The organism is Ferrovibrio sp., from assembly GCF_002796975.1.
GTDB lineage: Bacteria > Pseudomonadota > Alphaproteobacteria > Ferrovibrionales > Ferrovibrionaceae > Ferrovibrio.
The window spans coordinates 359680-475022 of sequence record NZ_PEKV01000005.1 but is presented as its reverse complement, the minus strand read 5'-3'; the positions used below and the strand labels follow the sequence as shown (position 1 = coordinate 475022).

Annotated in this window: 91 protein-coding genes, 1 tRNA gene and 2 pseudogenes (2 of these 94 only partly in view); 42 read left to right on the top strand and 52 right to left on the bottom strand. The window is 58.1% G+C overall.

Going from position 1 to position 115343, the window contains the following annotated elements:
* A protein-coding gene (locus CTR53_RS07200; RefSeq protein WP_290810566.1) for a hypothetical protein crosses the window boundary here: on the bottom strand, positions 1-2690 show its 5' portion. 1069 nt of this gene lie to the left of the window's left edge; 2690 of the gene's 3759 nt are visible here — the first part of the coding sequence; the start codon lies at positions 2688-2690; the stop codon falls past the left edge of the window.
* A gap of 182 nt (positions 2691-2872) precedes the next feature.
* Between CTR53_RS07200 and CTR53_RS07195 the strand changes: the two genes are divergently transcribed.
* Positions 2873-3868, top strand: coding sequence for a hypothetical protein (locus CTR53_RS07195; RefSeq protein WP_290810563.1), 996 nt, complete (start codon positions 2873-2875; stop codon positions 3866-3868).
* Between the two features lie 78 nt (positions 3869-3946).
* Here CTR53_RS07195 and CTR53_RS07190 read toward each other — a convergent pair whose 3' ends face one another.
* The 4 genes from CTR53_RS07190 to CTR53_RS07175 all read right to left on the bottom strand — a co-directional run bounded on the left by CTR53_RS07190 (position 3947) and on the right by CTR53_RS07175 (position 10284).
* The gene (locus CTR53_RS07190) at positions 3947-4990 is read right to left on the bottom strand and encodes a YaaC family protein (RefSeq protein ID WP_290810560.1); all 1044 of its coding nucleotides are present in this window, start codon (positions 4988-4990) and stop codon (positions 3947-3949) included.
* Between the two features lie 211 nt (positions 4991-5201).
* Positions 5202-6080, bottom strand: coding sequence for a hypothetical protein (locus CTR53_RS07185; RefSeq protein ID WP_290810557.1), 879 nt, complete (start codon positions 6078-6080; stop codon positions 5202-5204).
* Positions 6077-9214 carry an RNA-directed DNA polymerase gene (locus tag CTR53_RS07180; protein WP_290810554.1) on the bottom strand — a complete coding sequence of 1046 codons (3138 nt, stop codon included), beginning with the start codon at positions 9212-9214 and terminating at the stop codon, positions 6077-6079. The genes CTR53_RS07185 and CTR53_RS07180 overlap by 4 nt, the downstream gene beginning before the upstream one ends.
* A complete protein-coding gene (locus CTR53_RS07175; RefSeq protein WP_290810551.1) occupies positions 9211-10284 on the bottom strand; it encodes a CHC2 zinc finger domain-containing protein in 1074 nt (357 codons plus the stop codon). Before CTR53_RS07175 ends, CTR53_RS07180 begins: the two co-directional genes overlap by 4 nt.
* Positions 10285-10479: 195 nt before the next feature.
* On the opposite strand from CTR53_RS07175, the gene CTR53_RS07170 reads away from it, so the two are divergent.
* Positions 10480-10905, top strand: coding sequence for a recombinase family protein (locus CTR53_RS07170; RefSeq protein ID WP_290810548.1), 426 nt, complete (start codon positions 10480-10482; stop codon positions 10903-10905).
* Between the two features lie 1156 nt (positions 10906-12061).
* On the opposite strand, the gene CTR53_RS07165 is transcribed toward CTR53_RS07170, so the two are convergent.
* The 5 genes from CTR53_RS07165 to CTR53_RS07145 all read right to left on the bottom strand — a co-directional run bounded on the left by CTR53_RS07165 (position 12062) and on the right by CTR53_RS07145 (position 26892).
* Positions 12062-14734 (bottom strand): DEAD/DEAH box helicase family protein, encoded by a 2673-nt coding sequence (locus tag CTR53_RS07165; protein ID WP_290810545.1) that lies wholly within the window; start codon positions 14732-14734, stop codon positions 12062-12064.
* A 362-nt stretch (positions 14735-15096) separates the two neighbouring features.
* Positions 15097-17346, bottom strand: coding sequence for a site-specific DNA-methyltransferase (locus CTR53_RS07160; RefSeq protein WP_290810542.1), 2250 nt, complete (start codon positions 17344-17346; stop codon positions 15097-15099).
* A gap of 255 nt (positions 17347-17601) precedes the next feature.
* The gene (locus tag CTR53_RS07155) at positions 17602-19842 is read right to left on the bottom strand and encodes a DUF262 domain-containing protein (RefSeq protein WP_290810539.1); all 2241 of its coding nucleotides are present in this window, start codon (positions 19840-19842) and stop codon (positions 17602-17604) included.
* A gap of 122 nt (positions 19843-19964) precedes the next feature.
* Positions 19965-20618: an AVAST type 3 anti-phage proein Avs3b gene (gene avs3b, locus CTR53_RS07150; RefSeq protein WP_290810536.1), complete on the bottom strand. Its 654-nt coding sequence runs from the start codon at positions 20616-20618 to the stop codon at positions 19965-19967.
* Between the two features lie 7 nt (positions 20619-20625).
* Positions 20626-26892 (bottom strand): hypothetical protein, encoded by a 6267-nt coding sequence (locus CTR53_RS07145; protein WP_290810533.1) that lies wholly within the window; start codon positions 26890-26892, stop codon positions 20626-20628.
* Between the two features lie 604 nt (positions 26893-27496).
* Here CTR53_RS07145 and CTR53_RS07140 point away from each other — a divergent pair.
* Both CTR53_RS07140 and CTR53_RS07135 read left to right on the top strand, forming a co-directional pair.
* Positions 27497-28387: a PIN domain-containing protein gene (locus CTR53_RS07140; protein ID WP_290810530.1), complete on the top strand. Its 891-nt coding sequence runs from the start codon at positions 27497-27499 to the stop codon at positions 28385-28387.
* A 56-nt stretch (positions 28388-28443) separates the two neighbouring features.
* Positions 28444-31191: a UvrD-helicase domain-containing protein gene (locus CTR53_RS07135; protein WP_290810528.1), complete on the top strand. Its 2748-nt coding sequence runs from the start codon at positions 28444-28446 to the stop codon at positions 31189-31191.
* A gap of 61 nt (positions 31192-31252) precedes the next feature.
* Here CTR53_RS07135 and CTR53_RS07130 read toward each other — a convergent pair whose 3' ends face one another.
* The 13 genes from CTR53_RS07130 to CTR53_RS07070 form a co-directional block, all read right to left on the bottom strand.
* Positions 31253-32503, bottom strand: coding sequence for a phospholipase D family protein (locus tag CTR53_RS07130; RefSeq protein WP_290810525.1), 1251 nt, complete (start codon positions 32501-32503; stop codon positions 31253-31255).
* A gap of 89 nt (positions 32504-32592) precedes the next feature.
* On the bottom strand, positions 32593-32850 hold the full coding sequence (locus CTR53_RS07125) for a hypothetical protein (RefSeq protein WP_290810522.1): 258 nt from the start codon (positions 32848-32850) through the stop codon (positions 32593-32595).
* Positions 32851-33461: 611 nt separating this feature from the next.
* Entirely contained in the window at positions 33462-34304 is an 843-nt protein-coding gene (locus CTR53_RS07120) for a DNA/RNA non-specific endonuclease (RefSeq protein ID WP_290810519.1), read from the bottom strand.
* A gap of 428 nt (positions 34305-34732) precedes the next feature.
* Positions 34733-35650: a zinc dependent phospholipase C family protein gene (locus CTR53_RS07115; RefSeq protein WP_290810517.1), complete on the bottom strand. Its 918-nt coding sequence runs from the start codon at positions 35648-35650 to the stop codon at positions 34733-34735.
* 57 nt (positions 35651-35707) lie between these two features.
* Complete coding sequence (locus tag CTR53_RS07110; protein WP_290810514.1) at positions 35708-36511, bottom strand: hypothetical protein; 804 nt, start codon at positions 36509-36511, stop codon at positions 35708-35710.
* Positions 36496-37050: a hypothetical protein gene (locus CTR53_RS07105; protein WP_290810511.1), complete on the bottom strand. Its 555-nt coding sequence runs from the start codon at positions 37048-37050 to the stop codon at positions 36496-36498. Before CTR53_RS07105 ends, CTR53_RS07110 begins: the two co-directional genes overlap by 16 nt.
* Positions 37051-37310: 260 nt before the next feature.
* Complete coding sequence (locus CTR53_RS07100; RefSeq protein ID WP_290810508.1) at positions 37311-38117, bottom strand: SDR family NAD(P)-dependent oxidoreductase; 807 nt, start codon at positions 38115-38117, stop codon at positions 37311-37313.
* A 3-nt stretch (positions 38118-38120) separates the two neighbouring features.
* Complete coding sequence (locus CTR53_RS07095) at positions 38121-39020, bottom strand: SMP-30/gluconolactonase/LRE family protein (RefSeq protein ID WP_290810505.1); 900 nt, start codon at positions 39018-39020, stop codon at positions 38121-38123.
* A 7-nt stretch (positions 39021-39027) separates the two neighbouring features.
* On the bottom strand, positions 39028-40155 hold the full coding sequence (locus CTR53_RS07090; RefSeq protein WP_290810503.1) for an ABC transporter ATP-binding protein: 1128 nt from the start codon (positions 40153-40155) through the stop codon (positions 39028-39030).
* A 7-nt stretch (positions 40156-40162) separates the two neighbouring features.
* Positions 40163-40999 (bottom strand): carbohydrate ABC transporter permease, encoded by an 837-nt coding sequence (locus CTR53_RS07085; protein WP_290810501.1) that lies wholly within the window; start codon positions 40997-40999, stop codon positions 40163-40165.
* Complete coding sequence (locus CTR53_RS07080; protein ID WP_290810498.1) at positions 40999-41880, bottom strand: carbohydrate ABC transporter permease; 882 nt, start codon at positions 41878-41880, stop codon at positions 40999-41001. Before CTR53_RS07080 ends, CTR53_RS07085 begins: the two co-directional genes overlap by 1 nt.
* Positions 41881-41922: 42 nt before the next feature.
* Positions 41923-43218, bottom strand: coding sequence for an extracellular solute-binding protein (locus CTR53_RS07075; RefSeq protein WP_290810495.1), 1296 nt, complete (start codon positions 43216-43218; stop codon positions 41923-41925).
* 101 nt (positions 43219-43319) lie between these two features.
* Positions 43320-44516: a mandelate racemase/muconate lactonizing enzyme family protein gene (locus CTR53_RS07070; RefSeq protein ID WP_290810492.1), complete on the bottom strand. Its 1197-nt coding sequence runs from the start codon at positions 44514-44516 to the stop codon at positions 43320-43322.
* Between the two features lie 125 nt (positions 44517-44641).
* Here CTR53_RS07070 and CTR53_RS07065 point away from each other — a divergent pair, with 125 nt between their 5' ends.
* From CTR53_RS07065 to CTR53_RS07055, 3 genes are read left to right on the top strand one after another with little or no spacing between them, the layout of a single operon-like run.
* A complete protein-coding gene (locus CTR53_RS07065; protein ID WP_290810489.1) occupies positions 44642-45361 on the top strand; it encodes an SDR family NAD(P)-dependent oxidoreductase in 720 nt (239 codons plus the stop codon).
* Between the two features lie 11 nt (positions 45362-45372).
* Positions 45373-46467 (top strand): aldose 1-epimerase family protein, encoded by a 1095-nt coding sequence (locus CTR53_RS07060; RefSeq protein WP_290810486.1) that lies wholly within the window; start codon positions 45373-45375, stop codon positions 46465-46467.
* Positions 46468-46499: 32 nt separating this feature from the next.
* Positions 46500-47174, top strand: a complete 675-nt coding sequence (locus tag CTR53_RS07055) for a GntR family transcriptional regulator (protein ID WP_290810483.1) — start codon at positions 46500-46502, stop codon at positions 47172-47174.
* A gap of 374 nt (positions 47175-47548) precedes the next feature.
* On the opposite strand, the gene CTR53_RS07050 is transcribed toward CTR53_RS07055, so the two are convergent.
* From CTR53_RS07050 to CTR53_RS07040, 3 genes are all read right to left on the bottom strand, one after another.
* The gene (locus CTR53_RS07050) at positions 47549-50443 is read right to left on the bottom strand and encodes an EAL domain-containing protein (RefSeq protein ID WP_290810480.1); all 2895 of its coding nucleotides are present in this window, start codon (positions 50441-50443) and stop codon (positions 47549-47551) included.
* 285 nt (positions 50444-50728) lie between these two features.
* Positions 50729-51949, bottom strand: coding sequence for a type II toxin-antitoxin system HipA family toxin (locus CTR53_RS07045; RefSeq protein WP_367158955.1), 1221 nt, complete (start codon positions 51947-51949; stop codon positions 50729-50731).
* Positions 51942-52520 (bottom strand): helix-turn-helix transcriptional regulator, encoded by a 579-nt coding sequence (locus CTR53_RS07040; protein WP_290810465.1) that lies wholly within the window; start codon positions 52518-52520, stop codon positions 51942-51944. The genes CTR53_RS07045 and CTR53_RS07040 overlap by 8 nt, the downstream gene beginning before the upstream one ends.
* Before the next feature lie 263 nt (positions 52521-52783).
* On the opposite strand from CTR53_RS07040, the gene CTR53_RS07035 reads away from it, so the two are divergent.
* Genes CTR53_RS07035 through CTR53_RS07025 form a run of 3 tightly spaced genes read left to right on the top strand, consistent with a single transcriptional unit; the run spans position 52784 to position 54458 of the window.
* Positions 52784-53218 carry an MbcA/ParS/Xre antitoxin family protein gene (locus tag CTR53_RS07035; protein ID WP_290810463.1) on the top strand — a complete coding sequence of 145 codons (435 nt, stop codon included), beginning with the start codon at positions 52784-52786 and terminating at the stop codon, positions 53216-53218.
* Positions 53215-53892 carry an RES family NAD+ phosphorylase gene (locus tag CTR53_RS07030; RefSeq protein WP_290810460.1) on the top strand — a complete coding sequence of 226 codons (678 nt, stop codon included), beginning with the start codon at positions 53215-53217 and terminating at the stop codon, positions 53890-53892. Before CTR53_RS07035 ends, CTR53_RS07030 begins: the two co-directional genes overlap by 4 nt.
* Complete coding sequence (locus CTR53_RS07025; protein ID WP_290810457.1) at positions 53889-54458, top strand: nucleotidyltransferase family protein; 570 nt, start codon at positions 53889-53891, stop codon at positions 54456-54458. Before CTR53_RS07030 ends, CTR53_RS07025 begins: the two co-directional genes overlap by 4 nt.
* Positions 54459-54969: 511 nt before the next feature.
* On the opposite strand, the gene CTR53_RS07020 is transcribed toward CTR53_RS07025, so the two are convergent.
* The 9 genes from CTR53_RS07020 to CTR53_RS06980 form a co-directional block, all read right to left on the bottom strand.
* On the bottom strand, positions 54970-56349 hold the full coding sequence (locus CTR53_RS07020; protein ID WP_290810454.1) for a hypothetical protein: 1380 nt from the start codon (positions 56347-56349) through the stop codon (positions 54970-54972).
* A 90-nt stretch (positions 56350-56439) separates the two neighbouring features.
* A complete protein-coding gene (locus tag CTR53_RS07015; protein ID WP_290810451.1) occupies positions 56440-57108 on the bottom strand; it encodes a hypothetical protein in 669 nt (222 codons plus the stop codon).
* 70 nt (positions 57109-57178) lie between these two features.
* Positions 57179-57592, bottom strand: a complete 414-nt coding sequence (locus CTR53_RS07010) for a helix-turn-helix domain-containing protein (protein ID WP_290810448.1) — start codon at positions 57590-57592, stop codon at positions 57179-57181.
* Between the two features lie 114 nt (positions 57593-57706).
* Positions 57707-58645, bottom strand: a complete 939-nt coding sequence (locus CTR53_RS07005; RefSeq protein ID WP_290810445.1) for a hypothetical protein — start codon at positions 58643-58645, stop codon at positions 57707-57709.
* A gap of 138 nt (positions 58646-58783) precedes the next feature.
* Positions 58784-58860, bottom strand: a tRNA-Arg gene (locus CTR53_RS07000).
* Between the two features lie 404 nt (positions 58861-59264).
* A complete protein-coding gene (locus CTR53_RS06995) occupies positions 59265-59996 on the bottom strand; it encodes an AAA family ATPase (RefSeq protein WP_290810442.1) in 732 nt (243 codons plus the stop codon).
* A gap of 234 nt (positions 59997-60230) precedes the next feature.
* Positions 60231-61130 (bottom strand): hypothetical protein, encoded by a 900-nt coding sequence (locus CTR53_RS06990; protein ID WP_290810440.1) that lies wholly within the window; start codon positions 61128-61130, stop codon positions 60231-60233.
* Between the two features lie 29 nt (positions 61131-61159).
* A complete protein-coding gene (locus CTR53_RS06985) occupies positions 61160-62035 on the bottom strand; it encodes a hypothetical protein (RefSeq protein ID WP_290810437.1) in 876 nt (291 codons plus the stop codon).
* Positions 62036-62210: 175 nt separating this feature from the next.
* Positions 62211-63176, bottom strand: a complete 966-nt coding sequence (locus CTR53_RS06980; protein WP_290810429.1) for an ABC transporter ATP-binding protein — start codon at positions 63174-63176, stop codon at positions 62211-62213.
* 118 nt (positions 63177-63294) lie between these two features.
* Here CTR53_RS06980 and CTR53_RS06975 point away from each other — a divergent pair, with 118 nt between their 5' ends.
* Positions 63295-63486, top strand: coding sequence for a zinc-finger domain-containing protein (locus CTR53_RS06975; protein ID WP_290810418.1), 192 nt, complete (start codon positions 63295-63297; stop codon positions 63484-63486).
* Positions 63487-63635: 149 nt separating this feature from the next.
* Positions 63636-66494 carry a DNA polymerase I gene (gene polA / locus CTR53_RS06970; RefSeq protein WP_290810415.1) on the top strand — a complete coding sequence of 953 codons (2859 nt, stop codon included), beginning with the start codon at positions 63636-63638 and terminating at the stop codon, positions 66492-66494.
* Between the two features lie 91 nt (positions 66495-66585).
* Here the strand turns inward: polA and CTR53_RS06965 are convergent, their stop codons facing one another.
* Both CTR53_RS06965 and CTR53_RS06960 read right to left on the bottom strand, forming a co-directional pair.
* Entirely contained in the window at positions 66586-66891 is a 306-nt protein-coding gene (locus tag CTR53_RS06965) for an NIPSNAP family protein (RefSeq protein WP_290810413.1), read from the bottom strand.
* A gap of 120 nt (positions 66892-67011) precedes the next feature.
* Positions 67012-67422 carry a hypothetical protein gene (locus CTR53_RS06960; RefSeq protein ID WP_290810410.1) on the bottom strand — a complete coding sequence of 137 codons (411 nt, stop codon included), beginning with the start codon at positions 67420-67422 and terminating at the stop codon, positions 67012-67014.
* Positions 67423-67632: 210 nt separating this feature from the next.
* On the opposite strand from CTR53_RS06960, the gene CTR53_RS06955 reads away from it, so the two are divergent.
* The 5 genes from CTR53_RS06955 to CTR53_RS06935 all read left to right on the top strand — a co-directional run bounded on the left by CTR53_RS06955 (position 67633) and on the right by CTR53_RS06935 (position 71714).
* The gene (locus tag CTR53_RS06955) at positions 67633-68541 is read left to right on the top strand and encodes a malate/lactate/ureidoglycolate dehydrogenase (protein ID WP_290810407.1); all 909 of its coding nucleotides are present in this window, start codon (positions 67633-67635) and stop codon (positions 68539-68541) included.
* Positions 68541-69320: a fumarylacetoacetate hydrolase family protein gene (locus CTR53_RS06950; protein ID WP_290810404.1), complete on the top strand. Its 780-nt coding sequence runs from the start codon at positions 68541-68543 to the stop codon at positions 69318-69320. The genes CTR53_RS06955 and CTR53_RS06950 overlap by 1 nt, the downstream gene beginning before the upstream one ends.
* Before the next feature lie 12 nt (positions 69321-69332).
* Positions 69333-70346 carry an NAD(P)-dependent alcohol dehydrogenase gene (locus tag CTR53_RS06945; protein ID WP_290810400.1) on the top strand — a complete coding sequence of 338 codons (1014 nt, stop codon included), beginning with the start codon at positions 69333-69335 and terminating at the stop codon, positions 70344-70346.
* Between the two features lie 20 nt (positions 70347-70366).
* Entirely contained in the window at positions 70367-71104 is a 738-nt protein-coding gene (locus tag CTR53_RS06940; protein ID WP_290810397.1) for a hypothetical protein, read from the top strand.
* Between the two features lie 115 nt (positions 71105-71219).
* Positions 71220-71714, top strand: a complete 495-nt coding sequence (locus CTR53_RS06935) for a hypothetical protein (protein ID WP_290810394.1) — start codon at positions 71220-71222, stop codon at positions 71712-71714.
* Here the strand turns inward: CTR53_RS06935 and CTR53_RS06930 are convergent.
* Both CTR53_RS06930 and CTR53_RS06925 read right to left on the bottom strand, forming a co-directional pair.
* A complete protein-coding gene (locus CTR53_RS06930; RefSeq protein ID WP_290810391.1) occupies positions 71681-72139 on the bottom strand; it encodes a nuclear transport factor 2 family protein in 459 nt (152 codons plus the stop codon). The two genes, CTR53_RS06935 and CTR53_RS06930, sit on opposite strands and share 34 nt — an antisense overlap.
* Positions 72136-72702 (bottom strand): carboxymuconolactone decarboxylase family protein, encoded by a 567-nt coding sequence (locus CTR53_RS06925; RefSeq protein ID WP_290810388.1) that lies wholly within the window; start codon positions 72700-72702, stop codon positions 72136-72138. Before CTR53_RS06925 ends, CTR53_RS06930 begins: the two co-directional genes overlap by 4 nt.
* A gap of 59 nt (positions 72703-72761) precedes the next feature.
* Here CTR53_RS06925 and CTR53_RS21215 point away from each other — a divergent pair.
* The 6 genes and pseudogenes from CTR53_RS21215 to CTR53_RS06900 all read left to right on the top strand — a co-directional run.
* Positions 72762-72968 (top strand): annotated as a pseudogene (locus CTR53_RS21215) (LysR family transcriptional regulator); the annotation flags it as partial.
* Positions 72969-73215: 247 nt separating this feature from the next.
* Positions 73216-73557, top strand: coding sequence for a LysR substrate-binding domain-containing protein (locus tag CTR53_RS06920; RefSeq protein WP_290810385.1), 342 nt, complete (start codon positions 73216-73218; stop codon positions 73555-73557).
* A gap of 170 nt (positions 73558-73727) precedes the next feature.
* Complete coding sequence (locus tag CTR53_RS06915; RefSeq protein WP_290810382.1) at positions 73728-74714, top strand: co-chaperone YbbN; 987 nt, start codon at positions 73728-73730, stop codon at positions 74712-74714.
* Between the two features lie 19 nt (positions 74715-74733).
* Positions 74734-75420: an LON peptidase substrate-binding domain-containing protein gene (locus CTR53_RS06910; RefSeq protein WP_290810379.1), complete on the top strand. Its 687-nt coding sequence runs from the start codon at positions 74734-74736 to the stop codon at positions 75418-75420.
* 21 nt (positions 75421-75441) lie between these two features.
* On the top strand, positions 75442-75648 hold the full coding sequence (locus tag CTR53_RS06905; protein ID WP_290810376.1) for a Trm112 family protein: 207 nt from the start codon (positions 75442-75444) through the stop codon (positions 75646-75648).
* A gap of 2 nt (positions 75649-75650) precedes the next feature.
* Positions 75651-76082, top strand: coding sequence for a DUF971 domain-containing protein (locus CTR53_RS06900; RefSeq protein WP_290810373.1), 432 nt, complete (start codon positions 75651-75653; stop codon positions 76080-76082).
* Between the two features lie 2 nt (positions 76083-76084).
* Here the strand turns inward: CTR53_RS06900 and CTR53_RS06895 are convergent, their stop codons facing one another.
* Entirely contained in the window at positions 76085-77356 is a 1272-nt protein-coding gene (locus CTR53_RS06895; RefSeq protein WP_290810370.1) for a UbiH/UbiF/VisC/COQ6 family ubiquinone biosynthesis hydroxylase, read from the bottom strand.
* Positions 77357-77470: 114 nt separating this feature from the next.
* On the opposite strand from CTR53_RS06895, the gene CTR53_RS06890 reads away from it, so the two are divergent.
* The 5 genes from CTR53_RS06890 (at position 77471) to CTR53_RS06870 (ending at position 84004) form a co-directional block, all read left to right on the top strand.
* Complete coding sequence (locus CTR53_RS06890; protein ID WP_290810367.1) at positions 77471-78331, top strand: DUF1194 domain-containing protein; 861 nt, start codon at positions 77471-77473, stop codon at positions 78329-78331.
* Between the two features lie 133 nt (positions 78332-78464).
* Positions 78465-79427 (top strand): class II fructose-bisphosphatase, encoded by a 963-nt coding sequence (gene glpX / locus CTR53_RS06885; RefSeq protein WP_290810363.1) that lies wholly within the window; start codon positions 78465-78467, stop codon positions 79425-79427.
* Between the two features lie 28 nt (positions 79428-79455).
* Entirely contained in the window at positions 79456-81096 is a 1641-nt protein-coding gene (locus CTR53_RS06880; RefSeq protein WP_290810361.1) for an alpha-D-glucose phosphate-specific phosphoglucomutase, read from the top strand.
* 35 nt (positions 81097-81131) lie between these two features.
* Positions 81132-82778, top strand: coding sequence for a glucose-6-phosphate isomerase (pgi, locus tag CTR53_RS06875; protein ID WP_290811656.1), 1647 nt, complete (start codon positions 81132-81134; stop codon positions 82776-82778).
* A gap of 71 nt (positions 82779-82849) precedes the next feature.
* Positions 82850-84004 (top strand): hypothetical protein, encoded by a 1155-nt coding sequence (locus tag CTR53_RS06870; protein WP_290810359.1) that lies wholly within the window; start codon positions 82850-82852, stop codon positions 84002-84004.
* Positions 84005-84274: 270 nt separating this feature from the next.
* Here CTR53_RS06870 and CTR53_RS06865 read toward each other — a convergent pair whose 3' ends face one another.
* From CTR53_RS06865 to CTR53_RS06850, 4 genes are all read right to left on the bottom strand, one after another.
* On the bottom strand, positions 84275-85579 hold the full coding sequence (locus tag CTR53_RS06865) for a pentapeptide repeat-containing protein (RefSeq protein WP_290810356.1): 1305 nt from the start codon (positions 85577-85579) through the stop codon (positions 84275-84277).
* Between the two features lie 47 nt (positions 85580-85626).
* The gene (locus CTR53_RS06860) at positions 85627-85788 is read right to left on the bottom strand and encodes a hypothetical protein (RefSeq protein ID WP_290810353.1); all 162 of its coding nucleotides are present in this window, start codon (positions 85786-85788) and stop codon (positions 85627-85629) included.
* Positions 85789-86949: 1161 nt separating this feature from the next.
* Positions 86950-88059, bottom strand: a complete 1110-nt coding sequence (locus tag CTR53_RS06855) for a hypothetical protein (protein WP_290810350.1) — start codon at positions 88057-88059, stop codon at positions 86950-86952.
* Positions 88060-88140: 81 nt separating this feature from the next.
* Entirely contained in the window at positions 88141-88569 is a 429-nt protein-coding gene (locus tag CTR53_RS06850; RefSeq protein WP_290810347.1) for an NUDIX hydrolase, read from the bottom strand.
* Between the two features lie 269 nt (positions 88570-88838).
* Here CTR53_RS06850 and CTR53_RS06845 point away from each other — a divergent pair, with 269 nt between their 5' ends.
* Together CTR53_RS06845 and CTR53_RS06840 are read left to right on the top strand one after the other, a co-directional pair.
* Entirely contained in the window at positions 88839-90311 is a 1473-nt protein-coding gene (locus CTR53_RS06845) for a CHASE3 domain-containing protein (RefSeq protein WP_290810344.1), read from the top strand.
* Positions 90312-90332: 21 nt separating this feature from the next.
* Entirely contained in the window at positions 90333-90782 is a 450-nt protein-coding gene (locus tag CTR53_RS06840) for a response regulator (protein ID WP_290810340.1), read from the top strand.
* Positions 90783-90870: 88 nt separating this feature from the next.
* Here the strand turns inward: CTR53_RS06840 and CTR53_RS06835 are convergent, their stop codons facing one another.
* The 6 genes from CTR53_RS06835 to CTR53_RS06810 form a co-directional block, all read right to left on the bottom strand.
* A complete protein-coding gene (locus CTR53_RS06835) occupies positions 90871-93204 on the bottom strand; it encodes a xanthine dehydrogenase family protein molybdopterin-binding subunit (RefSeq protein ID WP_290810337.1) in 2334 nt (777 codons plus the stop codon).
* 137 nt (positions 93205-93341) lie between these two features.
* Entirely contained in the window at positions 93342-94601 is a 1260-nt protein-coding gene (locus CTR53_RS06830; protein WP_290810335.1) for an MFS transporter, read from the bottom strand.
* 3 nt (positions 94602-94604) lie between these two features.
* Positions 94605-95765, bottom strand: a complete 1161-nt coding sequence (locus tag CTR53_RS06825) for an acyl-CoA dehydrogenase family protein (RefSeq protein ID WP_290810332.1) — start codon at positions 95763-95765, stop codon at positions 94605-94607.
* A gap of 94 nt (positions 95766-95859) precedes the next feature.
* Positions 95860-96630 carry a TIGR02186 family protein gene (locus tag CTR53_RS06820; RefSeq protein WP_290810329.1) on the bottom strand — a complete coding sequence of 257 codons (771 nt, stop codon included), beginning with the start codon at positions 96628-96630 and terminating at the stop codon, positions 95860-95862.
* Complete coding sequence (locus CTR53_RS06815; protein WP_290810326.1) at positions 96627-97550, bottom strand: sulfite exporter TauE/SafE family protein; 924 nt, start codon at positions 97548-97550, stop codon at positions 96627-96629. The genes CTR53_RS06820 and CTR53_RS06815 overlap by 4 nt, the downstream gene beginning before the upstream one ends.
* Before the next feature lie 190 nt (positions 97551-97740).
* Positions 97741-98109 carry a DUF962 domain-containing protein gene (locus CTR53_RS06810; RefSeq protein WP_290810323.1) on the bottom strand — a complete coding sequence of 123 codons (369 nt, stop codon included), beginning with the start codon at positions 98107-98109 and terminating at the stop codon, positions 97741-97743.
* A 166-nt stretch (positions 98110-98275) separates the two neighbouring features.
* Between CTR53_RS06810 and CTR53_RS06805 the strand changes: the two genes are divergently transcribed.
* The 12 genes and pseudogenes from CTR53_RS06805 (at position 98276) to CTR53_RS06750 (ending at position 113528) form a co-directional block, all read left to right on the top strand.
* Entirely contained in the window at positions 98276-98734 is a 459-nt protein-coding gene (locus CTR53_RS06805) for a MerR family DNA-binding transcriptional regulator (RefSeq protein ID WP_290810319.1), read from the top strand.
* A gap of 98 nt (positions 98735-98832) precedes the next feature.
* Positions 98833-99969 (top strand): thiolase family protein, encoded by a 1137-nt coding sequence (locus CTR53_RS06800; RefSeq protein ID WP_290811653.1) that lies wholly within the window; start codon positions 98833-98835, stop codon positions 99967-99969.
* A 22-nt stretch (positions 99970-99991) separates the two neighbouring features.
* On the top strand, positions 99992-102310 hold the full coding sequence (locus CTR53_RS06795) for a 3-hydroxyacyl-CoA dehydrogenase/enoyl-CoA hydratase family protein (protein WP_290810316.1): 2319 nt from the start codon (positions 99992-99994) through the stop codon (positions 102308-102310).
* A gap of 27 nt (positions 102311-102337) precedes the next feature.
* Entirely contained in the window at positions 102338-104131 is a 1794-nt protein-coding gene (locus CTR53_RS06790) for an acyl-CoA dehydrogenase C-terminal domain-containing protein (RefSeq protein ID WP_290810314.1), read from the top strand.
* Positions 104132-104181: 50 nt separating this feature from the next.
* Positions 104182-105330, top strand: a complete 1149-nt coding sequence (locus tag CTR53_RS06785) for an acyl-CoA dehydrogenase family protein (protein WP_290810311.1) — start codon at positions 104182-104184, stop codon at positions 105328-105330.
* 60 nt (positions 105331-105390) lie between these two features.
* Positions 105391-106599, top strand: a complete 1209-nt coding sequence (locus CTR53_RS06780) for an acetyl-CoA C-acetyltransferase (protein WP_290810308.1) — start codon at positions 105391-105393, stop codon at positions 106597-106599.
* 31 nt (positions 106600-106630) lie between these two features.
* Positions 106631-108766, top strand: coding sequence for a 3-hydroxyacyl-CoA dehydrogenase NAD-binding domain-containing protein (locus tag CTR53_RS06775; protein WP_290810305.1), 2136 nt, complete (start codon positions 106631-106633; stop codon positions 108764-108766).
* Positions 108767-109082: 316 nt separating this feature from the next.
* Positions 109083-110234 (top strand): TRAP transporter substrate-binding protein DctP, encoded by a 1152-nt coding sequence (dctP, locus tag CTR53_RS06770; protein WP_290810302.1) that lies wholly within the window; start codon positions 109083-109085, stop codon positions 110232-110234.
* Between the two features lie 107 nt (positions 110235-110341).
* A complete protein-coding gene (locus CTR53_RS06765) occupies positions 110342-111442 on the top strand; it encodes a TRAP transporter small permease subunit (RefSeq protein WP_290810299.1) in 1101 nt (366 codons plus the stop codon).
* A gap of 83 nt (positions 111443-111525) precedes the next feature.
* Positions 111526-112269: pseudogene (locus CTR53_RS06760) on the top strand (TRAP transporter large permease subunit); the annotation flags it as partial.
* A gap of 85 nt (positions 112270-112354) precedes the next feature.
* Positions 112355-112732, top strand: coding sequence for a TRAP transporter large permease subunit (locus CTR53_RS06755; RefSeq protein ID WP_367158954.1), 378 nt, complete (start codon positions 112355-112357; stop codon positions 112730-112732).
* Between the two features lie 19 nt (positions 112733-112751).
* Complete coding sequence (locus tag CTR53_RS06750; protein WP_290810295.1) at positions 112752-113528, top strand: class II aldolase/adducin family protein; 777 nt, start codon at positions 112752-112754, stop codon at positions 113526-113528.
* Positions 113529-113537: 9 nt separating this feature from the next.
* Here the strand turns inward: CTR53_RS06750 and CTR53_RS06745 are convergent, their stop codons facing one another.
* A complete protein-coding gene (locus CTR53_RS06745; protein ID WP_290810292.1) occupies positions 113538-114476 on the bottom strand; it encodes an AEC family transporter in 939 nt (312 codons plus the stop codon).
* Between the two features lie 120 nt (positions 114477-114596).
* Positions 114597-115343: the 3' portion of a thioesterase family protein gene (locus CTR53_RS06740; protein ID WP_290810289.1), read on the bottom strand. It continues 618 nt past the right edge of the window; the window shows 747 of its 1365 coding nt (coding positions 619-1365); its start codon lies off the right edge, out of view; its stop codon occupies positions 114597-114599.

The window sequence follows — 115343 nt, the reverse complement described above, 5'->3', positions numbered from 1 at the left end:
TCTTGCAGAACCTGGCGTAAAGATTCTGACTCAATCGAGGCAAAATAGCCAATTCTGAAATTCTTGACCGCCTCGCATGGCATGGCTTCTTTCACGAACTTCATGACTTGCTCTACCGGGAACAATTCTTGAAGCTTCCTAGCGATATAGTGAGCGACAAGACCTGGCTGCTTTGCCGTCAATGCAAAATCAAAAACAATTTCAGCACCGCGTTCTGCATGAATTTCGCGTAACGCCAATACTCGCGCCTCGTCTGTGCGTTTCTGACGATCGCTATGATCCAGGTCTTCCGCCAGTTCATCTGCGGAGAACTCGATCCAATGGCTGTCAAACAACCACTTATGGCGTTGACACAGGTCAGACGGCTCTAGCTGCCGGAAGGCCAACTCCGCATCAGCAACATGATGCTTCTTCTTGCTGCGTCGAGAGACAAATTGGCGCAAAGTCTCCCGCAACTCCGCCCTATCTCCATCAGATGCTTCCGCCACCCACCTTTCGACGATCCTCCAGAAGCGCGCTTGATCCTCGTTAGTAAGTCGTACAATAATCGGTAAAAGCTGCTTCAATTGGCCCAGGTCATACGAGACTCTACTTAACAGCAAGTCCGATGCCGCCAAGATCATATCCCGATACTCATCTTGGTTGACGCCACGTCCGGCGTTTGCCGCGTCACTACGCCAGCGTGGGCGGGCATTATCCATAGCCGACGCAAAACGCGTGTCGATTAGACTGATCGCTTGAGCAAAGGCAATCATCGGCTCGGTATCAAACAGTCGCTTAAGCGTCGCAATGCGTGTTTCGATAGGTGATGCAGTTTTGGGCAACCAGGCACGGAACAAGGAATGCAAGCTGTTTGATGGCTTGTTGTTCCAGTTGTCGTCCAGCGGAACACGGCTCAATCGGGCGAGAATATCCACCACTCGCCCATAAGTTTGAGGACTCCAGCCCAGAAGCTCCAAGGCCCAAAGCAACTCCGTCCGCCGACAGTCACCGCCCGCCCCTCCCTTCGTGACCGGCATCAACGCCATGATCGCTGGGCTAGCAGAGGCCAATTCTCGCTCTATCGCTGCCAGGAATGCATTGGGAGATGCCTCTGCAAGCAGTCGAAGACTGCCACGGATGGACAACCACTGCTCTTCGTTGAGGTCGGTGAGGAGGCGCGAGACTAGTGCGCTCGTACGGCCCTGTATATCTATGCCAAGCCGCTGACCACAAATTGCATTGCCGTTGATAGAAAACAGAACAAGGGCATTTCCAATTCCCTTCAAGAGAGCCCCGGAGAATGGATGTTCTTTGCCCAGGACATTGGCCATCCACCGCTCTTCCTCAGGAAGATCAAGTGCTGGATCACGAACGCTAATCGCTTGTTCGACTACCGAGAAGAATCGATCCAGGTCACTACTTAAGATTCGCCGACCGATTGCAAATAGCGCGTCGATTTGCGATACGACACGATTGTAGCGGCCGATCGCTTCGATTGGCGCATCATCCAGAGCTAGAAGTTCAGCCCCATCCTGCTCGATCTGCTCGTTTGACAGATTGGCGATTGCCGCTAACGTACGGATGTCCCCATCCCGATCGAGATTCCAAGCTCCGCACAATGCGAACGGTACCAGCTTCCTAGCGATATCAGAATCGCCTGACCAACTGGGCTGAGCCAAGGATGGCGTCACAGCCCAGCGGCGGCGAAGGATTGTGACGGATCGGCCGCTCTCACGTGCTGCAGCAGTCACCTCATGAGATGACAACCCTAAGCCCTCCAGACTTTTCTCAAACTGCTCACCCCCAAGCGGCTCAAGGTCTATATCTACGTCGCGCCCAGCCTGCCCCCTCACTACCGGGGCAACTAACGTGCCTTGTGCCGCGAGATAGGCAAATCGCTCTTCCAGCACCGCGTCAGAGAGCACAACGATCCTCGCGTCAGGCTGCCCACGATTGTCGAGCTCGGCATGGCCCTCGGCAACGACCAATTGATCAATTAACTTCGGCTGCGTTGCCAACGCCGCGCAGACAAACGCGATTGCCTCCTGGCGTGAATCTGCGGCAACAGTGATAGCTCGTGATTGACGACTATCGAGCAAGTTCAGCAGGCGTGAGATTAAATCATCCCGTCCCGCCAATATAAGATTTGCTGGAATTGCCGGATGTGCCGCGCCTGACCATATCTGCCAGAAATCGCTACCAGATAGCAGCCCATCAATGGATCTCCCCATTGCGCGGGCAAGCCATACTGCGGCGGTTGGAATTACCTCGATCCATTGCTCAAGATCATCCGCATCTAGGCAACGAACATCTGCCCACTTGCCTTCGGCCCTTCTGTTTGCAACCCAAGCCGCCTTAGCAGGCCAGCGCCGCAAAGTTACGAATATAAAAGTTGAGTGCTGGCGATCCGGCTCCTCAAGGCCAACGGTACGCTTCCGGTAATCGTCGTCAGCTTTCTGTTTTATTTTGCGATCGCAGCCCATTTCCCAAATGGATTTTCCAGCCGGTATCCAAACGTTTCCGGCCGCCGCCTCTAAAACACCATCAAACCCTCCGAGTTGAACAGAATCGCCGCCGGGAAAGCTGATGGCTGTTAGCGGGAGGCCGCTGCAATGGATCAGCCTACGTATCAACACCGGCAATTGGGACTGCGCCTCGCGGCGATCAGCCCATTGAGAGAGATCGGTAGCTGTGATTGCAGAATACAATACTATTCACCACTCGATTCGGACATCCAACATTTTATTCTGGCTCACTCTTTGTGCGAACCTAACCGCATAATTGGAATCATGCTCGCCAGTGAACATTTACCTGGAATTGATATGCAGCACATGCTTGGTCCCATTCTCAACCGGCGTTGATTGCACCCCCAGAGCAAGCAGAGAAAATCTTGGGCAAAACCGTTCAGATAACATCACGCACCCACTACAATCCTTGCCTTTGGACCGCGTTGTGGAATCGCGAATACTATCAAGCCTTCGTCACCGGAACTCCATTGCCCGGGAAAGCGCGGCGACAAGCTGTACATGCACTTAATATAAAATCCGATTCAATCATCGCTCAGATAACTGAAAACGTGCACGTCGACAAAGGAATGGGCATTGCAGAGATATCCAAGGAGCAAGCCGAAGCTTTCTGCCAGCGCCACCGCCCAGAAATGTATGAGAAATTCCTCTTAGAGAATACACATGAGGAGTATCCGATCTACCTTGATTTTGAAAACGTATTCACAGCGATTGAGAATACCCCGGTGTATAAAACACTGCTTGAAGTGACGAAGAAGCACCGCATCGATTCGTTAGAAGAAAAGACATTCCTGGCGAATTTCATAGCCATTCAGAATATGCGTAGTCATTCCGTTATGAATGCGATGATTGAATGGGGCGATGAAATTGGGTCGCCAAAATTCGAGCACTTAATCATGCTGAAGTGGATGCTGTCTGATCCGGTATTTATGATGAAGCTCGTAATGCCCCTCATCAATTCTAAATGGTCTCTATTCTTTACTGAGGAAGCCGATCTAGCACTTTGCGACTCTCCAATTTTAATCGCAAAGTCCGATATTTTAGTCGCGCTTTCCCCTCGTCTCCTATTGAAGATTCACAAGAACATTCCAAGCCAAAGAAACGAGATTTATCCCGCGAGAAAATTGTCTGGAAGCGGCCTCAAAGATTATCGAGTCCGCACCATAGGGAATACATTTCGAGAAATAATTGGCCGGAAAGAGACACTTGAGTTCTGGAGAAGCGCGCCAGAATTTAGAAAGCGATACGAACGCTTACGGTCTCAAACCAAGTACAATAAAATTCTTCATAAAAGCGGCAATGAGGAATTGTGGGTCATCAATGCGCTGGCCAATGTTCACGGAGAATCTACAGAAGATTAGTATCCGTGATTATCAACGGGTAAAAGGCGCTATACCCACAAACGCACCTACATATGTTCGGCGCTTTCTTCAGCCGCTCTACTGCGGCCGAACACCTGGGAGGCGGAACTCCAACGAAGTCATCTCACAGATTAGCTCGTCGATGAATTGTGCCGGGGCCAACTGAATAAACTCCGTTAGAAGCCAGTTCTCGCGCCCATCAAGGTAACGAGCCAGCCCCTTTGGATCGTAGCGCGAAAGCTCACTTAAGCGGTGCATCACGGCCATAATGATGGTCATTCCATAACGAGGCACAGATTGCGATCCCGCCATAGATCGCTTCAAATACCAAAGATCCAGTGGTGCTGAAATGAAACCGAGATTCAGTCGAATACCGGCATGAAGCTTGTGAAGTCGCGCCAATGCGGCTGCTTTCACCGTCGGTGTAGCACCTCGAGCATACCATTTCACTCGCTTCTTGGATCGAACGATGCACCTGTCTGTGAAGCCGTGGTCTATTTCAAACCCGCTCGGCAGCGTCTTCAAACTCCTCTGATCGGCGAACTTTCCCTTTATTTCGGCTGAGAACCACACGTAGTCGTCTGTCGGATGCCGCCTATAGATGCAGTTATGCAGCGGCATAAAGAGCTCCGGCTGCGATTTGAAAGTCAGCCGGTATGCCCTATGGACGAATGGCAGGTTTGCCAGCAGTTCTGACAGCGTGTGCTCGCCTTGCTTGGCTTCACCAAGGTACTCGACTAACGCTGACATAATTCCCGCCGCCTGGAATGTGACCTTTTCATTCGAGAGACTGCGCTTCGCCTCGACGTTGAACTGTCCAGCCACACCATGTCGTTCCGCAAAGTTGATTTTCTTTACGGTCAGAAGCGCCTTGGTCGCATTCAAGAAGCAATAGTAGTTTGCGAGCGGTGCCGCCATCGTGGGCATCGTCCGAGCAGCTGAGAAGTAAGCCGATGCTTGCCGCCAATATGGTAAGGCTTCCTTGCAGTTCCGGCGTAGCCAAAGCTCTGTGAACTGAAAAGCATCGCGTGTCAGAACACTCTCGCCTGCAAACGCAGGCGTCTTTATCGCCTTACGGAAGTAAGCTGAGCGATTACTAATTCTGAGCTCGGCGGCGGGCATATTCTTAGCTCTTGGATGTGGCTCGGGTACGCTGAACGCTGCCACACCACCATTAAATATGCGCTAACGCTGCCGCTTAAATATGCGCTAACGCTGCCGCCATCCTTGGATCCCATTTATATCCCTGCTGTAAGGCCAGAGGTCAACCACCTCTGCAGCGTCTAATTCTGCAGCTGCTTACTCTTTTTTGGAGATTTTTTATGAGTAACGCTTATGACAAAGATTCCGAGAATCCTGGTGGCAGACTTTTAAACAAGGGGACGCCCGACAAGGGCGCTTCACGCTGATGCGCGTATAGACTCTGCACCGGCAACATCACAACCTGAGCTGCTGCAAGCTTTGCTCCGCTATGCTGATATACAGTCCTGAGCGGCGGATCCCGATATGGACTAACTGCATGCGACCCACCGAAGTAGCCGCAATTGCAAACAATCACGTTACAAAAAATCATTCTAGCTAGTGCTTCTGCCGCGTGATTGAATGAATTGATGTCCTTATTATACGCCAATACAAATAAGTGTTGAATTTTTCCACGATAAGCAGCAACTCGCTCTAAATCCAAAAAATCATAGCAAATTGCTACCGCGAACGTCCCAACATCGTCTCCATCGAACAGCCAGATAGACGTGTCTTTCTGAAAGCCATACCCAATGCTGGTAAGATTCTTCAGCTCGCCAGGAGCCGGGTATGTCTTTCCCAATACCCGCATTGTAGTTCGAGAGCTGATACGTCGCTTTCGCCATTGATTTGGCACAAATATGACGGCTTCATTGCAGACGGCTTTCTGGCCCTTCTCATCTATTATTTCGCGATAATCGACACCCGCTATCACTATCGCTTCCATCGCCCGCGACATGCTTCGCAACCTCGGGATAAACCCCCTAGGCACAGACAGCTCCGGCAGCAACACTATATCCGGCGATGAACCATCTTGACGCAAAGCCGATGTAAAACGCCGAATCTCAGTTATCGCATGCTCTTCTTCAATAACTTCCATCCGCGGTTTTCCAATCCAAGCCGCTTCATGGTCAAGCGAAGTCTGTATTACGCCAACACTTAAGAAGTCAGCGAGTCGTGCGGCTATTGTCACGGAACAATCTCCTCTTCATCTTCTGGCACTGCCGCCACGTTCGCATTGGTAATCTGAATTAAGCTCACCGGAATTAGCTGTCGGGGTAAATGATTTGACACAGTAACCTGCTCGGACAAGAGCTTCTTTTGCGCACGATCAATTGCAAGAATTAGCGCCTGAGGGTCTGGAATAGATGGTACTGCATCTAGCCTGGTGTCGTCTGCTGCCTCCCCGCCAAATAGAAACGGGAAGCGAATAATTAAGTCAGTCTCGTGCGCTCTCGGAAACACGCAAGCTTCAAGCAAAGCGACCGTCTGAGACGATATTTTGAGATGTTCAAGTTCGCGACCGAAGAACTCCACATGACTTCGCTCAAGGCCGCGGACATTCCATCGCGCAGGCAGTTTAAAGTTTCGACGAACCAAACCCCAAATAATTTGAGCAACACCCCTTAGCCTCAAATGCCATGTCTCAGATTCTTCGGGGGCACTGATTGAAGTTAGGTGGTATCGGTAGTCCGCAATTTTCCGGTCTGAGAACTTGGGCATCGGCCCAATTTGCATTGCGTATCGCCACCGCTCCCATGTCAGAACTCCGAGCTGCGTTGGATCGATTGAAGGTCCCGTAAGCCAGGACTGAGGTACTTCGATATTTGCTGGATGCAACCAGTCTAACTTCCTTAAGTCTCCTACATCAAAGTCTGTAACTTCCTTCTGCAATAGAAGTCGTATTATTTCCAATGCAGTCCATTCGCTTCTACGAGGATCATAAGGGGACAGCGCCTGAAGCGCCGATACCCACTCTGCTAAACTAATCATTTTTTTTGGCTTTTCTCGCCTACCAGCATCCTCCAGTTTTGCGCGCACAATAGTAATGGTCCGACCGCTGACCTGAGCATCATTGAGAAAATTCGGAGTACTCAAAAGAGCATCATATAGCCAGCCCGCATCATCTCTTGGGAAGGTGCGCACTTGCCATGCAATAGCCCACTTCTCTCTGGGAATATCTGTTGGATGCAGTCGAAGATAATTCCAATCCAACGAATTAGACACATCTGCATGTGCGACGAAATCGTCCCACACCGCAGTACGTTCTTTCATTGAAAACTGAAACAGCCGATCAGCCCAGAATGCCCAAGCACTTAATCGCTTTCCATCTGCGCCATCCCGCGGCAGAGGGCCAGTGTGGAATCTCTGAATTAAAACGGTAAGACTCTCGATCAAATCTAAAAGATTATGCGCCTTGGCAAGTGACAGTGTGAAGCGTGCTGACGCCTCGATCTCTCGAAGTGATATAATCTGAAAGTACTCTGGTGAATGCTCAAGAATTCCATTCTCCTGGACAAACGCATCAATATTTAGTTTGCAAATGTGATGAATATATTGCTTCGCCCCGGCCCGTTCCCGAGCAAGGGAAGCCTCATCCACGCAGACTCGCAATGCAGCAGGAAGATGCGCGGCAAACGTTTGTAGTGCTAGCGCGCTCAAATACCTCTTGAGATGCCTGTATTCTCCCGTCGCATGCGCATTCATCCACCCCTCAATTTTACTGGGGCCGTCGCAACCAGTAATTTTGCAGTAATCTAGTATCCGAATAAATAACCGAACTTTATCGGGATGATCAGTGAATGCTTGGAATAGCAAACCAAAATACTTCTGAAGATGACGCTCTAATGCCGATTCATATAACCTCAAGGCTTCCGTTTCGATTTCACCCGTAGCGCGTTGACGAATACGCTCCTCTCTGTGCTTCGCAGTAGTCTCATCGCTCACGGACAGCGCTCCTGGCGCGAGTGCCGCGATGCGCCCTGCAGCAAATGCGGCTCGAGTATCCGCACGCAATTCTCGATCCGGTAAATCCGCCAGTAACAACCACTCCAATTGCTCTAGACGTTGCAGGCGTGACGCATCTGTCAGAATGTTGAAGTCTATCCCTGCCAGCATTGATACTTGCGTTAATGTAGGCGTCATCAACCGCGCAGGGCGCCTTCCATCGAGGGCGGCCTGCTTCTTTACATCTTCATAAATTTCCGTTTGCTTGTTATCTGCATCAAGAAGCATCTCTAGTTCAGGTGGATCGTACTTTCCCTGAGCCATTTCCAGAGACAGCCCCGCACTTTTTAAAACCTCTCGGTATGCTTTTATCCATCCAACAATTGCATCGAAATCAAATCCAATGATTGTGTGGTCATCGACAAAGCGGAAATGTGCGATGTTCCTATTTTCCCAGTTTCTTAAACGCTCGGTAATTTCCACATCAACTGGAAGCATTGCGATGTTGGATAAGAATCCGGCCACCATTAGGCCAGTCGGCAAACCATGGAACCCACCATCTGGCATCTGAGGTTCAGTAATTTCGGATAGTTCACTTGAGATGCTGTTTGCTTCTATGCGCCAAACAAGCATTCCATCAATAAGCTTCCTAAGCTTCGCATCATCACGATAGTCCGCAAGGTACTTGCTCAGAGAAGATTTGACGGCCTCAACAGAGATTTTTGGATAGAATGCCGAAAGATCAAACGAAGCTAGGTATAATTTATCACTTCGTTCGATCCAGTAGCCTTGCGCCAAGTAAGGCAGTTGGTTTGCTTGCTGGAGAGCACGCTTCTCCCCTTCGTCAAGCTCCTCGACATTTAACGTACCTGACATTTTTCGTGCAGTTAGAGCCAAATGTCGTCGAAACAGCGGCCAGCTATGCTTGAATTTCCGATAGAGATGACCGCTTGAATGGCGATATGGGCCGATATTCAATTTCGGCCCCTCACTATCCTCTTCGTACCAAGCCGCTCTAAAAAGCCGATGACCATAGCTCCACGCAGGCATTAGCGCGTCAAGTTGTGGCCCGATTGCGTTGATAATCGCGATCCACGCCACTTGATCTTTCACTGCTATATGGAAACTCTGACGCATCCGCGGACGACCTTTGTCGTCAGGTTTTTTAGGTTGCGGTAGGAGCTTCATCGGTGAGACGACATAACGTCCCGCCTCAAATGATCGCTGAATATCCCTAAGATTCTCTTCGATATTTAGTTCGAAGGCAGCAAGTTCGACTAAGTCGTATATGTTGTCCGCCTGCCGATATAGTCGCTGAGCCTTTTTCCATGCCCAAATTAAGTATTCCGGCGTGATGAGTAGATCATAAGCCTTACTCATTTCCGCCTCGTTTTAACTAGATGCTCATTGAGATCATTTGTTCCAGGTGGCAGCGTTTGAATAACTGAGATGATGCGACGGCTCACAAACTGGTTTCGCAGCCTCTTCACCATAGTTCGGCCAGCACGATCATTATCTCCAACAATATAAATTGTCTTTCCGCTCAGAAAGTCGAGTTCATCTGGACGGAGCGTGGTGCTTGCACCAAGTAACCCGATTGCGGGCTTATTTAGTTCATACGCAGATAAGACATCCACAATTCCTTCGCACAACCAGATCGCTCGCGACTTTGCAACGTTTGGCAGATTGAACACCGGCCTTCGTACTCCGCGTAGGCCAATGTATTTAGGGGAACCCATGCTGGGTGAGAGCGATCTTGCCTGTAGGTAAGTTGCGACCTCACCATTTAGGAACGGAAACACAATATGCTGTGACCGGAAAACAAGCCTTGGGCAACTCGGGGTCGATGATGCGGCCAGGACTCCACTCTTTTCGCAGCGTGGATAGCCAAAGTTATGGATTAGAGATGCAACAAGATGATCGGCATTTGGAATTTGTCCGACGCTGAATTTTTTAATAGTTTGATCAGTTATAAAGCGGCCATTCAGGTATAACCGTCCGTCGGTCTGAAGCGGGCTGCACTTCATTATCGAAGCATACACTTCGAGATCAGGTAAATACTCGACACCATCATGTTTAACTGGCGTTTGATATTCTACGGTGCGTCGTATTGGTTTTGGTTTTGCTAGTTGCGCTTGATCAATATCAGCCAACCAACGAACAGCATCTTTGAAATCGCAGTCGCGTACAATTTTCACAAGATCAATTACTGATCCTCCACGGCGGCATCCAAAGCAGAAACAGGTATTTTTCCGTGATTCGAAATGGAGAGATGGAGTGCGCTCTATGTGGCCTGGAAAAATGCACAGCGCCATTGCCCCTTTGGTCAGAACAGCTCCCAACTGTTCTCCAAGAGGTATGATTGGCAGCGCCTTAATCTTCTCCAAGTCGTAGATTTCTTGCTTCCCTTGCCCACACGCCGCCCCAGCCGCAGCGACCTTTAGGGTCATTTTGTGCCGATTTTTCTACTAGTGGCAGCGGAACATAATAGGTACACTCCACTCACCGTTCGTTGACTGGAATGTAACCCCATGCGCGCTATCGCGTATTACCGGGTTTCCACTGATAAGCAGGGCCGGTCTGGATTGGGCCTAGAAGCCCAGAAATCGCCATACAGGCGGTTCTGAAGTCTGCCGACTAGTTTGGTGGCTGAATTTACCGTAGTCGAGAGCGGCAAGCGCCGCGACCGCCACCAGCTTGCCAAGGCGCTGCACGAGGCCAATGTCAACAAAGCCGCCCTGGTGGTGGCGAAGGTAGACCGGCTCGCCCGTAACGTCCGGTTCTTGGAGACCATTCTGAGCGGCGATGTAGAGGTGGTGTTTGCCGACCTGCCCCAAGTATCGGGTCCGATGGGCCGGTTCATTTTGCAGCAGCTCGCAGCCGTCGCGCAGTTAGAGGCAGGCTTGATTTCAGGGCGCATCAAAGCGGCACTCACTGCGGCGAAGAAGCGGGGCGTGAAACTCGGGAGCTTTAAAGGGGCGAAGGTCGATTCTGCTCTTGGCACTCAAGCATTGATCGCCAAGGCCGATGAGCGTGCAAACGATTTTGGTCAGGTGATATCCCTTACTTAGAGCCAACTCGCTATACCGTTTCTGTGGACGGCCTAGTTACCGCCATAACCGAGTTATCGTGCCTTCTCATTACCGGTGAGGCGTATAAGCGTGAGCAACGTGATTAATCTCTGGAACGTGTTTTTAATTTAGGAAATCAGGTAAAAGTCAGTAGAAATAAATGTACGCTATCAACTGAGCCGCCGCAGATGACTGCGTAGATTTGTCTTCTTCAGGCTCCGCGGAGGTAATACTTTCTCCGTATTAGATTGGCTTCTTGCCGGACCGCTAATGTTGGCTGGCAAGAGACCCCAGGTGATCCAAGTCATTTTTCGGATGCCGATAGAACACAAGAATGCCGATATGCAAATTCTGCACCCAAGACACCAAGCTCGTCAAAGCGCATATAGTCCCTGAGGCGTTCTATCCCGTCACGGGGGACTCAGGACAGCCTATGATGCTGATGACAACTGAGCGCGACTGGGCAGAGCGGTCGCACAAAGGAATCTATGATGTCAATTTAGTCTGTAGCTACTGCGAGGCGCGTTTTGCAAATTACGATCAGTATGCAGCCGAGCTGCTAATGCAAGGCCGCCACGGGCAAATAATCTCTAGCGAACCTAATTTCACCCTGATCGATCGATACAGTTATCGGCTCCTAAAACTTTACTTCATTTCGGTTCTATGGCGTGCCAGCGCGAGTGAACGGCCTGAGTTTCGCTCAGTCTCGCTCGGACCCTATCAAGACAGGGCTCGAAAGCTCATTGAGAATGACGACCCCGGTAGAGACACAGAGTTCCAGACACATCTATTTCAGTTTGATGAAGGTCCTGCCAGGACTGCTTTTCTTAACCCACATACTGAATATTTCGATGATATCCGATACTACCGCTTCTACATGGGTGGCTATGTCACCTTGATCAAGGTGGATAACCGATCTGCTCGAAGCCCACTAGATGACAACCACATACAACCGGATAAACCACTTGCAATCGGAAGACTAAAGTTCCGAGGCTCCTCTACGCATCAGTTGCTTTTGAGAATGGCGAGGTCAGTAAGAACGCCAGGCTGGTTGGATCCTGATACTCGCCAGTAGGTTTTCCCCGATGCGCATCCGGGGAGGCGCAATTTGGTCTTAAAGAAAAGGTCTTCTTTGATGCTAAGCCCATTGGAAGGACTATGCAGTTGCCGCGATCAAGTCCTTCAGAGATTTCGGCTTGTGCTTCTCCCAGGCTTCCTGCCTCACAAATAGCGGGCTAAAAGCTCGCCCCACCCCATTGTATGTGGTGGCATCGGCGCACCACTGCTGCAGTCTTTCCCATTTCAGCGGATCATCTAAATCTTCACGGCCCTTTGTCTCGATAATCCAAATGCGCGCACCATCCTGATTTACAACAAAATCTGGAATGTAATTCGCGATTCCGCCGTCGGCGTTCTGATACTCGATACGAAATGACGTGCTCTGGCTATTCTTAATAAAGGAGACGATATCTGAACAATTGTCGAGAAACGCTGCGAACTCCAACTCGAAATGTGAGTCGCCAACGACTTTATTAAAAAGCGATTTCTTCGGCACCAAAAATGCCTGTTCCTTCACAAGATAAGGCCTAGTCTTGGAAATTCGTATGGAACCTCGAACCTCCGTTGTGCCAGCGTCCCGCACGGTGAGCGCGTTGACGGCAGTCTTGATGGTTTCCACCAGGGTACGCGCGGCATCGATCTCAGATAGATTTCGCAGCGTATTGAGGTCGTTCAGATCCACTGCTCGGTTAAACAAATGTGACTCGATAAATTCCTTTAGCTTCCCGAACAGGATGTCGAATCCACCGACAAGCCGTAGATCACGCATAATCGAACGGGCGAAGAATCCAATCATATTCTGATAGTTCGGCGTGAAAATCGTGTCCATCGCCGTAACGTGACTCTGCTCATCCGTGTTCATGTCGCGAAATATGATTTCGCGCTGCTCGTCCTCCGTGAACATGCGGTGAGACACACGCGCGTGACCAAGTGCTGCGATATCGAGGTCCGTTAAACTCTTATATTCACGATGGATTCGCGGAGCCAGCAGTGGCAGGTCGATGTCGAGCCTGTCGATATCCTTGTTCTTGTTCTCTTGATCGACCTCGATGACAACGGGCGATTTCGGACCGCTGTTACCGCCCATTGGCTGATACTCAAGTTCAACGCCTTCAACTTTGATGCCTTCGACGAAGTCCATGAAGGCATCGGTGCCGATGACACTGACCTTCTCTTGCAAATCCTGACCACGAAACATGCGCCGAAGGCCGCGGCCGAGCGTCTGTTCAGGTAGGATTCGCGCCGTGCTGGTGAACGGACGCAAACCGACAATCGACACGACGTTCTGCACGTCCCAGCCTTCGCGTAACACCATCACTGACACAATTGCCTTATAGGGACTCGTAGGATCATCAATAGAGCGACTGGCCTCACGTAGTTCATTCAGCTCCTCTTTGCTCTTGCCCGAGGACGCTTCGGAGATCTCGCCATTGCGCTTTGTATGGATCACCAAGATGCCGCCCTTAAGCTCCGGATAACGACCCTCTAGGTACTCGGCAACCTCATCGCAATTGCGCGTATCGTCAGTCATGATGAAGAGCACCGACTTTCTTCCCGTCGGAAGAAGCTCGTCATAGACCTTCTTCCATTCAAGATAGCCGAGATGTAGGTAGTCCTCATACTGCTCGGTATATTTCGCGCTCTTCTTCTCCTGGAGTTTGGCGCGAGACGGACCATCTGGCAGTACGGGCGTCTTCACGACGCCTTGGCGGATGGCTTCAACCAATGGATAATCAGCGATCGTCTGCACAAAGATCGCACCGTTGTTATGCTTTGGTGTGGCTGAAAGATCGAACTGCGCGGACAGTTCCGATCCTTTCTGACGCAGACGCAACGCAATGTCCTCAATTGCCTTGAACCAGGCACTCTGGACATCATGCAGATGATGCGCTTCATCGTTCAGTACCACGAGGTCAGGCACCTCTCGTACGATCACCCCAAGGTCGACCTGGCTTTCCATCGTCTTGCCGGCGGGCTTCTTACCCAAGAAGTAGTCGGTGACGTTTTCGTCCTCGAGCGCGGGCTCGGAACCGGACTCGTACACACGGTGGATATTCGTCAGGAAAAGATTGCCTTGCGGCTCGACCAGACCAATTCCATCCTGGATGTGGACGGTCATCTGGAAATCGTCCCGCCAATTCTGGCCCTCATAGCCGTTGCCTGGCAACAACGGATCTTCATAAAAAATCCTCGCGCCATCGAAATCCGTACGCAACCTGTCGAGCACGATGATATTGGGGGCAATCAGCAGAAAGTTCGTCGATAAATCAGAGTCGGGCTCATACAGTTTGTGGAAATAGGACCAGGTCATGAGAAGGCTCATAACTTTGGTCTTGCCGGCGCCGGTAGCAAGCTTCAGCACGTACCGAGTCCAATCTTCGGCAAACATGCCCTTGGAAACGCGAGAAGAAGAATCGAACTTCATCAGTGCATAGGGATCACGTGCCCGTTCGACCTCATAAAGCCAGAGTGCCGATTCTACTGCCTCACGCTGGGCGAAATACCACTGGAATGGCCTGACGGTTCCATCGGCCTGGGGCATCATGTGCTCGGCACGGAACCAGTGATTGAGCAGAGCTACGGTTGTCGGCGAGCCCCCGAGATAGCCAGATGCACGCCATTCCGCCACTGCCTTGCGGATCTTGTAGACCAGGGGTGGCAGCAACATCGCATAACCCATGCCACCCAACATTTCATCGCCCGGATACCAGCGAATGTCTGGGTGCAAGACTGCATAGGGATCAATCGGGAAATCAGGATGCAGCGCCACGTCGTCCCCCATTAACCTCAGCTGCCCTTCACCGCAGGCAGTTTTCTAAATTGTCTAGCCAACTCGAATAGATGACTAGCAGCAAATGTTCTTGCAGGGTGGCGCGCTCGCCTTTCACCCGCTTGCCTTCGCTGGTGGTCACCCCCCTCGCCGAAACCGCGCCACACCCCGAGGGCCACTACCCCATATCAGGAGGGAAATGCCGGTCAGGACTACTCAGATGTTCGACACCTTGAATGCGAATATCATTCCGAAACAAGATCCAATTGCTTCTGGCGGATCCAAACATAACAGCGCCTAATGACAGGTACTTAGAAGCGCTCACGGTTTTGGAGACCGGTCGCTTTCGATTGAAAGAGCCTTCACAGTGACACTTCGATAACTTTCGTAGTGTCATTGCCGAAGATGTCGACCACTTTGATTCCGATTTTGTATCGACCCTTCTTCGGGTATTCGTGCATAGCGCTGGTCAGCTCAAGCTGCCTCTGCTGCCGCGTCCGGAAGGACTGCCATTCATTCTCGAAGATGTAACCCCCAGTCCAGACTTCACGCTCTGATCCGTCCGCTTCGGTGATGCGCACGATTTCCTTGCGATTCTCGAAGTCAAAATCGACAGCCCAGTAGTCGACCCAATCACTCCAAGCCTTGGTCAACACTTCACGGCTGACCACGCCCTTCTTATCCTTACTAACTTTCACCACTTCTCCAGCATCGATCGTGACTTTTGAACCGCCATTCTTAAGGGAATCAATCAGTACACCAACATCGTCCTGCCGATAATAGACACCAAAATCCTTCAGTTGGACCGTGACAGAATTGCCCTTTACCATCGGCTGCATTTCGACATAAGCCACGTCATAGAAGATGACCTGGCCCTTATCCACTGCCCGACGATCAAATACGTCCTTCGGAATGTAGCGAAGAGCGACGCTCACACCCTTCGTGCGGGCTTCGTCCTGCGCATGCGGCACAATTCCCATCTCGAACTCGAAGCCAATAATGTCGAGCTTACTGATACGGAGCTTTCGCGCGGCCTCGACTGCCTCATGAACCTGGGATTGCGTGACAGGGGCGTCAATTGGCCCGACGATCACAAGCGCGCCAGCTTTTTTGCCATGAAAGGGGGGGGACTGGAACACCCGCTCCGCTTTGTAGGCATTCAGGATTAGTGTGAGGTAATGCTCTTCTTTTTGAATGGATATTGCGCGACGCTGCTCTTCTGGAAGCGTGGGGTCAATCCCGGCAAAATACTGACGCTCGTACCTTCCGAGGTTGAGAATTTCAAAGCTGCGGTAGGGCTTGCCTGCCTCCAGCAAAGAGCGTTGCACGCCGATTATGCGCTTGCGGCTCGTATGGACCGCAAAGCGGCCTAAATCTGAACCAATCCATTTGCGTCCGAGTTTCTCGGCCACAGCCAATGTCGTACCGGAACCACAGAAGAAATCGGCAACTAGATCCCCCTCGTGGCTCGATGCCTTAATGATGCGTGTTAACAGTGTTTCCGGTTTTTGGGTGTCATACCCAGTATCTTCATCCGCTTGAGAGTTCACTGGATGTACGTCTGCCCAAACGGTGCCGAGTGGAACACCAGGCATTTCGTCAAGAAATCGCCTATACCGTGGCCTACCTCCCTCCTTTTTGGGAAACTCAACACGACCATCCTTAAAAAGACGCTCCATCGTGTCGTATTCATACCTCCAGCCTAGCCTTGGAGCCTTATGGCCACGCCACTCGTACATCATGTTTGGTCGTGGGTTTGGGCTCGTCATATTATCGAGCATATAACGGCGTCCGTCCGGCATCACATTGTTGTATTTACTGTCTAGATAGTCTTGAGAGTAAGGTTCGTACTGAGGATTCCATATGAATTTGTCAGACTTCGTTTTCCAGTAAATATAGTCATGTATAACGCCCCAGCGCTTGCTATCGCCGTGCGCCGTTACGCGCTTCCAAGAGATCTCTGCGCTGTAAACTTGACGACCAAATATTTCGTCAAGGACAACCTTTACCAGGGGGCCAATGTCTGGGCCGATGTGCACATATATGCTGGCGTCTGGCGCCATCAATCCGTGAATTAAGGTCAAACGCTCATATATCATAGAGAGATATGAATCGGCCCCGCGCCCCCAAGTGTCGCGATAGGCAAGTTCTTCGATGACGCTCGGCTCCTTAGTCAAACGCTCCGATTCACCAATCTCAACGTCAAAAGAAAAGTCGGCCCCCACATCAAATGGCGGATCTATATAAACGAGCTTTAGGCCACCAGCGTCCTCGATCTGACGGCGCAACGGCCCATTCTTTAATGATGCAAGAACGAGTTTATTATCACCCCAGATAAGTTTGTTGGCCCATCCACCCGTTTGCCTGCCAGTCGTTTGATCGAACGCAAATAGGTCGGTCGTACCTGCCTGAGTCCCTCTCCTGGGCTCATCGATTTGCTCAATCGATTGGAAAGGCAGTACGACATTAGTCATTTCTGATGTCTTGCCAGGCCAAATCAACTCGGCCTCATGAGGTTGGTCGAACAGCACGGCTTTGTATCGGGGAGGCAAAGGCTGCCCCGAGTCGATCATTGCCTTAAGCTGTTCTTTCTCGCGGTCTGTTAAGTTCACTATCGTCGCCTATCGATCTACCGTGACCATAAATTTCATATCCGCACTCGCACAGATTCTAAAAAGCCCTGATTCGAGCCCGGCACCATTCTTAACAACTTGCGCGGGAAACCGATAGAAGTTTAGGCTCTCAAAGTTAGGGAGGGCTTGGCAGATTCTACCTCAGTAGTTTCCCCGCTCTACTTCGACCAACGGCTATTTTTCACTCGGGTGGCCGCAAGGCCAACTTTAGTCAACAGCCGTACTCATCCGCTATTAGTCCGGCCGACTTTTCAGATAATCGGCCATTGCCGCCCCCGACAGCTCTAGCGTGGCATTCGCCCCTCGAACAAAGAACCGTTGCTTGTCGCCATCTTTGACGAAGGCCGGCTTTGGACCGCGCTCACACCGAATCACCATGACACGCTGACCATCCATCTCTTCAAAATGCGGGTGAACAAACGGCATAAAGAGGTCGCCAATGCGCTCCTTGATTAAATTGACCAGATGCAGGCCCATTTTATCTTCGTCTTTGAAATTGTCCGCGTTCACGCCCAAAACCTGACCATCGTCAGATACACCGATCAAAAGCGTGCCGCCTTTTGCGTTCAGGAAACCTGCAATTGTCTTAAGGGCGGTGACCTGCATTTTATCATCAACCTGCCCGGTATGCAGATTCATTCTCAGAGTTGATTTGAACTCAACACCGTCGCTTTCACCCGCAGCGATCAGTTCGCCGACGTGAATTTTGTCATCCAACGGCTGCTGCTGCCCTGTCAGCTTGTCCCAGGCATTCTTGATAACCGCAGCCATTTTTGACCGTCGGGCGATCAAAAATTGATCGTAGCTTAGCGTCCACCAGACCGGTGGCAGGGCATGCCAGAAATACATCGGCTCGCGTTCGGTGGGCAGGATATCCGTCTCTAGTCCCGGCGCATAACCCGCCGGCGCTTGCTTGCCAATCCTTAGGTTGTCTGGCCATTCAACCAGTGCAAAATTCGCAATCTGGTTGACCTTCTTATTGTCAGTAACGCCGATATCTTCGAGATAACCGCGTGGGAATAAATGGTGCAACTCAATTGCAGACTTTGTGCTCTTGACTAGTGGGTCGACCAATGTTGCCACTGTTGCGCGGCTAAACATAACCCTTGCATCGAGAACAATAAGAGATGCGAGGTACGCAAAAAGCGATGGGCTGCGCGCTGCAGAGGTCGCCAGCTGATTCGGAACAGTAATGCTCCAGTAGTCAGCCGTTAGAGTAGTGCGGCATATTTCGCGCAACTTCTCGATAAACGCCGCTCCAGTCTTCTGACTACGCAACGTAGCCAGATCTGCCTCGACACGCGTCTCTGGTGAGGCCGTATAGCGACCGGTCAACGCCGCCATAAAGAAGTATTCAGCGATGACCTGTCTCACCTCTTGCTTATCGAGTTTATAGTCGATGACGCCGATCAGATAGAAGATGTAGCAGTAGATGACAGTCGCTTCAGAGCTAATCATCTTCTCGCCGCGATATCCAGCAAGAGCTATTGCGCCAAGAAAATGATGCCAATTTGCCAGGTTTAGCGCGTGTGCCTGCGCCCGCTTTAACAGATCGAACTGCTGCTCACGCTTCTGCGGGTCGTCTTCACCGGTCTGCGCATCTCTGCCGCGCAACGCACTATAAACACTTGCCAGTCGAGCGCGCTTCAGAGCCAAACCTACGGTGACACGTAGCAATTGATCGGGTGACGGCTTAATAAATGGATTGAACGATGACGCCGGTCCGTTAGTTGGCCTGGTTGCCTCATGCGCAAAGCCTTCAAGTGCTGCGCGCCCTTCATCCCAATAGACGGACATTAGCGTCATGATAAAGTCTGCTTGATTAAGTTTCTTTCCCTCGCCGTTTATGCGGACGAACACCTCGGCAATAGTCGCAGCGTCAACACCAGAAGAGAGCGTCAGGGCTGTAAAATTGTATTGTGGCAGATTCTGTAGCCGTGTGATTGCCGCCTGAACCTTCTTCTTCTGCTCTTGGGTTAGCTCTCTCGATACAGAAAGCCCCGTGAGATAGTTATCGGCGATTGCGAACAAGTCTGCGCCAGTCGCCCATAAAATCGAAATATCAGGTATGTAGGCCTTATCCTTCTCAATGGCAGCATCTGCTACGTCGAAGCGCTCTGAAAGCGGGTTAAAGGCTATAGTGATTTTTTCACGTCTAAAATCGGCACGTAAAACTTCTGCATTGCGGATTACCGCATAGAGCGAGGTGAGACGTTGCTGTCCATCGACAATAGCAATCTTTGGCACAACTCCACTTCGGTCTTCTGATATGCGCCTCAATTCTGTTGCGGCGCCGGTTTCCCAGAGTAGCAAGAAGCCGGCGGGAAAGCCTCTATACAGAGAATCGAAAAGATTCCGGACATTGACATTTGGCCAGACAAATGGCCGCTGCAGCTCTGGCAAACCAATCTTACCGAGATCAATGTCACCGATCAGCGCACTAATCGGGTAGTTGGTTGTCGTGAATAGCGTCATTCGTCTCGCTCACTGGTCAAGGTCTATAAGCTTATCCCAACGACTCAGTAGATTTTCTCTATTAGAACCAGGCCGCAAGAAAATCGCACATGATGCCGCTGTAAAAAAACAGCCATTGTTGCTTACTTTGTAGGCGCTATCTTCAACTGGTTTTCTAGTAACTTTGCTAAACGCTTAGATATGGTCGTAAAGGCCTTTAAGCGATCAAGGCGCTCTTGGAGTTTCTTCCTAGTAATATCGTCCATGACTTCATCGTCGAGATCACTATCCTTACCAATAAACTTTATAACAACTTCGGGTATCCCACCTGATGCGTCCGCTGCGGCAGCAAGAGTCACCCACTTCTCAGCTTTTGGCATTGCCGAATGTGCAGCCAATTTTAAACAATACTCGATCAAGATCCTGGCGGTGTAGTCTATGCCACTAATGGTTTCGACCCATTTCTGCGTCTCTTCGCCGAGATCGACTTCCACCATTCTTGAGCGAACAGATTGAAAGTACCGCGGCGACGTATTTTCTGGGTCAAGGCTTTCTAGCGCGCGGATGATTGGCTCGAGTTCTTCAAACGGCCGCATGCCATTTGGTAACTCTGCGTGATGCCGCCAGAGCTGAAGTATGGTCTCAAAACAATGCTTCTGAAGCTCGGATTTCTCGTTCTTTTCCGCCGACTGAGCTTTGTCGATGCATTCAGCGACATAGTGCGCCATCCAGCGCCCCAAAACATCGCCTCTTGTGGCTTGTTTTAGGTCCTCGACAATAGCTTTCCCTAACTCCAATACCGCCTCAGAGCGTTGTGAGACTTCCGTCTGCTTTGAAGACGTAGATTTTGGCCTTCGCTTTTGTGTCGCTTTTCTCGTCATCGTCATAGCTTTCGTATGACCTATACCGGCGGCTCATTCTAATCTGAACCTGCACAACAAGGTCTTGATCGACTTTACACAAAAGTTCTCGCAAGAAGGCTCGAGTAGCCTGTAGACGACTGCCTGATTCAGTACTTTCTCTCTCGCCACGGCGTTTCTCTGGGTAATGTCCCCAAATTTGAGCCGACATTGCTGAACTATTCTCATTGTCGCGCCAAGTTCTATTTTCTAGATCGGGCACGAGGGCCATCAGGTTAACAATGTCTGTAGATGGCCTGGGGCCGGGATAAGCTATCTCCGCTGCCCACCGATCATGGCGATCTAGCCCCGAGTCGTTGTTATCCGATATGATCCAGCCTGAAAGATGAAATCCATAAGCGTCGATCTCAAATCTGCTGCCCGCCGCTGGGATAGCGTAATCATAGACACTTTCAACAGTGCTCAATGCCCTTAGCAACGATGAAGACTTATCTTTTGATACAAGTGCACTGGCCACACTAATATGCTGCTCGCAAGAACTCCCAATCCAATTCCAATGCCCCCACAGATTGAGGCAGTCTTCTGAAGTAAGAGCCTCGTCAAAATCTTTGCTCTTTGTTTTGTAGATGTCTTTTGAGTTCTTGTCCGATCGCCATGATGGACGTTCTAATGGAGCTAGATCCCGTCGATCCCAAAGCCAATATCCATCTATCCGTGTCATCGTGTGACGTTTGAACCATTCTTGAAATGAATCCTCTTCGTCTTCGTCACTACCGCTTTGATAAATTGGCGTTGTATCCAGAAGCTGAGCAGCCACGATCATCATGGCATGATAGGCGTGATAGAAGCCCAATGTGTCTTCTCGCGGATACTCGCCGTGGGAGTGATAGGTGTCGCCATCACTATATATCTTTCTGTTAGCACGCTCGTCTTCGTCCCAGCGTCCACGCCCTGCATAAGCCAAATCAAATCTAATGACACTCAGCGCGCGCTTGGTAATTTCGCCTCTGCGCAACCCGAATGCATCAGCAAGAGGTTCATACCAGTATGATTGAACGTCGTGATCAAAGTAGAACTTATCATCATCTGATATAGATGAGTCGTCTTCTGTATCGTATGTCCTGCTAAAGCGATCTTGTCTTGATTTTGGAAAAGCCGAGACATTTACGGCGAATAGGCGGTCGACAACATTGCTCGCCACATCAAGGCAATCCTTTGCGTTCAGTGCCAGAGCCGTCTGGGCTGCGAGTTGTCGAATGAGCACATGCGGCTCTGTCAGAGCCAACTCTGCAATCTGCCGAGAGTGAGGCTTCAGTGCGGCTGGGTTCTCTACCACCCCTCGCCCTAGACCAATAAGCAGCCATTGCAATGCATGCAGTTTGTAAAATTCTAGTCTTGCGTCAACGAATGCGCCACCGACCCGGTGTTGCGCCAGGTTCATGATCGCGGCCAGCAGGTCCGTTCGATTATGCTTTACTATATTTGCAACCACATGAGCCCCTTCCCATCTTAGGGTCAGAGAGGGCACTGCAAGTGAAGCCCATACGAAACCAGCCAAAGCTGCCGTTACGTCATGCGGCGGGTTTAGTGCCCGCGACCATGGCCCATCGCCATCTTTGGCCTCAAGCATTGGCGTGAATTCTTGTAAGCCAAAGCTCAGCGCCTCGAGGGCTTCATTCTCTGACAGCTTTGTCGTTAACAAGCTTAAAAGTGAGAAAAGTCGATTAGCCGTGGCGAGTTCATGCGTTTCCCCAATCGCATCCAAAGCCACCTGGATGACATCGTTTTCGCTAACGTCACAGACACTTGAAACTAGACTCAGCGGTAATGTTTCATACTCGTCGTTTCTAACGATCTGCATGCAGTATCGTCGAACGAAGGTTTTCACTAGATTCCAGAGCGCCTGCGTTAAGGCTGGCCTCTTCTTCCAATCATCGGGAACAACACCTAGAAACCACCTAAACGTATATAGATTTATCTCATGAATATCTGCCAAAGCGGCAACGAATGCCACCTCTTGTCCAACCGGAATGCGCTTGATCGCCTGAACAAAGAAACCTTCGCGATCTATTGGAGGTTCGCTGTCTCTTAAGACAGAGTATGCAGCTGCAAGAGAATTTGAGTCAGTCAGAATGACATCACTGAATATATCGCCCCAGTATCCATTGTCTTGTTCTAGTTCATCTTCCCCCCGAGGAATCATCGGAGCTATATCGTCACGCTCTGGTAATTTCTGCGCATTGAAGTCAATAAGATTATTGAGCTCTTCTAATGATATGCCGTGTTTTGATATGACGGCCTCAATGCCCGCGACATCACTGTCAAATTTCATATACCTAAATAGAGCTTCCGCTGCAGCTTGCTTCTCTATCTTTCGCGTGTATTGAGATAGAACTGCATCCAAAAACTCCTTAAATGGCCATTCAGCACGATATGCCAACAGCGGCGCCGCATCCAAAGCATTCACGAAACGCTGGTCTATTAGTCGCATAATTGAGATTGGTAGAATACGCTCGGAATCTCCAAATCCGCGGTCTCGCCATCGGCTCATAATTGCTAGGGCGGACGGTGCGCAAAGTCCGCATAGTGCCTCCACCGTCCTCGACCAATGGAAATATTTATCACGCGCGACGTACTCGTAAGTGAGTTCTGCGCATCTAGAAAAATTATATGCGACGGTTGGCGCTGGTCGGCTACGGTCAGCAGCACGCTCTGCGAGATCTAGGATTGCCTCCCATCGCGAAACATTCTCGCTACCTATCTTGCTCGAAACTTCGACCGCCTCATGGAAAATAGATTTCGCGTCGTCTTTACTGATAGATATGATCGCTCGGCATATCTCAATGTAGGCTTCGGCTTTCTCTTCCGCGTCCCCCCTATACCTCTTTGAAATATCGAAAGCCTCGATTGACCATTTAAGGGCTACCGCTTTAACTTCCGCATTTGTGGCACTTAGCCGCGTCAAGGAAGTTAGTGTTCGGGTATAGAGCGGCTGATTACGCCCCAATCTCCAAGCCTCAAATTTGGCTACAGATTCTTCGTTTAACGACCTGCAGAGGCGTAAACATTCAAGCCAGATTAATGCTTTCTGATTTGGCAGGTGCGGGTCTTTCCCATATGGGGAATGTTGCCCATCTCTGCTGGCTTTGGCAGCGCTTTCAATCTCACTGTCTAGTTCACCGGAGTCGACTGCGCCCACGGTTACGCGAGCCCATAGGCGGTACCATGGCAAAATTTCAGACGTATCTGCTTTGAGCTCTTGTAGTTCGCGTGACTCTGAGTGAGACGGCTTCTTCTCAAGTTCTGTTTGGAGTTCTGGGTAAGCTATATCCCGAAGCTCAACCACTTTTCCATTTAATGCAGAAATTAGACTGTAGGCACGAAATAGCACAAACCTTCCATCCGAGTGACGCGATGTTATACTCCGCGGTGGTGCCGGTGGAAGATATCGCAATAGCACATTGCTTGCTGCTTCATGTGTGCAGACCTTATGCCTTAAGGCGCTTTCGACCAAAGCAGTGATCGCATTTAGAGCATCTTCATTTACATCAAGCCGATTCTGATCGGCTATACGCACTCTCGTGCTTAGGACGAGCCTGAACGCCCGGCGCGCCACATCTTCCGGCAGATATTCATGCACACCCCGCAGTTCAACTCCCGCGGCAAGAATAAGACATAAGCTATTACCAGCTGCCCTAACTAGATCGATAGCATCGTTTACTCGCCCATGGTCTAGTAAACGGCGTATTACAACTCGCCCAACTCTGAAGGATATGCTTCTGGGACGCCAGCCGACCAAATTGCGCGCTGCATTTGCAGGACCAACAATATTTACATGTGAGAAAATTAAAGCCGCTATATCAGAGTCGGTAATCTCTTCCTGCTGCTTTTCTTCTCGTGATAGTTGATCCCAATTGTTCAGCCACTCATGAGCCATTCTTAAATGGCTTCTCGCCTCACCGAGCAATTCTTCCCGGCCCGATAGTACGGCCGCATTATATACATGATGACCGCCCAACCAATCCGCTTCGAATGTTCTGCGGGAAACGATCTCCTGCAGCTGGTTGGTGTCGATAAAGGTCGCAGTTAGGTCGGTATTGTCTTGGAGTAGCTTTTGCTTGCGGTCGTCACCCGCCGTTTTACCACCAGCTTTTAACGCTAGCTTTGCGGCATCCGTATATCGGCGTGACCTAAGGCCTGCCTTCAGTGCAAATTGTATTCTTTGCAGTTCAATGTCGCGCTTAGATAGCGGATCTTCGTCTGGCAAAGCTGACGAGCTCAGCGCTAGCTCCACCAACTCCGGAAACATTTCGGCTTCGAGCATCAGCTGAGGTAAGATAGAGGCAACGTAGCTACTACTTACGGCTAGAGGCTGAAGATTTCTCACAAACTCTTTTATACCGTCCTGTGACGGCTTGAATCTTTCTCTGAACCAGGTTTCAGCCGGCTCATCGTAAAATTGAATGGTTTCGCCGATAACCGATAGCGGACGCCCTAGATCGGTCGCGAAACTGTGGATCGCGTCTTCTGGGACCTTGGATAGTTTCGATAGCGTCGCGATTGGGATCAGGGGGCGAAGTATGGCCAAACCCGTACAAATTTTCTCGATCTGCTCTCTTTCATAACGACCACTAGATTCTTTCAATTTCTGAATTGCGTTTTCTAAAATGCTCCCGATAACACCTTCAACTGTCGTGGCGTTCGGCCCAAGCATCTTTAAGGTGTCAAAAAGTGATAGGCCCCGCGAAAGCGCCAGCGCCTGAACACGAGGATTTGCCGAACTTAGGGAATGGAACTCTTGAACATCACTTTGGCTCGCATCGGCAAACGTCTTGGTCAGGAAAGATGTTGTCTCAGGCAGATTAAATGGTTTTAATGACTGTACAAATGCGCGTGTTGGCGGATCCAACATATCTTTCCTGTGCGATCGGCATAGGAAGACCGTTCGTACATTATCGGGCAAGGTTTCCCTGATAAGATCTTTTACAAATGATCTATGCTCACCAATCTCCTCTGCGGCCATTTGCGCATTATCTGCCGCGTCTATAACAATACAAAGAACTGCAGCGCTATTAGCATGGTGCAGCGATTTTGATGCCTGCTCTATACGGTGAACAAACGCCTTTATGTAGGCTGCTGAGTCTGCCATCGGCGTTGGAATTAGAGGGTGACAGAGACCTTTTGCCGCTAACTCATTGGCAATCTGCACAAGCGCATCTTTATGTCGATGTCTATATCCGGATGCACTGCGATACTGACCATTGCCGAAGCAATCATATGTTATGCAAACCGAACCTTGTGGCAGCCAAAAGGGAATTTTCGACGCAAACACTGATTTACCGACGCCCGCATTTGCGTGAATTATGGCCGGCGATCCAGCTGTGCAGATCTCGTTCACGAGCGGGCCTTCATATGCCCTCTCAACAGCATTTTCTGGACTCTTGATAAGGCACGGCGCCGGGTAGAGTTGGTGTTCGTCAGTACCCAGCGCACGCAGTACATCCATCTTTGTGATGGATGGATTTCTCTCACCCTCAGATAGCGCTCGCTTTGTGACTAGTTCCTTAAGTTTAAGCGGCGCCTCAGCATCCATGTCTGGTAAGTATCCGCGCACATCTTGTGAAAGAATGTGCCGTTGTTCCCAATAATCGTCCTGGCGATCTACAAGACATATTTTCTTTAAAAATGCAGAAAGGCTCTCTGCCTTTAGGCCGGTAATTTTTTCGAATTTCTTGTGCGTAGTTGAATGTCTGAATGAACTGCCGGCTATCGCATCGTTGATTGTCTCGGAAATGTTTATGTTAATTGGCCTATTTGTAACGAAATGAAATTCAAGCTTATTCTCAAGCTCTGCTTCAGAATGCGACTTTAAGAGGAATTTATACCGCCTCGAGAAGCCTTCTATCGTCTTCTTGAGCCCGCTTTCAGTCCAATTGGTATCCGCATGCAGCGTGGAATGTTTGAGCTGCATGTAACGAACCAACTTTGCCTCTTTTATATTCGCACCTCCAAAGTACTCCGCGATGTCGATAACTTCTTCTCCTGATTTCTCAGCGACGGCACCGTCAGTATCGTCCTTCGACGACGCCTCAATTGTGATGCTGACAAAATCGGTGTTTGGATCTAATAGCTTTAGGCATCGCCGCGCTGCCCATAGGTAATGAAATTGATCCCCGTCCCTGCTGGGACGGACCAAGCTACGTTTTTCCATTAATTTGCCACCCAATATAGTTCGGAGTGCAGCCGCTTCGGTGCTGAACCACTTACGCGTTTTCCCACCCTAACCAGATCCAAGTTTACCTGGAAATTACAAGTTGATCCCCCCTTGCTGCCCCCTCCAGAGGCATACCCATTTCCTCCGCATAATGCCTTATGATTCACAGCTTACTTTTGTTGATGCTAGAAACATTGTCCCGATGAGGGGGCCTACCTGTACAGAAAGACCGAGCTTACGAGACGCGAAGGTTCCGGCTTTTGTTGATCCTGTCTAACGTGATAAGCGTGGGTGGATACATCATAGTATGTTTTCTCAGGCTCAGATTTCCGAACCCACGATGTTGCTATTGCGCTGATCTTGATCTGTGCCGATGTCCGCACATTGCATACATAGGTATGCTGATTACAGTCTGGCGCGAGGTATACTTATTAAGCGCTTTCTATAGGTGCAGCGGTCCTGATTTCGCGCCATCAACTCCACTGGCTTCATAGTCACCTGCAGGTCAAACTAAGACGAGACCGGAAACTTTTCGGGATGCAACAGAATCAACCAGATTCATCTAGTGTTTTGCATCTCCAAGATCGCCGTAGGGCATATTATGAGCTTTGATCAGCCGCTGGATGTAAGTTCAATTCGGTCAGACATATTGCCGATCCTGCGCTCACTGCGGCCTCTGATCGAACAGCTGCCCGATGCGATTTCGTCGCTCGCACAGTTTACTATTGTGATAGACGCAAATGTGCTGCTCGAAGATATCCGCTGGCATTTGCTCAAACGAAGAGCACCAGATGCTCGCTCGGCATTGCAAGAATGCATCTCAGCAGAGATCGTAAAACTCTACGCTACCCGCCGCGTAATCGACGAGGTTCAAAGGCATATACCGCGCATTGCGCTTGAAGACGGCATAGATGAGCAAGAGTGTCGCCGCTTACTGCTGTCTCTCACGACTAAACTTACTGTTTTAGAATTGAGTGAGATTGAGTACGAGGCTTATGCTACCGGGCAGGACCCAGATGATGCCCCTACTCTGGCATTGGCTCAGCTCATCAAAGCCGAGGGCATAATGAGTAGAGATACCGACATTGCCGCAATGGGTGGACAGTCCATATCACCAGAATATATGAGCGTATTACGTCACCATTCTCGCAAAGCCGCCATCTCGGTTACTCTGCAGCTCAGCGGCAGCGCAGTCATGATGGCGTCTGGGGCAGCGCTCATAGGTGCGCTGAAACTTCTTCAAACCGCGATCCAAGTCGTTATGAGGCTACCGCCGCCGGTTATGCTGATTGGAATGGTCTTTGCGATCGCCTGGCTATCTAACCCCAAGAACCGTAGTGTTCTCGCCGAGCGCTTTGGTCTTGTCGTTGACCGGTCCGGCCATGTGCTCGGTGAGGTATTTCAGCTTACGTCGCACTTACTGAGTGAAGCTGAGAAACACAAACCTGAAACCCTGACACTTCCTTCGCGCGATAGAGCAAAATCAAACTAATCCTCACCAGTAGATTTTCTACATTAGCTATCGACCACGATGTTTTGAGATTTTAGATGACTGCGCCCATCGTTATCCGCCCAGGTAAATGGGCCAACCGCCTCTTTGATGCCGGGTGGTCATGCGAGCTGCAACCCGAGCAAGCGATATTTCACCTTAAAAATGGCAAGGCTATAAGCGTCGAAACAGTCGTCATCGTGAATGGATCCATTCACTGGCACTGGTTGTTTTGGCGAACACTAACCGTCGAGACACAACATGGCCCATACAGCTTTACTGGCTTGTCTCCGGCTACGCTCAAGAAACTGGACGACGCGGCGAAAGCGTCCGTCATCGACAGATTCGACAGAATCAAGGCCGAGGTTTCGGCTTTGTACAATGACTATCGGCGCCTACTGCAAGGTACCTTTTATATTCGCGCGCATATGGCGAACCGCTTTTTATCTGGCCGTCGAACGGCTTTCGACAATGCAGCTGCTTGTGAAAGGCTCATAGAAGAGGCCACTTTCCTTAATGTCGATACGTCTTTTTCTGAAGCCATTGCAGCGCTCTCTCGGTTTAGAGAATCCCCTCTATCTTCTCTGCAGGCACGCAATGAGGAATTTGTTGAGTACGAACGGTCTTTGCCGGAACGGAAAGAGTTCTTGAAAAGAGCCGAAAAGAACGGTCTTACACCACAACAGCAGAGATCTATCATCTGCCATGAAGATAGAAACTTACTAGTCGCCTGCGCTGGGTCTGGTAAGACATCGACACTTGCCGCCAAAGCGGCCTACAGCATCGAGAAAAAGTATGTGACACCAAATGGTGTTCTAGCACTCGCATTCAACGCTGAGGCTGCGAGACAAATCTCCGAAAGGCTTTCTGATCGCTTCGGAATAAAGATTGATGCCAAGACCTTTCACAGCTTTGGCCGCAGCGTCATCGACGCCTGCGGTCTACCGGCTCGCCCCTATGCTCAGACTGACCGGCTTCTCATCAATATCGTCGCCGAGCTGAGGGCATCGAACCCGGCCTTTAATGCCAAGTGGCTTGAGTTTAAAGCCCTTTACTGGCTGGACGATCCAGAGGGAAATGATGGTGATTATGATGATCTTGTAAGGGCGCACGGCGCGGGCAGAGGTTCCGACAAGAATTGGACGGGTCTTCCAACTCTGAAAGGCGAACTTGTCGCCTCTTTCCAAGAACTCTCTATCGCCAACTGGCTCTATATAAACGGCATCCCTTACAAGTATGAGCAGCCTTATAGTGACCACCCTTTGCCGGCAGGCTGGTCGAAATACGAACCTGACTTTACATACGTATTAGCTGATGGGTCGCGTCTGTATCATGAGCATTTTGCCTTAGACTCCAAAGGAAACTCGCCATTCGGTGAGCGATATGTCGCCAGCGTCGCGGCAAAGCGCCGCCTGCACACCCAAAATAAGACGCCTCTTATCGAGACAAGCAGTGCACAAATATACGACGGCACTGTCTTTGCACATCTGGCAAACAGCCTCGCCCAACATGGCATCCAACCCAGGCCGATGTCATTGGTTGATCTCGATAATGAATTGAAATCTAAAAAACCTGACCCCGATCTTTTTAAGTTGCTATCGGCAATTCTGACACATGCCAAAGAATCTGGGGCGACACCGCAAAGGTTGCGCCAGAACGCCGTCTTCTTAAATAATAAGGCCCGCGCCCGCGCTTTTCTCGATATTCTCGACGTTGTCTGGGTGGCATATGAACAGAGGCTAAAGCAAACAGCCTCTATTGATTTTGCCGACATGATCCGTCAGGCCGCTGACCTTATAGATAGCAAAACCTATAAGCCTCTCTACAAACTCATTCTGGTCGACGAATTTCAAGATATCTCACCCGGCCGCAGCAGACTGATTCTCAGCTTGCTGAACGCACAGCCAGACGCCGTCTTGTTTGCAGTCGGTGATGACTGGCAAGCTATCAACCGGTTTGCTGGCTCCGATCTCTCCATCATGCGGAATTTCGAAGAGATCTATGGCCATACCAGCATAAATAAACTCGAAACAACCTTCCGCAGCAATCAAGGTATCAGTGAGGCCGCGCAAAAGTTTGTATCAAAGAATCCGCTACAAATTCGAAAGATCGTAAAATCGATCAATAAGAAAGTGCAGGCGACCATCGACATTATTCAGTATCAGAGATTGGAAGATCAGCTTGAAGTTGTTGAAAAGGCGCTTTCAGACCTATCCGAACAAAACCTCAGGATGGGTAAGATCGCAACAGTACTTTTAATCGGCCGTTATCAGTATAATAAGGTTGGCCCTTTCACCACAGATAGAGTTCTTGGATGGAAGCGCATCTATCCTGGTGTCAAAGTCCTTGAGAAGGAAGAAGGCAAACCCTTCTCTACCATTCACAGCACGAAGGGACTTGAAGCCGATACTGTGATCATCCACTCGCTACAGGCCGATTTCTATGGCTTTCCAAACGCGATGGAAGATGACCCTCTGCTACGATTGATCCGGGCCGATAAAGAAGCATTTCCAAACGCTGAGGAACGACGACTATTTTACGTTGCTCTAACGAGGGCGAAAAACAAAGCCATACTTCTATCATCAGAAGATAGACCTTCGCGGTTTGTGATCGAGCTCATTCGAGATGATCAACAAGCGGTCGTTACCTTTGGCGGATCCAGCAAGAAGCCCTCGACCTGCCCCTCATGCAAGAGGGGATTCTTGGTGCTGAAGAAAAACAAGTTCGGCCGCCAATTCTGGGGGTGCAATCAGTATCGCTTCATCAAATGTGATTACACAGAGACAGCTTTAGCTACCAACCGCTAAAGCGTGCCCCCCGCCTGTCAAACCTCGTCTCGACGCGCTGTGTCGGGTACACCGCAGCGTCTTATTTTCGCTTAGAAGATTGGACCGGCTTATAGACAAAGACATCGAGCAAAGCCGCACGTGCCCAAGCGATATCATTCCCAACAGCACGAGGGGCATTGTTAAACCAAGGCTGCTGCTCGACCCATTCCAACAAGGCCGGGTAATTCCCAACAGTATCAAGCGTGGTTGGCGCCATATTGGCTAGAAACGCCAAGCCGCGCATAGAGCCGTCATTGACAGAAACACCGCGGTCCGGCCGGGCGAGCGCAATAAAGCGGCTGGCGATGGCACCTGCAACACCATCTATATCAGTCAGCTCTCTAAAGGCTTTCTCTGCCCGCTTAGGAAAATTTGGTCCACTGTACTTTTGCAGATCCCGCAGAATGCCTCTAATTTTAAGGCGGCTATTTACTGCATGTTTCTTGTTAGAATGAAAGAAACCCAAAGCAATTCGACCCGACATTCGCCCCAAACACCCACGCGAGTAATCGTTATGGAGTGGCTGGCCCAGCATATAGCTGATGTCTTCTTGATCTAACGTGGCCCAATCCGTGTCACGTATAATCGTATTACACCGCTTGATTGTTGCTACCCACCCGCTCTGCCCAGTCACACCGATATTTACTTCAAGCTTCCAATGTCGGTGTAGAAATTTGATTGCCGCCTCATATTCTCGCCAACTCCAATCGCCCCTTGCCAATTCTTCCAATAACGGGTTGCTTGCTGAGGCTGGCGACTTGCGCTTGTTGAAACTTTCCGATTTATCCGAACCCGCCTTCTCGTCGGGCACGACAGGGGGCCGCTTCCAATCCGCAGCATAGGCCTGCAAGCACTCGTTGTTCGCCGCCGGCTTTTTCTGCCAGAGCTTCTCGAACAAGGCCGCAACCTCGCCCGCCTGGTCATCAATCTCAAGAACCGCCTCAGCGTTCTGCCCAAATGCTGATGCGGTCAAATTTGGGCTCCCGACCCATGCCGTAACCTTAGATTTTTTGTAGAAGATATAAATCTTCTTATGGAAGATGCCTTTCTTCGGGTCATCAGCCAGCTGAATAGCACCAAGCTTTGCCAATTTAAAAAGTGCTCTTGGATACGTAAAATTCCTTGAAGTCCCGACTATCGATCGCAGGGTCATCCCCGCCTTATGTCGTTGCTCGAGTAACGTGATAATATCGCAATCCGTTGCCCAAGCAACGGCGACATCAAGATGTCGGGATACGCTCAAATTCTCTTCAAAACACTGCCTGATTTTGTCGCTTGCAATGAGTCGCATAGCGCCCCCCATTTTTCTTGTATACGCCCCCTAGAACCGCAGTACTGACATTAGATGGCAAGGTATGTTTGTTGTCGGGCAATGCCTAATTAAGCCAGAACTGCTTCAAGCTTTTCTACAAGCCCTGCTCGCTTCTCAGGTGACAGCTTATCGAGATTCTGTTGTCGCCACTTGACGGCCGGCAAATCTGCGACACCCGCCAGGCCGAGCAGATCCCATCCAGGCTCACCACGCTCAAATGGGAGCAAAAATTCACGATGTTCTGTGGGCATATTGCCAACAACGTCTTGAATGAGCTGCGCACGTGCCGCTACTAGCTCATCAATAGAGACAGATTCTTCAGTCATAGCCGCCCAACGCATGGCCTTCGAATTCTTGCTCTTTGGCGGCAATATAGCCCTCGCCAATGGCAAGTAATGCCTCTCTGATTGTCACAATCCCCCACCCACCCTTTTACGCCGCCGTCTTACCGGAATTATACGCTAGAGCGTATAAAGTGATTTTATACGCTCTAGCGTATATACGACCGACATCGGCCCCAGTTTATCTACTCGCCAGTAGAGAACACGAAATAACTATCCGCCCCAGGTCCAATCCCAAGACTTTGGCTCTATGCGAAGGCCCTCTACTGGCCGTTACTACGGCGCCAGCCCCGCACCATCTCATCGCTGATATCGTTCTTATAGCAAAGCGGTGACGCACCGCCTGGCTTCGAGTAAGCGCTCCTGCGCCCACAATTTGTTCCGTTACGAGCTGTATTGTAGGGACACGGGCAACTACCGCTGTAACTCGCGATAGATTCTTGGATCATGTGCTCGCGCACTTGGTCATCGCTCAGGTTCGAGCGTGCCGGCGCCGTCATTGGCAATAGAAAAATTAGTAAGCTAAGAGCCAATAAAGCGTTTGCCCGCTTCATAGCATTCCTCACCCTTTGCGTTCTTTGCTCACCACGAAAATCTTACGGCTTCCTAATCTTGGTCTTTACCCTTTTGCTGGCGGCGGTCTCGATAAATTCGCAGCCCACGCCATCAACCAACTCGCCGGCGCTTTCAGCCAGCGCTTTTCGCTTGGCACGTGATAGATTTGGGAAAAGCTCTAGGCCCGAGCGCTCTTCGACATCGCTGATAGTGACGAGATTGTTGCAGTAATCGTCATTACGCTTGGCGTCTTGATGCATGATGAAAGCTGCCGACTTGAGTATGCCATTCTCATCAACCGCAACGACCTTCCAATAGCCGCTCGGCACCACATGCTGGCGTGTCGCATTTGGCAGCGACTTCATATCTTTTTCATAAAGCGGTCCAGTGACGACATAGACCGCAGCGATGCCTGCCGCTTTAGCCAAAGTACGCTCAGCCGATTCCAAACGCTCCCAAGGCCCCTGATTGAGTTCAGTGCCTTGCGGTGTGATGTTTGAAAGGAAATTCATCACCTTCCACGCCCCCTTACTGGGGTTTGCAGTAAACGATGCCAGCGGCGCCTGATGGCCGCGGTCAATCGTTAAGGCACCAGGAGCGCCCGTATAGTCATCGGGATGCAAGGTATCGCTAGCCGACAACTCCGGGGCTTGTTTCCAAGTCCTAGTCTGCGTTTTTCCAATGGTGCTTTTAGTGACCCTATAGGCCACCCAGTCGGCAAACTTGGTCGTTGGATTATTGCTAAGCGTGTAATAGGACGGTCGCGTCACCACTGAATTCTTCTGAGCCGCCCCCACCGGGCAAGTCTTGTAGCAGTTCTCGTCGGCAAAAGCCGCACCACTCGCCAGCAGAGATATGGCGACACCCGCAATGAAATGGCGCATCTTCACCCCCAGGGATAGATTGGTCTTTAGCTAAAATTATCGGCAAACTTCAGCGACAGAGACCGAGAACTCGCAGCGCTGCGACGATTTAAACCAATCTCGGTCTGGATGCGGCGTACACCCGCTATCTTCCAGTAACGCGCGTGAGCCGTTCTTATCGCAGATTAGGACCACACTTCCGGCCCCCTCTCTGTGCACGCGCACAAGATAGTCTCTAAATGGATGCACTAGAGATGGGTCTCTCTCCAGCGCCGCGCGCAACAGCCCGTCGCCGTCTTCAGATCTATATGATTGGCTTCTGGCTGCCGTGCTGACGGCACGCGATAGCTTGGTCACGGCCGACTTCAGCTCCGCTATTTCCCCCTCATCCTGGGCATGGCTGCAGCCAATGACGACAAGCAGTAGTGCAATAGCAGCGACAGCTATCTTCATGCCCACATCCCCAATTTTCCACTCGCGTCCCGGCCCGTGTCGAGATCCCATGGTTTTAGATTTTGAAGTTGGCCTTGGTCCCCATCGATCGCGGCATTGAGCCAAGACCACGCCGTTCGGACATTATTGATCGCCCGGTCAAATATGGCGTCATAGGACATGACCCCTTCTGGGGTCTTTAGGTTATCGATAAACTCTGATTTGACGTCTTTCGGGTAGGCCAAGCCATCGTTCTCGCCCGGCAGTACATGCCTCGCCAACGCCATGAATGATGTCTGTTCGGCAATATTGTCGACGATCAGGCCAAACCCTTTATGCCAAACTCGCGGATCTGGCTCATTTCCACCATATGATTCTGGGTAAACCGCTTCGAGCGCGCGCTTCCAGGCGTTCGTGATGACGCCATCCAATGCCCCGGTATTGTCGACGCATCCACGAATGCCATTGTTATCTAGATGGTCGGCCAGTTCTGGCGTTCCAATCTTTAGCCGGCGAAAGATATAAACATCCTGGTGCATCTCGCATATGCGGTGGTCTTTTTCGTTGCCTTTGTATTTACCGACTTTGAGCTCTACGACCGGGTGTATCGTCACGTCGCCGATAACGTGAGACATATAGCCAAGCAGCCAGGCAATCGTCTTTAACCTGTCATTACCTGACAGACCTTGAATTTGCTGCAGCACTTGGCGCGGCACGCCGTCGGTGCTGACGTAATGCATTTTATCAGCCCAGTCTTTGGCTTTTGGATACCAAGGGGCCAGATAGGGATAGTCTGGGCTCACTGCACCGAGCTCTGCGTACCGAAGATAGTAGCCAAGGGCCTCGTACACGTCTTCGCGGAATCCCAGCTGACGAATAGCGTTCTCATCTGCCGCAAGATTGACCAAGGTCATATGGGCATAAGCGCCTGGCATGATTATCCCCCGTTTTCGCCGAGCCTCTCAGCTCATCGAATGCCTTTGAGCAAAATTTTACCGATTGCCAGCGGCCACATCACCAGCGCCACCAGCATCCTTTTTGTCAGATGCGCCACCAGAAGAATCAGGCTTGCTAATGTTGCTACGAAAAGAACTCAGAAAGCGGTCGATAAGTGCAAAGAACACGTCGGTGGCATAACCGCCGATAAAGGCGAGAACGAAGGGCGTCGCTTGGAACGCCAATGAATTTAAAAATTCTGGGCTGATCAGCATGCCAATCATGGGGCCTGCGACAGAGCCTGTCACAACACGCGCGCCTGGCCGCAACTTTCGTATCGCCTCATTGCTATCGTCGCTGCGCAAGAACTGCACGATCGACAACAAGGCACCGAGCAGCCCATAGAAGAGCGGCAAAATGTATAAGCCGAGCACCTGGGTTATACTGCTGGCCACCCGGATATCTGCATGCTCAGAGGCGCCCGCTGAATCATACGACCCGGGTATGTATGACCACAACCAGTGTTTGTTGAACGAGTTCAAGGCAAGCGAAGCAGACTCAATCTGCGGGCTAACAAGATCACGCTTTTTTTGGATGGGCGCCAACAGATCTGCAGCGCTATCGTTGCTACCCCCTTTTGCGGCGGCCTGCACACGATAATACTCGTCATTCAGCTGTATGATCTGCTTTGTGTAGTCCTGGTGATCACGCAGCGTCGTTGTTCCGTTGAACCACAGTATTTGTATGAAAAGCAGACCAAAGAGTGTGGCGCCGGTGCTTACGTACCAGAACCACTTCTCTTGCAGCGCCCAGTCAGAGGCCGCCTGAACCTTTCCGATGATATTCATTGAGTCAGGCATTGTTTATCTGCCTTCTTGCCTTGCGGCGTCACACGGATCGAGAAACGGCAATCTGGTTTGCCAGAGCAACCCACCGGGTTGCCTTTTGCATCTGCGAGCGCGGCCACCCAAGTACCTGCCGAAACTGACTGACGGCAGCTGGCGGTACGGTAGGTAAAATAGCCGCGGCTATCAGCTTCACCGGCCAAAGCCTCAATCTTTCGATCATCTAGCTCTTCGAGATTTCTTACGAAATCTGGTATCTCGTCTGGGCCAGGGATACCCCCGCTCGTGCGATACCAGCGGTGCTGCAATGGCAAAAGCTTCTTTTGGCGCAACTCTGAAATGATGCTTTTCGCCACCCGTATCTCGGTCCAAAACCAGAGAGAGCCCGGCCCGGCTTGTTGCCCAGCGGCAAGTAAGGGATCGGCCTCGCGGCCTGCAACGCCGCCGGCAAACGCGGCTCGCGTTATCAGGAGCTCGTCAGCTGCAATCACCGGCAATGGAATGAGTGTAAGAACGCACAGAAGTGCTGCCTTACAAGAAATGGCACGCGTCATCCCCCGACTCCCCGCTTACCCACGGCAAGAGTCGTAGCACAATGGATGAGATTCAAAAGGAGATTAATTTCTGCGGTGAGTTGACTACGATCGTAGTCAACGGCCAGATGATTTATCAGTCTACTGCGCGACTTTCCGGCCTCATCTGACCAGTAGATTTTTCAGATTGGCCTCGGGCGGAGGCAAAATACTTGGTCAGTAGATTTTTCAGACACCGCGGCCAATAGAGAAACCAAGACCGATCGTGAAACCAGTATCAACTAGAGCGCCAGTTTGGCCCCAAGCCCGCCATCGACCATAAATTCTGACCCGGTCACATAAGCCGCGCGAGAACTCAGTAGAAACAGAATCATTTGCGCCACATCGGCGGGCCCACAGGGCTTCTCGATAGCAGCCGCGAGAGGCTGCGCCGATGCCCAGCGCTGCACCAGTGTGTCAATGCTGTCGCTCACGTCTGATGACACGACACGCGCCGCCGCCTCGCGCAGCATTGGTGTATCGACCACCCCGGGGCAGACGACATTGATGCGGATACCGTCCTTGGCATGATCGAGTGCCATCGCACGCGTCATGGCGTTCAATCCGCCCTTGGCGGCGATATAGGCAACGCCATTGGGTTTTCCACGCAGGGCCTGGATCGACGAGACCAGCACGACGGAACCGCCGCCACCCGCGGTCATCGTTGGTAACACCGCTTTGCAGGCGCGGAAGGCGCCGGAAAGATTGGTATCGATGACACGCAACCAGTCCGCCTCGCTAGCTGAAACCGCCGTGCCCGGCACCTGGATGCCGGCAGCGCAGACCAGATGATCGATCCGACCAGCACGGTGCATCACATCCTTCACTGCGGCTTCCAGCTTGGCCAGATTGCGCACATCGCCATCAAAACCCCAGACTCGGTCCGGATATCGGCTAGCAAGTTTTTCGACGGCAGATGCAATCTGGTTTGAGTCATGGCCCAGCAAGGCAACGCGCGCGCCCTCAATCAACAGGGCTTCCGCTGCACCAAGACCGATACCGCTTCCACCGCCCGTCACCACTGCAACGCGCCCGTTGAACTCCTGCATCTGTCACTCCAAAGTGAAGGGATGGTGGCCCGGATGGTCAAGACGGATTGTCTGAATTGTTCCCGTCTCGGCTTCGGTCACAAACAGGCGGCCTGGTTCGCGCCGCGAGAACGTCAGATTGGTTGGAATGAGGCCTTCAGCCGTCTGGATTCGGTCGATGGGTTCGCCGAGACGATCGTAGACGATCACACAGCCAGCCAACGCGTGGCAGACCAGCAGATTGCCGGCGGCATCCATCGCGAGTCCATCCGGCCCGCCACCCAGCGAGCCCGACATCTGCACGAAATGCCCGACCTTGCCGACACCGCCATCGGGACGCAGGATCACGCGCCAGATTGCATTGGCCTGCGTCACGGCGACATAGAGCAGGCGTTCATCCGGCGTCAGCACTAGGCCGTTCGGACTGGGAAAGCCGGCGGCAATCAACTCCAGCTCCCGGCCTTCGCGCCAGCGGAAGACCCGCCCGTAGGGCCGTAGGATGTCGGAATCGCCCTGGTCGGTGAAATAGACATCGCCATTCGCGGCAATGGTTACGTCGTTCGGGCCATGCAGAGGCGCGCCTTCAAAACTGTCAGCCAGCACTTCGCGCTGACCAGTTGCCAGATCGAGGCGCAGCAAGCCCCAGCGGTTGTCAGCTATCAGGCAATGGCCCTGCCGATCGAGCTTCAGGCCGGTGGGCCAGCCGTCATATTGATGCGCGACCTCCCAGGCGCCGTCGGGCGACAGCGTGAGAATCCGGCTGTTGGCGATATCGACGCACCAAAGCCAGCCCTTTTCATCGCAGTAGGGGCCTTCGAGGAAGCAGTCGGCCGCAGCGCCATTGCGCCGACGCTCCGCCCAGCCATTGTTCAGGATGGAACGGAAATTCCTTGGCAGGCATGCATGAAGGGAGAGTTGCTTCATGGCTGCATCATGCGGCCAGATCGCCACCCTGCACCAGTGCCGCGCCGCTGGCCGTGTCAAACAGGTAGAGTTCGCGCGACAGCAGCGTGAGCGACACGCGGTCGCCGATCGCCAGCGGCGTATCCGGTGCCGCCGCGCCACTCAGTTCGACGCCGCCGGCCTGCGCATAAAAGAACTGCTCGGTGCCGGCATGCTCCACCAGGCGCAACACCGCCTCGCATTGCGTAGCATCAGCGCGCTGGCCGATCTGCACGCCCTGCGGCCGGATGCCGAGCGTGACGGCGCGATCGTGGAACCTTGCCCAGCCGCTCAACGTCGATGGCAACGTCAGATCCAACCCCTCGGCCTTGAAAACGACCCCCCCGCCAGTCTGCACCACTGTGCCCGGCAGGTTGTTCATCTCGCGCTCGCCCATAAAATTGGCAACGAAGGCATTGGCCGGCCGGCGATAGATATCGGCCGGTGTGCCGCATTGCTGCAACCGGCCGCCCTGGTAGATGGCGATACGGTCCGACAGCGACATGGCCTCGCTCTGGTCGTGCGTGACATAGACAATGGTAGAGCGCAGCCGCTGGTGTAGCGCCTTGAGGTCGCGGCGCATCTTGAGCCGCAGCCGTGCATCTAGGTTGGACAACGGCTCGTCCAACAGAAACACTTTTGGATCGCGCACCATGGCGCGACCCAGTGCCACGCGCTGCTGCTGTCCGCCAGAGATTTCCTTTGGATAGCGCGCCAGCAGGTGACCGATGCCCAGCGTGTCCGCCACATCCTGCACTTTTGCCTTGATCGCAAGCCGGCTGAGATTGCGACCGCGTGCCTGCAGCGGAAAGGCGAGATTCTCGGCAATCGTCATATGTGGATAGAGCGCGTAATTTTGGAACACCATGGCGATGCCGCGCCGATCAGGCGACAGATACGTCACGTCGGTATCGCCGATCATGATGCTGCCGCTGTCGGCACTGATCAGCCCAGCCAGAATGTTGAGCGTCGTCGTCTTGCCCGAGCCCGAAGGCCCCAGCAGGGAAACGAACTCACCTGGCTGGATCGTCAGGTCGAGATCGGCAAGCGCAACGGTTTCGCCATATCGCTTGCCGATGCCACGAAACTCAATGGAAGCGCCACTACCTTCAATCATACCCCAATCACCCCTTGACGCTGCCATTGGTCATGCCGGCCATGAAATAGCGCTGCAGGACCACGAAGATCACCAACAGCGGGATTGTCGAAACCATGGATGCCGCCAGCAGCGGCCCCCATTCCCGGCCGTAGAAGCCGAGGAAATTGTAGATGCCAATGGGCAGCGTGCGCGTGTCTTCCGACGACAACAGCGTCACCGCGACGACGAAATCGTTCCAAGCGAACACCACCACGAACAGGCCGGCCGCGATCAGCCCGGGTCGCGACAGCGGCAACACCACCTTCCACAAGGCTTGGAACCGGCTGTAGCCATCCATCATCGCCGACCATTCCAGCTCGATTGGCAGGCTCTGGTAATAGGCAGCCAGGATCCAGATCACGATCGGCAGCTGATAGGCACTGTAGACCAAGATGAGGCCGACATGGGTGTTCACCAGGCCAATCTCGGCGATCAGCGTATAGGTCGGGATCAGCAGCGAGGCGACTGGGATACTCATGACAGCGATGATGGCGACGAGGACGGCGCGCTTGCCCGGGAACTCAAAACGCGCGAGGCCATAGGCCGCCAGCGCGCCGAGGCCGATGCACAGCGCGACGGTGCCGGCCGAAACCAGCAGGCTGTTTAGCAAGAAACCAAGCGCGCCGGCTTTGAAGATCGTCGCGTAATGCTCCAAAGTCACCGTGGCGGGCAACAGGCTGGGCGGGAAGGTCACGATGTCGCGCGCCGGCTTAAGTGATGTCATCAGGCCCCAGAAGATTGGGAACAGCGCCGCCACGACGATGACGGCAGAGACCAGGCCGCGCAGCAGGTGGCGCAGCGGGGCGGAGCGCAGCACGGCCATCACAGGCTCTGCCCTCCCCGTGTCTTGCGGAACACTGCGAGCAGCAGAATGACGGCGACGATATTGAACAGGCAGAGCACGATGGCCATGGCATTGGCCTTGCCAAGGTCGAAATCCTCGAAGCCAATGCGGAAAATCCGCAGCGCCAGGGTCTCGGTGGCATTGTTGGGCCCGCCGCCGGTCAGGATCAGCGGGAAGGTCAGCACATTTGCGAAATGCAGCAGCAGCCGAATCAACGTGATCAGGATGGCGGGACGCAGCAGTGGCAGCATGATGCGCCGGAAGATCATGAAAGAACCGGCGCCATCTATGCGCGCCGCCAGAATCAAGTTTGGCGGTATGCTGCGCAAGCCCGCCAGCAGCATCACCATGGCAAAAGCAGAATCGCGCCAGATGCCATTGGCGACCATGGCGGCCATCGCATAGTCGGGGTCGGCCAGGATGGTCGGGCTGGTGATATTGAACCAGGCGGCCGCCAGGGGCACCAGACCGGCATCGGTGGAGAAAATCCACTTCAGCAGCATGGAGCCGACCAGCATGGCAATCACATAGGGTAGCAACACGATGGTGCGCAGCAGGATGCTGCCACTGGTATCGCGGTTCAGGAACAGCGCAAGGCCAAACCCGACGGCGAAGGTGAGCGCCAGCGCCATTAGGCTGAAGCTACAAGTCACCAGGAAGGAGTTCAGAAACAGCCGGTGGCTGAGTACGTCGAGGTAATTCTGGACGCCGTTAAAGTCACCGAGCTGGTAATAGCGCACCCGATGCACGCTGTAAAATAGGCTGAGCGCAAGTGGGGCGAAGACGAAACCCGCTTCGAGAACCAGCGCCGGCAGAAGATATCGGTAGGCCTGGAAGGGCGTACGCTGTCCATCCATCATCACACACCAATCATCCTCTGCCGGTCACTCGCTCGAGTTAGCTTACTGCCGGCCGGCCGATGCGGCTTCGGCTTCGCGCAGGGCCGCCATCGGGTCGACATTGCCCAGCACCACGCGCTGCGTCGCCGTGTTTAGGTCGACGAAGGTGCGGGCGGCGTTGCATTCCGCCGGCAGCCAGACTTCGGCATCGGCCCACATCTGCGACAGCTGGCGCAGCGGGTCGTATTTGGCATCCTTGAAAACCGGCTTGTCAAAGACCGATTTGAACAGCGGCACCTGGCCGCCTGGCTCGGCCCAGATTTCCATGCCGTCCGGACCGGTCATGTAGGCAACGAATTTGGCCGCTGCCTCTTTCTGTTTCGAATCCTTAGAGATCGAGGCAAACCAACCTGACATGATCTGCGGGCCCGGCTTTTTGCCGTCCAGGCTCGGCCAGGGCAGCATGCCCAATTCCTTGCCATTCCAGGTGGCCTTTTCCATCACATTGCCGAAGCGGCCATTGCCACTGCTGGCGAGCGCGACCTTGCCGGCGATGAACTGCTCGATCACGTCGTCCAGCGTATAGGCGAAGCTTTCCTGGCTGGCGACCTTGTGCTTGCGGATCAGGTCGGCCTGCATGTTAAGCGCGCGCACGCCGTTTTCGTTGGCCAGCAGCGCGCTGCATTTGTCGCCGAACAGCTTGCCGCCCTGCGCCGCCGCCAGCGCATTGGCGCCAAACGACATGGTGGTCTTGTCGGTCGACAGATGCATGCCGACGCCCCACCGTTCTACATTCGGGCCGTTGCTGCGCTGCATCTTCGCCGCCGCCGCAGCCAGGTCGTCCCAGGTCTTGATGCCGGCCGGATCGATGCCGACCTCGCGCATCAGATCCTTGCGATAGAACAGCACGATCGACAGCGCCATGATCGGCACCGCCACCTGCTTGCCACCGGTCTTCACCCATTCATAAGCCTGCGGCAGCACCAGGTCCTGGCGCAGCGCCGGCGTCCATTTCGAGGTAATCAGCGGGCCGAGATCCTCTGCCACGCCTGAATTCACCAGTAGGCCCATATTCTCGCCGTTCACCCAGCCGATATCAGGCGCGCTGCGCGAGCGATGAGCCATCACGAATTTTTCCGCCAGTGTGAACCAGACCTGGCTTTCGACTTTGATTTTGATGCCCGGATTGGCGGTTTCGAACTTGTCGATGATTTGCTTGAGCGCGCGGTCGCGCGGTGTCTCGCTCGCCGGATTCAGGAAGGTCCACATCGTGACCGTCTGCGCCAATGCCGCGACTGGCGCCAGCAGCGCCCCTGCCATGGCCAGTACGGCCAGGCGAAGTTTTGATTTGGTCCTCATCTTAGGCACCCCTCCCCAGGGTTATGTTGGTTTTATCAGAAATGGCACGGTTCAAGGACTGTGCGGCCAAAGCCTCCTGCTTCTGTCGACAGTTTTAGAGGTCATTCGGCCGCCGCCTGCGGCCGGTTCGGATCCCAGCGACGCTGACGCGGCGGCATCGAAATCTCGCGGCCGGCGATAAAGGCAAAACGCTCCAGCGCGGCCGGCCCGGGCAGGGCGATACCGAGGCCGGGGCCCTGCGGCACTCTCACCGAGCCCTTCGCAAGATCCAGCGCCGGCACACAGAGGTCATCGCGCAGCGGGTTGTTGATCGAGGCATCCCATTCCAGGTGGCCGCGGATGTGGGTCGGCAGCGCCGCCGCATAATGCACGCCCGCCACGGTGCCGACGCCGACCACGGTGTGTGGCGCGACGGTGATATTGAAGGCGCTGGCCAGGGCTGCGATCTTCATACCTTCTGAAATGCCGCCGCATTTTGTGACGTCGGGCGTCAGGTAATCGACACCGCCGGCATCGATCAGGCTGCGCGCATTGAAGCGCGTGTAGACATTGCCGCCGGATGCGATCGGCACCGGCGAATTCTTGCGCAACCAGCCCATATCGGCATGGTGATAGGCGACGCTGAAATCGAATGGATCCTCGAGCCAGAAGGTGTTGTAGCGTTCCAGCCGGCGCGCCAGCTGCAGGCTTTCCGGCGGAGAATATGCGGAATTGGCGTCAATCATTATATCGACATGCGAACCGGCAGCCTCGCGGGTGACGGCTACCGCCTCGAGATCTGCATCGAGATTCAGGCCGCCGCGCACCTTCAGCGCCGTGAACCCATCGGCGACATAGCCGCGCACTTCCTCACGCAAGGATTTGGCATCCTGGAAACCGAGGCACATGCAGCCAACATAGGTCGGTATGCGCTTCACCCCGCCGCCGCCGAGCAGGTCGGCAATCGGACGGTTCAGGCGGCGCCCCATCAGATCCCACAGTGCGATATCGATGCCGGAGATCGCGGCGACCGCCGCCGAGCCGAGCTGGCCGGCGGAGAAGAACATCTCTTCCCACAGCAGCTGTATCTCGGAGGAATCGCGGCCGACCACGATATCGGCCAGATGCTCCTCGACGATCGAGGCCATCACTTTCGGCGAAAAGGCGTGATAGGCCTCGCCCATGCCGACCAGGCCATCCTCGGTCGTGACAAAGACCAAGCATTCATCCCGCTTGTGGCTGGTGCCATGCGCAGCAGTCCATCCGGCCGGCAACGGCTCAGAGATCAGTTTGCAGGCCACCTTGCTAATCCGACTCATATGCATCCTCCCGGGTACCGGCTTGTTGCCGAGTTTCTGTCGACAGATTTAGAATATGGTCGACAGTTATCTCTGTCAAGCGTAGGTTGTGCCTGGCGACGCGCTCGCCTGCACAGGGAGGATTCATGAAGCAAAGCAACAGATTCGCCGGCCAGGTAGCGGTGGTGACCGGCGGTGCGTCGGGCATTGGCCATGAGGTAGCGGGGCAATTAGCTGCCGAGGGCGCCCGGATCGTGGTCTGGGACCGGCAGCAATCCGACATTGGAGAAACCCGGCTACTCGACATCACCGATGCGGGTGATACGGCGCGTGCAGCCGAGGAGATTATGGAACGCCATGGCCGGCTCGACATCCTTGTCGCCAGCGCCGGCATCACCGGCCCGAATGCAACGACCTGGGATTATCCGGTAGCCGACTGGGCGAGCGTCATCCAAGTCAACTTGCTCGGCATGTTCCATTGCTGCCGTGCCGTGGTCCCCCCTATGCTGAAGGGCAATTACGGACGTATCGTCGCGCTCGCCTCGGTGGCGGGCAAGGAAGGCAACCCGAATGCGGGTGCCTACAGCGCGTCGAAAGCGGGGGTGATCGGCCTGATCAAATCGCTAGGCAAAGAGTTAGCGACCACTGGTGTTCGCGCCAACTGCCTGGCGCCGGCAGCAGTACGCACGCCGTTGTTCGCGCAGATGAAGCAGGAACATATCGATTATATGCTATCGAAAATTCCCATGGGCCGGTTTGGCGAACTCGATGAGATCTCTGCCATGGTCTGCTGGATGGCCAGCCCAGAATGCAGCTTCACCACCGGCGCGGTGTTCGACGCCACCGGCGGTCGCGCCACCTTTTGAACGGATCAACAATGGTCAGCCTGTTCGGCCAGCATTTTACCCGCATGGAATTGTTCCGCCGCATTGGGCGACTGGAACAGGTCGCTGGCATTATCCCCGGCAGCTATGACGATGGGCCAGAGCGGTCTGTGCGCTATCTCGACCTGCGCTCTGGTGGCGGCCTAGAAGCCCGAGTGATGGTGGATCGCGGTTTTGACATTGGCGAACTGCGCTTCAACGGCTTGCCGCTGTCCTGGCGGTCTGCCAACGGATTCCGCGCGCCAGGCCTGCATATCGCCGAAGAGGAAAAGGGCGCCGGGCTGTTGCGCAGTATGGATGGAATGATGGTGACCTGCGGTCTCGATCATGTCCGTGGTGCCGCTGAGGGACCGGCCAGCCATTTTGGGCCAAGACGCGAAAGCGCGCAGTACCCTCTGCATGGCCGCATCAGCCAGACTCCGGCACGTTTCCTAGGCCAGGGCGAAACCTGGGAGGGCGATGACTGCCGGTTCTACTGCGAAGGTGCAGTGCGCCAGAGCATGATGTATGGCGAAACCCTGGAGCTGCGGCGACGGATTGAAATGCCGCTCGGTGGCGCGACATTGACCATCATCGACCAGATCCGCAATGCCGGCTATCGCCCAACGCCGCATATGCAGCTTTATCACCTGAATTTCGGTTTCCCACTGCTCGATGCCGGCGCAGCCCTGCTGCTGCCGCCAGGCCGCGAGCCGCGCCCCGACACGCACACCGCTTTCTTAAGGCAGCAGGGACCGTTTGCAGAAGCGGTGGATGAGATTCTCGAAGTAAATCCCCTGCCCGGACCGAATGGCCGGGTCTCGGCAGCGCTGGTCAACGCGACGCTGGGCAGCGGTCTGGCGGTGCAGGTTGAGTATGACGCGAGCACCTTGCCCGCACTGCAGATCTGGCGCCATTTCGGCCCTGGCATGAATGTGCTGGCGATCGAACCTGCGACCAACCGCGCCGGGCCGCGGGCCGAGTTGGAACGGGGCGGACAGATTCGCTTTCTGGAACCTGGCGAGGAAATCGTCTATTGCCTAACACTGTCGGTCCATGCGGGTGCGGCCGCGCTGGAACAATTGTCCGGGCGGATCGGCAGCCCATGATTATGCGACCGCGCTAGATCTGAGATCCCAGCATGCTGCTTCAAGAAAAAGCCACCAGTGAACTGCGGCAAGCCATCATCTTTGGCACGCTAAAGCCAGGCGAGAAACTGAGCGAGCCGGAGCTTGCCCAGCATTTCCAGACCAGCCGTAGCCCGATCCGCGAAGCATTGGTACAGCTTGAGCAAGAAGGATTCGTCGAACGCAGCAGCACCGGCCGCGTCGCCGTACGGGCGCTGAATATCGAGGAGGCCGAGCAGCTTTTTATCGTGCGCGCCACGCTGGAGGGGCTGGCCACGCGGCTCGCCGTCGAGAACTTGACGCGGCGTGACACGCAGAAGCTAAAATCCAATATCGAAGGCATGCAGCAAGCTGGGGCCAAACGCGAATTCGGGGAAGCTCTAGAGCTCGGTGCGGATTTCCACCGCATCATCATCGAAGCCTGCAACAACAAACCACTGCAGGATTGCTTGGTCGGTTTCCGCGCTCGCACCAGTCGCTATCGTCATATCGTTGCCTCGCTCGAGGAATTCAGTGAGCAGCGAATCAACGAACACAATGCCATTCTCGCTGCACTATTAACCCAAAGCCCGCAGACCGCCGAACAAGCCATGATCAACCATATTCTTGTTTCATCCCGGGAGACGATCGCGGCTCTGAAGCGTTATCTGGAAAGCCCGGTCATAGCAAAGTCCTTACGAAACACCTGACGCCCTAATAAGCCACCTGATACAACCAAATCAGCGCCATTTCATTCAGTCGATTTTTCATTCTATATGCGCCGGTAGATTCTCCCGTACATCGATGTCTGCGCAATACTTCACGCGCTACTCGCCATGTTGCCGACGCCAGGCCCGCACCATTTCGTCACTGATATCGCTCTTGTAGCAAAGTTTCGACGCCCGCCTGGCTTTGAGTAGGCCCCACGTTTGCCGCAGCTCGCGCGGTTGCGCATAGTGTTATGGGGCATGGGAAAGAGCGGCTATAAGCATTGATCGAGGTCTGATTCATGCGCTCGCGCACTGACCGTCGCTCAAATTCGGCGCGCCATAACTTCTGCCTGAAGTCCGGTATTTTAAGCGCTCTATTTTTCTAATTGTCTCGAACGCGATAAGAATCTCAGTTCATATTCTGACGCCACTTGCGGTTTGGCAAATAGATAGCCTTGAGCCTCGTCGCAGTCCAGCGCCTTTAACATGTCGACATCCGCTTGCGTTTCCACGCCTTCAGCAACGACACGCAGGCCCAAATTGTGTGCCATTGATATGATTGACGCGACCACCGAGTGGGCCTCGCGGCTTTCACCCATCTGGCGCACAAACGAGCGATCAATTTTCAGAGCATGCACCGGCAGAGTGACAAGATAATTTAGTGACGAGTAACCCGTACCGAAATCATCGATATAGATTTTGCAGCCGAGCTGGCGCAAGCTATCGAGCACGCGCTTGGCGGTTTCCGGGTCATCCACCAGAGCGCTCTCTGTCAACTCGATCTCGATCAGGTTAGGTGCTACGCCCCAAGTTTCTAGCAAGGCCTGGAAGGTATCGAGAAAACGAGGGTCGTAGAGGTTGCTGGCTGAAAGGTTGACTGCCACTGGCAGCACCACCCCATTATTCTTGGCCCAACTGTGTTGCTGCCGGCTTGCAAGCGCGATCACTAACTCAGTCATAGAGCGAATCAGGCCTGTTTCTTCAGCGAGCGGTACAAACTTCACTGGCGGCAAGAACCCACGCTTGGGATGATTCCAGCGAATCAGCGCTTCGGCCCCGCTTAAAGCACCGGTCTGCAGGTCGATCTTGGGCTGATAATGTAACTCGAGCTCGCGATTTGTAATTGCCGTGCGCAATTCGGCGGCAATAGCCAGGCGTTCGGGATTTTCGCGCTCAGTGGCACCCTCATAGACAAAAATCCCGGCATCCTTGCGTGCGCCACCACGTGCTGCAATCGCTGCACGCCGCAACAGCGCATCGGCATCGTCGCCGTGGCCAGGGAAATAACTGATGCCGATCGACGCGGCGATATCGAGTTCGGCTTCCGCCACGATGACGCGTTCTTGGAACACGCCCAACGCCGTGCGCGCCATCCGCATCGTCTGCTCAGGGCTCACATGGTCGACTGCCAGACCAAATTCATTGGGGGCCAGCCGCGTCAGATATGGCTTGATCTCTGAGATCGCCGATAAGCGCTCCGCGATCTGTTGCACCGCCGAAAGACTAGGATTGTAGCCGAACCCATCGAATATCTCCTGCAGGCGCGGCATATGGATCACCATAATAGCCAGCGGCTCATTGCGCTCAGTGGCGACTTGAATCCGTTCGGCCAGACTCCGCAGGAAAGATACTCGATTGGGCAGACCGGTATAGCGGTCATGAGTAAGCGCATACTCGACAAGCCGCTCATGCTCTTTCTGCTTTACTGCCGCGCGCGCAATCTGGATACCAAACGAAAGATCCGCCGCCATTTCGTCGAGCAGGCAGACTTCCGCCTCATCGAAAGCATCCTCTTCGGCCGCGACCAGCGTGAATGTGCCTATGATGTCACCATCGACTTTCAGTGGCAGCGAGATGATAGAGCCAAACTGCCGTTTCAACGCTTCTTTGCGCCAAGGCTCAAAGCGAGGGTCATTTCCCATACTGCGCAGAATATTCGGCGTGGCATCACGGATCGCCATGCCTACTGAGCCACGCCCGCGCTCTGTATCGGCCCAAGTCAGGCGCAGCGAGTCTATAAAGCCGCGATCATCGCCATAGCGGGCAACAGTATCGACAGTCTTGTCTTTATCGTGGCGCATGTAATTCACAAAGGCGAGCCGATAGCCGCCCTGTGTGACAGCGACGTTGCACATTGCTTCTAGAAGTGAAATTTCATCAGGCTCGCGCAAAAGTGTGCGGTTCCCAGCACTGAGCGTGCGAAAAGCTCGCGTAAGGCGATGCCCATAATGGGCAAGCTCATCCAACTTAGCAGCCAGCCGACCGATAATCTGGTTGCCATGACTGATTTCAGTTCGCACAGTCCAATCGCCCTGCCCAATCTTATCAGCCGCCGTAACTAACTGGCCAATGGGATGGATGATCAGGCGACGGGCGCCAATCCATCCAAGCAGCGCCGTCACCAGCACAGTGGCAATGAGCGCAATTAGCCCGGCCTGCAGCGCCATCTGGCTTGCCATTTGCACTTCGGCCGATGGAATACCGACGCGAACATACAGGCCAGCACCCGGCACTTGGGCGTAGGCAATGATGCGCGCCACGCCATCAAGGCCTGCCGAGTCTACAAAGCCTTGTGGCTGCCCTGTGACGGTCGCGCGGAAGGATGCTGCCTCGAGAATTTCGCGTCCGACGAACTGCTCAGGATTAGGCATGCGAGCGAGCACCCGGCCATTAGCATCCGACAAGCTGACGATGGCATTCTGTGGTAGGCGCAGGCTGTTCAGGAGCGCCTGGGCCCATTTTATATCAAGCGCGGCGATCAGGACAGCACGCGGGAAATTGTCCTGCATTACTGGCTGGGCAGCGACGATAGCCCAGCGCTTGGACGAACGCGTCAAAAAGACGTCGCTAAGCGAAAAATCACGACTGGCGACTGCTGTTTTGAAGTAGTCGCGATCAAGCACTGATAGGTTGATATTCGCGGCGTCTGCCGCGCATGTGATGTTACCAGCGAGGTCGGCGACGGCCAGCTGGAAATATTGCTGATCGAAGCGCTGGAGACTTTGCAGGTGCGAGCTACAGTCGGCCTCGATAAGGTAAGGCGATTCTCTACTGAGCTGCGTTAGCTGCGCGCGCACCTTTTCCAGCGTCTGTCCTTGCTGGATGGCAATGGACTGCGCGAGGATCATAGCCTCGGATCGGATATGCTCTAACTCTTGAACCCGACGGGTATCGGCCAAGTGCAGCGCCAATAGAAACGACGGCAGACAGATCAGTGCGATCAAAGCACCAAGACGGAGCGACAGGGCATACGTCCCAGTTCTGGACATCGCTTCCTCCCATTGCGTTCACGTGAGTGACTCAATTAAGGACATCCAACCACAGCTAGGCCGTAGTTTGCAAAATTCCTAATTATTCGCGGTAAACTAATATTTCTGAATCAAGGAATTCATAAAAGTGTATGCAGATAGTCAGTATCCGGCTAGGTCGCAGTATCAGGTCGGCCTCCGAGCGCCGGCCTTAGTGAAACAGACACCGTTTCCAGCCGCTGGCCACTCCGTAGATTCTCACTCCGTAGATTTTTTTAGATTCGGCCACGATCGTGAGATGAAGGCCTAGGCCTCATTATAGATTGGCACGCGCGCAGCATGGGCTTCGACTGCCTCAATGACCTTCTTCGCAAGTGGAAAATGCGTCTTCTCAGCCTCCCAGATGTCTCTAAAGCGGCGCACTGTATCAAGAGCCGTGCCCACAACGATCTTCTCTGGCAAAAGCGCTTTAGAAGCAAGATGCGCAATCTCATCTTTTGAGACCTCATACATCCGCTTTGTACGCGAGTACTTTAAGGCTGCTGTCTCGTCTTGCAGATATGGAATGGTCGACAAAAAATCATAAGCTGGCGCCAACCTCGGCGTCTTTTTGTTGGGGTATATCAACGACCAGTTCTTCAAGTGCATATCAGCATTGCCGATTAGCGTATTAAAAATTATGCGACGTACATATTCGACGATACCGTCTTCGCCCGTCTCAATCCCAAGCACTTTTGCTATAGAGCGATAACTACCTGCTGTGTATTTGTCGGCAGGCCATTTGCTAAAGACTTGTGCAAAATCTTCGATATGAACTGACCCGCCTGGACTGCGATCAAACCGCTTTACAGCCAATGCCTGGCCGCGTAGTTCCCCAATGCCATCTGGCAAGCCATCTACATCTTCTAGGTCTATGAGCTGTATATCGGGTACGTCCATCCCCATGCGACCCGCGATACTCATCATTGCGTACTCGTTCTCTGGCACACCTGAGAACTGCTGTGATGGCATCTTTACAATCCAAGACCCCCCAGCCCCCTCGGCTGGTATGGTCAAGCCAACACCTTTTCCCTCATTCCGAATGGCTGAGAATTTGAGCTGTACGCCGGCTAGCGAGAAGCGCAACGCTCTATTATGACCGTGCGCATGGGCCTCATTGGCCTCTGGCGGTAACTCCTCGCCATCCACAGGCTTGATCGATATAGCCCCAGGCAAATCTTTGCCAAGCATCCAAAGCAAGAAGAATTCGCGCTCTTGATGAACACTAGCACGGTCCGCCAGATAGCTCCGTAGCGGACCTTCAGGCAGTAGATTTGAGAAAAATGGCGGTAACACGCGTTGCGTTGGTGCATGATTTGTTATTAGTCCGCCAAACTGATCTTTGAATGAAAGACTGAGCGTTGCTCGCTCGCTGTCATCAACATAGTCTTGATTAAAGGCGAAGAGTGTTCGACCACCCTGAACAAGTGTTAATGTTGCTATTGGGTGGTCATGTAAGAGTACATTGAGGACAGAGACATTAGGCATCTTCATCCCCATCATCTGCGCTATAAGCCGGCCGCGGCTCTTCTGTACGAGGATGTGCTATACGATTGCGGAGCGCTCTGAGCGCTAGAAGTGATTTTTTGAAGAACTTGTCAGACGTCCTCGTTGATTGGCCTTCGAATGCATCGAGAATACTTCGAAACTCTTTAAGGTCTTTCTGGTTGAGCGGTGCGTTTTGAAGAAACTCAACCAAATGCTTTATTTCGACGATATCGCCTGAAATACCTTTTCGACCTTGGTAATCACTGAGCACGCGCTCGATGCGGAGAATATCCCTCGTCGGCAGATAGCCCACCGTGAGTGCCACTTCATTTTCTCTATCGATCGCCTCTACAGCCGGCACAAGCTTACGCGGTACCAGAACCAATTCGAGATCAAGCGCTCTCGCCATTTGGAGAAAGCTCGAAAGACCAGGGTCAAGGGAACCGGTTTCGATTTGCGAGATATGGCTTTGCGTGAGGCCAGATCGCTCGCTGAGCGCGCGTTGGCTAATCTTCGCGGCAACGCGCTTATCTCGAAATCTCTTAATGAGATCTTCTCTGACATAGCCCATGATGCATTATCCTATATCAGTATAGGCATTTGATATAAATTAGCATATCGCGTCAGTATATTGATTGGTAATTATTCATTTATCTAATCATTTTAGACGTTTGATATACTACGTTGAATTATATGAAGCGCTGCGGGTCTTCTCAAGAGCCTACTTTCATGGGTTTTTTTACCTACTTTTGCCAGTTCTAGGGCATAAGTACCTAGATTCATGGGCTTTAATAAAATGCCAAATGTCACTATTTTTAGTGACAGGAGGCAGATATGCGCCCAACACCTCAAACGCCGACCGACCTGCCCGGCAGCATCCCCAACCTGGCTGACGCTGGTGAGCGCCTACGTCTCACACCCGCCGCCGTGCGCGGCGTCGTGACCCTGGCCGATATTTGGGGCCTGGGCGCGACCGAAGCGTCAGCCCTGCTGGGCGATGTCTCAGAGCGCAGCTGGTTTCGCCTGAAGAAGGGCGCGAGCACCGAGCCGCTACCCCAAGACGTCCTGATGCGCATTAGCCTCCTGGTGGGCATTTTTAAGGGCTTACGCTTGCTGTTTTCTGAGTCACTCGCCGATGACTGGGTGCGCCTGCCAAACCAAGGGGCGATCTTTGGTGGTGAGAGCCCGCTTGATCTCATGTTACGAGGGGGCATCCCAGCCATGATACGGGTGCGCCAGCATGTCGACGCCCTGCGAGGCGGGCTTTGAGCATACCGGTTACCAATGTTGCTGAGCCTAACACCGTCCGCTTGGTCCCCAGCGGCCGCCTCAAGCCGCCTGCGCTCTCGGCCCTGGTCTCGACCCACGGTGATCTGAGCGACCTGGCCGAGCTCGAAAGCGCCACCAATGAGCGCCTGATCGCTGAGACCTCTGGGATGCCTGAACTCAGGCGCGAAGATTTAATCTTCAGCCGCCCTTATCGCACCTTCATCAATGCTTCATTTGCCCATACCCGGCCAGGCGGTAACCGGTTCAATTCAGAGCACAGGGGTGCCTGGTATTGCGCCTTTGAGATTGATACATCCCTGGCCGAAGTCGCCTTTCATCTGACGCGTGAGCTCACCAATATTGGCCGTTACGAGAACCAGACTGACTACACCGAGCTGTTTGCGGGTTTTATCGGCCCCTTCCATGATCTCCGCAGGGCCAAGGGCCAGTCTTGCCTTGATCCTAACCCAGCTGTGGGCTACCCGGCCGGTCAGACCTTGGCTGGCACCATTATCGCGCAAGGGGGCAACGGACTGCTCTACCCCTCTGTGCGACACGCCAAGGGCACCTGCCTTGTCGCCTTCCACCCCCACCTAGTTCAAGACGTTCGCCAGGGTGCTGTCTGGCGGCTCATCTGGGCGGGCTCGCCCAAACCATCGATGACCCAATTATGAGTGCTGCCCCCAATCAGATTGAGATCCTGCAGGAGCTATTGCAGGCCGATGATGAGCGTATGCGCATCTTGCGCCACGTGTCTTACCTTGCCTTACCTGACTGCTGGGTCGGCGCTGGCTTCGTGCGCAGCCTGGTCTGGGATCATGGTCATGGGCTAAAGCCACAGCCCCCAGCTGGCGATGTCGATGTTGTGTGGTTCGGGCCAGAAACCGGCACACAAGATGCCGATCGGCTTTTTGAAGCACAATTACGCCATCGAGCCCCGACAGTTCTGTGGTCCGTCAAAAACCAGGGCCGTATGCACAAGGTCAATAACGACAAGCCATACACCTCGACAGCCCTCGCGATGCAGCATTGGCCTGAAACAGCAACAGCGGTAGGTGTGCGCCTGGGCAAAGACCGCGTTGAGATCCTGGCCCCCTTCGGGCTGAATGACCTCTTCGATATGATTGTTCGTCCCACACCTGCATTTGAAGGGCGTCAATCGGTCATTGTCGAGCGGATACACAATAAGCGCTGGCTTGAGCGGTGGCCAAAACTCAAAGTGCAACTCACCAACCATTAACAAGATATAATGGCGGGCCCAGAGCTGACAGAACTAGGCCCGCCTTACTAATCTCTGGCCCTATTTACTAACCGCCAGGCACGACATTCTCTCGGCATCAAAATCGCCAAAACAACCCTTTCTTATTTTGAAAGCCCACGCCTCAAACATCTTGGCAGCGTTTTCTGCTCCGACATTGCGTACGAGCTGAACCGAGCCCCAAGATAATTCGATCCAGCTGAAGTCGTCGATGAACATCTGTTCGGGTATATCTGAGGCTGCGACCTTCAATTCATACCGGTAATAATGAAGCAGCTTATTTTTGTACTGTATCTTTCTCTTCGATATTTTCGACATTTCAGGTACCCGCTTGAGACACCGCAATAGCGCGGCACCAGGTATTTACATATTTAAATTAGTATCTCTTTCTGGCGCTAAATCACGGCCGGTAGATTTTCCTTATTGTACTCCCGTAACAACGATAGAGGGGCAGATTTGCAGTATCGCTCACCCGCCCCTCGCTACCATTCTTCTAGACTAACAGCTTATGCGCAGGCTCACGTGGTTTGCCACGCTGCCGGCGGTGACGCTCGCGGTCTTGACGCTTCATGTCCTCAGAGATTTCATAACGCTCTCGCGCCTGCGCGTTCTTTTTCAGAGTGACGAGTAACCTGCGCAGCCACCGGCGAGGCGCGTCATAAGGGTCCACAAAACTAGTCATCCAATTATAGTGGCCGGTACTCGCGTCATACCCACGGGCGCTGAATTTTGCGAACTCGACCATTGCATCATCATTCAGAAACTTGTCATCCCTATAGCCTTGAATAAGGCGTCCGTAACGCGGCGCCGCCTTCAGACAATAGTCAACCAGGTCGAACATGTTCCTACGGCGTGATTTTATCTTGTAGAAACTCTTCAAGTCGAACTGCAACGGCAGCGCGTAGTGCCGCGCCACCCGCTTCTCAAACTTCGCCGGGTGTTTCAGGTTCAATATCCAATGACTGTGCAAAAGTATGACATCACCTGCCTTCTCCGGATCCCAACCCATAGCTAGTAAGGTCTTCATTTTATCGACACAGGCGTATCTCTCGGTCTCGGGCGAGCCAGCTACGCCGAAAAACTCATCGTCATCAATCTCGCCAACATTCACGTCGTCTTCACCAGACGACCTAAACCGGCGGCGCTTCCCACCGCACTCTTGGTACAGCGCATAAGCCCTCCTGAGTTCTTTTGCCCAAAACACCTCCAATTCGTAAACGCGATAGATTCTGATCCCTCGATACCAGGCCTGTTTCGCTGAGAGCGTGCTCATATGCTCAAATAGCCATTCGCGATCGGCCACGAGCGCGGCATTAATGTCGTCCGCCGCAGAGGCGCTTTTAGCATAGGCAATGCCGACAAGCGCAGTTGCAAAGAAGAGCTGATCTTGCGGCACTCCGAAGAAGTTTCTTTCAGCAGCGTCTTTATCAGAATAGCTACGCAAGAGTCGTTCCACCGGGCTGCATAAGATGCCCGACGGTCGCTGTGGGCTACAAGTTGTCAACGCGTTGACAACTTCGGCGCCGGCGATCGACCGCTTAAGTGCGCGCGATTGGTGAATTTTCTCATACTCCAACAAGCGCCGACGATGCAGGCCGTCAGCGTCCCGGCTATTTTCGGTAAAGACGCCGTTCGCGATGAGCGCAGTGACGCTCTTATTGGGCAAGTACCCCGCCAGGCGCGTCATCGCGTTAGAATGAATTTCTCTATATAGGCCGTCCACTTTCTCAACACGGCGACGATGCTCACGATACTCCCGCTGCTTTTTACGCTTCTCCTTTTTTTGGGTACGCTCGCGAATTGCGAGTGTCTTGGTCAAGTCGTCATTCTCGGCATCCGCAAAGGACACAATTTTCCCGTCACGCTTTTTCATAGCGATACCCTCTGAGTTAGATTGTGGGTGGGTTTTTGATGACCGCGCCGAGACGCGGTCATCGTCTATTTACAGATTCAGAATCGGCACTTAGTCATCATGAGTTGCAGCAAGATGATGTTTGACGACCTTGATCTTGTTGGTGACGTACGTGGCGGTGGTTACGCCAGAAATCGTCTTGAGAAGCAGCACGAACGGCTTCTCCGCGCCCGAAATTTCCGGGAAACAGTCTAGGGCCTGCCGGGCCCATGCGATCTGCGGTTTAGCCACTTTTGACGAAGCCTTCTTGGCAAGACTGCCTTTGAAGGCATCGATTAAATACTTCAGGGTTAGCGGCACTTTCCCATGCTTACCCGAGCGCAGCTCCTCGGGGGTAATCCCCAAGATGATCGCGCCGCGCACGGCGAGCGAATACTTGTGCATCAGGGCGCGGCTGCCCTTAGACATCCACTTGCCGATCAGGGCCTCGATCGATGTATTGGCATTCGCACTCACCCCGGCCTTCTTGCACCGCTTCCGAAATTTGGCGGCCGCCTTTGGCTTCTTGGCATAGGCCAAGGCCAACGCCAGCCAGGACGCCCACATCGCCCAGGCTGACTTACGTTGTGCCTTCCTTCCACTTCGCCAGGTGCTCTTATCGGCATCCAGGTCAGCTTTGAGTCGCTTGAAGTCAATCTCCTTTGGATACACGAGCGCCGCGAGCTGCTCGGCCCTCTCGAGTTCAACCTTGGTCTTGGGGTATTCGTTAATTTTTCGCATTTAACTCTTTCTCTCCAGGTTATGAGATGAATGAGCTACGCTGCCGGCCCACCCGACAGCGGGTAGCCCGTTACTTGCGGCCGTCCTTCAAGAGGTCGGCCGCGCTCGTGCTCGTCACGGTATTCGCGGCAAGCCAGAGTTCGAGATGTAGGGTGTTGTAGCGGACCGCCCTCCCCTTAAAGGGGTGGACATATCTAGGCCCAGTGCCACGCCAACGCGCGTTTTGCAGGGTCTTTACCGAGACCTTAAGTCGGCGGGCGACTTCTTTCTCGTTTTCGAGGTTTGAAGTCATTGCAGCCTGGACAAGAGGGCCCAAGACTTCGGTTAGCGAACGGTATTTAGCGGGTGACTCTGTAGGAAGACTAAGCGCGAAGTCGACGATGGCGGCCCGAGCGATGGGATCCGCCAGCAACGCCTTTACCGTGGCAATCGCTTCTTCAGCAGCTGCCGCAGAGGTATTCGAAGTATAGTTGGTCGGGAACACTTGCCACTCCGTCGTTCAGACGGGGGTAAGTTTTGGCCGGTGCTTCTGGGTTGCCTATTTAGGAGAAAATTTCTCCTAAATACCCATTTGTCCCATTTTATGCCTTACGCAAACTCAAACCACTTTATAGCTCAGTGCTTGTTCTAGAAATTTTCCGACAAGAGGTTCCACGCCTTTGAACTCGGAGGCTTCGATATTGGCTAGCACCTTTGGCTGTAGTTGCCAGAGTGTCGATTTTGCGATGAATGGTTTTTTATGCGGATGAGGGCATTTTGTGGTTAGAAACAACTCAGCTGCGAGCGCGAAAGGGACTGCACCTTCGTTTGCATAAAATGTATTCTCGGCATCTAATAATCCGTCTCCTTCATCAGCGATATTAGAATCTTTGATGTTACCTTCTATAAGGGTTAATAGACCGCGAAAACCGTAGGCAATGACATATGGGAGCGCGGACGCGTAGTGTCGCCAAAGATCCATCAAGTCGCGCTCATTTCGACCAATATTGAAGCGTATTGTGGGCGGGCCTAACGGACGGAAATTTGATTTTGGTTCGTTGTCGGTCTCGGATCTTTTCTTTTTAGTTTTGTCACTGCATAGAAGCTGCGTAGCCTTTGCTAGGCTGAGAGATGACCGCACTTCTTGGGTCTGATCCAATTTAAGTAAAGTCAGGAAGACAGATGCCAATCGAATGGCCTGCAAGTTGAAACGCTCTTCGTATTGTTCATAGAGCTCCAAGCCGTACGACCAGAGCACTGCGCTATCACCGTCATATGTTCGGTAGAATCGTCGCTCTTCTGACAGGTATTTTGAGCGGTTAGCCGATCGCAGTCGGCGCAGCTCTTTCGGAACCGCCTTGTGTGGCCCCTCGGCATTAAAGCCTTCGAGACGGTAGGCCGACTTGCAGACGAGGTAAGAATTTCGCTCCATCTCGTCTTTGGGAAACAGGCAGTAAGCTCGTAACCGCTCGGCAAAAACAAAGCGCTCATAATCGTCCAGGTCTACATAGGCGCGCGCGCCTAGACCCAGGTTCATCACCAAAGCTTCATCTGTCATCGATTCGCCCCCCGAGCGGCGGCGAATTAGACCCGGCTGGGGCGGGCTCTGCAAATGTAGCTGTAGCTAGGCTGTAGCTAGAGGCCAAAAATGGCCCCTTGGGATTTGAACTAAGTCGATGTAAACTATTGAAAAGATTGGTGCACCCGACAAGATTCGAACTTGTGACCTCTGCCTTCGGAGGGCAGCGCTCTATCCAGCTGAGCTACGGGTGCGGGGTCTGGACGGGCCGGACCTTAACCGAGCCGGCCCCGGCAGCGCAAGCTGGGGGCAGGCCCGCCATTACAGGCTTTTGCCGGGCTTGTCATGGCTTATCCGCTGCTTATCCGCTGCTTATCCGCTGCTTATCCGCGACTTACGCCGGCCTTATCCGATGCTTGTTCCGTCTTATGGCATGCTTAGACAGGGCTTATTCCGTCTTATTTTTCCTTATTTTGAGCTTGTTCGCTTTCTCCCTTGTCCAAGAGGTGACATTACTCGCGTGGAATGTGTGAGTTCAGCGCGCCGGGCGCACCGGGGCGCGGATCAGCAGCGAACCACCCTTGCGGTCGGTCAACTGCCCCTCGCCGCCATAGTCCACCATCTGCCGCAGGAAGGCGGAGGCGCGCATGGCGGACGATCACCCGAGATCCCGGAAGAGATCGGCAAGAAAAGCGGTGGGATTGCCGAGGAACGACCTGATGACGCGATAATGCCCGGTCTCTTCCAGCGCGATGGGGCGGATCGCACCGCCATCCAGCGACAGCAACGCCGCATCGGGTAAGCTCATCAGGATCGGCGAATGCGTGGCGATGATCGCCTGCACCTGGCCGCTGAGCTGCCATTCACGCAGAATGCGCAAGAAGGCAAGCTGGCGCTGCGGAGACAGCGCCACTTCCGGTTCGTCGAGGATGTAGATTGCGCGTTGTCCGGCGGGCATCCGATCTTGAAAAGTATCCAGAAACGCCTCCCCGTGGCTACGTTGTTCCAGATTGCCAAAACCGCCTGTTTCGCTCAAATAGTCGACGTAACTGAAAAAGCTCGCCGCACGGAAAAAGAAGCCTCGACGCACACGAGGTAGCCAAGACGGCCGCAACGACCGAGCCAAGGCGTTCTCCTTGCCGCCTTCACCGGTCTGATGATCCTGACTACCGCCTTTGCCAGCAAATCCGGCCATTTGGGCGATAGCATCGATCAGCGTGGATTTGCCGGAACCGTTTTCGCCGACGATAATGGTAATGGCGGACTCGAAATCGAGTTCGAATTCGTCAGCGAGATACGGCAGTACGGTGAAAGGAAATGCCTCTCGATCCGTTTTTGACGGATCGAGAGTAACACGTTTCAAGAATGGTGATTGGAGTGCTGGTGCCATTACGGTCTTGTAGTCAGCGGGCCAATCGCATACTAAAACAAAAAGAGAACATTTGCAACGAAAACTGGCGGATTTCTGGTGAATACTGGCTTATGCGGCTTGCGATGGGGGATTCCGGAGTCCCGCCCGTCGGGCTTTGCGCGACAGTATATGTAAGGCGGCAAAGCCGCCGGATATCCAAAGCGGCAAAGCCGCTGGGCGCGGGAATGATGCGGTGGGACGCGATCCCCCGCCCTACCTGCCCTCATCCACGAACAGCTCCAGCGCTTCGCCACCGAACACGTCGTCGTATTCCAGGGTCTTCATCAGGCCCATCGTGCCGTAGAAATGCAGGAAGTAGCTGTTGGCCAGTTCGCGTCGCACGAAGTAGCGCGCCAGTTTCAGCACCGGCTCCACCACTTCCGACGGCCGTTTATCCAGATCGATGGTTTCCGGCAGATAGGAAAAGAGTGCTTCCTGGATACCCCAGTTGAAGCGGTTGCTGATCAGATAGGCGAGATCGCGCTGGATGATCTCATGCGACAGCAGCGGCTGTTCATAGAGGCGCGCGAACTGCTCGCCCTCGTAGCATTGCAGGAACAGTTCGTTGTGATACTGCGGCGACAGCACCAGCACGCCGGTGTTGAACATGAAATCATGCGGCGGCACATGATGGCTTCTGTAACATTTGTGGACATCGCCGATCCAGGCGCGCTGCTCGGCTTCCGGCCGGATCGGCAGCCGGTACAGGCGTTCGAGGAAGACCATGCGTTCGGCATCCGAACTGCGCCCGCCGGACAGCGTGAGGCTGATCTTCTCGGCCGGGCCGCAGGCATTCATGATATTCTGCGCATGAGGCCCGATGATGATGTCGGAATCGAGCCAGACGATCCGCTCGTACTGCGCCGACCAGGGCTGGTTCAGGATCAGCAGCTTCTGCCAGGCGGGCGACCGCGACATGGCCCGTTCGGAGGTGTCGAGCGGGCAGGCGATGACAATCAGATCGAGATCGAAGGCCTGGATATAACGCCGCCAGGAATCCTGGCACAACCGTGCCCAGGTGGCTTCGTATTCCTCGCCGATGATAATGGTGACGATGGCCGCGCGGCGCCCGGTCCTCGGCACCAGGCTGTCGGCGTATCTGAGAACGATCATTCCCGCCCCTTGTCGGGGCGAACCGATCTCTAGCCGCCCTCATTTATAAACAATTCGACTGCAGTCCCGCCGAATATATCCGCATGGCTGAGGCGTTTCATCAAATTCATTGAGCCGTAGAAATGCAGGAAATAACTGTTGGCCAGCTCGCAGCGCACCAGGAAGCGGGCCAGCTTCAGCACTGGATCGACAAAAGCAGGCGGACGCTGCTTCAGCGTGATGATTTCCGGCAGATAGAAGAACAGCGCCTCCTGGACACCCCAGTTGAAGCGGCTGTTGATCAGATGCGCCAGGTCGCGCCCGATGATCTCATGCGACAGCAGCGGCTGCTCATAGAGCCGGCCGACATGTTCGCCTTCGTAGCACTGCAGGAACAGTTCGTTGTGATGCTGCGGCGACACCACCATGACGCCGGTGTTGAACATGAAATCGTGCGGCGGGACTTTGTGGTCCATGTAGTTCTTTTCGACCTCGGCCGACCAGACCATCTGCTCTGCCGTCGGCAGGAACCGTGCTTCGTACAGGCGCTCGATGAACACCATGCGCTCGGCATCCGAGCTGCGCCCGCCGGAAATCGTCAGGCTGATTTTTTCGGCCGGCCCCGCCGCCTCGATGATGTTCTGCGCATGCGGGGCGATCACGATGTCGGAATCGAGCCAGACGATCCGCTCGTACTGCTTCGCCCAGGGCTGATTGAGGATCAGCAGCTTCTGCCAGGCCGGCGACCGCGCCGCCGCCAGTTCGGACGTATCGAGCGGACAGGCAATGACGATGAGATCGAGGCCGTAGGTACTGGCGTAGCGAACCCAGGACTCCTGCGCCAGCCGCACCCAGGTGGCGGCATAGGTCTCGCCGATCACAATGGTGACGAGCGCCGCGCGGCGACCGCTGTGCGGAACCTGCACTGTGGGGGAATTCAGGACGAACACGTGCGCACCTTTCTGGTGGCTCAGCCGTTGCCGGGAAAAGCCCCTGCCCGAACGGCAGAGCGGCACCCGCGCAACACCGCGCTTTTGCCAGAGGGCCCTGTGCGGCGCAACGAAATTCTCGGATATACCGGGGCTGTCCGGCCCGACCGGCTCAGGCGGCCCGGCTGCGCGTCAATTCCAGGAACAGGTCTTCCAGATCGGCATCCTGGGTGGTCAGGTCATGGATCGCCAGCCCGGCCGCCTGCAGTTTCGCAAGCAAACCGCTGAACGGCAGCTGACTCGGCCGGTAATGCAGGCGGAGCCGGCGCGGGCCCAGCAGCTCCGCCTCCAGGCCATCCAGGGCGGCCGGGACGGTCGCCAGATCGGCCTCCAGGGTGACGATCACATCTTTGCGATCCATGCGCGCCAGCAGTTTCGGGGTGGCGTCATGCGCCACGATCCGCCCGTGGTTGACGATGGCGATATGGTCGCAGAGCGCCTCGGCCTCTTCCAGGTAATGCGTGGTCAGCACCACGGTGACACCCGACCGGTTGAGCTGGCGCACATAGGCCCAGAGCTGCTGGCGCAGTTCGATATCGACACCGGCGGTGGGCTCGTCCAGCACCAGCACCGGCGGGTTATGCACCAGCGCCTTGCCGACCAGCAGGCGGCGGCGCATGCCGCCCGACAGCGTGCGGGCATAGGCTTCGGCCTTGTCGGTGAGGCCCATCGCGGCGAGGATTTCGTCGCTGCGCCGCTCGGCCTTGGGCACGCCGTAGAGTCCGGCCTGGAATTCCAGTGCCTCGCGCGGCGTGAAAAACGGATCGAGATTGAGTTCCTGCGGCACCACGCCGATGGCGGCCCGCGCGGCGCGCGTGCTGCTGTCGATGTCATGGCCCCAGACGGCGGCGGTGCCGGATGTTTTCGTCACCAGGCCGGCGAGGATGTTGATCAGCGTGGATTTGCCGGCCCCGTTGGGTCCGAGCAGACCGAAGAAGCTGCCGCGCGGGATGTCCAGCGTCACGCCATGCAGGGCAGTCTTGGCCCTGGCGCCCGTGCCATAGACCTTGACCAGATCGCGCACAGAAATGGCAGGGCCGGAAGCGCGGGAATCGGTCGAAAAATCGGCAGCAGTCATGGCGGCTGGGGTGGCCTTTTGTCCTGTAAGACTGGCGTGGCAGACGGTGCTGCGGTAGGTATCACTTCAGGCCTTGGGGGTCAAACCCGGGGTCGGACCAGCCCATTCGGAGACGACCATGCAGGCCACGAAAAATACCGCTCCCGAAACCATCACCGTGGAGAGCCCGGTTGTGGCCTGCGACGGCGGCGGCGGTGCGCTGGGCCATCCGCGCGTCTATCTCAACATGGGCGACAAGACCGAGATCGACTGCCCCTATTGCGGCCGCGCCTATCTGCTGAAGGACGGCGCAGGCCATCACGGGCACTAAACTACTACCGTCATTCTCGGGCTTGTCCCGAGAATCCAACCGCCGCCAGTATCATGCTCCGCCGTCACCGTCGTAAGCGCCGTTAGACGGGATGGATCCTCGGCACAAGGCCGAGGATGACGTGGTGGTAAACTGGAGAGCGTCTCTCAATGGCATCCAAACACCGCCTCTATCTGGTCGACGGCTCGGGCTACATCTTCCGGGCCTATCACGCGCTCCCTCCTCTGACGCGCAAATCCGACGGCATGCCGATCGGCGCGGTGTCGGGCTTCTGCAACATGCTGTCGAGCTTGCGCGACAAGGCCGAGCATGACGAAGCCGTCAGCCACATGGCGGTCATCTTCGATGCAGGTCGCGAGACCTTCCGTAGCGAGATCTATCCCGACTACAAGGCCAACCGCAGCGAGACGCCGGAAGACCTGATCCCGCAATTCGCACCGATCCGCCAGGCGACACGCGCCTTCGGTTTGCCCAGCATCGAAAAGGCAGGCTTCGAGGCCGACGACATCATTGCGACCTATGCCCGCATCGCCAACGAAGCCGGTATGGAAGTCTGCATCGTCTCGTCGGACAAGGACCTGATGCAGCTGGTGCGCGACGGCGTCGGCATGATGGATCCGATGAAGGATCGCAGCATCGGCCCGGCCGAAGTGATGGAGAAATTCGGCGTCAGCCCCGACAAGGTGATCGACGTGCAGGCGCTGGCCGGCGACAGCACCGATAACGTGCCCGGTGTGCCCGGCATCGGCATCAAGACGGCGGCCGAACTGATCAACACTTTCGGCGATCTGGAAACGCTGCTCGCCCGTGCGGCTGAGATCAAGCAGCCCAAGCGTCGCGAGACATTGCTGACCAATGCCGACAAGGCGCGCATTTCCTACCAGCTGGTGAAGCTGAAGGACGATGTGCCGATGGAACTCGGCCTCGACGATCTCAAGCTGTCGCCGGTGGAGTGGCCGAAGCTGTCGGCCTTCCTGAACGAGATGGAATTCCGCACGCTGACCAGCCGGATCGAAAACCGGCTCAAGCTGCGCGGCACCGATATGAGCGGCGGCGCGCCGGGCGTGACGGCGCGGCCGGAGAGCATGTACAGCGCGCCTATTGCCTCCGCGCATAAGGCCACGACGCCGATTGCCTTCCCCGGCGAAGGCGGTCCCGAGACGCCGCTGGTCAGCCGCGATCATTACGAACTGGTGCAGGATCTGGGCGCGCTGCAGCGCTGGATCGCGCGCGGTTTTGAGGCCGGTCTCGTCGCCTTCGACACCGAGACCACCAATCTCTCGCCCACCATGGCCGAGATCGTCGGCTTCTCGCTGGCTGTCGCGCCGGGCGAGGCCTGCTATGTGCCGCTCGGCCATCGCAAGGCCGGCGGCGGGCTGGATTTCGGCGGCGACGGCGATCTGAAGCAGATTCCGCTGCAGCAGGCGCTTGATGCGCTCAAACCCCTGCTGGCCGATCCGGGCGTGCTGAAGATCGGCCAGAATATCAAATACGACATGGCGGTGCTGCACGGCTATGGCGTGGAGATTCAGTCCTACGACGACACCATGCTGATGTCCTACACGCTGGATGCCGGCAAGCATGGCCATGGCATGGACGAACTGTCCGAACGCCATCTTGGCCATACGCCGATCAGCTATGATGAAGTGACCGGCACCGGCAAGGCGCGGATGCCCTTTGCCGAAGTGGCGCTCGACAAGGCGCGCGACTATGCCGCCGAAGATGCCGATGTCACCTTGCGGCTCTATCACGTGCTGAAGCCGCGCCTGCTGGCCGAAAAGCAGGTGTCGCTCTACGAGACCATCGAACGGCCGCTGCCGGATGTGGTCTGCGCCATGGAATGCGCCGGCATCAAGGTCGATCCGGCCGAACTCAATCGCCTGTCGGCCGATTTCGCCCAGCGTATGGAGACCTTCGAGAAGAAGGCGCATGAACTGGCGGAAGACAGCTTCAACATCGGCTCGCCCAAGCAGCTTGGCGAAATCCTGTTCGACAGGATGAAGCTGCCCGGCGGCAAGAAGGGCAAGACCGGCGCCTATTCCACCGGCGCCGAGGTGCTGGAGGAACTGGCCGCCGAGGGCCATGAACTGCCGCGCGTGGTGCTGGACTGGCGCCAGCTGCAGAAGCTGAAAAGCACTTATGCCGATGCACTGGTTGCCTCGGTCAATCCGAAGACCGGCCGGGTGCATACCTCATTCGCGCTCTCGGCCACAAACACTGGTCGCTTCGCGTCATCCGATCCGAACCTGCAGAACATCCCGGTGCGCACCGAGGAAGGCCGCAAGATCCGCAAGGCCTTCGTCGCCGACAAGGGCCACAAGATCATCTCGGCCGACTATTCGCAGATCGAATTGCGCATCCTGGCCCATATCGCCGATATCGGCACACTGAAGGACGCCTTCCGCGACGGCATCGACATCCATGCACTGACCGCGAGCCAGGTGTTCAACACGCCGGTCGAAGGCATGGACCCGATGGTGCGCCGCGCCGCCAAGGCGATCAACTTCGGCATTATCTACGGCATGAGCGCCTTTGGGCTGGCGGCCCAGCTCGGCATCCCGCAGCGCGAAGCGCAGAGCTATATCCAGGCCTATTTCGAGCGCTATCCCGGTATCCGCGATTACATGGACAGCACCAAGAAACAGGTGAAGGAGCAGGGTTTCGTCACGACCTTGTATGGTCGCCGCGTGCATTTCCCCAACATCAACTCGAAGAACCCGGCCGAGCGCGCCTTCCTGGAGCGCGCCGCGATCAACGCGCCGATCCAGGGCTCGGCCGCCGACATCATCAAACGCGCCATGGCGAAACTGCCGGCGGCGATTGCCGCGCAGGGCTTAAGCGCCCGCATGCTGCTGCAGGTGCATGACGAACTGGTGTTCGAAGCGAAAGAGGCGGAAGTCGAGGCGCTGATCGCGGTCGCCAAGGATGTGATGCAGGCCGCCGCCACGCTGGCTGTGCCGCTGGTGGTCGAAGCCGGCATCGGCGACAACTGGGAAGCGGCGCATTAGGACGCGGTTCCCGTCGTTCCCGCGAAAGCGGGAACCCAGAACTACCGCCGGACTGGATCCCCGCTTTCGCGGGGATGACGATCTTCCTTAATTACTCAAATACCGGGCGGAAGAAATTGCGCTCCCAGCGACGGATGCATTTGGTCTGCTGACCATAGTCCCAGGCCGCCTTGCATTCGGCATCGTCAGCCATGGCGATGCGATACTGCTCATAGGCGGCCAGACTCGGAAAGCTGAAGCTGGCCAGCGCAATGTCGCTGGCGCCCTCGCTGGGCAACAGGTAGCCGTGATGCGTGCCGCCGAGCTTCTTCACCAGCCGGATCCACATCCGGCCGTATTCCTCGAATTCCTTCACCTTGTCGGGGTCGATCTCGTAGCGCAGGAAACAGGTGATCATGGCGACGCGAGAGCCTTTCTTTACCTTGTCATCCCCGGGCTTGACCCGGGGATCCATGTCTTGCGATCTATAAAGAAAAGGCGTGGATGGCCGGGTCAAGCCCGGCCGTGACAATATGGGTTATTGTTTGACACAACGCTCCACGATGGCGCCGCAGGGTTCCATGATCTCGCGGCCCGTCGCCGTGCGGCCGCGGAACTCGATCTCGCGCACGCGGCCGTTCTGCAGGAAGAAGGCCGCCTCGCAGTAGCGGAAGTAGTCGTATGATGTCTCAGCGCGGTTGGTCGGCGTGTAGCCGACATCGGAAATCGTCGTCGCCGACCGGGCGGTCTCGCGGAAATAGCTCCAGAGATCGATGCCGTTCTCGCGGTTGAGCGCGGTCGGTTCGCCGATACAGGCCTTGAGCTCGGCCTCCGACATGCCGACCATCTCGGTGCGGGCCCGCTCGGCCACCTGCTCCAGCGGCGAGGCGCAGCCGGCAAGGCCGGCGACGAAGATCAGGCAGGCGAAGGCGAGGAGGTTTTTGTGCATTGCGCCAATCTGCCGTAACGCCAAGCCGCGGTCAAATCCTCCGTAGCCCGACCTTATTGTCCGCCCGCCGGGTTTCCGATAAACCAGATGCAACCGAGAAAGGAACCCAGAAATCATGGCCGCGACTGTCACTGTCATGCCGGAGAAACTGCGCACCGCCGTGCGCCATATCTGCCTCGCCGGTGGCAGCAACGAGCGCGAGGCCNNGCGGTGGAAAAGCGTCTGGTGGTGAACCAGTCGGTGCGGGTGACGGGAGATGCCGGCGCGATCCTCAATCTCGATGGCGGCATGGGCTATGGCCAGGTGATCGGCCACGAAGCCATGGAACTGGGCATCCGCCGCGCCCGCGAAACCGGCGCCTGCATCGTGAGTTTACGCGACAGCCACCATATTGGCCGCATCGGCCATTGGGGCGAGCAATGCGCCGCCGCAGGCATGATCTCGACGCATTATGTCAACGTGGTCGGCCGTCCGGCGCTGGTGGCGCCCTTCGGCGGTTCGGACGCACGTTTCGCCACCAATCCCTATTGCTGTGCCATTCCGGCCACCGAGCCCGGCGGCGAGCCCATCGTGCTCGACATGGCGACATCCAAGATCGCCATGGGCAAGGTGCGCGTCGCCATGAACAAGGGCGAGACGATTGCGCCCGGCACGCTGATCGATGCAAAAGGCAATCCGACCGAAGACCCGAAAACCATGTTCAATTCGCCGACCGGCGCGATCCTCGCCTTCGGCGAGCATAAGGGCTATGGCCTCGCCGTGATCGCCGAGCTGCTGGCCGGCGCTTTCACCGGCGGCAACACCATGAAGCCCGATGCCTGGGCGAAGAACACCATCACCAACAACATGTTCTCGGTGATCGTCGATCCGGCCAGACTCGGTGGCGCCGACAGCTGGCGGCGCGAGACGCAGGCCTTTGTCGATTTCGTGAAGGCTTCGCCGAAAGCGCCGGGGTCCGATGGCGTGCAGGTCGCCGGCGAACCGGAGCGCCGCACTCGCGCCAGGCGTAATCACGACGGCATCCCGGTGGATGCCACCACCTGGAGCGAAATCATCGCTGCCGGTGAATCGGTTGGCGTCAGCGCCAGCCAGACCAACGCTGCCGCAGGACTGAACTGATGAACAAGCCCGCCATTGAAGATGCCGCCGACCGCCTGCGCCAGGCATTTGAATCCGGCATTGCCTGCGCGCCCGTGCGCGAATTGCTGGCCGGCGACATGAAGGCGGCTTACGCCGTGCAGGCGATGAACCGCGATCACTGGCTGAAAAACGGCCGCCGCGCGGTGGGCTACAAGATTGCGCTCAGCAACCGCGCGGCACAGAAGGCGATGGGCCTGACCGAGCCGGCCTATGGCATCCTCTATGCCGACATGCTGATGGGCGATGGCGACGAGGTGGCAGCCGGCCGCGTGATGCAGCCGCGCGTCGAGGGCGAGGTGGCCATCGTGCTCGACCGCGACCTCGACATGGAACAGCCGACGCTGGCCGATGTGATCCGCGCCGTCGGTTACTGCCTGCCCGCCATCGAAGTGGTCGGCGGGCGTATCGCCAACCTGGACGCCAAACCGGTCGACCTGGTGGCCGACAATGCCAATGGCGGCGCCTTCGTGCTGGGTGCGCCGGCGCGCAAACTCGACGGCCTCGACCTGCGCCGCCTGAGCATGAGCCTGACCAAAAATGGCAGCCCGGCCGGCAGCGGCACGGGTGAAGCGGTCTATGGCAGCCCGCTGCATGCGCTGGCCTGGCTGGCCGGCAAGCTGGTGCAGGATGAGATGCCGCTGCATGCCGGTGACGTGATCATGACCGGGACTTACTTTGCGATGCAGGCGGCGGCGGCCGGCGACCAGTTCGAAGTGCACGCCGAAGGCCTCGGCCGCTGCGCCGTCAGCTTCGCCTAGGAAACAACCACCATGCGCGCGATCGAACTGCAGGACTTTTCGGTCGACGCCTTACACATGACAGAGCGGCCCGATCCGCAGCCAAAAGCCGGCGAAGTTCTGGTGCGGGTGAAAGCCTGTTCGCTGAATTTCCGTGACTGGCTGATGGCGCAGGGCAGTTACAATCCGAAGCAGAAGCTGCCGCTGATCCCGGTCTCCGATGGCGCCGGCGAAGTGATCGCGGTCGGCGACGGTGTATCAGGCTTCAAAGCCGGCGACCGCGTGCTGGGACATTTCTTCCCCAACTGGCTCGCCGGCGAACCCAGCGTCGAGAAATTCAGCGTCAGCATGGGCGGGCCTTACGACGGCTGGCTCTGCGAGCAGCGCACCTTCCCCGCCACGGCACTCGCCCACATCCCGGCGCATCTGAGTTACGAAGACGCCGCTGCCCTGCCCTGCGCCGCGCTGACGGCCTGGAGCGCCATTACCACGCTGGGCAAAGTGCAGCCCGGCGAACGCGTGCTGATCCAGGGCACCGGCGGCGTGGCATTATTCGCGCTGCAATTCGCCAAACTGGCCGGCGCCGAAGTGATCATGACCTCGTCGTCGGACGAGAAGCTGGCGCGCGTCAAAGCCATGGGCGCCGATCACCTGGTCAACTACAAGACCGACGCCAACTGGGGCCACACCGCCCGCGCGCTCACCGGCGGCGCCGGCCTGGATCACATCGTCGAACTCGGCGGCGCCGGCACCCTGATGCAGTCGATCCGCGCCATCCGGCCGGGCGGCATGATCAGCATGATCGGCGTGCTGTCCGGCCCCGGCCACGATCTGAAGATTCCGCTGGTGGTGATGCAGCAGATTCGGCTGCAGGGCGTGACGGTCGGCAGCAAGGAAGGCTTCGACGCCATGCTTCGCGCGATCTCACTCGCCAAACTCAAGCCTGTGCTGGATGAGCGTTTCGAATTTTCAGAGAGCGGCGTACGTGCCGCGTATAATCATATGGGCGGCGGCAGTCATTTTGGAAAGATTGTGATTAGGATGTAGGAATTTCATTGGGGGAAGCGATGACAAAATACATAAAGCTGCATCAGTTCCTGTCGAATATTACAGACAATCAGTGGTCCGCTTCATTCTCGAAAATTGAATCCATTCTCGGCTTCTCCTTGCCGCAAAGCGCCAGAAAGCATGCTGCATGGTGGGGCAATGCGGCAGAGGGCCACAGTCATGCAGAGGCATGGCTGGAGGCAGGCTGGGAAACGGAAAATCTGAATCTGACCGCGGAAAGAGTCGCCTTCCGCCGGACCGGTCCGCGCAGCACCACGCCAAAACTACGTGCCAAACGCACGCCGAAACCCAGCCTTTCTGCGTATGACTGGGACACACCGGACCAGTTGCAATGCGACATCTCGATGCAGTGGCAGCCGCTGGGTCGCATTATCAGTCTGAACGGCCGCCTGTCTTTTCCCATCGCACCATCAAGCCCGGGACTTTATCGTTTCCGTGTCCGGCAAGGAAATCGGGAGGCTGTCTATTATGGCGAGAGCGACAATCTTGCCCGCCGCTTCACCAATTATCGTAATCCTGGCTCAACACAGCAGACCAATGTTCGGGTGAACCAGAAGTTCACCGAAATGCTGGAGCGAGGCGCTGAAATTTCAGTCGCCGTCATAATCCAGGATGCGTGGATATGTCGGGATGGAAAGCGGGTGGTTGCCGACTTCTCGTCCAAGGCTGTCCGCCGCCTTTTTGAACATGCGGCCATCCATGCCTCAGGAGAAGACATAGAAGCGCTCAATCGGTAGGCTTGAGCGGGGTCATGTATCCATATGCAGTTTAAACCTTAACCTCCATATAGTATCGCAAGCCCCGCTCTTGCCGCATGATGGCAGCGGTAATCCAGCTCCGGAGCCCGCCGCCATGTACATCCTGATCCTGATCATCCTGCACACCGCCCTCAGCCTGGTGGCGCTGGCGACCGGGCCGTCTGTCGTCGCCGATCTGCTGGGCAGCCGCGAGCGCGAGGGCATGACGAAACTCTTCCTCGCCACGGCTTTGCTCACCAGCGCAACCGGCTTCCTGTTTCCCTTCACCCAGCTGCTGCCGCCGCATATCACCGCGCTCCTCGCCCTGCTGGTGCTGGCGGTGACGATTCCGGCGCGCTATCGCTACGGCTTACGCGGCGCCTGGCGCTGGATCTATGCCAGCGGCGCGGTGGCCAGTCTCTGGCTGCTGGTCTTCGTACTGATCGCGCAGGTCTTCGCCAAGATTCCGGCTTTGCGGGCGGCGGCGCCGACGCAGAGCGAACCGCCCTTTGCCATCACGCAGGTGGTGGTCCTGGTGGTCTTTATCGCGCTCGGGATCGCGGCGGCGCGCAGGTTTCAGCCAGCGGTCACCCCTGCCATCGCCGGATAAGGCAGCACGCGCTCGATCAGCGCGGTATCGGCATATTCGGTGATTTCCACCACGCGGCCATCGTTCAGCCGGAAGATCATGCAGTAGCTGTTGCAATAGGCGACACCGGCTTTAGTGCGCGCATTGCCGCGCGCCTGCACCGCCACGCAGTCCTCTTCGGCGATCATGCGCGAGACGGTGAGCGGGTTCGGCCCGGCCAGCACCTGAAACAGCGGCTCAAGCAGGTCGGCTTTCACAGCCGCCTTGCCGCGATAACTGCGCGACCAGGCGGTGCTGCCCTCGACATGCCACACGACCTCGTCGGCCAGCATCTCCACGAATGGCCGGCCGTTGCCGGCGGCAAGATCGGCAAATACCCAGTTCAGCAGTTCCTTGTTGGCAGCAGCCTGTTTTGGAGTTGGTACTTTCCGGGCGGGCTTTTTCATGTCTTCGTTTCCTCGATGTCGGGCCAGGGATGACAGAGCCCATTTTCCGGCGGCAGCCGCAGGCCGTTGGCGAGATAGGCGACCGAGCGGTAGTAGCCGGCGAGCAGCAGCAATTCGAGAATTGCCTCGTCGCTGAAAGCCGCTGACAGTTCGGCCCAGAGCGCATCGCCAATATCGCAGTCGCGCTGCAGTGCATCGGCGAGCCGCAACAGCAGGCGATCCTCCGTCGACCATACAGAGTGATCAGCCGTGCCATGCACGCTGGCGCGGATCTGCGCCGGCGAAATGCCGGCCTGCACGGCAAAGAAATGCACCCGCAGGCCCCATTCGTAACGGCAGTGACAGTTGGCGCAGACCCGCAGCAGCAACACCTCGCGCTCACGGAGCGTCAACTTACTGTCGGGCCGGTAGCCGACGGAGCCGCGCATAAACCGTTGCAGCAGGTCCGGATCGCGCGCCAGCACGGTGAAAATGGCAAAGGGCGGGCCCCAGGCGGCCGGCAGGCGCGCGAAGGCGGCCTCTGCGTCAGGGGAATATGGCTGGGTGACAGGCGAGATTCTCATGGCGGCCTCCGAGGGGGAAGATTGCGCAGCCATAATCATTCTTCCAATCGATAGTCTGTATGATTTATATTCGTGCCATGAATTTGGCCGCACTGGACCTTAACCTGCTGGTGGCGCTGGATGCGCTGGTGACCGAAGCCCATGTCGGCCGCGCCGCCATGCGGATCGGCCTGTCGCAGCCGGCGATGAGCCATGCGTTGCGCCGCCTGCGCGAGATCCTGAACGATCCCCTTTTAGTGCGTGTCGGCCCCGGCATGGAGCTGACGCCACGTGCGCAGGCGTTGCGCGCACCGCTGAAGCAGACGCTCGAACAGGTGCGCGGACTGTTCGTCGCCGACGGTTTCGATCCGGCCAGCAGCGCGCGGCGCTTCGCGCTGATGATCCCGGACTACATCATCAATTTCGTGCTGCCGCCGCTGGTCGGCCGCATCGCCGGTGAAGCACCCGGCGTGCGGCTGGATGTGACGCCGTGGCGCGGCGCGCCATNNGCCGCAGTTCCTCGCCGCCCGGCATGTGGCAGTGATCGGCCGCGGCCAGAGCGAAGACCTGATCGACACCTGGCTGCAGGGCCAGGGCATCCAGCGCCGCATCGCGCTCTCGGTGCCAAGCTATCTGCAGGCGCTGCATACCGTGGCGCAGAGCGACCTCGTCGCCTTCGTGCCGGGTCGGCTGGTGGCAAGCCTCAGCAAACAGCTCGATCTGGTAACGCTGGAGCCGCCGCTGCAACCCGAAGGCGACGAGGAATACCTGTTCTGGCCGGTGCGGCACCAGAACGATCCCGGCTCGCTGTGGCTGCGCCGCCATATCATCGCGGTGGGGCGCGATCTGGACCGGCAGAAAAGAAAAGCCGCCTAGCTGGGCGCGAATCGCCAATTCCCCGGCTTGTCCTCGGCGCGGGCATGCCTATATTTTCACCACGCCCGTTGGCATTTGCGGCGCAGGCGGTTGGCTTTTGCCCCCTGCGCCCTTATCTGTGATGCCGACCGCAGCGACGTAGCTGGCAACCCCTTTTCCGAATGACGACGATGGCCATGGACCTTTCGCCCAAAACCCCGACCAGTATTCCCGGCAGCCTGTCCGGCCTGACGGCCGATCCGGCCGCGGCACCTGCTGCCACCCCCGCGCCGGCCGGCGACCTGATCAAGGACGCCGATGTCAGCACCTTCATGCAGGACGTCATCCAGGCCTCGATGCAGCAGCCGGTGCTGGTCGACTTTTGGGCGCCGTGGTGCGGCCCCTGCAAACAGCTGACGCCGGCGCTGGAAAAGCTGGTCAAGGGCGCCAAGGGCAAGCTGCGGCTGGTGAAGGTCAATGTCGACGACCCGAAGAACCAGCCGCTGGCCCAGCAGCTGCGCATCCAGTCGATCCCGGCCGTCTATGCCTTCCATCAGGGCCAGCCGGTGGATGGCTTCGTCGGCGCGCTGCCGGAAAGCCAGCTGAAGAAATTCGCCGAAGGCCTGCCGGGTGCCGGCGAGATCGAGGACAGCGCCGCCGACGCCATCGAGGCCGGCAAGGCCGCCCTCGCCGAACAGGCCTGGGAAGATGCCGCTGCGGCCTTCTCGACCGCGCTGGGCGGCGAACCCGAGAACGTCCCGGCGCTGGGCGGTCTGGCGCGCGCGCTGATCGGCATGGGCGAGATCGAGGCCGCAAAGGAAATCCTCGAACAGATTCCGGCCGACAAGGCCGGCCATGCCGATGTGGTTGCCGCGCGCTCGGCGCTGGAACTGCAGGAAGCCGGTAGCCAGGCGGCCGGCAACCTCAAGCCGCTGGAAGCCGCCGTCGCCGCCAATCCGAACGATCATCAGGCGCGGCTGGATTATGCCGTGGCGCTGCATGGCGCCGGCAATGCCGAAGCCGCCATCGACCAGCTGCTGGATATCGTTAAGCGCGACCGCAAATGGAACGAGGAAGCCGCGCGCAAGCAGCTGGTGAAAATCTTCGAGGCAATGGGCCCGATGGACCCGGTGGTGGTGGATGCGCGCCGCCGCCTGTCGTCGATCCTGTTCTCCTGAGCCAGCGGTAGGCGCACCGATGCATGAGTCCCAGTGCCCCTCCAGCATCGGCGAACTGAGCAATACCATCCCGGTCTTTCCGCTGACCGGCGTGCTGCTGCTGCCGCGCGGCCTGCTGCCGCTCAACATCTTCGAGCCGCGCTACCTGGCGATGACGCGGGCAGCGCTCGACGGCGCCAAGCTGATCGGCATGGTGCAGCCGACCGAGCCCTTCGGCCGCGACGGCCAGTCGCCGCCGAAGAACAGCACCGATGTCTATGGCACCGGCTGCGTCGGCAAGATCGTGTCGGCCACCGAGACCGATGACGGCCGCATCCTGCTCACCCTGAAAGGCCTGTGCCGTTTCGACGTGACGCGCGAGATTGAGTCCGGCACTCCCTATCGCCAGGTGGAAGCGGATTACGCGCCTTATGCCGGCGACATGGCGATGCTGCCCGACGGCCTGTGCGACCGCAACCGCCTGATCCATGCGCTGCGCGGCTATTGCGCGCGGCACAACCTGCCGGCCGACTGGGAATCGATCAGCGCGGTGAACGATGACCTGCTGGTGCATTCGCTGGCGATGATCTGTCCTTTCACGGCCGGCGAGAAGCAGGCCCTGCTGGAAGCCAGGGATTTCAAGGCGCGTGCCGCCATGCTGGTCAGCCTGCTGGAAATGGCGATGCTGGATCACAGCAGCCTGCCGCGCGGCGCCAAGCCGAATTGATCTGGCCCAATTGAGGACATCATGAGCGAGCCGACCCGAACCTCCGCACCAGTCGATCCCAAGCTGCTCGAACTGCTGGTCTGTCCGGTGACGAAGGGGCCGCTCTCCTACGACCGCGCGCGCAACGAACTGGTCAGCGAAAAAGCCGGGCTGGCCTTCCCGATCCGCGACGGTATCCCGATCATGCTGGTGGACGAGGCGCGCCAGATCGACGACACGCTGCTCTGAGCATGTCGACTGAAGCGAAATACGGCGTTCCCAGCGGCCTTAATCCGCAATCGCAGTACCAGCAGGCGGGCCGCCCGGCCTGCACCGACGTGCGCTACATCTCGGCCGAGAAACGGCTGGAAGTCGCCTTCGAGGATGGCAAGCAGTTCGCCTTCACGGCGGAATTCCTGCGCGTCGAAAGCCCCTCGGCCGAAGTGCAGGGCCACGGCCCGAGCCAGAAGACCCTGGTGCCGGGCCGCCGCCATGTCGGCATCATCGGCATCGAGCCGGTCGGGACGTATGCCTTGCGCCTGAGATTCGACGATCTGCACGATACCGGGCTGTACAGCTGGGAATGGTTCTACGACCACGGCCATAGCCAGGACGCTTTGTGGCAGGACTACCTGCAGCGCCTGGACGCGCGCGGGCTCAGTCGAGACCCGCGCGGCCGCTGAGCCTAGATCGTCTCGCCCTTGAGGAGCCGCGGCAGGCGGCCGAGATCGCCCATGGCATGACGCATGAACAGCTTTTTCAGCGGTCCGATGCGGTTGACCATCCCCAGGCCCAGATCGCGGGCCAGACGCAGCGGTGCGATGTCGTTGGAGAACAGCCGGGTCAGGCCGTCGGTGACGGCGCCGAGCACGACATTGTCGACGCGGCGCCAGCGTTCGTAGCGTTCCAGCACATCGCTACGGCCGATATCGAGCCCGAGCCGGCGCGCGTCCACGATGGCTTCGGTCAGTGCCGCGATATCGCGCAAACCGAGATTGAGTCCCTGCCCCGCGATGGGATGGATGCCATGCGCGGCGTCGCCCACCAGCGCCAGACGATGATCCGTGTAGCGCAATGCCAGCATGAAGCTGAACGGATAGGACCAGCGCGGCCCGACCACGTCGCAGGCGCCATAGCCGGTGCCGAAACGCTGACGCATCTCGTTGGCGAAACCAACGTCGTCCAGTGCCATGATGGCGGCGGCGCGTCCGGTCGGCTCGCTCCAGACCAGCGAGGAGCGATAGTGGCCTTGCGCATCGTCGGTCATCGGCAGGATCGCGAAAGGCCCGGCCGGCAGGAAACGCTCCTGCGCCACGCCGTCATGCGGCAGTTCATGCTGCACCGTGCAGACGATGCCGCTCTGCTGATACGACCAGTCGACCGTGCGGATACCGGCCTCCTGCCGGATCGTCGACTGGCGACCGTCGGCGCCAACCACCAGCCGCGCGGCGATCCGGCGGCCATCGGCCAGCTCGATCTGCGCCGGTGCGCCCGAGCCGGAGATGCCGTAGTCGATGCGCCGCGCCGTCATGGGCGCGAGCAGCTGCAGATGGGCGCATTCGGCCAATGCCGCCTGCTGGGCCAGCCGGATCACGCGATTCTCGACCAGATAGCCGAACGGGGCCGTGCCGAGTTCGGTGTGGTCGTAATGCACGAACAGCAGCGAGTCGCCATCCGAGACCCGGATGTCCAACATCGGTTGCGACTCCCGCACATGGCGCCACAGGCCGATCGCTTCCAGCATGCGTTGCGAGGCGAGTGCGATGGCCGAGACGCGGCCGTCAAAGCCGGCCTGGGTGACGCGGGCGGGGTCTTCGCGGTCAATCACCGCCACGGAAATGCCGTGCCGGGCCAAGGCGATGGCCTGGGTCAGGCCGTTCAGGCCGCCGCCGATCACGGCAACGTCGAACAGCGCGGCTGTGCCGGAGGAAGCAGGCGAGGAAGCAGGCTTTGTCATGGCCGGCATCCTCGGCACGGCTCCCCGGCTTGTCCAGCCCCAGACGGCCGCCGGGGCCGGGCCATGACGGCAATTTGCTTGGACGCGGCGACTGCGTCGTACTAGCCTTGCGCCATGCCGTTCAAGCCGCTGACCGTCCTGGTTCTGGCGTGGCTGACGGGCCTGCCGCTGCTGTCCCTGCCCTCGAAGGGAGTCGCTGCCGAGCAGATGCCCGTCGATCTCGAATTGCTGCTGGCGGTCGACATTTCCGGCAGCATCGATGCCGACGAGGCCCGGCTGCAGCGCGAAGGCTATGCCCGCGCGCTGGTCGACAAGGATGTGATCAAGGCGATCCGCGGCGGCATCCACGGCAAGATCGCCGTCGCCTATTTCGACTGGTCAGATGCCTATCTGCAGAATCCGATCATGGACTGGACGCTGGTGCAGGATGAAGCCAGCGCCCGCGCCGTGGCACAGCATTTGCTGGATACCCAGACACGCACGGCGCGGCGCACCAGCATCACCGGCGCAATCAGCTATGCCATTCCGCGTTTCGGCGCCGGCGCTTACAAGGGCCTGCGGCGCGTGCTGGATGTTTCCGGCGACGGGCCGAACAACGACGGCGGGCCGATTGATCTCGCCCGCGACAAGGCGGTATCGGCCGGCATCGTGATCAACGGCCTGGTGATCCTGAACGGCAAGCAGAACACTTGGGGTTTCCCGCAGCTGGAAGACCTCGACCGTTATTACGAAGGCTGCGTGATCGGCGGCCCCGGCTCCTTCGTCGTGGTGGCGGAGAATTTCGAGACCTTCCACGAAGCCGTGCGGCGCAAGCTGATCCTCGAGATCGCCACCGCACCCGCCGTGCCGCCGGCCTGGCAGCAGATCGGCCCTTCGGTGACCCACAAGGCGCAGTCCGGATACCGCTATCCCAAGGGCTGCGACGTGGGCGAACGGCAGAGCCAGGAATTCTGGCGCCGCCGGTGGGATCAGTAGCCGCGAAAATCCCGTCAAAGTCACGCCGGGGCACCTTGGCCTCGCCCGGTTTTTGCCGTATTTCCAAGCAATAAACCAACCGGCAGATCACAGCCGACCCGACCTGACCTGACCTTTCCTCGGAGTATCCTCCATGTCCACGCGCCCCGGTCCGTTCGACCGCGCCGACTTTCCTTTCGCCCTCCGCCTTGTCACCGAAGCTGCCGCGGTTGCCGCGCATCGCTGGGTCGGCCGCAGCAGGAAGGAAGACGGCGATGGCGCCGCGGTGGAAGCGATGCGCAAGGCGCTGAGCGACATCAACATCAACGCGGTGGTGATGATCGGCGAAGGCGAGAAGGACAATGCCCCGCTGCTCTATCGCGGCGAGCGTATCGGCAAGGGAGAACCCGAAATCGAGATCGCCGTCGATCCCATCGAGGGCACGACCAACATGGCCAACGGCGTCGACAATTCGATGGCGGTGATGGCGCTGGCGCCGCGCGGCGCGATGTTCGACCTGGGCCCCAGCTTCTACATGGACAAGCTGGTGCTGCCGGCTGCCGCGAAGGGCAAAGTCGATCCGGCTTGGCCGGTGAAAAAGAAGCTGGAGGCTCTGGCCGCCGCGCTGAACAAGCCGGTTTCCGAGCTGCGCATCTTCGTGCTCAACCGCAAGCGCCATCATGCGATGATCAAGGAAATCCATGACGTCGGCGCGCGCACCATGCTGCAGGAAAACGGCGATGTCGCCGGCGCCTTCATGGCGCTGCAGCCCGGCAGCAGTGTCGATGCCCTGTTCGGCACCGGCGGTTCGCCGGAAGGCATCATAACCGCGATCTTCGCACGCGCCATGGGCGGTGAATTCTTCGGCCGCGTCGATCCGCAGGGCGACGAGGAAGCCGCGAAGGTGAAAGACTTCGGCCTCGATGCCGGCAAATGGATGAGCGGCGCTGAGCTGGTAAAGAGCGACGATGCCGTCTTCGTCGCCACCGGTATTAACTCCGGCCCGGTCTGCCGCGGCGTCAGCATCGAAAAGGGCATCGCCTATACCCATAGCGTGATCCTGATGGCGAAGACGGGCGCGCGGCACGATATCTCCAGCCGCTTCCCCATTGCCTGAACCTGGGCCCGAGCAAGTCGAGACAGCCATGAGTTTGCGTGAAGTCGCCACGCCGTCCTTCGAAGGGCAGAAGCCCGGCACATCGGGCCTGCGCAAGAAGGTGACGGTCTTCCAGCAGCCGGGCTATCTGGAGAACTTCGTGCAGGCGGTGTTCGACTGCGCGCCGGAGTTACAGGGCGGTACGCTGGTGCTGGGCGGCGACGGCCGCTTCTTCAATCGCGCGGCGATCCAGACCATCCTGCGCATGGCAGCCGCCAACGGCATCGACCGCGTGCTGGTTGGCCAGGGCGGTATTCTTTCCACACCCGCCGCCAGCGCTGTGATCCGGCGCCATCGTGCGCGTGGTGGCCTGGTGCTGTCGGCCAGCCACAATCCGGGCGGCCCGGACGGCGACTTCGGCATCAAATACAACATCGCCAATGGCGGTCCGGCGCCGGAGGCCGTGACCGAGGCAATCTACCAGCACACACAGATGATCCGGCATTACCGCATTGTCGATATAGATGGCGAGATCGACCTAGATAAAACCGGCAACCGCAAGATCGGCAACATGACCGTGACGGTGATCGATCCGGTCGACGATTATGCCGCGCTGCTGGGCGGATTGTTCGATTTCGACGTCATTCGTGCGCTGCTGGCGCGCAAGGATTTCCGCTTCCGCTTCGACGCCATGCATGCGGTGACCGGGCCTTACGCCAAGCGGCTTCTCGTCGAGATGCTGGGCGCGCCAGAAAGCAGCGTGATCAATGCCGAGCCGCTGGAGGATTTCGGCGGCGGACATCCGGATCCCAACCCGGTCTATGCACCGGAGCTGTACAAGGCCGCGGTGCTGGACGGCGAACTGGATTTCGCTGCCGCCTCCGACGGCGATGGCGACCGCAACATGATCTTAGGCCGTGGCATCGCCGTCACACCGAGCGACAGCCTCGCCGTGCTGGCCGCCAATGCGACACTGGCGCCGGGCTATGCCAGAGGCATTGCCGGCGTGGCCCGCTCGATGCCGACCAGCCGCGCGCCGGATGCGGTGGCGCGCGCACTGAAACTTGAATGTTTCGAGACGCCGACAGGCTGGAAGTTCTTCGGCAACCTGCTGGATGCGGGCCACATCACACTCTGCGGCGAGGAAAGCTACGGCACCAGTTCGGATCATGTGCGCGAGAAGGACGGCCTCTGGGCGGTGCTGTTCTGGCTCAACCTGCTGGCCGCAAAACCCGGCGAGACCGTGCTGTCGATCCTGCAGCAGCACTGGAAGCGCTACGGCCGGCATTATTACAGCCGGCATGATTACGAAGCCGTCGATGCCAGACAGGCCACGGAGGCCCTGAACCGCCTGCGCGCCAATCTGCCTGCCCTGCCCGGCCAGAAGATCGGCAACATGGCGATCACGGCGGCCGACGATTTCGCCTATCGCGACCCGGTGGATGGCAGCGAGAGCAAGGGCCAGGGGCTGCGGGTGATTTGCGGCGAACAGGCCCGGCTGATCGCGCGACTGTCGGGCACGGGCACCGAAGGCGCCACCGTGCGTTTGTATTTCGAACTTTACGACGCCGATCCGGCGAAACAGGCCGACGACGTGCAGTCGCGGCTGCAGCCGCTGATCGATTTCGCAGAAGCGCAGACCGGTCTTCGCAAAATCACTGGGCGTGCTGCGCCCGATGTGATCACGTAAGACCGGCAACCGTCGGAGGAACCATGTCGCTGCCGATGCCAATCGATCAGACGCCCGCCTGGCGCGCCCTTGCCGCCCATGCCAGCGCCACGCGCACGCGGCAACTGCGCGACCTGTTCGCGGCCGACGACAAGCGTTTCGAGACATTCTCTTTCCGTTGCGGCAACATGCTGCTCGATTTGTCGCGTCAGCGCATCGAAACCGAGACGCTCGACCTGCTGCTCGATCTGGCCAAAACCGCCGAAGTGGAAACCTGGCGCGACCGCATGCTGAGCGGCGAGAAGGTCAACACCACCGAGGACCGCGCGGTGCTGCATACCGCGTTGCGCCTGCCCGCCGGCGCCAGCCTGAACGTCGACGGCACCGACATCGTGGCGCTGGTGCAGGGCGAATTGCAGCGCATGGGCGAGATCATCGATGCGATCCGCGGCGGCACCTGGCGCGGCATCACCGAAAAGCCGTTCAGGAGCGTGGTCGCCATAGGCATCGGCGGCTCGGATCTCGGCCCGCGCATGGCGCTGGAGGCGCTCAGCCCCGACAAGCTGCCCGATATCGATATTCACTTCGTCAGCAACGTGGACGGCGCCGATATCGCGCGCGTGCTGCAGACATGCGACGCCGAAACCACGCTGTTCGTGGTGGCCTCGAAAACCTTCACCACACAGGAAACCATGGCCAATGCCGGAACGGCACGGGCCTGGCTGCAGGAAAAGCTCGGTCCCGGCATCATCGACTGGCCGCGGCATTTCATGGGCCTGTCGGCCAACACCACGGTGCCGGGCAAGTTCGGAATCCGGCCCGAGCAGGTGCTGCAGTTCTGGGACTGGGTCGGCGGTCGCTATTCGCTGTGGTCGGCGATCGGCTTCCCGGTGGCGCTCGGCATCGGCATGGACAAGTTCCGCCTGATGCTGGATGGCGCGCATGCGATGGACCACCATTTCCGCACCGCGCCGCTGAACGAGAACCTGCCAGTGCTGATGGCGCTGGCCGGCATCTGGAACGTCAACTTCCTGAACTCGTCCGCGCTGGCCGTGCTGCCCTACGACCAGGGCCTGTCGAAACTGGCACCGTATCTGCAGCAGGCGGACATGGAGAGCAACGGCAAGGGCGTCGACCGCTGGGGCCGTCCGCTCGGCTTCCAGACCGGGCCGATCGTGTTCGGCGAACCGGGCACCAACGGCCAGCATGCCTTCTACCAGCTGCTGCATCAGGGCCCGCAAACCATTCCGGCCGATTTCGTCGTGCCGCTGCAATCGCGCTATCCGCAGGGCAGGCATCACGAGATGCTGCTGGCCAATGCCTTTGCCCAGGCCGAAGCGCTGATGCGCGGCAAGACCCGCGCCGAGGCCGAGGCGGAACTGCGCGCCGAGGGCGCCGACGACGCGAAGGTGGCGGCGCTGGCATCGCATAAGGTGTTTGCCGGCAACCGCCCGAGCACCACCGTGCTGCTGCCCCAGGTCGATCCCTACCACCTCGGGATGCTGATCGCCCTGTATGAGCACAAGATTTTCGTGCAGGGCATCGTCTGGGGCGTCAATTCCTTCGACCAGTGGGGCGTCGAGCTGGGCAAGCAACTGGCCAAGCCGATCCTGGAAGAACTGACCGATCCCTCGGTGCAACACACGCATGACAGCGCCACCGCGGGCATGATCGTACTGGCGCGCAGCCAGCCCCGGTCGTAGTCTGCAACTGTCTGTCGCGGTGGGGCGGCGGGCAGGTTTGGGGTTTTCGACAATATGCGAGTGCTGTCGCCATGAGCGAAGCCGATGCGGCACGCCAGCAGGATGCCGTACGACAGGGCATGCGGGAGATCGATTTCGTCCTGCATTCCTCCTGGCGACTGGGCAAGACCATCGTGGCGGGCTGGAGCCATGAAGGCAGTCGCGCCAGCTTCTGTTTTTCCGAACCCTATACGGTGCTCGGCAGCGCCGAAGAGCTGCCACGGCTGGTGCGCGGCCGGCGACTGATGGATGCGGCGAATTTCGCCGAAACCTGCAAGCTGCTGCGGGCCCGCCCGCTGACCATGGACCTGCCCTTCACGGTCGGCACGGCGAAGGGTGAAGTCAGTCCGCTGCTGATCGAGAATCTGGTGAAGCGCTACACGATCAGCGCCACCGAAAGCCGCGCCGTCATCCTGTTCGACATCGTCAGCTTCTCGAAACATTCGCCGCTGGAACAGGTGGCGCAGCTGTCGTCGCTGGAATATTCGATCAACTCGGCCGCGAAGCGCCTGAACCAGGCGGGCCTGCGCACCGAACTGGCACGTTCCACCGTCGGCGACGGCTTCTATGTCTGGAACCGCAGCGAAGGCCCGGATGCCGATCTGCGCAGCTGGCTCGCACTGCTGCTGATCCTGGCCGACAATGCGCTGGCGCGGCAGAAGGGCAATGCGAAACTGGTGCCGACCTTGCGCGCCGCTTTTGCCGTCGGCAGCCATTTCTCCTATCACCAGGTGGAAGGCACCACGCCGCGCGGGTTCGAATATATCGTCGGCGAAGTGACCATCACGCTGGCGCGCATCATCGCCAAGGCGCTGCCCGGCCAGATCCTGATCGGCCAGTTCCAGCGCGAGCTGGGCGGTACCGCCGGCAGTATCGAAACCTTCGGATTCCTGGCGCGTGCCGAACAGATCGCTGCCGGTCTCTCAGGTCTGGACGTCGGTCATGCCAGCCTGCTCGGCCTGCGCAGCCGCACCACCAGCCCGGGCGACAAATCGGGGCCGACGGTGTATCGCATCGGCGACAAGCACGGCTACACGCATCAGGCGTTCAATGCACGGGTGACAGTGGACCGGGAGAATTGCGAGCCGCTGATGCTGGGCCTTGCCAGCGCCGACCTGGCCGGCTTCACCGCCGAGCCGACACCGTACGATCCGAAAGCTGCCTTCCGGCGCCCCACCGCAGGCTAAGTCCGGCCAGTTTGCGCCCGTTGCAGGCCATTCAAGGGCCAGTTCCGTCCCATTCGGGGCCAGTTATGTCCCGTTTGAGCCTGTTTCGACCCGTTTCGTCCTGTTTCGGCCCGTTAAATCCCGGCTAAGCCTTTGACATCATGTGCCAAGCCATTGATTTCCTATCCACGATGTCCAACAGGCGCGCGCATTTTTAGTGGCGCGAGCGTGAACACATGTTCACGAATATAGGAATATTAGCATTATTTTCGAGAAAAGACAATCAAGGTCTCAGGCCGGCGGCGCGAGCCCCTTCACGCCGACCGCACCGGTGAAATCCGCGCCCTCGATCTGGGCATCCGCCAGATTGGCTTCCAGCAGATCGGCCTCCAGCAGCACAGCCTGATTCAGGCGGGCGCCGCGCAGATCGGCATGGCGCAGATTGGCCTTGTCGAGATGACTGGGGAAGCTGCGCGTTTCCGCCACCACCAGCGGCCGCAGATCAACCTGGCGCAGATCGGCATGCGAAAGATTGGCACCCTTCAGGCTGGCACCGCGCAGATCGGCACCGGCAAGACGGCAGTTGCGGAAGTCCGCATCGGCCAGTCGCGCACCCTGCATGGCCGCGCCTTCCAGATTGAGGCCGAAGAAAACCGCATTGGCCGCCACCAGGCCGGTGAGCTGCGCCTTGTAGAGGCTGCCGATCTTGCGCAGGTCGAAGCCGCTGAAATCGACCGCCCTGCCTTCCGCACCGCCGCTCGTCACCCAGAGCGCATGCAGGCGTAGCGCTTCTTCCGGCGTCATCCCCAGTTCGTCCAGCGACTTGCCGGCCGGCTTGTCGCCCAGCATGCCGGCGGTATTCGCGCCGCTCAGATCGGCCATCTGCAGCCTGGCGTCGGTCAGCACCGCATTGGTCAGCGTGGCGCCCTTCAGGCTGGCGCCGGAGAGATCCGCGCCGGACAGGTCGGCGTTGGTCAGGTTGGCATGCGCCAGATTGGCCCGTACCAGATTGCAGCCCACCATGATCGCATCGGTGAAATCGGTATGCTGTGCCACCACGCCGCCCATGCGCGCCTTCGACAGGTTGGCGCCCCGCATCGCCGCGCCCTGCAGATCAGCTGCGCCGGTCTTGAACTGCAGATTGCGGATGTCGCGTGTCCTGGCGTCGCGTTCGGCAATCATGCCGTCGCGCAGATCGGCGTCGTAGAGATTGGCCTGGGTCAGATTGGCGCCCTGCAGCAGGGCACCGCGCAGATCGGCACGCACCAGGCTGGCGCCGGCCAGATTGACCATGCGCAGATCGGCACCGAACAGAACGGCGCGATCGAGGTTGGAGCCACCCAGGCTGGCGCCATGCAGCGCCGCTCCGGTGAAATCCGCGTCGGAGAGATTGGCGCCGGCAAACATCATTCCTTCCAGATCCTGGAAGGAAAACACGGCGCGCCGTCCGCCGAATACACCGTTGCGGTAATCCTGATGAAGTTTGATCGCTTTGTTGATTTCAGCCTGAGTCAGTTTCTTGCGGACCGTGCCCGTTTCGACGGGAGCAGGTGCGCTCTGACCACTTTTGCCCGGATCGCTCTGGCTGGCCGACATGCATCTCCTTGATACGCCCCGCAGGGCGCGCAAGGAGTCAGATGGCTTCAGGCCGGCATTTTTTCAATGGCGGCGAGGCCGTCTTTCATAAGCTTGGCCGCAGGAACACTGCCGCTGACAAGCTCCAGCATACGCACGGCGCCATAGAGTTGCTGTTTGGCGGCATCCTTGCCGATACCGTCAAGCTTGCCGGCCTTGATATCGGCCACCAGCGTACCGCCGCCCTGTTCGATCTGGCCGCCAAGCTGCTTCAGCGTGTCGCCGACATCCTTGTCGGCACCGATGCCGCTGGCCACCTTGGCCACTTTCTGAATTGCATAGACACGATCTTCTGCCTGCAGCTTCGCGTTGAAGATCGCTTCCTTGACGGCGGCTTCCTGACCCGGCTCGATCAAGGTCGGCGCCGCCAGCGCATCCAGCACCTTGGCATCGGCACCGGCCAGCACGCCNNATCACCACGAAATCGTCGACCATGCCGGCAATATTGCCGGCTTCCATCTTGCCGGCATCGGCGCGGCCGATCGACTTGAAGAAACGCTTGGAGTCACCGGCGATCATGCGGCGGGCATACTGGCCCGGCTTGAGATCGGCGATGCCGGTCGGCATATCGCCCATGCCGTCAAAAATCGGCAATGCTTGGAACGGGTCGCTCAGGCGGGCCAGGATGAAGGCGATCATGTAGCCCGGCAGCCCGGCACCGCTGCTGCAGAGCGCAGTATAACCTTCGCGAATGGCTTCGACCTGGGCTTCAAGCAGTTTGCCGACCGGCTTGGGCGACATCTCGTCGCGCAAGGCTTCCAGCGCCGCGGCGATCTCCAGCACGCACATCATGTCGACGAGGTCGAGATAGGCGGTTTCGCTGCCCAGTCTGGTCACCAGGCCGGCGCGGTGGGCGGGATCGCTGTCGGCCAGGCTGACTTCCTCACGCAGGCGGCGCGCGGCGATGCCCCACAGCGTCGCGCCGAGTTTTGGAATGCGCGGATCGGCGCTGGCGCCGATGGCGGGCGCGGTCGAGGTGCGCACGGATGCTTCCAGTTCCTTGACCGAAGACTGGTCCAGGCACTGCACGACGAATTCCCAGCAGGGGGCCAGCGAAGCGCGCGAGATGCGGCCGAACTGCTTGTCGCCGTCTTCGGGCAGGATCAGCAGGTCTTCGAAGGGATGGCAGAAAATGCGCTGCAGCGTCAGATGGCGCGGCGGCCGGGTCTTGGCCAGTCGCGGCCGCAGCGTACCCAGCGCGGCATCGGCCAAAGCCGCCGAAAGCACGACGGCACGCGAACGTTCGATGAGCAGGGTGAGCTGTGCCACCTTCTCGTCGGGAATTTCGAACAGCTTGCGCTCGATGTCGCGCAGCTCGGATGCAAGATCGGTCATATCCGTTTCCGCTTCACGTTCTCGACGCGCCGGACCATCTCGATATCGAGCGAGCCGGAATTCCACCCCTCAAGAGCGCGCACCTGCATGCGCGTACTCTCCTGCATCGCCGCCAGATTCGGCCTGTTGGCGGCTTCCTTATCGGGGATGATGGGAAGAACTCGATAAATTTCCGTTACCGCCGCGCGCTGGGCGTCGCGATCGCGGTCCTCGGCGTCTTTCCACAGCAGCAGGATGAATTCCCATCCGTCTACGGTCCACCACAGCCGGCTGATATCGCGCTGCAGCGTCTCCGTCGCTTTCTCCCAGTTGGACAGGACACGCTCGGCATACTCGACTGGCCGCACCGAGGCCGCAGCCAGGTCGCGGGCGAAGTCTTCGGTGAAATAGGCGACCCTGGCGATGCCGCGGGCCAGGTCGGCAGCCTCGGACTTGTCGGTATCGGCCCAGTGGTTCAGCGACTGGGCCAGGTTGGTAATGCCGCTGATCAGACGACGCAGCCGGCTTTCCTTGGGCATGCCGGCCATGCCGAGCGGCGCAATGAACAGGCCCCAGCGCTCCAGCCGGTCGTAGAGTTCGTTGGCATTGGTGCCGAGCTTCTTGGCGATCTCGCCCAGCCCGGAGCGGATACGGTCGCGACCGGAAGTGGAGGTGAAATCCGACACATGCAGATTCATCTGGCCGCCGGACAGCCGTTCCAGCGCCGTCTTGAACAGAAAATAGCGGGTGAGGAGGATTTCGTTTTCCTCCTCGGTGATGGCTTCCTCGGCGCTCTTCTGCGCTTCGGGACCGGCCAGACCGGTACGTGCCGTCTCCAGCGTCGCCATGCGCACATCGGGCGGCAGGCAGGAATTCTTCTTGAAGATTTCTTCCTGCAGGGCGCGGTCGTGCATGGTGAGCTGGAAAATCTCGGGCACGTCCTTCCAGCGGATGACGTAATTGCCCTTCACGCCGGAGAAGGCGGCAACCGTCAGTTCCAGATTGTCGCGACTGTCCATACGCGCGCGCGCCTGGCTCAGCGCCGGCGTGGTGAAAGCAACTGCCGTCCCGCGCTCTTCGAATTTCGCGGGCTGGAATTGCGACGCCGACCCCCTGGGGAAATTCATCCTTTACCCGACGATAGATAGCGAAAACCCTGCCCCTAATAAACCACAAGGCGGGTACCGAGCAAATGACCCGGCTGGGGGTCAGGCCAGCCATTCACGTGATTTTTCGATCACCCTTATGGTCTCGTCCCACAGGTCCATGCGATGCAGATCGGCCGGGGCGACCCAGGCCACGGCGGCCGCATCGTCGCCCGCGACAGCCTCGCCGGCCACCCAGCGTGCCGCAAAGTCGATGATCGTATAGTGGTAGAGTACGCGGCCGGCGGCATCGTGCTGGACCGAGTCGATGACATCGACCAGGCCGAGCAGTTCGATCGTCACCCCGGTTTCTTCGGCGATCTCGCGATGGATGCCGGCCTGCACGGTTTCGCCCAGATGCTGTGCCCCGCCGGGCAGGCTCCAGATGCCGGCGCGCGGAGGATTGCCGCGCTGAACCATCAGCACCCGCCCATCCTTCCAGACGATGGCACCAAGCCCAACCAGCGGGTTCGGGGGGTATTCGCGCGGCATGCGGACATCTCCATCGGGACTCGGACTCGGATCGCCACGATACGAGATGCCCGGCACAGGACCAACCCGACCCGGAGACGCGAACTTTCCGGCAGGCGCAGCGTTGAAAGAAATCATCGGGGTTGTGGCGGGTGGCCAGCGGCAATTCAGGTTGAAAGCGCAGACTCTGCGTTGTACAGCAGATTCCAGGGCTTACGGACTCTGCCCGGGAAGACCGACTGCGCCATGCAGTGATAATGAAATCAAAAGGTTAGGACTGCATCGCGCGCATGAGCCTCTCCCTGCCCTTCACCCGAAACCGCATTCCGATCCAGCTTGCCCTGCTGGTCGCCGGCTTTGTCGTGCTGGTGACAATGAGCCTGACCTCGCTCTGGCTGGCGCGCGAATCCGACCGCGCCTCGGAAACCGTCGCCCAATCGCTTGAGGTCAATTCCGCCATCATCACCTATCAGGGTGCGCTGCGTCGGGCCGAAAGCGGCCAGCGCGGCTTCCTGCTGACCGCCGATCCCGCTTACCTCAACGACTACGAGTCCGGCCGCCGCCGCCTGTTTGAAATCCAGCCCGAACTGGAACACCTGATCTCCGACAATCCGGAGCAGATCGAAAAGCTGGAGGTTCTGAAACCGCTGGTGCAGCGCAAGCTGGACGAAATGGAGCAGGCGCTGGTCCTGAAGCAGGCCGGCCGCGACCGCGAGCTGCAGGCGATGCTGCGCTCGAATGCCGGCCTTGAGACGATGAACGAGGTGCTGGCGCGCATCTTCGCGATGCTGAACGACGAACGGGCATTGCTGCAGGATCGCCAGGAATATTCCGACCGCACCAATATCATTCTCTTCGTCGTGAATTTCGCCGGCGGCCTGACCATCGCGGTGCTGGCCCTGGCCTCGATCACCCAGATTCGCAAAAGAAGTGAACAGGCCGCACAGGCCAATGTGCAGCTTGCCGCGGCGCATACCGAACTGGCAGCCGCCAATCGCGGCCTGGAAGAACGGGTTGCCGAACGCACAGCCGACCTGCGTGAAGCCAATGACGAAATCCAGCGCTTCGCCTTCATCGTCAGCCATGACCTGCGCTCGCCGCTGGTCAACATCATGGGCTTCACCAGCGAACTCGAGGCGCTGCAGCCGGATATTTTCAGCGATACGCCGCCGACTCCGGAACAGCGCGCGCAGCTACGCCGCGAGGTGACCGAGGCGCTGGGCTTCATCAAGAACTCGATCTCCAAGATGGACCGCCTGATCAATGCGATCCTCGGCCTGTCACGCGCCGGCCGCCGCGAATTCACGCCGCAGCCGATCTCGCTCGGTGCACTGCTCACCTCAATGGCAAAGGATGTGGCGCACCGCCTGCAGGAAATTGACGGCGAGATCGAAGTCGGCGCACTGCCGGATATCGCCAGCGACCGGCTGGCGCTGGAGCAGATTTTCTCCAATCTGCTCGACAATGCGATCAAATACCGCAGCAACGACCGGCCGGTGCGGATCCGCATCGATGCTGAGGAACGCGGCGCCTTCGCCGTGATTCGCGTCGCCGACAACGGCCGTGGTGTCGATGCGAAAGACTATGAGCGTATCTTCGAGTTGTTTCGTCGCGCCGGCGTACAGGACCGGCCCGGCGAGGGCATAGGCCTTGCCCATGTCCGCACCATGGTGCGTCGCCTCGGCGGCACCATCCGCGTCGACAGCGACCTCGGACAGGGCACTACCTTTACGATAATTTTACCCAAACGATGGACTGCTTAGCCTCGCCAAGAGGAAAAGCACATGCCCGACCAGACTCCAGTGACGATCGTGATGATCGAGGACGACGAAGGCCATGCACGGCTGATCGAGAAGAATATCCGTCGCGCCGGCGTCAACAATGAGATCAAGCCATTCACGACCGGAACCGATGCGCTCGGCTTTCTGCTGGGGAGCGACGGCAACGGGCGAGAGCACAAGGGCGAGGCCCTGCTGATCCTGCTCGATCTGAATCTGCCCGACATGTCGGGCGTCGATATCCTGCAGAAGATCAAGCAGAGCCAGGGACTGCATATGACCCCCGTCGTGGTGCTGACCACCACTGACGACAAGCGCGAGATCCAGCGCTGCTACGATCTGGGCTGCAACGTCTATGTCACCAAGCCGGTCGACTACGAGCATTTCGCCCAGGCGATCCGTCAGCTTGGCCTGTTCTTCACCGTGATGCAGGTACCAGAGAACGGCAAGGCGTGAACGGCAAAGCCTGCACCGACCATCCGCGGATAAGAAAAGGGCGGCCGAAGCAATCCGGCCGCCCTTTCGATTCATCGGCGCACAGCGGTTATTCCGCAGCCTGGGCCTGCCGCTCGTTGATGATCCGCCACAGCTTCTGCGGCGTGGCCGGCATGTCGACATGGGTGACACCGAGATCGGCCAGCGCATCGACGACGGCGCTGATCGTGGCCGGCGCCGAGCCGACCGCGCCCGCCTCGCCCGCGCCCTTCACACCGAGCGGATTGGTCTTGCACGGCACTTCGCAGAGATGCACTTCGATCTCGGGGAAATTGTCGGCGCGCGGCAGGCAGTAATCCGTGAAGCTGCCGGTCAGCAGCTGGCCGTCATTGTCATAGACGACATGCTCGTACAGCGCCTGGCCGACGCCCTGCACCACGCCGCCATGGATCTGGCCCTTCACGATGGTGGGGTTGATCACCCGGCCCATATCGTCGGCCACCACATAGCGCACCACCTGGGCGATGCCGGTGGCCGGATCGATCTCGACCTCGCAGACATGGCAGCCATTGGGGAAGGTGATCGCCTGGATCGGATGATCGGTGGCGGTATCGAGACCGGCAGCCTGCTCATAGCCGACGCCGGCGCGTTTACGCGCCTCGGAGGCCACCTCCATGATGCCGACGCCGCGATCCGTGCCGGCCACGGCGAAACGACCGGCGGCGAACTCGATGTCGCCGGCAGAGGTTTCCAGCATGTCGGCGGCCAGCGTCTTGCCCTTCTCGATTACCGCCTCGCTGGTGGAGAGCAGCGCGCCACCCTGCGAATAGAGCGAACGGGCACCGCCGGTGCCGCCACCGGTCGGGATCATGTCGCTGTCGCCCTGGCGGATGCGGATGCGGTCGGCGCCGACGCCGAGCAATTCAGAGATGATACCGGTATAGGCGGTTTCATGGCCCTGGCCGGTCGACTGCGTGCCGACATAGACATCGACGAAGCCATCTTCGGCAAAGCGGATTTCGGCACGTTCGGTCGGCGCACCGCCGGTGGCTTCGAGATAGTAGGCCATGCCGATGCCGCGACGCAGGCCGCGCCTGGCGGATGCCGCGCGACGCGTCTCGAAACCGGCCCAGTCGATCGCCTTGAGCGCGGTCTCCGAGGTATTGGCGAAATCGCCGGAGTCGTAGACCAGGTTCATCGCGCTGGTCCAGGGGAAGGCATCGGACGGAATGTAGTTCCTGCGCCGCAATTCGGCGCGGTCGACTTTCAGCTCGCGCGCAGCGATGTCGATCAGCCGCTCCATGATGTAGTTCGATTCCGGTCGGCCGGCGCCACGATAGGCATCGACCGGCACGGTATTGGTGAACACGCCTTCAACGCGGGCATGCACGGCCTGGAAGCGATAGACCGAGCTGAGCACCTTGGTGCCAGCCATGGTCGGGATCATCGGCGCGTAGGTCGAAAGATACGCACCCATATCGGCGATATTATGCACGCGCAGCGCCAGGAAGTGGTTGTCCTTGTCGAGCGCCATCTCGGCATGGGTGAGATTGGCGCGGCCATGCGTATCGGTCAGGAAGGCCTCGCTGCGTTCCGAGGTCCACTTGACCGGACGACCCAGTGCGCGGGCGGCAAACAGCGTCAGCACCTGTTCGGGATAGATGAAGATCTTCATGCCGAAGCCGCCGCCGACATCGTCGGTAAAGACGGCGAATTTCTCTTCCGGCAGATTGAAGATCTTCGCCAGCGTCTTTTTCAGCACCCACACGCCCTGGGTGGGCACGTGCAGCGCGAAGCGGCCGGTCTGCCTGTCGAAGGCGGCGAGAGAGACCCGCGCCTCCATCGAGGCCACGATAATCCGGTTGTTTTCCAGCGTCAGCTTCACGGTCCTGGCGGCGCCGGCGAACAGCGCATCGACCTTGGTCTTGTCGCCGATTTCCCAGTCGAAGGCGCGGTTGTTCGGCGCTTCGGGCCAGATCTGCGGCTGGCCCGCATCCATGGCAGTGGCGAGATTGGCGGCGGCCGGCAGTGCATCGTAATCCACCTCGATCAGTTCGGAGGCATCGCGCGCCTGCCCCGACGTTTCGGCCACCACGAAGGCGACCGGATCGCCGACATGCCGTACCATGCCGTCGGCCAGCGCCGGGCGCGGCGGATCGGCACGCATCGAGCCATCGCGATTCTTCAGCGGGATCGCGCAGGGCAACAGGCCGATATTGGCCGCCGTAAGATCGGCAGCGGTGTAGACCGCCAGCACGCCGGGCGCCTGCTTCGCTTCGGTGGTGTCGATCTTGAGGATTTTGGCATGGGCATGCGGCGAGCGCAGGAACACGCCATGCACCATGCCGGGCAGGCTGATATCATCCGCATACCGCCCCTTGCCGGTGATGAAACGCTGGTCCTCGACACGGCGAACCGGCTGGCTCTGGCCGAACTTGGTCATGCGGGCAGTCCTTTCAGGGAAGACACGACCCATCTTGCCGGGCCGCGTTTCTGGGGGCGGTTTTGCAGAATGATAGGGATTCCGCCCCTGCTTTCAACCCGCGGAAATGCACCGGTTCAATAGGTTCCGTCAGGTGCCTATGGTCCGAAGCGGCGCAGGGCGCTGTAGGTCCAGAACGGCATGGCGCCCAGCAGCACGCAGACCCCGGAAAACAGGAAGACCGCGGTATAGCCGCCGGTGAGATCGTGCAGGATGGCGCCGATGAAGGTGCCGGAGCCGACGCCAAGGCCGCTGCCCACCATCATGGTGCCGAAGATCATGCCGAAGCGGGGCCCGTGGAAAATCCGCGCCGCGGTGGCGCCCACCAGCGGGCCGCGGGCACCGAACGAGAGCCCGACCAGCAGCACGAATGTCCACAGCATCAGCGGTGATTGCCACAGCTTGAGCGCCCAGAGCGCCGCCAGTCCGGACAGGCTGAAAGCATAGGACAGCGCCGCCGAACTGTGCCGGCCGATCCGCACGTCCAGCCAGGAAAAGCCAAGGATGCCGAGCGGCGTCAGCACGCCGACAATGCCGTAGATCGACGCAGCCTTGAGCGGCGCATAACCCAGTTCGACCAGATAGGCGACCGCCTGCACCATCACGGAAAACATGCCGGCCGATGTAAAGAAGAACACCGACGCCAGCCCCCAGAAGGCCGGATTGCGCATGGCGCGGCCGATGGTCCATTCGATAACGGCCACCGTCTCGGCGACGTCGCCGTCCGAGGCTCTGAGTTTGGGCGGCAGCACGCGACCGACCTGCACGGTCGGCCAGGACACCAGTAACAGCGCCGGCATCGCCAGCAGCACGATACCAGCCAGGATGCGATAGGCATTACGCCAGCCCAGCGTCTCGATCGCATACTGTGCCAACGGCACCAGCAGCAGCGATCCGATGCCCATCGCAGCGAAGACCACGCTCATGGCACGCGACAGGCTGCCGCCTTCGAACCAGCGCGCCAGCAATGCCGAATGCGGGGCATTGCCAAGGAAGGCCGCCGCGCCGCCGACCCCGATACTGATATAGATATAAAGCTGCCAGACCGCGTTGCCGAAGGACGCGAGCAGCAGGCCGGCCACCAGCAGCAGCATGCCACCGATATAGATGCTTCGCGGCCCGAAGCGGTCGAAGCAGTAACCCGCGACCGGCGCGCAGAGGCCAGCCAGCAGCATCTGCAGCGAATAAATGCCGGCCACATCGGCGCGATTGGCCTGAAATTCCGCCGTCAGCGCCAGCAGGAAAGTGGTGAAGGTCTCACCGCTGCCGCGCGACAGCATATTCAGCAGAAAACAGAGGCCGACAAGAATGACTGCCGTGCGCGTCGCGCTCTGCCTGGATGATCCGTCTTCCGGCATCGCTTAGGCGTCCTGTCCGGCTTCGGCCTGGCGCAGCATCTGTTTGGCGATCACCAGCTGCTGGATCTGGCTGGTGCCTTCATATAGCCGGAACAGCCGCACATCACGGTAGAAGCGCTCGACGGCGAATTCCTGGATATAACCCGAGCCGCCGTGGATCTGCACCGCGCGGTCGGCCACGCGGCCGACCATCTCGGAGGCGAACAGTTTGCAGGCACTGGCCTCCAGCGAGACAGTCTCGCCGGCGGCATAGCGCCGGGCCGCATCGCGCACCATGCAGCGCGCGGCATAGGCTTCGGTGCGGCTGTCGGCCAGCATGGCCTGGATTAGCTGGAATTCCGCGATGGCCTGGCCGAACTGCTTGCGGTCGCGTGCATAGCTGACCGATTCATGGATCAGGCGCTCGGCGGCGCCGACGCACATCGCCGAGATATGCAGCCGGCCGCGATCCAGCACCTTCATCGCGGTCTTGAAACCCTGACCTTCCTTGCCGCCGATGATATTGGCGGCAGGAACTTTCGCGTTGTCGAAAATCACGTCTGCGGTATGCGAACCGCGCTGCCCCATCTTCTTGTCCGGCTTGCCGATGGTAATGCCCGGTGTCTTTGCCTCGACGATGAAGGCCGTCACGCCGCCGGCACCCTTGTTGTTCGGATCCGTGCGCGCCATCAGCGTGAAGATGCCGGCATGCGGCGCGTTGGTGATGAAACGCTTGGTGCCGTTGACGATGTAATGATCGCCCTGCTTCTCGGCGCGCGTCTTCACACTGGCAGCATCCGAGCCGGCTTCGGGTTCGGTGAGCGCAAAGGACGCCGTGACCTCGCCGCTGGCCAGCTTCGGCAGCCAGGCCTGCTTCTGCTCCGGCGTGCCGTCGATCAGGATGCCCTGGCTGCCGATGCCGACATTGGTGCCGAACAGGCTGCGGAAGGCCGGCGAGGTCCAGCCGAGTTCGAAAACCAGTTCGACCTCCTCATCCATCGCCAGACCGAGACCGCCGAATTCCTCCGGGATGGAAATGCCGTAAAGACCCATCTCCGCGAAGCTGCGGCGAATCTCGTCGGGGATGCGATCTTCGTCGGCAACCTGCTTCTCGAGGGGGACCAGCTTTTCGCGCACGAAACGGCGCAGCTCGCGCCGGGTCTGGTCCAGCGTATCCTTGTCCATCGGAGGCACTCACTCTTCCATAAGGTCTGGCGCAAACTTGGCACAATCATCGACCGGCGCAAGCGGCAGCATGCAAACTCACCCCTCCGCAGCGTCAACCGCGGCGGAAGACCACCGCCGCGAGCCAGCCGGCGAAGACCGCGAGCAGCACCGCAACCAGACCATAAACCGCAGGTTCCTGACGCGAGAAGTCGTAGACCTCCTGCTCGATGCCCTGCTTGTCGATGAACAGCGGCGTCGATTGCGCGGCGATGATACGGTTGTCGCGGATCAGATAGACTTCGGTCTGGTAGGTGCCGACGGGAACGGTGGAGGGAAAGCTGATCGCGGTGCGGAACAGCTTGGGACCGAGGAAATCGATGGCGCCGATATTCTCGCGATAGAGTCCGTCGCGGGTTTTCAGCCGGATGACCGCCTGGTGATAATGCGCGACATCCTCAGGCCGGCGCGCACCCAGATAACGGAAGCGCAGATTCTCCGTCCCGATCTGCAGGCGTTGCAGCAGGTTGACGGGCGCGATGTCCTGCAGCGGCTTGCTGCTCGCCACGGCATAATAGGAGGGCACGTTATCGTAGCTCTCCGAACGCCGCGTCAGCCAGAAGCCGAGCGTCGGCCGCTTGCGCCGCACCACTGATGTGGCAGTGGGCCCGCGCACCACCACCACCACCTCGCCCGGTTCGTCGATGGCGCCGAACAGCAGCAGATCCGTGCCGGTGAAGCTGGAGGTGATGGCGATCAGATGCGAGGACAGATCCGTGATCAGCGGCGAGTCCGCCGGCGCCGGACCGCGCGGCGCATTCGGCGTCGCCTGCGCGAAGGCTTCGCCTGCGCATAGCAGCACCAGGATGAAGGCGAAGCCCTTCATCTCGGTCCCAGTTCAAGGAAGAACTGATCGTCCGGCGGCAGGATCAGGTCGATGGCGAGCGCGATGGCGACGGCCAGCACCAGGGCGGCCAGCAGGCCGCGGATCTGTTCGCCGCGCAGCCGCGCACCGTGGCGCACGCCGTATTGGGCGCCGATCACCGAACCGACCAGCAGCATCAGCGCCAGCGTCACGTCCACCGTCTGCGTGGTGATCGCATGCAGCATCGTCACATTCGCCGTGACGAAGATGATCTGGAACAGCGACGTGCCGACTACGATGGCGGTCGGCATGCCGAGCAGGTAGATCATCGCCGGCACCAGCAGGAAGCCGGCGCCGACACCCATGATGGCAGCCAGAATACCGACCAGGAAACCGAGGCTGACCGGCATCAGCAGGCTGATATAGAGCTGCGACTTGCGGAAGCGCATCTTGAACGGCAGCGCACGGATGAAGGCATGGTCGTTCAGCCGTTTGCGCCGCACCACCGGCTGGGCGCCGGGTTTGGCGCGCAGCGCGCGGATGCTTTCGGTCAGCATCATGCCGCCGATGGTGCCGAGAATGATCACATAGGAGAGCGCGATGACCGCATCGAGCTGGCCGATACGCTTGAGCACCGCGAAGAGATAGGCACCGAAGCTGGAGCCGACGAGACCGCCAAGCAGCAGCATGGTCCCCATCTTGAAATCGACATTGTCCTTGCGCCAATGCGCGTAGACCGCCGAAACGCTGGCCGCCACCACCTGGTTGGCCGAAGTCGCCACCGCGACCGGCGGCGGCACGCCGATGAAGATCAGCAGCGGCGTGAGCAGGAAGCCGCCGCCGACGCCGAACAGGCCGGAGAGATAGCCGACCGCCCCGCCGAGGCCGAGCAGCAACCAGATGCTGACCGACAACTCTGCGATGGGCAGGTAGATTTGCATAATTGTGCCGGACCCTGACGACGCTACGCGGCTTGCGGCTTCATCTGCTTGTGAAGACCAATTTTCTTATAAAGCCTTGGCGCCAAACTGCCACGGCAATCCTTGCGATTGTGTGACTTTCCCGCGCAAACAGACCCGCGGGCGGCGCCGACTCGGCGCAACGCCGATCTGACTGTCCGGCCGCTCCGGATCAGCTCATTTTGGTCTGGCTGTTATGCCCCATCCCCGCCGGCACCCCCGCCCGCTCCAGTTCGCTGCCCAGCCGGCCCGAGAGGAAGCTGAAATACAGGCGGAAGTCAGAGATGAAGGACCAGAGCGGGTATTTGAAACTGGCCGGCTTGTTCTTCTCGACGAAGAAATGCCCGATCCAGGCCGGCCCGTAACCGATCAGCAGCGCGCCCAGCAGCCAGGGCCAGTCGCCGGTGACGATCAGGGCAGCGAGGCTGAGCAGCGCCAGCGTGGTGCCGAAGTAATGCCAGGCCCGGGTAACCGGCTTGGCATGCTCGCGCAGGTAAAACGGCCAGAATTCACCGTAGCTCTTTATCCGATTGTCGGACATAGTGGTTTCCTCCGATTGCCTCAGCGCTCAGTGTACGATCATAATTCGCCGTTTTCCAGTATTTTTCTAAAAATAAGCAGGCAACTGAGATTCAGATTGACGTTGACGTAAGCGGAAACTAAGACTCCAACCAAGATGAGAAACAAGCCTTAAGGGAGGGCTTACCGTGTCGGATAACAAGACCTACACGATCACTGATCTGGCGCATGAATTCAAAGTGACGCCGCGCGCCATCCGCTTCTATGAAGACAAGGGGCTGCTGCATCCCAGTCGCCAAGGCATGATGCGCGTTTACGCCAAGCGCGACCGTGCCCGCCTGCTGCTGATCCTGCGCGGCAAGCGCCTGGGTTTCAGCCTGGCCGAGATTCGTGAGATGATCGACCTCTACGATCTGGGCGATGGCCGCGTCGAACAGTTGACGCTCACGCTGAAGCGCTCGCGCGACCGTCTCTCGGCGCTGGAAACCCAGCGACAGGATATCGAGGACGCCATCACCCAGCTGAAGCAGGATGTCCGTATCCTGGACGACTTCCTGAAGCTGAACCGCGACCGTCCGGCCACGCAGTCCTTCAAGGAATTCGTGCAGAGCCGCACCACGCCCGAATACGCCGCCGTCGCCGAATAAGGCCCGGCCGAACACCCGGCGCCGCATGCCGGCGCCGGTTCGAACTTTCGTCTATCGAACCCATATCTATCCGTTCCCGCTAAGGAGACATCGTCATGATGCGCAACGTGGTGATCGCCGGCTATGCCCGCTCGCCTTTCACGCTGGCCCGCAAGGGTGCGCTGGCCAAGGTTCGCCCCGACGATCTCACCGCGCAGGTGCTGAAAGCCCTGATCGAACGCACCGGCGTTGACCCGAAGGCGATCGAGGACGTGATCGTGGGCTGCGCCTTCCCCGAGGGTGAGCAGGGCCTGAACGTCGCCCGCCTGATCAGCTTCCTGGCCGGCATTCCGCAGGATGCGGCCGGCACCACGGTGAACCGCTTCTGCGGTTCGTCGATGCAGAGCATCCACCAGGCCGCCGGCGCCATCCAGATGAATGCCGGCGAGGCTTTCATCTGCGCCGGCGTCGAAAGCATGACCCGGGTGCCGATGGGCGGCTTCAACACCCTGCCGAACCCCAAGCTGCTGCAGGAGTATCCGCAGGCCTATGTCTCGATGGGTATTACGGCTGAGAACCTGGCCAGGAAATACAGCATTGACCGCAAGGCGCAGGAGCAGATGGCCGTCGAAAGCCACGCCAAGGCGCTCGCCGCGCAGAAGGCCGGCAAGCTGAAAGACGAGATCGTCGCCATCGTCGATGGCAACAACCGCGTCGAACTGGACGGCTGCATCCGCCCGGACACCACGGCGGAAGGCCTCGCCGGCTTGAATCCGGCTTTCGATGAAAAGGGCACCGTCACCGCCGGCACCTCGTCGCCGCTGACCGATGGCGCCTCGGCCACGCTGGTCTGTTCGGAAGATTTCGCCAAGGCGCATGGCCTCAAGGTTCTGGCCCGCATCAAGTCGGTCGCCGTCGCCGGCTGCGCGCCGGAAATGATGGGTATCGGCCCGGTGCCGGCCACGAAGAAGGCGCTGGAACGCGCCGGACTCAAGCTGGGCGATATCGACATCATCGAACTGAACGAAGCCTTCGGCGCCCAGGCGCTGGCCTGCGTCGCCGAGGCCAAATACGACATGAAGAAGGTCAATCTCGATGGCGGCGCCATCGCGCTGGGCCATCCGATGGGCGCCACCGGCGCACGCATCACCGGCAAGGCCGCGTCGCTGCTGAAGCGCGAAGGCAAGCAGTTCGCGCTGGCCACCCAGTGCATCGGCGGCGGTCAGGGCATCGCCACCGTTCTGGAAGCCGTCTAAGTCGCACCGGAGCAGTCAGATCATGACCGAGATCAAGAAAGTTGCGGTGATCGGTGCCGGCGTCATGGGGTCCGGCATCGCCGCCCATGTCGCCAATGCCGGCATTCCGGTGATCCTGCTGGATATTGTGCCTCAGGGCGCGAATGACCGTAGTGCGCTCGCCAAGGGCGCCATCGACAAGATGCTAAAGACCAAACCCGCGCCCTTCATGCATCCGAAGGTCGCGAAACTGGTCACGCCGGGCAATCTGGCAGACGACCTCGACAAGCTGGCCGATGTGGACTGGATCTGCGAAGCGATCATCGAGAATGTCGAGCTGAAGCGGAAGCTCTATGCGCAGCTGGAAGAGAAGCGCAAGAAAGGCTCGATCGTCACCTCCAATACCTCGACGATCCCGCTCGACCTGCTGACCGAAGGCCTGCCCGACTCTTTCGCGGCCGATTTCGCGGTGACGCATTTCTTCAACCCGCCGCGCTACATGCGCCTGTTCGAACTGGTGAAGGGCCCCAGGACCAAGCCCGCCGTGATCGATGCGCTGCGCAAGTTCGGCGACGTCAAGCTCGGCAAGGAAGTGATCGACTGCAAGGACCGCCCGGGTTTCATCGCCAACCGCATCGGCATCTACTGGTCCACGGTCGCCACTGTACTGGCCTATGACATGGGGCTGACGGTGGAGGAAGCCGACAGCATCGTCGGCAAGCCGATGGGCATTCCCAAGACCGGCATTTTCGGCCTCGCCGATCTCACCGGCATCGATCTCGGCCCCCATGTGGTCGGCTCGATGCTGAAGACCCTGCCCAAGACCGATCCGCTGCTGCAGTTCTACAAGGCGGATCATCCGCTCAACGCCTTGATGCAGAAGATGATCAAGGACGGCTATACCGGTCGCAAGGGCAAGGGCGGCTTCTATCGCGCCCGCGGCAAGGAAGCGCTCGACCTCAAGACCGGCGACTACCGCGCCGTGAAGCGAGCCAATCTCGCCTCCGCCAAGGTGGCGAAGAAAGGCCTGCGCAGCCTGGTCGAACATCCCGACAAGGGCGGCCAGTATGCTTGGGGCGTCGCCAGCCGCGTGCTGAGCTACGCCGCCGACCTGGTGCCGGAGATCGTCGACGATATTCTTTCCGTCGATCTGGCCATGAAGACCGGTTACGCGTGGAAATTCGGGCCGTTCGAGCAGATCGACCAGCTCGGCACGCAGTGGTTTGCCGACAAGCTCAAGGCCGCCGGAATGCCGATCCCCAAGATGGTGGAAGTCGCCGCCGGCCGGCCCTTTTACAAGGAAGAGAACGGCAAGACCTACCAGCTCACCACCAAGGGCGACTATGCCGAGATCGTGGTGGCGCCCGATGCCTGGATGCTGGCCGACATCAAGCGCGGCAAGCAGCCGATCGCGTCCAACCGCGGCGCCAGCCTGTGGGATGTCGGCGACGGTGTCGCCTGCCTGGAATTCCACACCAAGATGAATGCGGTGGATGCCGACATCATCGCGATGGTGAAGGAAGCCGGCAAGATCGACAAAAAGGGCTTCAAGGCGCTGATCATCGGCAGTGACGCGGACAACTTCTCGGTCGGCGCCAATGTCGGTATTGCCTTGTTCCAGGCCAATATCGCCATGTGGCCCGCCATCGAGCAGGGCATCAGCGAAGGCCAGGATGCCTATATGAAGCTGAAATACGCGCCCTTCCCTGTCGTGTCGGCGGTGGCCGGCATGGCGCTGGGCGGTGGCTGCGAGATCACGCTGCATTCCGATGCGATCCAGGCCCATGCCGAAAGCTATATGGGTCTTGTCGAGGTCGGTGTCGGCGTCATCCCGGGCTGGGGCGGCTGCAAAGAGCTGATCACCCGCGCGATCACCAACAAGCGTCGCCCCGGCGGTCCGATGCCGGCGCTGGCCCAGGTGTTCGAGGCGATTTCCACGGCCAAGGTCGCGACCTCGGCGATGGAAGCGCGCGACATGCTGATCCTGCGCGACGGCGACGGCATCACCATGAACCGCCGCCGCCTGCTGGCCGATGCCAAGGCCAAGGCGCTGAAGCTGGCGGAAGACTACAAGCCGCCGGTGCCGGTGGAGATCAGCCTGCCGGGCCCCACGGCCAAAGCAGCGATGAGCCTGGCGGTGGAAGGCTTCCACCAGCAGGGCAAGGCGACGAAGCACGATGTGGTCGTCTCCGGTGCGCTGGCCAATGTAGTGTCGGGCGGCAAGACCGATATCACCGAGGTGATCACCGAGAAGAAGCTGCTGGAACTCGAGCGCGAGAATTTCATGGCGCTGATCAAGACCAGCGCCACGCTCGACCGTATCGAACACATGCTGACCAAGGGCAAGCCGCTGCGTAACTGACGCAGCGATTCTGCAGGGAGACAGGCCATGCCGAGCTATACCGCCCCGATCAAGGATTTCCAGTTCGTGCTGCACGATGTGCTGCAGATGGAAAAGATGAGCAACCAGCTGGGCTTCACCGATGCCAGCCGTGACGTGGTCGACGCCGTGCTGGAAGAAGGCGGCAAGTTCATGAGCGAGGTCACCGCGCCGCTGAACCGCGTCGGCGACCTGGAAGGCTGCAAGTGGGACAACGGCGTGGTCACCACGCCGACCGGTTTCAAGGAAGCCTACGAGAAATATTGCGAGGCCGGCTGGGGCGCGCTGACCGCCGAAGAGAAATACGGCGGCCAGGGCCTGCCGCATGTGCTGGGCATCGCCATGGCGGAAATCCAGTCCTCGGCCAATATGGCCTTTGCCATGTATCCGGGCCTGACCCACGGCGCCTATGAGGCGCTGCTGCGGCACGGCTCGGAAGAGCAGAAAGACAAGTATCTGCCCAACATGGCGTCGGGCAAATGGACCGGCACCATGAACCTGACCGAGCCGCATTGCGGCACGGATCTCGGCCTGATGCGCACCAAGGCCGAACCGCAGGCTGATGGCAGCTACCTGATCACCGGCACCAAGATCTTCATCTCGGCCGGCGAACACGACATGGCCGAGAACATCATCCATCTGGTACTGGCCAAGATTCCGGGCGGCCCGGAAGGTATCAAGGGCGTCAGCCTGTTCCTGGTGCCGAAATTCCTGGTGAACGACGACGGCTCGCTCGGCGCCCGCAACGGCGTCAGCTGCGGCTCGATCGAACACAAGATGGGCATCCACGGCAATTCCACCTGCGTGCTGAACTACGACAATGCCAGGGGCTGGCTGGTCGGCCAGATGCACAAGGGCATGCAGGCGATGTTCGTGATGATGAATGCCGCCCGCCTCGGCGTCGGCGTGCAGGGCCTGAGCCAGGCCGAGGTCGCCTACCAGAATGCGCTGACCTACGCGAATGACCGTCTGCAGGGCCGCTCGATCACGGGCACCAAGGCGCCGGACAAGCCGGCCGATCCGATCATCGTGCATCCCGACATCCGGCGCACGCTGATGACGATCAAGGCTTTCACCGAAGGCAGCCGCGCACTGGCCTTGTGGACCGGTATTGAGCTGGATGTCGCCGCCAAGCATCCTGACGAGCAGCGCCGCCAGGAAGCCGACGATCTCGTCGCCTTCCTCACCCCGATGGTGAAGGCCTATATGACCGATTACGGCTACCAGTGCGCCACCATGGCCCAGCAGGTCTATGGCGGCCACGGCTATATCGCCGAATGGGGCATGGAGCAGTTCGTGCGCGATGCGCGTATTGCGATGATCTATGAAGGTGCCAATGGCATCCAGGCACTCGACCTCGTCGGCCGCAAGCTGCCGACCGGCATCGGTCGCCTCGCCCGCCGCTTCTTCCATCCGGTGTCAGCCTTCATCGAAGAGAAGATGATGGATCCCGGTATCGGCAAGGATTACGTCATGCCGCTGGCGAAAGCCTTCGCCCGCCTGCAGACCGCGACTGCCGTGGTCAGCGAGCGCGGCCTGAAGAACCCCGACGAAGCCGGCGCCGCCTCGTGGGATTACCTGAACCTCTTCGCCCTCGTGGCGCTGGGCTTCATGTGGGCCCGCATGGCCGAAGTGGCCAAGCAGAAGCTGGCCGAAGGCGGCGGCGACAAGGACTTCTACGAGACCAAGCTGGTCACCGCGCGCTTCTTCATGGACCGCATGCTGCCCGATACGGCGGCGCAGCTCGCCAAGATCCAGGCCGGCGCCGAGAGCACGATGATGCTGAAGGCCGCCAATTTCTAAATTCCAGCCACGCAGGACGTGGCCCAAGTCTAGCCGGAGGAAACGAATAAATGACCGAATACGGCATCCCGCGCAGCATCTATGGCGAAGACCACCAGATGTTCCGCGAGGCGGCGCGCAAGTTCTACGAACGCGAGGTCGTCCCCCATCACGCGAAATGGGAAGAGGCCGGTGTGGTGCCGAAGGATGTCTGGCGCAAGGCCGGCGAAGCGGGTTTCCTCTGCGCCACCATGCCGGAAGAATACGGCGGCTCCGGCGTTGATCGGCTCTATTCGGCAATCCTGATGGAAGAACAGGCCTACACCGGCTGTACCGGTCCGGGCTTCTCGCTGCATTCCGACATCGTCGCGCCCTATATCCTCGCCTATGGCTCGGACGAGCAGAAGAAGAAGTGGCTGCCCAAGATGGCGACCGGCGAAGTGATCGGCGCGATTGCCATGACTGAGCCGGGTGCCGGGTCCGACCTGCAGGGCGTCAAGACCACGGCCGTGCGCGATGGCAACGAATTTGTCATCAACGGCCAAAAGACCTTTATCACCAACGGCCAGAATGCCGATCTGGTTATCGTCGTGACCAAGACCGATCCCAAGCAGGGTGCCAAGGGCACCTCGCTGTTCCTGGTCGAGGCCGGTCGCGAAGGCTTCACCAAGGGCCGCAATCTCGAAAAGCTCGGCATGAAAGCGCAGGATACCTCGGAGCTGTTCTTCTCCGATGTGCGCGTGCCACCGGAAAACATGCTGGGCGGCGAAGGCCAGGGCTTCTTCTATCTGATGCAGGAGCTGGCCTGGGAACGCCTGCAGATCGCCATCATGGCGGTGGCCGGCTGCGAGGCCGCGCTGAAATGGACGGTGGACTACACCCGCGAGCGCAAGGTGTTCGGCAAGTCGGTGCTGGATTTCCAGAATACCAAGTTCGAACTGGCCGAGTTGAAGACCGAGACGCAGATCGCCCGCGTCTTCGTCGACAAGTGCATCGAGATGGTGGCTGACCACAAGTTGGACGTCGCCACCGCGGCAATGGCGAAATACTGGACCACCGATCTGCAGGGCAAGCTGCTCGACCGCTGCCTGCAGCTGTTCGGCGGCTACGGCTTCATGTGGGAATATCCGATCACCCGCGCCTATGCCGATGCCCGCGTACAGCGCATCTATGGCGGCACCAACGAGATCATGAAGGAACTGATCAGCCGCACTTTGTAATTGCTATCCGGGTATCCGGCGTAAACGACGACAGACAAGAGAGAGCAAGGGAGAGAGACCATGACCGAAGCCTTCATCTACGACGCCGTGCGCACGCCGCGCGGCAAGGGCCGCGCCAGCGGCGCCCTGCATGAAGTGACTCCGATGCGGCTGGCCACCACGGCGCTGGAAGCCGTGCGCGACCGCAACAATCCCGACACCTCCCTCGTCGACGACGTGGTGCTGGGCTGCGTCATGCCGGTGGGCGAACAGGGTTCGGACATTGCCCGCGTCGCCCTGATCCAGGCCGGCTATGCCGAAACCACCGCCGGCGTGCAGGTCAACCGCTTCTGCGCCTCGGGTCTGGAAGCCTGCAACATGGCAGCCGCGCAGGTGATGTCGGGCCAGTCGCAGATGGCGATCGGCGGCGGCGTCGAAAGCATGAGCCGCGTACCGATGGGCTCCGACGGTGGCGCCTGGGCCACCGATCCGGCCGTGGCGATGCCGACTTACTTTGTGCCGCAGGGCATCTCGGCAGACCTGATCGCCACCAAATACGGTTTCAGCCGCGACGACGTCGATTCTTACGCGGTGGAAAGCCAGAAGCGCGCCAAGCGTTCCTGGGACGAAGGCCGCTTCAAGAAGTCGATCATCCCGGTCAAGGACATCAACGGCCTGACCATTCTCGACCGTGACGAGCATATGCGTCCTGAGACCACCATGCAGTCGCTGGCCTCGCTCGATCCGTCCTTCGTGGCGATGGGCGAGCAGTTCGGCTTCGACTCGGTCGCCATGCAGCGCTATCCGGACGTCGAGCGTATCGAACATGTGCATCATGCCGGCAACTCGTCCGGCATCGTCGACGGCGCCGCCGCCGTGCTGATCGGCAACAAGGAAGCCGGCCAGAAGACCGGCCTGAAGCCGCGCGCTCGCATCCGCAGCTTTGCGTCCATCGGCTCAGAGCCGACCATCATGTTGACCGGCCCGAGCTTCGCGGCCGAAAAGGCGCTGAAGCTGGCCGGCATGAAGCCGTCCGACATTGATCTGTATGAGCTGAACGAGGCTTTCGCCTCTGTCGTTCTGCGCTTCATGCAGGCGCTGAACATCTCGCACGACAAGATCAACGTGAATGGCGGCGCCATAGCGCTGGGCCACCCACTGGGCGCCACCGGCGCGATGATCCTGGGCACCATGGTCGACGAGCTGGAACGCACCGGCAAGAGCACCGCGCTGGTCACGCTCTGCGTCGGCGCCGGCATGGGCACCGCCACCATCATCGAGCGCGTCTAAGCGCGCCTTTACGTTATTCAAGGATGAAACAATGATCGATTATAGCGTTGATGGCGACGGCGTCGCCTCCATCGTCTGGAACATGACCGACCGGTCGATGAACGTGATGAACCAGGCCAGTGTCGCGGCCTTTGGCGAGGCGGCCCAGAAGGCGATTGCCGACAAGGCCGTGAAGGGCGTGATCGTCACCTCGGCGAAAGGCGACTTCGTCGCCGGCGGCGATCTGGTCAGCATGCTGGAAGAAAGCAAGGATGCGGCCAAGGCGCTGCAGAACAGTTTCAAGCTGCAGAAAATGTTTCGCGACATCGAAAAGGCCGGCAAGCCCTTCGTCGCCGCGATCAACGGCACGGCACTCGGTGGCGGCTACGAAATCTGCCTCGCCTGCCACCGCCGCATCGCCGCCGACAATCCGAAGGCGCTGATCGGCCTGCCGGAAGCCACGATAGGCCTGCTGCCCGGTGCCGGCGGCACCCAGCGCCTACCGCGCCTGATCGGCGTCTCCAAGGCGCTGCCGATGATCCTGGAAGGCAAAAAGGTCGATCCGAAGGCCGCCCTCGGCCTCGGCATGATCGACGAAGTCGTGGCGCCAGCCGACCTGCTCAAGCGCGCCAAGGAGTGGATCCTCGGCGACGGCCAGACCGGCCATGTGAAGCCCTGGGACCAGAAAGGCTTCCGCGTGCCGGAAGCCGCCAACACGCCGCGCGGCGCGCAGGTCTTCACCGCCGGCAATGCCATGCTGCGCGCCAAGACGCAGGGCAACTATCCCAATGCCCAGTACATCATGTCCTGCGTCTACGAGGGCATGCTGGTCGATATCGATACCGGCCTGAAGATCGAAAGCCGCTATTTCGTCGCCTGCACGCAGTCGAAGGAAGCGCGCAACATGATCCGCTCGCTGTTCTTCTCGATCGGCGAGGCCAACAAGCTGGCCAATCGCCCCAAGAACATCCCGACGCAGACCTACACCAAGGTTGGTATCCTCGGTGCTGGCATGATGGGCGCCGGCATTGCCTGGGCCTGCTCTTCGGTGGGCATCCAGACCGTGCTGCTGGATTCCACGCAGGAGTCGGCTGACAAGGGCAAGGCCTACTCGGCCGCCCTGCTCGACAAGCGCATCAAGGCCAAAAAGGCCACCGAGGCCGACAAGGAGAAGCAGCTCGGCCTGATCAAGGCCACGACGTCTTACGACGACCTCAAGGGCTGCGACCTGATCATCGAAGCCGTGTTCGAGGACCGCGCGATCAAGGCGGATGTAACGAAGAAGGCCGAGGCGCAGATCGCGCCGACCGCCATCTTCGCCTCCAATACCTCGACGCTTCCCATCAGCGGCCTGGCCGAAGCCAGCAGCCGGCCGGCCAACTTCATCGGACTGCATTTCTTCTCGCCCGTCGACAAGATGCCGTTGGTCGAGATCATCCGCGGCAAGCAAACCTCGGATGAGACGCTGGCCCGCGCCATGGACTTCGTGAAGAAGATCCGCAAGACGCCGATCGTGGTCAACGACAGCCGCGGCTTCTATACCAGCCGCGTCTTTGCGACTTACGTGACCGAAGGCCTGACCATGCTGGCCGAGGGCGTCGCGCCCGCCATCATCGAGAATGCCGGCAAGATGGCCGGCATGCCGGTGGGCCCGCTGGCACTGGCCGACGAAGTGTCGATGGAGCTGATGCATCGCGTGCGGCAGCAGACCAGGAAGGACCTCGGCGACGCCTACAAGTCGGACGGTTCCGAACCGGTGCTGCAGGCGATGGTCGAAAAGCTCGGCCGTATCGGCAAGAAGGCCGGCAAGGGCTTCTACGAGTATCCGGCCGATGGCAGGAAAAAGCTGTGGAGCGATCTGGCCAAGCATTTCCCGGTCAAGCCGGCAGCCGAACAGCCCGATGTGCAGGACGTGATCAAGCGGCTGGTCTATATCCAGTCGGTCGAGACCGCGCGCTGCCTGGAAGAGAATGTCGTCATCGACGTGCGCGATGCCGATGTCGGCTCGATCATGGGCTGGGGATTTCCGCCGTTTCGTGGCGGCACGGTCAGCAATATCGACACCGTGGGCGTGCAGCCCTTCGTGACGGAATGCGACGCGCTGGCGCAGAAGTATGGCGCGCGCTTCACGCCACCCAGGCTGCTGCGCGACATGGCGGCACAGGGCAAGGCCTTCTACGCCGCCTGATCATAACCACGCAGTACTACAGAAAAGGCCGGTGCAAACCGGCCTTTTTTTATGGGCGTCTCGCAACGCAGGGTATTATTGCGCCGCAAAATTGGTTCGGATTGGTCAATGCAGTCCGTGATTGACCGCCCCGTGTGCGCGACATAGCTTAACAAAAAAAAATTACTCCTCCCTGAAAATGACGAGCGCCCGTAAAGCGAAGTCCCGGCCTGATCGCCGAAGACAAGCCTGGAGCGTTTGCGCCACGGATTTCCGCTGTCCGGCATTCCCGGTGGCTATTGTTGCGTGCGTAACCAACAACAAACGGGAGGAACACATGCAAGATCATCAGAAGACGAAGTCCGCGTCCGCCGCACCGGCCAATCCGGATCGGCGCCGGGCAATCAAGACTCTGGGGGTATCGGCAGCCATCGGCGTCGGCGCCACCGCCATTGGCGCCCCCTTCATCAGCGATCCGGCAAAAGCGGCCACCACGACCTGGAAGGTGCAGACCTCCTGGCCGGCCGGCGCCGGTCTCAACACGTTCAAAGCCTGGTGCGCCACGATCAAGGAGCGGTCGGGCGGCGAGCTGGAATTCAAGGCTTTCGCGGCCAAGGAAGTCGTCGGCGATTTCGAGTTGTTCGACGGCGTGAAGAACGGCGTTCTGGAAGCGATGAATTCCTTCACCGTCTACTGGGCCGGCAAACTGCCTGCGACGGCCTTCCTCAGCTCCTATCTGATGGGCCTGCGCTATCCCCATGAATGGGACATCTTCTTCTACAGCAAGGGCGGCCTGCAGATGGCTCGCGATGTCTTCGCCAAGCAGGGCATCTACTACGTCAACCGCATCCATCACGGTCCCAATATCGTCCATTCCAAGAAGCCGATCCGCTCGATCGAGGACTTCAAGGATCTTAAGCTGCGCGTGCCCGGCGGCATGATCGCCGAAGGTTTTGCCGCCGTTGGCGCCAAGACCACACTGCTGCCCGGCGGCGAAGTTTTCTCTGCCCTCGAAAAGGGCACCATCGAGGCTGCCGATTATACCGGCCCGGCCGTGAACTGGGATCTCGGCTTCCAGCAGGTGACCAAGTACATCTGGATGGGCCCGCCGGGACTGGAATCGATTTACCAGCCGGTCGATTTGATGGACTTCTGCGTCGGCATGAATCACTGGAACAAGCTGTCGCCGCAGATGAAGCAGTTCGTCGAATCGGAAGTGCAGGTTTATTCGAACGTTCACCATGCCGCGATCCAGAAGGCGGATCTCGAAGCCTGGGACAAGTTCGCCAAGGCCGGCACTGAAGTGAACCGTCTGCCGGCTGAGGATCTGCCGAAGTTCCAGCGCGTCGCGGTGCCAATCTGGTTCAAATGGGCCAACAAGGACAAGGATGCGGCCCGGGTGTTTAAGGCCCAGCTTGAACTCATGGAATCGCCGAGCATGGGCTATGTCACGCCCGACATGTACAAGGGGCAGAAACTGGATCTCTGACTGGATCTCCCTGACGATCCAGTTGATTTCCGTTTGCACAGAGCTGCGGATGGTGTGGCTGAATGCCCCCATCCGCAGTTGCTGCGCAGGCCACTGACGAGGACCATATGCCAAGCCTTACATTTGTTCTGCCGCACTGGCTCTATTGGGCTGGACTGATCCTTTTCCCTCTCATCACGATCTACATGGTGGCCCGCGAAAAGAAGCGCGGCCTGCCGCAGGGCCCATCCCTCGGGATCGCCTACCTGTTTCTGATCTGCTCCGGCTTTGTTGGGCTGCATCGTTTCTATTTGCGCAACCGCTGGGGTTTCGTATTTCTGCCTGTCTTCTTTGCCATCCTGTATGTCAACACGCAGATCAGCGATTCCCGCGAGGATGTGTCCCGCACCCGGGCCGCCGTGGAAAGTTCGCATTCTGCCGTAACGCGCGCGAAATCCCAGGATGCCGCCGTGCTGAAACAGGCAGAGACCGGACTGTCGCAGCACGAGGCTGAATACAAGGTCGCCAGCGAGCAGTTGGCACAGCGTCGCAGTTGGTCGCAGTGGCTCGCCATCCTTCTGGCGGCCATGATCGTTGGCGATGCCATCCTGCTACCCCGCCTGACCCGGCGGCGCCGTGAAATCGAGGGGCAGACTGCCACTGCCGAACCGGTATCTGCACCGCCGGATTTCCATGAAATCGGCACCGGTCAGGATCCGACGAAGAACCTCCATACCCGGCTGACCGATATTATCGAGTGGGTGAACATACGCGCCGGCGAATTCGTCGCTTACTGGGCGATCATTGCGGTCTTCGCCTATTTCTATGAAGTGGTCGGCCGCTATGTCTTCAACTCCCCCACCAACTGGGTGCATGAGAGCATGTTCCTCATGTTCGGCATGCAGTACATGATCTGCGGCGCCTACGCCTATTACGAAGACCAGCATGTCCGCGTCGATGTGCTGTATACGAAGTTTTCTGCGCGCGGCAAGGCCATCGCAGACATCTTCACTTCAATCTTCTTCTTTATCTTCACCGTGACCATGATGTGGACGTCGTTCCGTTTTGCCAACGATGCCATCGGCATGAACGAACACTCCTTCACTGAATGGGAAATACAATACTGGCCGGTGAAGCTTGCCATGCCTCTCGGCGCAGCCCTGATCGTTCTGCAGGGACTGTCCAAGCTGGCTAAAGACATCCTTATCGTTACCCGCAGGGGGGCCTGACCGTGGGACTCGACATCGGTATTGAGTGGTTGAGCCTTCTTCTCTTCGGATCGCTCGGCCTCCTGCTTCTGCTCGGCCTGCCCATGGCGTTCTGCACCGGCAGCCTGGCCGTGGTTTTCCTGTATGTATTCGGCAACGAATACATCCTGAACATGCTGCCGTCGCGGATATTCCCGTTCATGACGGATTATCAGCTGTCGGCGGTACCATTGTTCATCTTCATGGCGGCCGTGCTGGAAAAGGCCGGCATCATCGAAGAACTGTTCGATGTGATATACAAATGGCTCGGTTCGGTGAAAGGCGGCCTCGCCGCCGCCACCGTCATCGCCTGCACCGCGCTGGCGGCAATGGTGGGCGTGGTGGGCGCGACCGAAGTCACCATGGGCATGATCGCCCTGCCGGCGATGCTGAAGCGCGGCTATGAACCCAAACTCGCCTGCGGCGCGCTGCTATCGGGCGGCACGCTCGGCATCCTGATCCCGCCATCGGTGATGGCAATCGTCTATGCGGTGGTGGCGCAGCAGTCGCTCGGCGAACTTCTGGTCGGTTCGATCTTCCCGGGTTTCCTGCTGTCCGGTCTCTATGTCGCCTATGTGGTGATCCGCTGCTACATCAATCCCTCGCTCGGCCCGGCCCTGCCGCCGGAGGAGCGTGTCGACTTCAGGGAGAAACTGCGTCTCCTGCGCAACACGATCGCGCCGATCCTTCTGATCATGCTGGTGCTCGGCGTCATCTTCGTTGGCATCGCCACGCCGGTGGAAGCGGCGGGCATCGGCACTTTTGGCGCGCTGTTTGTGGCGGGCCTGCATCGCCGCCTGAGCTGGACGACGATCAAGCAGGCGTCGCTCGACACGCTGAAGGCCACCGCCATGGTCATGTGGATCTTCTTNNCCCTACGGCATCCTGCTGCTGATGATGCTGATCCTGATCGTACTGGGCATGTTTCTCGACTGGGTCGGCATCCTGCTGCTGACGGTGCCGATCTTCCTGCCGATCATGGTCAGCCTGCCATTCGACGGGGTATTCGGACTGCCGGGCCTGGCGCCGGAAGACGTGCCGTTGTGGTACGGCGTCATCTTCATGGTGAATATGCAGATGGCCTTCCTCAGCCCGCCCTTCGGCTATTCGCTGTTCTACCTGAAAAGCGTGGCGCCGCCGCAGATCTCCATGGCCATGATCTTCAAGGCTGCCGTTCCCTTCATGGGGCTGCAGGCTTTCGGTCTGTTCCTCTGCATCATCTTCCCCAATATCGTGGTGTGGCTGCCGCGCATCGTCTATGGCGGGCAGTGAGAAGCACGGAGGAATGCCCATGTCAGCCACTGCTCTGAGAGCCCCCGCAACCAGTCTCCGCAGCCAGGTCAGCCCGGAGGAATGGGCCGTCCGCGTCGATTTGGCGGCCGCCTATCGCCTGGTGGCGCATTACGGCTGGGACGATCTGATTTTCACCCATATCTCGGCGCGCGTGCCGGGACCGGACGAGCATTTCCTGATCAATCCCTATGGCTGGATGTTCCACGAAATCACCGCATCTTCACTGGTGAAGGTGGATCTGGAGGGCAATATCGTCTCGCCGACCGACAACATCATCAACCCGGCCGGCTTCACCATCCATTCCGCCGTGCATGCCGCGCGCCACGATGTCGGCTGCGTGCTTCATCTGCATACCAGCGACGGCATCGCCGTTTCGGCCCAGGCCGACGGGCTTCTGCCGCTCAGCCAGACCGCCATGGTGGCGCTGAGCATGCTGAGCTATCACGACTACGAAGGCATCGCGCTCAATCTGGACGAGCGCGAACGGCTGGTTGCCGATCTGGGCATGAACAACCTGATGATCCTGCGCCAGCATGGCACGCTGGCCTGTGGCAGGACCGTGGCTTCGGCCTTCCTCAACATCCATGTGCTGGAACGCGCCTGCCAGGCCCAGATCAAGGCCTTGGCCGGCGGCGTGAAACTGCATCCGGCCAAGCCCGAAGTGCAGGAGCTGGTGAAAGCCCAGGTGCGCGGCTCGAAGATCGATGTCAGTGGCCTGGCCTGGGGCGGCCTGCTGCGCATGCTGGATGCGAAGGATCCCAGCTACAAGACCTGATCGCGCCGTCTAATACGCCGTGAACAGCACCATGAAGGCCGAGACGGTGATCGTGGCGATCACCGTGGTCACCAGAATGGTGCTCGACGCGCGCTGCACATAGGTATTCTGCTGCGTGGCGAGGATATAGACATTCGCCGCCGTCGGCATCGAGGCCTGGATCACCGCCACCGCCGTCAGGAAGGCATCGAGCTGCAGCACATAGGCCGCCAGCATCCAGACCACGAGCGGATGCACCGCCAGCTTGCCGATGGCGGCGAGCGATACCTGTTCCAGGCCTTCCGAAATAGGTCTTCCGACCAGCGTGAGCCCGAGCGCGAACAGCGCACAGGGCGCCGAAGCGTTGGCCAGCAGGTTGAGCAGGGTTTCCAGCGGACTGAACAGGCTGAGCCCCGTCAGCCCCCAGAGCAGGCCGGCAAATGTCGAGATGATCAGCGGGTTGCGCGACATGTTGATGGCGACGCGTTTGAAGATCGCCGGCAGCGAGGCATTGCCGCCGCTGGAGCCTTCGATCAGCGCCGTGGTCAGCGGGATCAGCAGCACATGGTCGAAGACGATGATCAGCACGGCCGGCAGCACTGCGGCGTCGCCGAACAGTGTGACCAGAATGGGCAGTCCCATGAAGCCGACGTTGCCGAACGAGGCACTCATGCCCTGCACCGCGCGTTCGCCCCAGTTGATTGCGAACAGCAGGCGGCTGAGCCCCACGGTGAAGGCATAGGCGATCAGGCCACCACCGCTGTAGGCGGCGACGAATTTCCAGTCGAAGGCGGTAAAGACCGGGGCCTGCGCCATCTTGATGAACAGCATGGCCGGCAGCGCGAACCAGATCACGAAGGCGTTCAGGCCGAGATAGGCCTGCGCCGTGATGATGCGGGTCCAGCCGGCGGCATAGCCGACAAAGATCAAACCGAAGAAGGGCAGCGAGACGTTAAGGAGCGTTCCCATGGAAGCGCCACTCAAGCAGAAACGTCGTCCCCGCGAAAGCGGGGACCCAGGGGCCATCTGAAAGATTTATGGGAATCCTCTGGGTTCCCGCTTTCGCGGGAACGACGGATAGGAAAGCACCTACTCTGCCGCCTCCGGCTGCACCAGCCGCTTGGAGAAAGCCGCCCGCACCATCTCCGGCATCACGATGGATTTGCGCGCCTTGAGGTCGAACAGCACGGCGACGATCTCGGCGCGCGCCACCGGCTGGTTCGTGTTGCTGTCGAGCATGAAATGGAAAAACCGCCAGGTCTTCTCGCGCAACTCCAGCATGCCGGTGCGGGCGTAATAGGCATCGCCGATGTTCAGCGGCCGGAAATAGTCGATGGTGTAGTCCAGCGCTGCCGAGCCGATGCTGTGTTCGCGCATCCTGTCGGCCGTCAGATCGCCGCCAGCCAGCATGTTGCCAGCCGCCTGCGAGAAACAGGCCATGTAGAAGCGCGTTGCCATGCGGCCGGTTTCTTCCGCTTCCCAGCGGTCGACACTGCCGCGTGCGGTGTCGTACATGCCAGGCACCGGCGCATCTGGAACCTTCACGCCGGTATGCGGCACGGGCGGCGGCGGCGCCTTGAGCTGCGCGGCCAGTGTATCGGCCGCCGTCGTCACATCCTGCGGCAGGGCCAGCGCGCCAGCGCCGTCCAGCCGGTCGAGGATCACTTCCGCTTCGCAGGTGGCCGACAGCGTGCTGGTCTCGGCCTCGTAAAGCTCGTGATACAGGAACAGACGATCAGCGGCCACGCGGCGGATGCCGCTGCGCATCCGCAATACAGCACCCTCATGATTCTCGCGCCTGAACTGGATGCGGTGCTTAACCGGCCGCACCGCCAC

What these genes read in the sequence shown, in the direction of transcription:
- CTR53_RS06835 (WP_290810337.1), bottom strand. Translation starts at nt 93,204, where the DNA reads ATGACCAAGTTCGGCCAGAGCCAGCCGGTTCGCCGTGTCGAGGACCAG.
- CTR53_RS07040 (WP_290810465.1), bottom strand. Translation starts at nt 52,520, where the DNA reads ATGGGCTATGTCAGAGAAGATCTCATTAAGAGATTTCGAGATAAGCGC.
- CTR53_RS06980 (WP_290810429.1), bottom strand. Translation starts at nt 63,176, where the DNA reads ATGACTGCTGCCGATTTTTCGACCGATTCCCGCGCTTCCGGCCCTGCC.
- CTR53_RS06765 (WP_290810299.1), top strand. Translation starts at nt 110,342, where the DNA reads ATGCCAAGCCTTACATTTGTTCTGCCGCACTGGCTCTATTGGGCTGGA.
- CTR53_RS06895 (WP_290810370.1), bottom strand. Translation starts at nt 77,356, where the DNA reads ATGACAAAGCCTGCTTCCTCGCCTGCTTCCTCCGGCACAGCCGCGCTG.
- CTR53_RS07175 (WP_290810551.1), bottom strand. Translation starts at nt 10,284, where the DNA reads ATGACCCTAAAGGTCGCTGCGGCTGGGGCGGCGTGTGGGCAAGGGAAG.
- CTR53_RS07070 (WP_290810492.1), bottom strand. Translation starts at nt 44,516, where the DNA reads ATGAGTCGGATTAGCAAGGTGGCCTGCAAACTGATCTCTGAGCCGTTG.
- CTR53_RS07110 (WP_290810514.1), bottom strand. Translation starts at nt 36,511, where the DNA reads ATGCCTGACTCAATGAATATCATCGGAAAGGTTCAGGCGGCCTCTGAC.
- CTR53_RS07090 (WP_290810503.1), bottom strand. Translation starts at nt 40,155, where the DNA reads ATGATTGAAGGTAGTGGCGCTTCCATTGAGTTTCGTGGCATCGGCAAG.
- dctP (WP_290810302.1), top strand. Translation starts at nt 109,083, where the DNA reads ATGCAAGATCATCAGAAGACGAAGTCCGCGTCCGCCGCACCGGCCAAT.
- CTR53_RS06945 (WP_290810400.1), top strand. Translation starts at nt 69,333, where the DNA reads ATGCGCGCGATCGAACTGCAGGACTTTTCGGTCGACGCCTTACACATG.
- CTR53_RS06950 (WP_290810404.1), top strand. Translation starts at nt 68,541, where the DNA reads ATGAACAAGCCCGCCATTGAAGATGCCGCCGACCGCCTGCGCCAGGCA.
- pgi (WP_290811656.1), top strand. Translation starts at nt 81,132, where the DNA reads ATGCCAATCGATCAGACGCCCGCCTGGCGCGCCCTTGCCGCCCATGCC.
- CTR53_RS07135 (WP_290810528.1), top strand. Translation starts at nt 28,444, where the DNA reads ATGACTGCGCCCATCGTTATCCGCCCAGGTAAATGGGCCAACCGCCTC.
- CTR53_RS06905 (WP_290810376.1), top strand. Translation starts at nt 75,442, where the DNA reads ATGAGCGAGCCGACCCGAACCTCCGCACCAGTCGATCCCAAGCTGCTC.
- CTR53_RS06830 (WP_290810335.1), bottom strand. Translation starts at nt 94,601, where the DNA reads ATGCCGGAAGACGGATCATCCAGGCAGAGCGCGACGCGCACGGCAGTC.
- CTR53_RS06815 (WP_290810326.1), bottom strand. Translation starts at nt 97,550, where the DNA reads ATGCAAATCTACCTGCCCATCGCAGAGTTGTCGGTCAGCATCTGGTTG.
- CTR53_RS07095 (WP_290810505.1), bottom strand. Translation starts at nt 39,020, where the DNA reads ATGAAGCAACTCTCCCTTCATGCATGCCTGCCAAGGAATTTCCGTTCC.
- CTR53_RS06845 (WP_290810344.1), top strand. Translation starts at nt 88,839, where the DNA reads ATGAGCCTCTCCCTGCCCTTCACCCGAAACCGCATTCCGATCCAGCTT.
- CTR53_RS07085 (WP_290810501.1), bottom strand. Translation starts at nt 40,999, where the DNA reads ATGGCCGTGCTGCGCTCCGCCCCGCTGCGCCACCTGCTGCGCGGCCTG.
- CTR53_RS07190 (WP_290810560.1), bottom strand. Translation starts at nt 4,990, where the DNA reads ATGCCCGCCGCCGAGCTCAGAATTAGTAATCGCTCAGCTTACTTCCGT.
- CTR53_RS06790 (WP_290810314.1), top strand. Translation starts at nt 102,338, where the DNA reads ATGCCGAGCTATACCGCCCCGATCAAGGATTTCCAGTTCGTGCTGCAC.
- CTR53_RS06800 (WP_290811653.1), top strand. Translation starts at nt 98,833, where the DNA reads ATGCGCAACGTGGTGATCGCCGGCTATGCCCGCTCGCCTTTCACGCTG.
- CTR53_RS07025 (WP_290810457.1), top strand. Translation starts at nt 53,889, where the DNA reads ATGAGTGCTGCCCCCAATCAGATTGAGATCCTGCAGGAGCTATTGCAG.
- CTR53_RS06745 (WP_290810292.1), bottom strand. Translation starts at nt 114,476, where the DNA reads ATGGGAACGCTCCTTAACGTCTCGCTGCCCTTCTTCGGTTTGATCTTT.
- CTR53_RS06975 (WP_290810418.1), top strand. Translation starts at nt 63,295, where the DNA reads ATGCAGGCCACGAAAAATACCGCTCCCGAAACCATCACCGTGGAGAGC.
- CTR53_RS06960 (WP_290810410.1), bottom strand. Translation starts at nt 67,422, where the DNA reads ATGCACAAAAACCTCCTCGCCTTCGCCTGCCTGATCTTCGTCGCCGGC.
- CTR53_RS06820 (WP_290810329.1), bottom strand. Translation starts at nt 96,630, where the DNA reads ATGAAGGGCTTCGCCTTCATCCTGGTGCTGCTATGCGCAGGCGAAGCC.
- CTR53_RS06900 (WP_290810373.1), top strand. Translation starts at nt 75,651, where the DNA reads ATGTCGACTGAAGCGAAATACGGCGTTCCCAGCGGCCTTAATCCGCAA.
- CTR53_RS06880 (WP_290810361.1), top strand. Translation starts at nt 79,456, where the DNA reads ATGAGTTTGCGTGAAGTCGCCACGCCGTCCTTCGAAGGGCAGAAGCCC.
- CTR53_RS06910 (WP_290810379.1), top strand. Translation starts at nt 74,734, where the DNA reads ATGCATGAGTCCCAGTGCCCCTCCAGCATCGGCGAACTGAGCAATACC.
- CTR53_RS06755 (WP_367158954.1), top strand. Translation starts at nt 112,355, where the DNA reads ATGATGCTGATCCTGATCGTACTGGGCATGTTTCTCGACTGGGTCGGC.
- CTR53_RS06795 (WP_290810316.1), top strand. Translation starts at nt 99,992, where the DNA reads ATGACCGAGATCAAGAAAGTTGCGGTGATCGGTGCCGGCGTCATGGGG.
- CTR53_RS07145 (WP_290810533.1), bottom strand. Translation starts at nt 26,892, where the DNA reads ATGGAAAAACGTAGCTTGGTCCGTCCCAGCAGGGACGGGGATCAATTT.
- CTR53_RS07155 (WP_290810539.1), bottom strand. Translation starts at nt 19,842, where the DNA reads ATGACGCTATTCACGACAACCAACTACCCGATTAGTGCGCTGATCGGT.
- CTR53_RS07180 (WP_290810554.1), bottom strand. Translation starts at nt 9,214, where the DNA reads ATGAGTAAGGCTTATGATCTACTCATCACGCCGGAATACTTAATTTGG.
- polA (WP_290810415.1), top strand. Translation starts at nt 63,636, where the DNA reads ATGGCATCCAAACACCGCCTCTATCTGGTCGACGGCTCGGGCTACATC.
- CTR53_RS07080 (WP_290810498.1), bottom strand. Translation starts at nt 41,880, where the DNA reads ATGATGGATGGACAGCGTACGCCCTTCCAGGCCTACCGATATCTTCTG.
- CTR53_RS07045 (WP_367158955.1), bottom strand. Translation starts at nt 51,949, where the DNA reads ATGCCTAATGTCTCTGTCCTCAATGTACTCTTACATGACCACCCAATA.
- CTR53_RS06785 (WP_290810311.1), top strand. Translation starts at nt 104,182, where the DNA reads ATGACCGAATACGGCATCCCGCGCAGCATCTATGGCGAAGACCACCAG.
- CTR53_RS06870 (WP_290810359.1), top strand. Translation starts at nt 82,850, where the DNA reads ATGAGCGAAGCCGATGCGGCACGCCAGCAGGATGCCGTACGACAGGGC.
- CTR53_RS06995 (WP_290810442.1), bottom strand. Translation starts at nt 59,996, where the DNA reads ATGGCACCAGCACTCCAATCACCATTCTTGAAACGTGTTACTCTCGAT.
- CTR53_RS06940 (WP_290810397.1), top strand. Translation starts at nt 70,367, where the DNA reads ATGACAAAATACATAAAGCTGCATCAGTTCCTGTCGAATATTACAGAC.
- CTR53_RS07105 (WP_290810511.1), bottom strand. Translation starts at nt 37,050, where the DNA reads ATGACGCGTGCCATTTCTTGTAAGGCAGCACTTCTGTGCGTTCTTACA.
- glpX (WP_290810363.1), top strand. Translation starts at nt 78,465, where the DNA reads ATGTCCACGCGCCCCGGTCCGTTCGACCGCGCCGACTTTCCTTTCGCC.
- CTR53_RS06810 (WP_290810323.1), bottom strand. Translation starts at nt 98,109, where the DNA reads ATGTCCGACAATCGGATAAAGAGCTACGGTGAATTCTGGCCGTTTTAC.
- CTR53_RS06775 (WP_290810305.1), top strand. Translation starts at nt 106,631, where the DNA reads ATGATCGATTATAGCGTTGATGGCGACGGCGTCGCCTCCATCGTCTGG.
- CTR53_RS07020 (WP_290810454.1), bottom strand. Translation starts at nt 56,349, where the DNA reads ATGAAAAAGCGTGACGGGAAAATTGTGTCCTTTGCGGATGCCGAGAAT.
- CTR53_RS06840 (WP_290810340.1), top strand. Translation starts at nt 90,333, where the DNA reads ATGCCCGACCAGACTCCAGTGACGATCGTGATGATCGAGGACGACGAA.
- CTR53_RS06850 (WP_290810347.1), bottom strand. Translation starts at nt 88,569, where the DNA reads ATGCCGCGCGAATACCCCCCGAACCCGCTGGTTGGGCTTGGTGCCATC.
- CTR53_RS06965 (WP_290810413.1), bottom strand. Translation starts at nt 66,891, where the DNA reads ATGATCACCTGTTTCCTGCGCTACGAGATCGACCCCGACAAGGTGAAG.
- CTR53_RS07050 (WP_290810480.1), bottom strand. Translation starts at nt 50,443, where the DNA reads ATGTCCAGAACTGGGACGTATGCCCTGTCGCTCCGTCTTGGTGCTTTG.
- CTR53_RS06935 (WP_290810394.1), top strand. Translation starts at nt 71,220, where the DNA reads ATGTACATCCTGATCCTGATCATCCTGCACACCGCCCTCAGCCTGGTG.
- CTR53_RS07120 (WP_290810519.1), bottom strand. Translation starts at nt 34,304, where the DNA reads ATGCGCCATTTCATTGCGGGTGTCGCCATATCTCTGCTGGCGAGTGGT.
- CTR53_RS06825 (WP_290810332.1), bottom strand. Translation starts at nt 95,765, where the DNA reads ATGGACAAGGATACGCTGGACCAGACCCGGCGCGAGCTGCGCCGTTTC.
- CTR53_RS06930 (WP_290810391.1), bottom strand. Translation starts at nt 72,139, where the DNA reads ATGAAAAAGCCCGCCCGGAAAGTACCAACTCCAAAACAGGCTGCTGCC.
- CTR53_RS06925 (WP_290810388.1), bottom strand. Translation starts at nt 72,702, where the DNA reads ATGAGAATCTCGCCTGTCACCCAGCCATATTCCCCTGACGCAGAGGCC.
- CTR53_RS07055 (WP_290810483.1), top strand. Translation starts at nt 46,500, where the DNA reads ATGCTGCTTCAAGAAAAAGCCACCAGTGAACTGCGGCAAGCCATCATC.
- CTR53_RS06915 (WP_290810382.1), top strand. Translation starts at nt 73,728, where the DNA reads ATGGCCATGGACCTTTCGCCCAAAACCCCGACCAGTATTCCCGGCAGC.
- CTR53_RS07015 (WP_290810451.1), bottom strand. Translation starts at nt 57,108, where the DNA reads ATGCGAAAAATTAACGAATACCCCAAGACCAAGGTTGAACTCGAGAGG.
- CTR53_RS06990 (WP_290810440.1), bottom strand. Translation starts at nt 61,130, where the DNA reads ATGATCGTTCTCAGATACGCCGACAGCCTGGTGCCGAGGACCGGGCGC.
- CTR53_RS07140 (WP_290810530.1), top strand. Translation starts at nt 27,497, where the DNA reads ATGAGCTTTGATCAGCCGCTGGATGTAAGTTCAATTCGGTCAGACATA.
- CTR53_RS06855 (WP_290810350.1), bottom strand. Translation starts at nt 88,059, where the DNA reads ATGAATTTCCCCAGGGGGTCGGCGTCGCAATTCCAGCCCGCGAAATTC.
- CTR53_RS07060 (WP_290810486.1), top strand. Translation starts at nt 45,373, where the DNA reads ATGGTCAGCCTGTTCGGCCAGCATTTTACCCGCATGGAATTGTTCCGC.
- CTR53_RS07100 (WP_290810508.1), bottom strand. Translation starts at nt 38,117, where the DNA reads ATGCAGGAGTTCAACGGGCGCGTTGCAGTGGTGACGGGCGGTGGAAGC.
- CTR53_RS07115 (WP_290810517.1), bottom strand. Translation starts at nt 35,650, where the DNA reads ATGCCAGGCGCTTATGCCCATATGACCTTGGTCAATCTTGCGGCAGAT.
- CTR53_RS07130 (WP_290810525.1), bottom strand. Translation starts at nt 32,503, where the DNA reads ATGCGACTCATTGCAAGCGACAAAATCAGGCAGTGTTTTGAAGAGAAT.
- CTR53_RS06890 (WP_290810367.1), top strand. Translation starts at nt 77,471, where the DNA reads ATGCCGTTCAAGCCGCTGACCGTCCTGGTTCTGGCGTGGCTGACGGGC.
- CTR53_RS07075 (WP_290810495.1), bottom strand. Translation starts at nt 43,218, where the DNA reads ATGAGGACCAAATCAAAACTTCGCCTGGCCGTACTGGCCATGGCAGGG.
- CTR53_RS06750 (WP_290810295.1), top strand. Translation starts at nt 112,752, where the DNA reads ATGTCAGCCACTGCTCTGAGAGCCCCCGCAACCAGTCTCCGCAGCCAG.
- CTR53_RS07065 (WP_290810489.1), top strand. Translation starts at nt 44,642, where the DNA reads ATGAAGCAAAGCAACAGATTCGCCGGCCAGGTAGCGGTGGTGACCGGC.
- CTR53_RS07005 (WP_290810445.1), bottom strand. Translation starts at nt 58,645, where the DNA reads ATGACAGATGAAGCTTTGGTGATGAACCTGGGTCTAGGCGCGCGCGCC.
- CTR53_RS07125 (WP_290810522.1), bottom strand. Translation starts at nt 32,850, where the DNA reads ATGACTGAAGAATCTGTCTCTATTGATGAGCTAGTAGCGGCACGTGCG.
- CTR53_RS06865 (WP_290810356.1), bottom strand. Translation starts at nt 85,579, where the DNA reads ATGTCGGCCAGCCAGAGCGATCCGGGCAAAAGTGGTCAGAGCGCACCT.
- CTR53_RS06780 (WP_290810308.1), top strand. Translation starts at nt 105,391, where the DNA reads ATGACCGAAGCCTTCATCTACGACGCCGTGCGCACGCCGCGCGGCAAG.
- CTR53_RS07035 (WP_290810463.1), top strand. Translation starts at nt 52,784, where the DNA reads ATGCGCCCAACACCTCAAACGCCGACCGACCTGCCCGGCAGCATCCCC.